The sequence below is a fragment of the Dielma fastidiosa genome, assembly GCF_000313565.1.
Taxonomy (GTDB): domain Bacteria; phylum Bacillota_I; class Bacilli_A; order Erysipelotrichales; family Erysipelotrichaceae; genus Dielma; species Dielma fastidiosa.
Genome location: NZ_HE578926.1, coordinates 173760 through 255769 on the forward strand (window position 1 = coordinate 173760; position 82010 = coordinate 255769).

Genomic DNA, 82010 nt, shown 5'->3' on the forward strand with positions numbered 1-82010 from the left:
TTGCCATAACACCGGTACCTTTAATATAATAGCGGGCGCCGTTATCCTCTACCCAAGCATCTGCCTGCATGACACCAGATTCACCCATGAAATACCAATGCTCATTGGAAGCGATCCAGCCGGTACGCATTGCTCCGTTATCATCGAAAGCATACCAGCAATCGCCATCTTTGATCCAACCCTTGGCTATACTGCCATCTTCCTTAACATAAGACCATGTGCCGTTGTTATTGACCCATTGAGCCTCAGCCGCTCTGATTGGCATTGCTGCTGAACAGAGCATTGCAGCTATGACTAAAGCAGTCATCGCTGACTTTGTTTTGTTTGATTTCACTTTAATTACCTCCCCAGGTTTTTTAATTTGTCTTATAATGTATACCTTATAAGACAGACAAGAAAAAGCAAAATCATGCTATGAAATGTCAATAAAAGGTCTAAAGATGTTTACATATATCTAAAATCATCCTATAATAAAGGTGTATTTTAGTGTATCAAAATGTATACTTTTTGACACAATATCTCATAACTGTTACAAATCTCTGTATTTCTAACACGCAAGCATCATATATAATGAAACGATTTCCAGTTGATATAAAAAATAATTATCTTTCCGGCTTGTTGCGGCGTCTCTATAAGCTGAAAAGCGCATGGTGGGTTTTTATAGAATGAATCTATCTGTAAAGTGGCAAAATGGTGACCAAACGAACAAAAAGAGTTATGGGCAGTAACATGAAGTTATGACACGAAATGAGTTGTTTGACATTTCCGCACGCAAATATTAGAATGGAAAAAGCTAAGTTATGTTTGGTCACCTTTGGCGGATAAGGTGTACTCGACAAATCGCAATTTGTGAGGATGAATGTTATGTGTGAATTGATGTTGGTTAGACCATCTAAACTATATGCAGAACAAGTTATGTCATATAAAGAAGAAATGTTGCAATGTGGAGATAGTTTTGATGGTTGTGCAGGGCTTGAAGATGTCCAATCATTTGACGAATGGATTGATTTTGAAAGAAGATTAAGAGAAAAATATAAAAGCGGATATGTTCCATCAGAAGTCTTTTTAGCAGTAAGGCGAAACGACGATTTTGTTGTTGGCATGATTGATTTTCGACACCCATTATCGGATTTTCTTAAAAATTTTGGGGGTAATATCGGATATAGTGTTCGTCCGTCAGAAAGACGAAAAGGTTATGCGTCTGAAATGTTAGGATTGATTTTACCCTTTTGTCGTGAGTTTGGAGAAAGCAGGGTTTTATTGACCTGCGATAAGGGAAATGTAGCTTCGCAAAGGACAATTATTAAAAACGGTGGAGTGATCGAAAACGAAATTGCCGATACAGTTGGATTAAGTAAGAGTGGCATTATTCTAAGATTTTGGATTTCAATATAGCGTCTTTCTCAACCATTTCCCATTTGTCGGGCTGATTTATCTGCGTCTTATTGGGTTAAACAAAGTTGTTAGTATCAGCAGTTCAATAGCGGCAAGCAGGGCAAGTGCATATGCACTTGCGGTTTTCACCGAAAATCCGCTTGTTGGGGAGGTCATGCGGATAGATAGGAGCACATTTTCAAGGATTCAGGATAGGTATGGTATACTATGCACAGCAGCAGGTTTGACAAGAACTTGCTGTTTTTGTATTTCTTGGTGCCCAAATTTACAAAACCGTGCTGTTACAAATTATGCCGCTTTATTCGTAGAATTTGAGAAAACACCTATTTCATGCGGGTTTGCGGGGCTTTCCTGTGGAATGATTTGACATATTATGGCTGCTAAAATGGATATATAGGCAATAAAAAAATGCCGGATAAGTTCAGATATCACTCTGTCATTCTCCGGCTTGTTATTTGATTATTAATTGGTTTGTTCAATAAACACCTTATCCGTTTTATGAATCTTCAAATACAAGATAAAGGCAATGAGAGCAGCTGCACATTCAGCAATCGGGAATGCAATCCATATGCCAGTTAAACCAAGCACAGGTGCCAATAAATACGCTGCCGGCAAAGTGATCACCAACTGACGGGTCATGAAGATAATAAAGCTGTACAACCCTTTGCCCATTCCCTGAAACAGCGTTGGGAAAATCATACCCAAGGCAGCTGGCAGATAAGACAGCGCGATGATTCTTAATGCCGGAATACCAATTCTCAGCATTTCATCATCCGCATTAAACATTTTCAGCAGAAGACCGGGTGCTGCTTCAAACAGCAAAGTCCCCACAGCCATAATCAATAAGGCAACCATCAGCGCGTATTTCAGCGTATCCTTTAAACGCTGATGATTTTGAGCGCCATAATTATAACCAAAGATCGGCAAAGCTCCCTGTGTCAGACCGCTGACAGGCATAAATACAAAAGTCTGCAGCTTATAATAAATACCAAATAATGATACTGCCATATTAGAGAATGTAACCAGCAGTGAATTCAATCCCATAACTAAGACTGAGCCCAATGAATTCATCAATATAGTAGGCACTCCTACCGCATAGATCTGTTTAATGCAATTAAAGTCTAAATGGAAAGATTTTAAATCAAATTTTACTTCATTCTTCTTCGCAAAAAGCATATAAATTGCAATACTCATGGATGTAAGCTGACCGATAACTGTGGCAATCGCCGCACCTCTTACCCCTAAACCAAAAGTAAAGATAAATATTGGATCGAGAATAATGTTCACAATACAGCCAACTGCCTGCATAATCATCGGCAGTGACATCTTGCCTGTTGCCTGAAAAACCTTTTCTATCGCTATATGAACCATCTGCCCAAAAGAAATCAGCATGATGATTTCAATATATTGCTTACCCATCTGAAAAATAACAGGATCATCCGTAAACAGATTAAAAAACGGTGTAATCACAAAGAAAGACGCAATTGCAAATACGATAGAGCTGATTACTGCCAGCAAAATGCCATGTGTTACCGCATTATTCGCTTCCTTGATATCCTGCATTCCCAGCTTTCGGGAAATATAAGAATTCATGCCGACACCCGTTCCCACGGCAACTGCCAGCAAAAAGTTCTGAATTGGAAAAGCAAGCGATACCGCCGTAATTGCATCCTGTGAAATCTGCGCGACATAAACGCTGTCGACAATATTGTATAATGACTGCACCAGCATTGAAAGCATCGGCGGAAAAGCCATTGACATTAAGAGTGGAAAAACCGCTTTGGTTCCCATTTTATTTTGTTCCATATATACCTCCTCAAACAAATAAAAAGGTCATGCTTTTCTTCGTTTTGGTAATGGAAAACGAAAAAAACATGGCCGTTACGACATTAAATTTACCATGGGTAATTTTAACTTATCTGGGCAAAAAAACAAGTAGTTTCTGAAAAATTAATCGTTAATCAAAAGAAGACATCTCAAGTCCATGAGATGCCTAGTTATTTTATTCGCAGATTTCTCCCTTTGATAGAATGCAGTCCCGATACCAATAAAAGCTTTTTTTACGGTACCGCTCAAGTGATCCGCTGCCATCCGGCTGCAAATCTACATAGACAAAACCATAACGTTTGCTGATTTCTGCTGATGCTGCACTGATACAATCAATTGGGCCCCATGAAGTATAACCAAATACTTCAACACCATCATCTATCGCTTGTTTCATAGCGGCAATATGCGATTGATGATATGCAATGCGATAATCATCATCAACAGTTTTGACCCCCTTTGCATTCACAATCAGCACATCCTTAGCACCAATGCCATTTTCCGCAACAAACAGCGGCTTATGAAAATGATCATAAAGATAATTCAGCACATAGCGCAGTCCCTGCGGATCAATGGGATAATCGTAATCCGTATACTCTACATATGGATTTTTTAAACCACGCATAATGTTGCCATTTGCCATTTCATATTGACTCTCATCAGCAGCGACAACCTTGCTGCTGTAATAGCTGAAAGAAATAAAATCAACAGTATTTTGAAGCACTTCCGCATCACCGTCAGCAAACTTCACTTCAACATTATTTTCCTTCCACAGCCGCTTAGCGTAATACGGATATTCACCAGTGCAATGAACGTGAATGAAGTAATCTAATTCATGCTGGGAATTCAGCATCTCCATCATGTCATCAGGCTTACATGTCATTGGATAGCGCGGTGCGGAAGCTGCCATACAGCCAATTTTTAAATCAGGATCAATCATTCTCGCAAGCTTTGTAGCCTTGGCACTCGCTACTAATTGATGATGTGCAGCTTGATATTTATCTTGTTGAGTTAATTCATTTTTAGGTGTTATTATACCGGCTCCCAGCAATGGCGATATCAGCGTTACATTAATTTCATTAAAGGTCAGCCAGTATTTTACCCGATCATGATAACGTCTGATGACTGTTTCTGCATAATGAACAAAGCAATCAATGGTTTCCCGTGAACGAAAGCCATCATACTTCTGACATAAATGCAGCGGCATCTCATAATGGGAGAGCGTAATCAATGGCTTTATACCATATTTCAAACACTCATCAATCACCGCATCATAAAAGGCTAATCCTTTTTCATTAGGAACTTCCTCATCACCCATTGGAAATATACGGCTCCAAGCAATTGAGAAGCGAAAGACATTGCATCCCATTTCTGCTAATAAAGCAATATCTTCTTGATAGCGATGATAAAAATCAGTTCCCTTTAATTTAAGATTGTCAGCCGTCGGCATTGCCGTCATTGGGGCGTGGACGCCTTTAGGCATCACATCCTGCTGAGAAAGTCCTTTGCCGTCTTCAAGATATGCGCCCTCACACTGATTAGCGGATAACGCACCGCCCCATAGAAAATTATCTGGAAAGCTCATAATTATCGAATGGCTGTAAGCAGCACTGTCTGTAAATCTGCATTATCCTGATCAGTTTCCACAACATCTAAATAATTATTTGAATTCGTAATGATGATTGGTGTAATTACATCATAACCCTTATCCTGTATTGCGTTTAAATCAGCACTGATTAACTTATCACCGCGTTTTACCTTATCGCCGGTTTTCACATGAGCAGTGAAATATTTACCATTTAATTTTACTGTATCTAAGCCAAAATGAATTAGAACCTCTGTACCATCCTCGGATGTTAAACCAACCGCGTGTTTAGTTTCAAATAACATTACTACTGTACCATCAAAAGGTGACACAATTTCCCCATCTACCGGTACAATGGCACATCCCTTACCTAATGCTTCACTGCTGAAGGCGTCATCCTTAACTTCTGACAACGGCAGTACAGCTCCCTTAAGAGGTGCATAAATTTCTGTTTTTTTATTCAAACTGCTTGGTTCAGCTTTTTTTTCTTCTTCAAATTCAATCGGTTCTTTATACAATACCCATGAGAAAATAAAACCTAATACTAAAGCAATCGCAACCGTGATACATGCATTCATAAATGAATTATCAGCACCGATATAAATTGGCAAAGCGAAAATGTTTGAAGTACCTGCTGACCAAGCTTTCACACCCGTTATACCGGCATATAAACCCGCACAGCCGCCGGCCAGCATTGTTGCATAAAGCGGCCGTTTCAATTTCATATTTACACCATACAGCGCTGGTTCAGTAATACCGCAGATCGCTGTTACAGCGCAAGATGAAGCTAATGCTTTTAAATCTTTATTTTTAGTCTTCACAGATACCGCAAAAGTAGCCGCTGCCTGAGCCATGTTGCTTGAAATCATACCCGGCGCTAAAATGGTTGCATAGCCTACGGTTGCACGCTGAACTGACTGAGCCGCTCCCAGACTATAATGCATGCCAGTCATTACCAATAACGGTGCCAAGCCGCCTACCAAGGTAGGTACGATCCAGCTTGCTTTAGTATCCAAGAAAGTAAAGAACGTACTTAAATAGCCGCCTAAGATAGCTCCTAAAGGCCCTAGCACAATTAAGCCTACCGGCGCCACAATTAATATTGTCATCATTGGCACAAAGAAAGTCTTAATCGCATTAGGAGTAAATTTCTTAACATATTTTTCAATAATTGCCTGAAAAGCAACAATCAAAATAATCGGTATAACACTGGATGTATAGGTGGCCATATTCACTGGCAGCCCTAAGAATGAAACAGCTTCTCCCGCGCTTTTCAAACCTGTGAAAGTAGGATGAACAAGCATACCGGCAAAGATTAATGATACATATGGATTAATTTTAAATTTCTTTGCGGCTGAATAAGCAAGAAAGAACGGCAGATAGTAAAACACAATATCAGAAATCATATATAAAAGTGTATAAGTCTGAGACGTCGTATCAATCCAGTTAGCTGCTACGCAAACGGATAATATTGCCTTAACCATACCAGAACCAGCCAGCGCTCCGACAATCGGCATAAAAATACCGGCTATTAAATCAAAGACCTGAGATAATTCAAATTTCTTTTTGGTTTGCGTATTACCGTTTTTAATACCAACAGTTCCACTCAATTCCTCATACACCTCGGCAACATGAGTACCGATAACAATTTGAAATTGACCGCCTTTATTAACACAGCCTACCACACCTTTAATATTTTTGACTGCTGAACTATCTGCCTTGCTGTCATCCTTTAAGACAAAACGCAGGCGAGTCATACAATGGGTCACTGATTCAATATTAGCTTCACCGCCGATATGAATAAGTATCTCTTTAATCATTTCTTGATATTTCATATTTTTTCTCCTTTTTAATAAAAATAAAAGCCTGAATTTCATTCAAAAAGCATGTGATCAGCACATTCTTTTGAAATCATCCAGGCTTTGCCCTTACGGTTACAATCCTATTTTGTTTGGTTTTTCACACGATCCGTCAATCTTCGGATATGCAGCATGAAGTATAACATTTCTTCATTTGACAAATCAATTGCCAGCTTATTATCCAAATATTTCTTGACCCTTAATACACACTCATATGTATCTGGATACTTTGTTTTTATTTGTTCATAAAGATAATCATCCTCGCTATCAGAGGGCTGATGTGCCCGCTGCAGAAAGAAACGAATATGAGTGATAAAACGACTGTAATTGATTGATTCTTCATCAAGATCAATCTTATAATGAAATTTAATAATATTCAGGATGTCTTGAATTACATTGGTTGCCGCTACTGTGCTTCTTACGCCTTCACCACTTTGCTGGCCATTTACAAAGTGCATGGCAATAAAGCTCGCTTCATCCTCACTCATCCGGATACCCTCATAATACTCAATGATATCCAGACATTTGAGAGCAGTATCAAATTCCTTTTTATAGAATTTTTTGATTTCCCACAATAACGCGTTATTTAAACTGTCATTCTCTTTAGCTCTTTTAACAGCGAAATTGATATGATCAGCCAGACCGATAAAAATCGAATAATCAAACTGGGTATTCAAATCCTGTTCCGCAAAATCAATAATCCGTCTTGTCAGTTCTAACTGATTAACCGGAATATCATCAACAAGCTTAACAAACTGATTTTGAAGACCCTTAGAATCAAGTTTAAAAATTTTATCAATCTTACTCTCATCGGGTGTATCGCCTGGCTTCATCGCAAAACCAATGCCTTTACCCATCAATACTGTTTCCAGCATTTGTTCATCTTCAGCTAGCAGAATATTGTTATTGAATACTTTCTTGACTTTCAACTTTTACACCCCCTTAAAACTATAAAAGCCTAAACTACACCCAATAGAATTTTTGGTTATAGTTTAGGCTTTGCCTTGTCTCAAGTTACAATCCTAAATACGAGTTCATTATAGCGGCTGAAAGCGCTTATGTCAAGCACCATTCCAAAATTTATCGAAAAATTGAGATAAAATAATGCTGACTATCCTATATGAAGTAAAGAAAATAACCGCAATTCATGCTTAAATTTGCTGAAACCATTATGATTTTGTCAGTGTTCATTTTGTCTGCTTATTTATAAAACTGCATCACAGCTATTTATTTCAGAAACATTTACTTTTTTTACCGTTTGACAAACCCATTATAGATGCTATAATAGCTGTGTAAACGGATTGTAACTAAAGGCAAAACCATACATGTTTTCATGCAGGTTTGCCTTTTTTTGTTATTTTGGAGGTGATCGACGATGTTGATATATAAAAAACTAAATAATAATGCCATCATCTCAAAGGATGAAAATCATAAAGAGATTGTTGTTATGGGTAAAGGGATAGCATTTAAAAAAGATATTTATGATGAAGTTGATGAAGAGCTCATTACTGGTATTTATGCCCTAAAGAGTAAGAATCAGCAAAGCAAACTGCAGCAGCTGGCTTCTGAAATACCCTATGAATTCTTTGCTATAGCCTCAGATATAACAATGAACGCCAAAAAGATTTTAGAATCTGAATTAGATGAAGGGCTGCTTCTTCATCTAGCTGATCATCTGCATTATTCATATGAAAAAGATAAGAAAGGGATCAAAACCCCCAATCTGATGCTTAATGAAATCAAACAATTTTATAAAAAAGAATTTGAAATAGGCATCGCTGCGATAGGCTTAGTAAATCGAAGACTGGGTACTCGTTTAGGTGAGGATGAAGCTGGTTTTATCGCTTTTCATATCGTCAGCTGTGAAAGTACATCCGGTACTATTGATGCCAATGATTTGCTGATTAAAATGCAGAAAATTATCAAGGCTTTTGAAAAATATCTGCATGTCACCTTAGATAAAGAAAGCTATGAATACTCACGTTTTATCATTCATTTAAAATTCTTTATGACTAAAATGATTACCAGTACATCCCGCAATGATAAAAGCTTGAGCGATGATTCATTGTATCAGATGTTAGTTGAGAAATATAAAAATATTAATGAATGCTTAGACAAAATCAGTGCTATTACACTCTTGGATTTTAATTATGAATTGACGGATACAGATCGTATGTATCTCATTATTCATCTGGCAAGATTGGTTAATAAATAGGTCATTACAGCATAAGGCGCCAACGCTGTTTGATATAAATGCAACATAAGGAGATTAACTATGGATAACAATCTACGATTAGCTAAAGAGATTATGAGCCATGTTGGCGGCAGTGATAACATTACAGCCTTAAATCACTGTTCTACACGCTTACGATTAAAAGTTAGAAATGAAGAAATTTTTGAATTTGATGAGATTAAAAAGATTGATGGTGTCTTGGATGTGGTAAAAGCTATTGGCGGATATCAGATCATCGTCGGCAATAATGTTTCTAAAGTATATAAAGCAATTACAGAGAATTACAGCATTAAAGCCAGCGGTGAAACCGGCAGAGTAGCCGCAAATCCTTTTGAATTGTTATTAAATACATTAGCGGATATTATGGGACCGGCAATTCCTGCGATTGTTGTCGCGGGATTGATTTCAGCATTGCTTACCCTCTGCACATTTGCCGGTCTATCTACGGACAGCTCGACCTATACCATTTTATATGCGGCATCGCAGGCGCCTTTTTACTTCCTGCCTGTATTAACGGCCTATACTTCCGCCAAACACTGGAAGGTCAGTCCGATTTTGGCGCTGTTCCTAGCCGGTATCATGCTTTACCCTACGCTGATTGAAGCGGGTAACGCCGGCGGTATGATCAGTTTGTTTGGTCTGCCGGTAACTGCGGTTAATTATTCTACTTCTCTGATTCCTATTATTCTGACAATTTGGATCATGCATTATGTAACGGCATTGGTTGAAAAGTATTGTCCGGATGCAATCCGTTATATTCTTGCCCCTTTAGGTGTAATGCTGATTATGATACCGATTATGCTTTGTGTCAGCGGTCCAGTTGGAGCTTGGGTTGGTGACTTGATGTCACTGCTGGTTACTTGGCTGAATAGTCATGTGCCATGGCTGACAGTCCTTGTGCTTAGCGCCATCGCGCCTTTCCTTGTCTTAACAGGAAGTCATTTGGCATTAATGCCGCTGTTAGTAGCCAATTTTACCAATTTGGGTTATGATAACAGCTTATTGATTGCTTTTATCGGCATGAACTTCTCACAATTCGCGGTATCGGCCGCCGTATTCTTCAAGTCGAAAAAACCGGCGCTGAAATCAACTGCCTTCTCTACCGGCTTGACAGCTTTTCTGACTGGCACGACAGAACCAGCATTATATGGATTATGTCTGCGTTTAAAGAAACCTTTGATTGCAACCTTTATCGGCTGTATCGCAAATGGTGTCTACTGCGCTCTCACACAAGTTAAAATCTACTCATTTGGCGCGCCTGCCTTTTTAACCTTAGCCAACTTTATTGATCCCGCGGGTTCAAATAACTTTTATTTGGCATTAGGCGCAGTAGCCCTTACCATTATCGTTACCTTCATCGCTACTTGGCTTCTGGGCTTTGATGAAAGCGGCTTTGAAGATAGTGACAGTGAGGATTTAGAACCAAAAAAAGCTTAAACGAATCAATAATCGTCAGCCCAGTTGCTGGTTCGTTAATTCCCCTAAAGGAAGTTGGAGATCCTGTTTTCTCAACAGGATTAATGGGCGAAGGAATTGCTGTATTGCCTGAAGACGGTAAAGTATACGCACCATGTGATGGTGAAATCATCGTTATTCCGCCATCACAGCATGCGATTGGCTTCAGGACGAAGAACGGCATTGAAATCTTAATTCACATCGGTACGCAGTCTGAATTGATTGAAAATGAATTCAAATGCAAGGTCAAAGAAGGTCAAAGAGTAGAAAGAGGCGATTTAATTATGACCTTTGATATTCAGAAGCTAAAAGCTAAAAACTACGATTTGACCACCCCTATTGTAATCACCAACACAAAGGATTTCACGGATATCCTCGCTGTTGATGAAAATAAAGTAAAGGCTGGCGATAAAATAATCGCAGTCATCTGATTCATGAACCACTGAAAGACAAATTGTCTTGCTTATAAGGAGGTCCGGCATGATTATTGATGCCCATACACATATCTGCACAAATAACACAAATCCCATCGCATCCGTTGATCATTTACTGGAAGAAATGCATGCAGCAAATACCGATGCGGCAATTGTATTCCCGCTTTCAGATGCATTTTCAGCAAATAAAGAATTAGTTGATGCAATTAAAGGTCATCCAAATCTTATTCCGCTTGCCTTTATCAATCCCAATGAAAAAGAGGCACTTTCTCAATTTAAACAATGCATTGAAGAATATGGCATGCGCGGTTTAAAGATACATCCAACCTTGAGTAATTTTCATATCGATGACCGCAGTAAATTGCATGAATTGTTCAGCTGCTGCGATGAACATCGGTTGAATATTGTGATACACTGCACTTCAGATGACCACCGTGTTCATCCTTACCATATAGAAACGATGGCAAAATGCTATCCGCATGCTACCTTTCAAATCGCTCACATGGGAGCTATCTGGTGCGCAGATCAGGCGATTGAAACAGCAAAGCGCAATGATAACATTTATCTGGATACCGGCATTGCTTCTTTCAATGCCCTGCGCAGAGCGATGAATGAAGTCCCTGATAAAGTATTAATGGGAGCCGACTTCCCTTTCTATCTTTATGAGATGGAACAAATAAAGGTTAAAAAAAGCAGCAGAATATTCTCAAAATGATACCGCGGAAGTCTTTCGCCTTGCTGCCGGAGAGAACTGCCGAAAGCTATACAGGATTGAGGAAAAACGATGAGCTTCCCTGAAAATTTTTTATGGGACGCATTTCCGCCTGTCAGAGTGAATGTAACTATAATGTTGACGTTGGTTATATGATGTGGGAACTCATCGATCGTATATCGTCAGACAGCTCTGAAATGTCTAAACGTTACAGCTTTATCTATGTCGATCAGAACGAAGAAGGAAATAACATAGGAAACGATACTGCAAAAATAGTTTTTATTGAGCATTGCATTTAAACCAATGGAGGTGAATTATAATGCTCGTTAATCAGGATATTGAACAATTAAATGAATATTTATACTGTATAAAAGAATGTGATTCAGTGAATCGCTATGTTGTGGTGGGCAGTGATCAAGCGATGCTGATTGATACTGGCTATGGCTTTGCGGATTTCCGTCAGCTAATTAAAAAAATCACCGATAAGCCATTAATTACCGTCTTAACGCATGGCCATCCGGATCATGGTCTGGGTGCTTATTTGTTTGATGAAGTATGGGTACATGAAAAAGATTATCTGCGTTTATTAAAAGATGACAATCAAGAAACTAAAGCATTGGCTGTGAATCATCGTTTAAAGAAGATGCCAGAATTAATCAATCAGATGAATCCTGAAGTCTATAATCAGAAATTGATTAAGCAGACCACATTCCGATATTTTAAAGAGGGTGATAGTTTTGATCTGGGCGGTATTGTGCTGAAAATCATTGAGATTCCGGGTCACTCCTATGGTTCTGTCGCCTTGTATGAAGAAACAAAGGGATGGCTGTTTACCGGCGATACATTGGCTCATTATAACATCTGGAATCAAATGGATTTTGTTGATTCACCGCGGTTAAGTGTCCTGATGGCGACTTACAAAAAATTGGCTCAGATGCGGAAGATTGAGGAAATCTACCCCGCGCATGGCGAAAAACCAATTGATCGCGGTATCATTGATGAATCAATAGATGGTTTGAAAGACTTGCTGACACATCATGATGAGGATGAGAAAATTGATACCTTCATGGGAACTGCATATAGACACGTTTATAAACATTTCATCCTGTTATATTCTAAGGCACATTTAGAAGATGCGTTAGAGAATGGTTTGGAATAATATTTTCAAGACTTTTTGCTATTGGTGTCAAATTAAAACGAAATAAACTAATTTTATGTATTTCAGATAAGGTAACAGCATTAATCTAACTCTTTTCGTTTATTAATTACACCATTACCTAAAACCGTATTAATGTAAATTTTAGGTAATTAGATGCTTCATTCCAAAAGAAGCAAACCATTCCATGATCAAAAACTGGCATTTTTACCGTTTTTTGGTCATGACAATCAAAATTTCTTATTGGTAATTTTTCAGATCTTTAATTAAAAATTCTAATGAAAGCCGAAGTAACAATGAAAACGAGGCATCAATAAGCTAAAAGAAATTTAACTGAATCGGCATAATTTCACAAATTATGATTGACAATTTCATTTAGCCATGCTAGATTAAGAATATAAATTGGTTTGTAACCGTGGAAATGGGCAACACCTTAAATATTATCGCTAACTTTTGTGTGGTATAATATTTTTAGGTGTTTTTTATTTTTACTGGAAGGGGTGAGTCAATGATTATCAAGAAAAAGTTCAATAATAATATTCTGCTGGCAGAAGATGAAAATCACAATGAAGTCGTCCTGCTTGGTAAAAGCATTGCCTTTGAAAAAAAAGTAGGCGAGCGTATCGATGAGACGCTCATTGAAAAGAAATTCGTACCAGATTATCAGGACGTTGCCAACCAGTTTATTCAGCTTCTGAACAAGGTACCGCTTCAGCAAATCGACCTTATAAACAAAATCATAACCAATGCTGAAAAAGAACTGAATGTAACGTTTAATGATTCAATCTATATTGGATTAACCGATCACTTGAATTATGCGTTAACCCGCGCCAGAGAACATATGAATCTTAAAAACGCGATGCTGTGGGAAATTAAAAAATTCTATGCGAAAGAATTTGCAGTGGCATTAAAAGCGCTTGATCTGATAGCCTATTATGAAAATGTTAAACTGAGTGAGGATGAAGCTGGTTACATCGCTTTGCATTTCGTGAATGCGCAGCAGGACAGCAATATGGAAACGACAATCTTAATGACTGATATCGTTCAGGATGTTGTACAAATTATCAAGTTTCAGTTTAATATGAATCTTGATGAGCATTCACTCAATTACAGCCGGCTGATTACCCATCTTCGCTATTTTACGTTAAGAATGCTGCATGGCGAGCTGGCAGTCAATCATGAAGATTTATTATTTAATACGTTAAAGAACAGTTATCACCGTGCTTATGAATGCGCGCTTAAAATCAAAGATTACTTTAATAAACGCTGTAACATAACCTTAACCAATGAAGAATTATCTTACTTAATCATACATATTAATCGAGTAACAACAAGAGATTTATAAATTTCGGGTTTGTAACCTAACGGGCAATTCCTGGTATTGAAAAGTCGATGACTTTTTTATATGCCAGGTTTTTTATTTGATATTATCGGTGAATACCGTTGATATATACAATGAAAGGAGGACTATATTATGAATTATAGTCAATTAGCAAAAGATATTTGTGATAAAATTGGCGGCATAGAAAATATTGCTTTTATCACTAACTGCGCCACCCGCCTGCGTTTAAATTTTAAGGATGATTCAAAAATCAACCTTGAAGAAATCAAACAAATTCCCGGTGTAATTGGTGCTGTCTACAAGGGGGGGCAATATCAGTTTATCATTGGAACCGATGTAGCTCATGTAAAAGCAGAAATTGAAAAATTAGGCCCCATTACGGATATCAAACAAGAACCTTCAGCCAACAAACGGAAGTTCGATCAGCTGCTTGATATCTTTGCGGGTATCTTTACACCCATCGTACCTGCCTTAACCGGGGCCGGTATGCTTAAAGCATTGTTAACGGTTTTAACCTTTTTCTCACTGGTTTCTAAGGAAAGCCAGACCTATTATATTTTGAATTTTATCGCAGATGCAACTTTCTATTTCCTGCCGATTTTAGTTGGTTTCTCAGCAGCAACAAAGTTAAAATGCAACCCTTATCTGGCTGCAGTGATTGGTGCTGTCTTACTGCACCCAAATCTTTCAGCCTTAAATGCAGCCGGTGATCCTGTCGCATTATTTGGTATACCAGTGACTTTAGTAAACTATGCTTCCAGTGTAATACCAATCATATTAGCGGTAGTATTAATGAAGTATGTTGAACCCTTCGCTGATCGTATTTCACCTAAACCAATCAAATTCTTATCAAAACCATTGATTACGATATTGATTGTAGCACCAGTGACCTTAATAGTTTTAGGACCGCTTGGTTATCTGGTAGGTACCGGCATCGCTTCAATCGCTAATTTCCTGAATGAATCAATTCCTTGGTTAGTACCAACCTTAATGGGTGCCTTTATGCCTTTGCTTGTGTTAACGGGTATGCATTGGTCATTTACACCAATCATCCTGCAATCCTATGCATCATTTGGTTATGAAGCAGTCATGGGACCAGGCAGCTTTGTATCTAATATCTGTCAGGGTGCGGCTTCTTTAGCTGTTGCAGTTAAGACCAAAGATAAAGAATTAAAGCAGATTGCCAGTTCAGCAGGCATCACAGCCTTGCTCGGAGTCACTGAGCCAGCACTTTTCGGGGTTACATTAAAACAAAAGAAAATCCTTTATTGCGTTATTATCGGCGGTGCTGTCGGTGGTCTGTATGCCGGTATTAATGGTGTTGTCCGTTATACATCAGGTACGCCGGGTTTACTTTCATTTGCGATTTTTATCGGTGAAAATCCAATGAATATAGTCAACGCCTTTATTTCCGCCGGTATTGGTTTCGTCATTACCTTTGCCCTAACCTTTTTTATGGGCTATAAGGAAGAATTAAAACAGCAGAGTGTTGAAGCCTTAAACAAAAAAATAGAAATCAGTTCGCCGCTAACAGGTGAAGCCGTTGCCTTATCCAATGTTAATGACGCGACCTTTGCCAATGAAATCATGGGTAAGGGAATCGCGATTATTCCAAGTGAAGGTAAAGTCACATCCCCTTTTAACGGCCGGGTGCTTACTGCCTTTATCACAGGCCATGCCATTGGGTTGATTGATGAAAATGGTGTAGAATTGCTCATTCACGTTGGTATTGATACTGTACGTCTTGACGGCAAATATTTTAATATGAAAGTTAAAGATGGCGATTTAGTCAAAAAGGGAGATGTATTGCTTGAATTTGATGCCGAGGCAATTAAAGCCGAGGGATATGATTTAATTACACCGGTGATTGTAACGAATTCAAAAGAATTTGTGAATATTAAAGGATTAGAAAAACCGAATGTCACGCAAGATGACATGATCATTGAAATTCTTTAATATGAAACTGGGACAGAATTTTTTATGGGGCGGTGCAATGGCCGCCAATCAATGTGAGGGAGCTGCTTTTGAAGATGGCAAAGGACTCTCGCTGATGGACAAGATACCTGATGCTGAGCATGGCCGCAAAGAAGTTCTCTATCAGCCTCATTTAACCCTTCAAAAAGATCACGGCAGTTATCCAAGTCATGAAGCGATTGATTTCTATCATCGTTATAAGGAAGACTTAAGCCTGCTTGGCAAGCTGGGGTTAAAAGCATTTAGAACATCAATCAGCTGGTCACGTATTTTCCCTTTAGGCGATGAAACAGAGCCTAATGAGGCAGGGCTGCAGTTTTATGACGATTTATTTGATGAATGCTTAAAACAAGGCATGGAGCCAGTTGTTACATTATGCCATTTCGATGTACCATGGCACCTTGTTGAAAAATATGGTTCATGGCGCAGCCGAAAAATGATTGATTTCTATGAACATTATTGTGAGGTTGTCTTAACTCGCTATAAAGACAAGGTAAAGTATTGGATGACCTTTAATGAAATTAACATGATGACGCATATTCCCTTTCTAGGCGGAGGTGTGATTATCGGTAAGGATGAAGATTTTAATCAGATCGTTTATCAGGCAGCGCATTACCAGCTGACAGCAAGTGCCAAAGCAACCGCCACCGCGCATCGCATTAATCCAGATTTTAAAATTGGCTGTATGATGGCCGCTGGTACGTTTTATCCTTATACATGCCATCCTGAAGATGTTATGGCAGCCTGTGATGCTAACAGCCGAAATTATATCTTCATTGATGTGCAGATGCGCGGTGAATATTCAAGCTATGCAGAATGCTTATTTAAACAAATGGAGCTAACGCTTGATATTCTTCCTGAGGATCTGGTTTTAATCAAGGCAAACACATGTGATTTTATCGGCTTCAGCTATTATTCATCACGCCTGACTTCCGCTCACCCTGTAGATGTGAAGATTGCCGACGGCAATGCGATAACAACCCTGCGCAATCCCCATCTTTCAATCACCAAATGGGGTCGGCAGATTGATCCTATCGGGTTAAGAGTTACAATGAATGACCTTTACCAAAGATATCAGAAGCCATTATTTATTGTGGAAAATGGTTTAGGCTGTGAAGATGTATTAGCGAATGATGGTGTTCATGATTCCTACCGCATTGACTATCTGAGCGCGCACATCAGCGAAATGGAAAAAGCTATTTTACTTGATGGTGTTCACTGCCTTGGCTATTTAGCTTGGGGAATTATTGATTTAGTAAGTGCCGGCAGCGGTGAAATGGATAAACGCTATGGTCTCATTTATGTTGATAAGCATAATGATGGCAGCGGCAGCTTAAAACGCATTCCCAAGGATTCCTACTATTGGTATCAGCAGCTTATTGCCAATCAAGGCGAAATAATTTATTAGAACAATAAAAAGCAGAATCACATTAACGATGATCTTAGATCAAAGTGTGGTTCTGCTTTTTTGTTATACATTCTAACACTGCCCAATGAAGTAATGTAAATCATTGATTTTTTATGCATCTTCCAACTAAGTTTTTCAAGCAATTATAGACATAAGAATTTCTTCAGCAAATCATAATGAAGCAAGGTATTCATATAAAGCATATCAAGGTATAGATTATAAGTATTAGCTATATCTCAAAACATTATTTATAATGAAATCAGGATGTACAACATGATGGCCGTCACGAATGATGAGCAGATGACAAAAACATGTATGTCCTATGTAAATAGTCAGCTCAGCTTACAAGGACGGGCTGAACAAAATTCTAATTTCTAAAATTCAAAAAGTTACAATTTAGGAGGTATTTTTATGATGAGCTTTAACTTCAGCAATCCCACAAATCTTTACTTTGGCAGCGGTTCATTAAATCGCTTAGGAAGTCTTAAACTGCCAGGAAAAAAAGCGTTGGTTTTAATTTCAAATGGAAAATCTACTAAAGCCAATGGCTATCTTGACCGAACGCTTGCCGAATTAAAAAAGGCCGGTGCTGAAACTGTTGTATTCGATAAAATCATGGAGAATCCAGTTAAAGATGTGATTATGGAAGGTGCCGCTTTCGCGCGGGAAAATGAATGTGATTTCATTGTAGCACTTGGCGGCGGTGCGGTGATTGACGCTTCTTCTGCTATTGCCGCAATGGTAACTAACCAAGGTGATTTATGGGATTATGTGTTTGGCGGCACTGGTAAGTGTCAGCCGCTTTCAAATGCAGGATTACCCATTGTTGCGATTGCGACAACCTCAGGTACAGGTTCTGAAATGAATGGGTTCGGGGTTATTTCCAATTTAGAAACAAAAGAAAAAATTGGTTTTGGCAATCCCTCACTGACACCAGTAATCGCGATTGTTGATCCTGAATTAATGCAGACAGTTCCCGCAAAATATACCGCTTATCAGGGCTTTGATGCGCTGTTCCATAATACTGAGGTCATGATGTCAAAAGGAATCAATAAATTAAGTGAAACCATAGCCCTCTGTGCGATTGAAAGCATTGCCGAATATTTACCTAGAGCTGTTAAAAATGGTAAAGATTTAGAAGCAAGAGAACAGATTGCCTATGGCAGCACGATGGCAGGTATTACCATGCAGCTAACCTCAACAACCGCTCAGCACAGCATGGAGCATTCAATGAGCGCTTACCATCATAATCTGCCGCATGGCGCAGGATTGATCATGATATCTAAAGCCTTTGCTGAATTCTTTATTGAAAAACATGCTTGTGATGAACAATTTATTAAAATGGCAAAAGCAATGGGTATACATCAAGCTGATAAACCCCAAGATTTCATTACAGCCTTACTTCAATTACAGGAAGCCTGCGGGGTTGCAGACTTAAAAATGAGTGATTATGGCATTACAATTGATGAAGCAATGACATTGGCAAAAGGCGCGCGATCTATGCAGGGCGGTTTATTTGAAGCCAATCCCTGTGAAATGACAGATGAGGATTGTGCTGGAATCTTTGAGAAATCTTATCGTTAGGCACAGGATAACACTATGAATATCGAGATGTTTTTAAACGATCTAAGACAAGGAAAACCTATTGCTAAAGATTCCAATGAACAGCAGCTCATGCATCAGCTTGCGGATGATGCTATGCGAATAAGCGCCAAACTTAATAATCACTATCATAATGCAAATGAAATTCGTTCATTGTTTGCAGAGCTGATAGGTAAACCAGTACCCGCAAGCTTTTCGTTATTTCCGCCCTTCTATTCTGAATGTGGTAAAAATATCTTTATTGCGGAACATGTTTTTATTAACTGCGGCTGTCATTTTCAAGACCATGGCGGCATCTATATCGATGAAGGAACACAAATTGGCTCATATGTTGTCATGGCAACAATCAATCACGGGCAAAAGCCATCTGAACGCGCAAATAGTTATCCAGCGCCGATACACATTGGAAAAAATGTATGGATTGGCTCTCATGCTGCGATTCTGCCCGGGGTAACGATTAATGACAATGCGATTATTGCTGCTGGTGCCGTGGTAACAAAGGATGTGCCTGCAAACACAATCGTAGGCGGCGTCCCAGCTAAGTTATTAAAGCACATAGCATCTTAGGATGAGCAGGAAAATAAGGAAATCTACACTTACAACGAAAACCGATGATTTAGAAGAGAAAATCGAAATGCTTAAAACTTTTAACGCATCCCTAATTTAAAAGGAGTGAAATACGATGAAAAGACACAATCCCTTAGCAGCAATGTTTATGATATCGCTTTTGTGTATATTAAGCGCATGCGGTAATGAGCTTAAACAAAACCATACTATTGCAGCGACAGATAATCCCACAGTTAAAGAATCAAATAATGAGGATACAGTTGAAAAAAAGACTTTAGTTGTATATTTTTCCGCTACTGGAACAACTAAAACATTATCTGAACATGCAGCCGATATTCTTAATTCTGATATTTATGAAATTGTTCCTGCCATACCTTATACCGAGGAAGATTTAGCATATTATACTGATGGCCGCGCGGATCAAGAGCAACAGGATAATGAGGCACGTCCAGCCATCAGTGAACCCATTAAAAATATCGAGCAGTATGAAACCATCGTCCTTGGTTATCCGATCTGGCATGGTCAAGCCCCAAGAATCATCAGTACCTTTTTAGAAAGCTATGATTTCTCAAATAAAACAATATTGCCATTTTGCACATCACAAAGCAGTGGTATCGGCACAAGCGATACGAATCTTCATTCACTCGCTGACAATGCGAAATGGCTTGAGGGCAGACGCTTCGCAGCTGATACGACAAGAGAAACGATTAAGGAATGGTTAGACAGCATGGCTATAAAACCAGATAAGAACGCGTTTGATTTTGATAAACATGTTGTTAAACTCAACAGCGGATATGAAATGCCGATGATGGGATTAGGGACATACAGCCTTTCTGATGATGAATGTTACAATTCAATCATTGCCTTGCTTAAAAACGGCGGACGTCTTATTGACACTGCTTATATGTATCATAATGAAGCAAGTGTCGGCAGAGCGGTGCGTGAATCAAATATAGCTCGAGAAGAAATCTTTGTAACAACCAAACTTTACCTCACTCAATATTCAGATGCCGCAAATGCCATCGATGAAGCATTGGAGCGTCTCGGTTTAGATTATATTGATTTGATGCTGCTTCATCACCCAGGTGAAGGTGACGTCGAGGCTTATAAAGCAATGGAACAGGCGGTTAAAGATGGAAAAATTCATTCCATTGGTTTATCTAATTGGTATGTGGAAGAATTAGAAGCCTTTTTACCACAGATAAGTATAACACCTGCCTTAATACAAAATGAGATTCATCCATATTATCAAGAAAATGATGTCATTCCCTATGTTCAAAATCTAGGCATAACAATGCAGGGGTGGTATCCCTTTGGCGGCAGAGGCCACACATCTGAATTACTCAGCGATAAGACAATTACAACGATAGCGGCTGCTCATAATGTAACCCCTGCGCAAGTGATCTTGCGCTGGAATTTACAGAAAGGTGTTACCGTAATTCCTGGTTCAAGCAATCCCAACCATATTCAGGAGAACCTTGACTTATTCACTTTTGAATTATCACAGGACGAAATGGCGCAAATTAACGCGCTGGACAGAAATGAAAAACATGATTGGTACTAATAGTTAGAATGAACTAAAATAATTATCTTCCCAAATAAAAACCGATATTTTAAACTGATCGTAGTATCAATTTAAACATTATCGGTTTTTTTATAAACTGCTGCTTAAGCCGTATACTTTTCGCAAAGCATTATGAATTCATCAGGATGAGCGGCTGTCCAATCAGCAAAGGTACTGCCAGCATTTTGAATCGTTGTGCCTAATTCAGTAAAGAAAGGAATCATATCTCTTTTTAAAATGGTCCCGATACTTTGTCCAAGCCGGCGTTCTTCTAAATTTTCCCTGCCGTTAACAACCATCACAAATGCCTGATGCGGCTGCTTATCGATGACCTTTACACTGCCTTGGAAACCGATGCTGCCGATTTGATGAGTTCCGCATGAGCTTGGGCAGCCGGAAATATGAATTTTAGGCAAAACATGATCCTTAAAATTCAACTCCCGCATAGCCATAATCAATTCATGCAGCATTTCCTGAGAATCACGCAGACCCACCTGACAGATTGAAGCGCCGATGCATGCAATACTTGTTTCAAACTCATTTTGCGCGCTGTCATCTGTCAGTGCCAATACTTTTTTAGCTTCATCCGCAGTCAGATTAATGATATACATTCCCTCATTAGCAGTAATTCGACATTCCACTGACGGCATATCAGCAATCAGCTGATCCAGTTTAATGAAACGATCAATATCGATATTGCCGCCGATCGGATGGTAATAGACTGCATATAAACCCGGCTGCTTCTGTTCGATGGCTCTAGGATCAGACAATACTCCGCAAGGTGACTTGTTGATTGTTGATTCCTTAACTGATAGTTTCAGTTCAGGTTTTTGACGCGCTAAATCCACATAACGGTCAAACTCACTCTGCAGCTTTTCAAGACCTAATGATTCCTGCATATAACGAGTTCTTGCCTTAGCGCGGTTTTCATAATTGCCATGTTCTTTAAACAGTTCAATCATCGCATTAATATAGATCAAAACATCCAAAGGATCAATATGCTCTGCCACTTTCACACCCAGCTTCGGATTATTGCCTAAACCGCCGCAGCAATAAACATCAAATGTATGATCCGAATTAGCCATAAAGCCTAAATCACGGAAAGAAGCATGAACGCTGTCTTTAGATGAATTGGCAAAAGCGACCTTAAGCTTGCGCGGCAGTTTAATATCGCTTACTAAAGTGATCATATATTCACCGGCAGCCATCGCATACGGCATAATATCAAAAGCCTCGCCCTTTTCAACACCGCTTAATGGTGAGGCAATTACATTTCTCGGATAATCTCCGCCGCCGCCTCGGCATACGATATCATGATCCAGTGCCTGATCCATGATAATCAAAGCTTCATCAGCGCTTAAATCATGCAGCTGAATCGTTGAACAAGTTGTGAAATGCGCTCTTTTAATACCATATTCAGCCATCCTTCTGGCAGTAAAATGCATTTTATCCTTACTGAGAACACCGGCGGTCATTCTTAACCGCAGCATCATCGCGTTCCCGCCGCGCTGAGCATAGCAGCCAAAACCGCCAGACATCCCCTTAAAATCTTTAACACTTAACTCTTTATTAAAAAATTTATTCACCGTTTCCCTAAATTCCTGTATTTCATTCTTAATTCTGTATTTTAATTCATCCTGCATAACATTTCCCTCCGGCTCATTGTTCTAATTTTACCACTCACGCACCCTCAATTCAACCCAAAAGAACACGTTCTAATAACGTGTTCTTGATTTTGTTTCTGCCTGTCTGAGAATTTGTTCCACCTTATCGCTGGCCCGCTGTTTTACACGCTTTGGTTTAGCGTTAAGCGGCTTATTGACAGCAGCCTTTGGCTTGCTGCTTTGCGGCTTAACCTTCACAGCCTTTTTAATTTCCATCTGCTGATAATGATCATCATCAACAACTTCAATTTTCTTACCGATCAGCTTTTCAATATCCTTAAGGTAAGCGCGCTCCTCTTCATCACAGAAGGAAATAGCGGTGCCGCTCATGCCTGCTCGGCCGGTACGGCCAATGCGGTGAACATATGTTTCTGATATATTCGGTAAATCATAATTAATGACATGACTTAATTCATCGATATCCAAACCGCGGGCGGCAATATCGGTAGCCACTAAAACACGAATCTCATTGCTTTTAAATTTACTGAGTGCCTCAGTTCGCTGGTTCTGTGACTTATTGCCATGTATCGCCATCGCTTTAATGCCATTGCCTTCAAGATCACGCACAACCCGGTTCGCAAGATGCTTCGTTCTTGTAAATACGAGCACCGAGCGCAGTTCTGGTTTGCGCAGCAAATAAATCAAGGCTTTTTTCTTATCATTTTTACTGACAAACATCACTGACTGCTTTACCAATTCTGTGGTAGAAGATACCGGTGCTACACTGACATATTTAGGATTTTTCAACAGCTGATCCGCCAGCTTTTTGATCGCGGGCGGCATAGTTGCTGAAAATAACATTGTCTGACGCTTGGCCGGCAATTGACGCATGATTTTTTTCACATCATGAATAAAGCCCATATCCAGCATTCGATCCGCTTCATCTAAAACAAATATTTCAATCGTATCTAAAGTGATAATTCCCTGTGATACCAGATCATTTAGACGTCCTGGTGTCGCAATTAAAACATCACAGCCCTTTTTTAATTCATTTTCCTGACCGCGCTGTTTAACGCCGCCAAAGATAACGACTGAGCGCTGCTTCGTATATTTCGCATAAGTAATACAATTATCATAAATCTGCGCCGCTAACTCCCTTGTCGGTGTCAAAATCAGCGCTTTAATTCCCTTTTTATCCGAAATCCGCTGCAGAATCGGCACCGCGAAGGCACAGGTTTTACCCGTTCCCGTCTGCGCGCAGCCAAGCAGATCCGCACCCTTAAGCAAATGTGGAATTGCCTGCTCCTGGATTGGTGTCGGTGTCTTATATCCACAATCAGTCAAAGCCTTTAAAAGCGGCTTGCTGATATTTAATTCATTAAAATTCATTGTGTTCCTCGTTTCTGTATTTGGCTATTATAGCATAGAATCCGATGAAATACACGATAAAGTGCAATGCATCCCCTATATCCAAGAACTGCTTCGTGATAAAAACATAAAATAATATGAAAAAGAGAGCTTTTAAACTCTCAATGGCTATAACACATTAAATAAGGATTCATTCCAATAGCTGATAAAGCGCCGGTAAGAACGCTTATCCAGCAGATAAGGCAAATATTGAGTAACACTTAAACGATGGATCGGCACCATTTTCACTTCTTCCTGATAAGCCCGATATAAGCGATGAAAACCATCCGCGCAGACATACTGACCAATTTTCTTCTCAATAAAGAGTAAGGGCTGATGCAGATCCGTTTCATTCATCGCATAAGCCACATCGATTTTATCTGGCTTACAGGCATGCCAGAAAACCCAGTCTGCCTGTATTTCACTGATTGGATAAGCCTTTGGATTCTTTTCAATATCCGCCATAAGCGCGGTGATATTAATATTGATATCACCCATGGAATAGACCTCTGTTTTAGAATCATGCGGTTTGATGATAAACTCATCATCATAAATCAGCAGCGGAATCATTCCATTTTTAATTCGCTCATAAGTATCAGCCGCTATTTCATAAGCTTCACGATCCATCATTTTAACTCTTTGATTATTCAATATCAGCGTCAATGCCTCCACAACAAAATCCCCTTTAAGCATTGCCTTCACTGCCGCGAACCGTTTTTCTGTCACCGTGATATTGACATCATGAATTTCATCAAACAAATTGGCAATCATTAAAATCTCTTCCGGATAAGTTTTGGCCCCCGTCATATAAAATTCCATGATGCGATTCAAATATCGCGCAGTAAAAATCAACCCCGCTTTTTTCAAAGCTGCCAGTCCCGCCTCTTTTTCTAATTTCATACTATCAGCTCCTGTTACAAGTATATCATGCTAGCTGCTTTTCAGCGTATTTAAAATAATATTCTTAATATATTGATAACGTCTTACATAATCATTATGGATTGAAATGAGCTTTAAATTACATTGCCGGCAGATTTCCTGCTTCCGCTCATCTCTTTCCCTTACCTTGAGCTCACTGAAATGCTCAAGTCCCATAACTTCAATGGCTAATAATGGTTTTTTCATCATATCATACACAACAAAATCGAAATGTGCCTGATTGCCATAGATAAATAATTTTTTAGATACACTGTCCAGATCAAGCACATCGCTGACCTTTACCTTAACCGCTACCTGAAGCTGACCGAATACTGTTTTCAGATGCATTAAAGTACCCAAAAATTCTTCTTCGCAAGCTGTATTATAATATTTGAAATTCTTAACCTTTGAATTAAAGATTTCATTTTCTTTATAGCTGACTTCTAATTTGCCATCTTTTGCTATGTAATCCGCCAACTCAATAAAATCGTTAGTCTCATGCTGACTGAGTTCATGCAGCTGACGCATGTCTGTCACCAGCACCAGGTTTTCTCTGGCCCGGGTAACCGCAACATTGATCAGTTCCTGATTATTTTTCAGCCAGTTAAAGGTGGATGGCTTGGTATTTTTTGTCACGGCACTGCTGACAATGATTTTCTGTTTTTCGTCACCTTGGAACGTATGAATCGTGCCTACCTTGACAAAATCAAGACCCGCCTCATTTAATTGCCGTTCCAGTAAATCGGCTTGTTTTCTGAAAGGTGTAATCACCGCGACATCCTGACTTTCACCCTTTCTGATTTCATTGATAATCGCCTCTGCCTCCTGAACACTCGTATTTTTCTCATTGGTCAGTGATGAATCGATATCAATCAGCTTTAATGGTTCAGGATTGCTGCGATGGGAGCATAGATGCAGCTCACTGCCGTAATATTTCTTATTAGAGAAATCAATGATTTTATCATGAGAACGGTAATGGTCACGCAGCAGGATAAAGGTAGACAGCGGATCAACCTTCAGCATCGTACTTAAGATTGAATTGCTTTTATAATCATATTGAGGCGGTATATCATAGGCATCCAGCAGCAGACTGTTTTTGACGCCATCCATGACAATGACCGGCTGCAGCTGATTCTGATCACCGACAAATAAGGCGCGCTTGCTTCTTACCATCGGCAGCAGGGCATATGGATTGCTGCACTGACTTGCTTCATCCATAATCATTAAATCAAATTGCGGTTCACAGCTGCCAAGCTTTAATGCTGACATATTCGTTGATATAATGATTGGAAAACAATCCAGCAAGCTTTTCAAGCCATCCTTGCTGCTGATATATTTTTTAAATTCAAGCATCCGCACCTCTTTCTCCTCCCTTTTCAGGATTGCGAAAAGCGCTTGATTTCCCTTCTTGTAGAGATGATTTATGCATTCAAGTGAGCGCAGATATAAATATTCATAAACAATAGCTGAATCAACCTGCAAGGGTGCTAAATGCGAGCTGACATTTGCTGCTGGTATGTTGGCCATCTGTGCCTTAATGCCGGCGCTCATCATTGCCTTGGATACTTCATCAGCCTCAGCGTTATTGTTCAGTTTGGTTAAAACCTCCTGCAGCGACTCCCGCTGTTCACGGTTTTGAATCGCTTCCTCATAAGCCCTCAGCTGATCGCGGATGACTGCGAAATGTTCAATCACAGCTTGTTCAGCCTGCGTTAGACGCTGCTTCATAGCCTTATCAAACGGTTTGTCAAAATAGCTGAATAACAGCTCATGAGCCGCCTGCAGCGCTTTTTCAATATAGGCATTGGCACCAAGCCGCAGCATCGGAATTTGAATCAATTCTCCCTGCCGCATAAAGCTGCTTAACTTACGGTAAATATTATTAATGGCTTCATTATTATTTGAAACAATCAATACCTTTTGACGATTCAATAAACTTGAAAGAACCACATTCACAATGGTTGAAGTCTTACCGGTACCCGGCGGCCCCTGCACATAGGTAATCGTCTGATTCATCGCATTGTATATTGTCCGGTACTGATCCATATTCACTTTAGAATCCACCGCCATGATTGGATTGGCACGATACCGGCGTTTATTCGCACTCATCCCAAAGAACACCCGGGCTGGTTCACTTAACCTATTATCCTGATAAGCCGCGCTGATCTTGCTGTATTCATCCTTCAGATTGATTGCAAATGTCTTTTCAAAACGAAATACATACGGCATCTCATTCAGCCTCTCACCCTTTTTAAGATTGGTCTGAAGATTTTCAATCAGCGCCTCACGATTTGTTTCATATTGAGTCATAAACTGGCGGACATCCCCATCATAATATCGGCTTAAATTAAAGCACGGATTATCCTGTTCATCATTCAGCTTCAGATTATAACTGATATAGGGAGCCGCCAGCAGCGTGCGTTTTTCCACATTAAATAACAAATCCCGATAAGCGATAGGAAAAAGTCCTCTTGAGGTTTGAATCGCCAGCAGATTTACTGCCAATTTCACCAAATGCTGATTTGTTTCATTCTTATCCTCTTTAATTTGAAGCTTTAATGACTGAATCATTTCCTTTAAATTTTTATCATTCAGACGATACTCATTCCCCTGCAGAACATCATCATCAAGTCCCTCCACAAGCTTAAACTGACGGATGCTGGCTTCCTTATCATGCTTACTGCATTCCAGATAATAAGCTAATACCCGCTCATTAACACCAAGATATTCAAGAAAGGCATAGGCCTGATAATCGGAGGTTATCTTCTTTATCAGGGTGCTTTGTATCTCGCAAGTAGTCCCCTCAATTACCCGGGCATCAAGAATCGCATCATAATAAAGCAGGACATTATCCATCACAGTCATTGATAATTCCGAATTAAACATCTGAACCTTTAAACGAACGTTCGGCTTTACAAACACATCAATGACGCGGGCCCAGAAATAAGTGATCCGCTGTTCAGATTTACTGTCATACTCAATGGACAGCCATTTACCTTCACGAATTGACCGGGATATTTCTAACGCTTTCCCCATACCCTCACTTCCTTTTTAAATATTATATCATTTTCACAGACATTACGAACAATTGATTATCTTCAAGAAAAAATCAGCCGCAGGCTGATCTTAATCATTCATACATACTTCATAGCTGGCTGCTGGTGTACACTCATGAAAAATCAGCTCGCTTTTTTTATACAGCCAAATTTCTCCCTCACACATGACCGCCTCATGTATAATCCGTTTCATACTGCCCGCGTCCGGTGCCTTCAGCGGCACGCCTTCACGGAAATGTACCTTGATGCGCAGATAATAGCTGCCCTGCTTCAGCCGCAGATGCGTCTTATCACACTGCAGAAGCTCTGCTCCCAGATAGGTTGCGAAACGATATTCCTTTACCCCATCATAAACAACCGCGAAATGTCCCCAGAATTTGAAACCGAGATAAGGAATGCGGGCCATCGCAAACAGCACACAGGCTTCTGAATTAAAAGCGTTAGACTGAAACCAGCAATACTCACTGGGAAAGGAAGTTCCCTTATCCTTTTCAATATAACCGATACCATCTACCTTAATCTCTTCATTATCCCAGCATATACGGCCATACACATTATGATAAAGACTTAAAACACCATGACTGCACTCCATTCTAGGCAGCCATACAAAAGGCCCCATAATATCATAACGCAGCGGTTTAAACTCACCATATGACAAATCTGCCAAAATCCACTCATTATCAAGATGAATTCCATAACAGGTAAATATATTTTTACCCAATTCAACACAAGTATCACTCACGGTACCGATTTCATCCTCAGTAAACTCCAAATAACGATTCTGATCCCTGAATACAAGCTGAATAAACCCGCGCCGCACACCTTCTTCATCATGAATACCGGGAATACAGATCAATGTATCATCCTTAAACTGATGCTTATAATACCAACCTTCAAAATAATTCTTTGCCATTCCATATCCTCCATACTGACAGTATATGAAACAAGACTCAATTTAATTGTCGAATCCGATGAAAGAATCAAAGTGAATCATGCACCTGTATATCAATATATTTCAATCTTAAATGACTATCATAGCCAATCATTGTGAATCACTTATCATATGTATTAGAAATCAAGCAAAACAATGATACATTTCATTAAATCACTATTAAATATCTCTTCATTTAAAAATAAATCAATACATTTCGTTGATAAACCATTGTTTTTCACTTATAATACATTTAAGAAGAAAGAGGGCAGAATGATGAGCAATTCTAAAATTCCATTATATAAAACAATTGAAAATGACTTGATTGAAAGAATCAATACCGGTTATTATAAAAAAGATGATCTGATCCCTACGGAGCTTGAATTAGCTAAAAAATATAATGTATCAAGAGTCACCGTCCGCAAGGCAATGGATAATCTGGTTGCGAAAGGCATGCTGAGCAGAACCGCGGGCTTAGGCACCTTTGTCAAACACAGCATCGCCTCACAGAAAACAACCTCACAGCGCAGTTTCACTGAGGATATGAAATCTTTAGGCATGACTTGTAAGACCATTGTAAATACCTTTTCACTGAAAGAAGCGGATGCGCAGATTGCCAGTATTTTAGGTATTGAGGAAAAGGATATGGTTTATTACATTGAACGCAGCCGTTATGGCAATGATGATATCCTCATGTTTGAAATCACCCATATGGCAATTAAAAAATTTCCGGATTTAAGCATTCAGTATCTTGAAAAGAGTAAATTTGATTATATTGAAAAAATCAAAGGGCTTAAGATAGATTTCAGCTTCCATAATACGATTCCAATGCTGCCAAATGAAAGGATTCAGGCGATGTTTAATATCGACCGTGATACACCGATCATTAAAGTCAATAATACAACCTTTCTTGAAAATGGTGATGTAATGGATTTTACGGAACAGTATATGAATTCTCCTAAATATCAGCTGAACTATATCCGCAAACGCTGAAAACTCAAATTAAAAGCTGGCTGCCAGCTTTTTTTATTTAAATTTATTGTCACATTTCATACAGCTTCATTGTTTTATTAATAGAGAGGGATGAAATTATGTTCGCAATCAGGGACAGCGGCTGGATTGAGAAAATCATCGAGGACTATGGTGATTATGTCTTCAGACTTTGCTACATGTATATGAAAAACCGCAGTGATGCGGAAGATATCTATCAGGAAACATTTTTAAAGCTATATGATTGCGGCAAGACCTTTAATGATGAGGAACACTGTAAAGCATGGCTGTTAAAGGTGGCTGCCAATAAATGCAGGAATGCCCTGCGTTTTTCGCTTTTCCACGCACATGTGGAGCTGGATGAACAGCTTTCTTCACCGCCCCAGGCAGACAGTGACCACGGTTTGATGGCTTATGTATTAAAATTACCCGCCAAGTACCGTGATGTCATTTATTTATATTATTATGAAGGATATCCAACCTTAAAAATCGCGGAATTATTAAATACCAGCGATGCTGCTGTCAGAACACGGTTAAAACGCGGAAGAGAAATGCTGAGAAATGAGGTGAGCTTTGATGAAGAATAAACAATTAAATGAATTTGATCACCTGCATGTTTCCAAACAGGCAAAAACTGAATTGCTGACGCAAATACAAAAACGGCAAGCTAAAAATTCACGCCGATTTCCGCTCTTGTCAAAGGTTCTCGTATCATTTGCGTTGATTGGCATCTTTATGATTTATACCGCCTCACAGAGTGGCAGTCAATTCCTTGATTATGAGCGTTATCTGACCATTTCAGCCAGTGAGGTAGAATACCCACTGCAAAAAAATCAGCAGGCGATGGAGGAGCTTGATGTGCAATTTGATTTGGGACTTATCTCAGAGTCTGAGTACCAGCAAAGGATGACTGCTTTAAGAAAAGATCAAGCGGAATTGTTGAAAAAACAGGTTGAATTGAAGCAGGAGTACAAGCTTGACCAGCCGCTTGATCTGAATCAAATAAAATTCAGTCAAGATACCGCAAGAGATCAGCAGCTTAAAGATTTTTATTTACAGAAAACAACCTTAGATAATAAAACCGCTGATCTGCTTAATAAAAATGATGAGTTAATGGCATTATATGAATCCGGTCAGATTGATTGGCAAACATACATTGACAGAAAACAGCCGCTAGAACAGCAGCAGCATGATTTAAGCGCTGAAAAAGATCAATGGGAAAACAGTTATGCACAGACTGACAGCAATTATCAAAAGCTTTATGAGCAGAAAAAATTATTGGAGCAGCAGGCAGAAGCGCTGGAAATTGAAGAAGACCAGCTTAAAGAACAATATAAACAAGGGTTAATCAGCAAAACCGAATACCAACAGCAAAAAGAAGCTCTTGAACAAAAAGAAGACGCTTTGGATCATCAGGAGGATCAGCTTGATGATTTAGAAGATGCCATAGAAGATCAAGAAGATGATGATGAATATGATATGGATGATGAAGAGAATGAGCTTGATGAGAAAGATGAAGAGTATGAAAATAGGGGAAATTCAGATAAAGAAAAGGAGAAAGACAATAAAGAAACTGAGACAGAAGATGATGATATAGAAGACGAAAACGATGATGATTAATCAATGCAGCACATATAAAAGAACCTTGCCAATGTAGTGTTTATTAATGTGACAAGGTTTTTTTATGCTTGATGATGAAAGTATTTCCTTAAGGTAATTATATTAAAGAATCGGCACCCAGTATTCAATATCACTTTCCCCTCTGTCATCCGATTGCTCATTGTATTTCACAAAATCATAACAACAGTTTTCATTAAAGATTAAGGTTGAATTAGGAAACCATTGCCCGTAAATATATTCAGCAACTGGCTGCATACTGTCCTCATTCCTGCCGTGAAAAGTAAATACAACATATTTGCTGGCTGGCAGAATAAGATGATTCATGCCTTTTGGCACTGCAATAAAGGATGTCGTCTCAGCAGCAGCCATTACTTTGAAAATCGGATGCTGTTCCTGTTTTTCAAATGCTGAATAATCATTAACACCTATCAGAAAGTCTGGTTCAGCGCGGTTAATAATCTTATGCTTGTACTTATGAAGTTTGTGCCAACAGCGTCCGATAGCATTGAAACCATGTTTTGTATTGCCAGTAAAACCAACCAATTTCATTTCATCATGTTCAATAATACGGATATCCATAACCCTCTCCCTCTGATTTGATAATTCATATACATTCAGTTTCAGCTGTACCGGCATAAATTCTCTTTGTTTTCTAAAAGCTGCCGGACTGTTTTTGAATACTGCCTTAAAGGCACGGGTAAACGTTCGCTGTGTATCATAACCAGCTTCCTGGCTTATTTCAATTATTGTTTTATTTGATTCGATAAGCTGTCTGCCAGCTTCATTCAGTCTGCGGCGTTGAATATATTCATGCAGCGAATAATGGGTAACAGCACTGAACATGCGATGAAGATGATATTTTGAATAACCAATACTGGCAGCTAATGATTCAAGATTCAATGATTCATCATAAAGCTGTTCTTCAATCAATGTCAGCACCGTGTCAATGATTTCATAATTATTTTTCATGCAATCCCTCCTGCCTTTATCTTAACAAATTTCACAAGCCTGCCTTTCACTTATCTTGCGCATTTGCTGACATTTATTTTAAAAATAACATATAACCATAAGAAAAGGCGCACACAGCACCTTCTTTTAATTATTCACAGCTTGTTAATCATCAAGCTCTTCCTCTTCATCGTCATCATGATCATCATCTTCAACGATATCATCATCAAAATCAAGCTTATCCTCTATTTACTGTAATCATTATCCATATCAAGTGCAATTAGATCCTCGGCGCTCATTCTAAGAACATCTGCTTTCGTTTTTCCACAAGGGGGATGCTCCAAGAATTTTATGCGCAGCACTTCCTCAGCGTGCAGGCGCTGATAATAATCATCACGAAAATTTTCTAAGTCACATATTATTTTTTCAAGGTGAGGCAGATCTTTCTGACCGTAAGCATCCACAAAAAAATGTTTTCTGATTACAGGTACCAGTGCATCAAACAAATCGTGCTGCAGAAGATATTGACTTTCAAAATCCATGTCTTCAAATTGTGAGAAGGAGATATCAAATACAGAAAGAATCTGTTCCAATAGCTTTTCTATAGACTGTTGGCTCAGATCCACTTTCCTTTTACGATAATAAGGATATCTTTCGGCTTTCAACTGAGCCAAATACATCATTCTAAGGAAATCGTCATTATACAACGCCGCTTTTCCATGAAGTTCACCTGATAGCAGACGAGAATCAACATCCAAGTGCTTAGCAATTTGATCCAAGAAACAAGGGGTCATTTTACCTTCGTTTAATGATCGACGGATGGTTCTTTCAGTACAGTCTATTTTTTCGCATTCACCCAGCTTAATAATGCTGGAGCCACACTCCTTCACAATAGACATAAATACTGTTTTATCGACCGGGATTTTATAAATTATTCCTTTTGGCATAGTTCCCTCACACGCGGACATTTTAACTAATTTATCAAGTTTTCGCGGATATTATAATCTGCTATTATAATATCACGAAAGCACCAAAAATTAAGATAGAATTTGCAAAAGGAGTCTATAACATGAAAAACGAAATCTTAAAAGCCGCATCCCATATCCCTAATGTTTCTGTCGATACACACCTTGATTTCAAATTAGAGGACTGGCCCGCTTCAGCAGCGCTCATAACACTTTGTCTATCGGGGGTAATCATATACTGGATAAAAGTATGGGGCGAAGTTAACTCAATACATACAGCCCCAGCTGCGGACTAGAAGCGAAACCGGGCTACCTTTTATGGGGAGTCCGGTTTTGGTTTAATAACAGCAAATAAAAAATGCTGAATAATCGAATTGCCTATAACAAGATGCGTTGGTCAAAACAGTTCAACACGGTCAAGCAAAAAGTCAATCAGATTGCAATGGAAAATGCCGTTGTCATCGTAGAAGTTGTGGGGAATATCCATGCGGACGATGATCTTCTTGAAAAAGTCCTTTGTCAGCAGCAGTGATGCTAATTCTGAAGACTCCTTTTTTGTTGTATCCATTTGGAATGCGGATTGGATATAGATTTTCTTATCCGCATCATTTACAACGAAGTCAATTTCCTTTTGCAGATTTGCACCGCTGGTGCGGTCGGTAACGACGCCCACATCCACGGAATATCCCCGCTGCAGGAGCTCGTTATAAATGATGTTTTCCATAATGTGACCGGGGTCGTATTGACGATAGTTGAGTCGAGCATTACGAAGCCCGATATCTGTATAGTAGTATTTGTTGGGGTACTTGAAATAGGTTTTACCCTTGACATCGTAACGCTTCGCCATTGAGATAAGGAACGAGTCTATGATATGCTGAATGTAGTTTGAAATCAACGTAGGATTGACCTTCTCGTTCTTCATGCTCGCCAGTGCGTTGGCAATATTGGTTGGATTGGTCAGAGAGCTGATCTGCGAAGCAAGAAAATCCAAAATGTCACCAAGAATATCCTCACGCTCGATGCCGTTGCGCTCCACGATGTCTTTCATATACAGTTCCTTATACAGGCCAGTTAAGTAATCCTTTTTGTCCTTTTCATCCTTTAAGGCTGTTACACGGGGCATACCGCCATAAAGCATATACGCATCCAGTGCCTTCCGCTCATCGCCGCCCACATGGGAGTAAAACTCTGCGAATGATAGAGGATACACATGGATTTGCGTTGCACGACCACGAAACTCCGTAGCAATATCCTTGGACAAGCCCTTAGAATTGCTGCCCGTTACATAGACATCCAGATTTTTGTAGGCTTTGAGTTCATTCAGCATATCGTAAATGGATACTTCAATGCCGCCGTTAGCTTCGTCTATTACCTTCATGGTAAGCTGAACCTCATCAATGAACAGATAGAATTTCTCGTCCTTTTGCTCCGCAACAAGAGACTCCGCATGTTCACAAAGCGTAATGGGGTTTCTGAATTTATAGAACCGGCGCTGATCCAACTCAATCTTAATGATGTGATCCTCCGTAACGCCCTGAGAGATGAGATATTCATAGAACAACTCAAAGAGCAGCACAGATTTCCCACACCGACGTATACCGGTAATGACTTTTACTTCGTCATTCCACATATTATGGACAATGCGATTCAGGTAAGAATCTCGTTTAATCATAGTTTTCACCTCGAACTTGCGACATTTTCGTCGTTACTTTCATGTATAGGATAGCACAGAAATCAAAAAATATCAGTATCATTCAGAAAAGTTTACAACAAAGTTTCGACATTTTCGTCGCAAGTTCGAGATGAAGCAAATTCGGTTCAGGTCAGCCAAGCAATAGATTGATATGTAAAACCTCATTGCACTAAGACACAGAGCATTGAAGCAGATGGGATGGTGCTCTTTGAGATAGTCTCTGTATAACCGACCCCAACAACCAATAGGTTTGTTTTCCTCCGGTAAGTGAATATTGTAAATATCGTAATTACCACGACGAGTTTAGTTCAGTTCTTGCATCGTATGTACCTCCAGTAATAGTTCCAATAATTCAGATAGAGATAGAAAAAGGCAATCCCTGGTTGTGAAAACCAAGTATCGCCAATTTTTCTTGTTTGGAAGCTATCCCAAAACACCTTCTTTTAATTATTCACAGCTTGTTAATCATCAAGCTCTTCCTCTTCATCGTCGTCATCATCGTCTTCGTCATCATGATCATCATCTTCATCAATATCATCCTCAAATTCAAGCTTATCCTCTAACTCATCAAAATTACTGGTTGTTTTCTCAAATTCTTCTTTTTCCCTATCTAATTGATCATCTGCTTTATCTAGTGCCTGCTTTGCCTTTCGATATTCCTCATAGGTTAATTTACCGCTTTGATAATCAGCCTTTAAGCTATGCTCTGCCTGTTCCAGCTCTAATTCTCTTTTCTTTAATTCAAGAAGCTTATGCATCACTTTCTGTTCTTCCCCGCTATAATTTTTCAATTGAGCTTCCATTAATTTCAGCTTGTATACTTCAAGTTCCAATTTATCGGCTTCTGCCTGCTTCTTGACAGCAAGCCATTCAGCCCGGGTAATCTTACCATGCTTATAGTCGGCTTCTGCTTTTTCTTGACGCTGCTCTGCCGCATCCTCTTTTTTATCAATTTCATGGGCCAGCTTTTTTAATTCCTCTGCAGAAATCTCATAATTGTTCAGATTATCAAAAAGCTTAGCCTGCGCCTTAACTATTTCTGCCATAGCTTTTTCTAATTCAATTACCTTTTTTTCTGCCTGCTGCTTTGTAAGTTTCCCCTGTCTCAGCTGCTTTTCAACCTTGGCTATCTCATTATTCACCTCAGCTTTGGCTTTTTCTAATTCTTTTAATTCATCAATTCCTTTATCTTTCTTTTCCTCATGATAACTGAATGATTTAGCTTTTAATGCTTCTGTAAATACCGAAGCTGAACCTAGTGATAATGCGGCTGCTAATGCACATTTTAAAATTATATTTTTCATATTTCCCTCCGCGCGTTTAAGCGATTGACTAAGGCTTTGCTTAAGCCTTTTCACCTATATCACACATGAGAATATAAAAATGTGACAAAAGTTTTTACCTTTTATCACATTGAATTGCTTCTGACAAATAGCTTTCAATTTCTTCATCAATCATATCCGGATAGGTCTGTCTTAACCCATGCCGTATCACTTCTAAGTAAGAACTATGCGGCTGATGGTTTGGCATGCGCTGTGTATCAGTAAAGGTAATGATTGGCAGACCCTGATAGGTACCGAGATCCAGTGACTGCTGATACCACAAGCCTTCCTGCGCTTGAATATCCATAAACTGTTCTCTTGTCACAAGATACATCCTGCCTAATGTCATGCCCGGCTGACAGACATCTAAAAACGCCACGCCACCATTTCCCCATTTGGCAGCTAAACGAGAAAAATACAATTGATAAGGTATCGTTGTCGGACATGATGTCAGATAACGGCTTTGATCTTTACATCCCTTGTATTCAGTATGGTCAAAGACTGAACGGCCGCCCGCTAAATAATACATAAACCGTTCTTCAAGCAGATTTGAGCCATAACAAGCATACCATACATAATCCGCAAACCATGGCTGCTTATCATAAGCAATCCTTCTTGATTCGTCCACCGTCAGCAGATAAACATAGGCTGACGCTTCCACCATTTCATTTCCAAGCTGAATCTTAACCAATGTACGCTGATATTCAGATCCTTCATCCTCTAAGTCATCAAGGGCGGGCAGCATTGCTTCATCGACCTCATACAACTCCCCTTTAACCTTGGCACCCGCTTCCGGTTTAATTGCCGGATAGGTAATCAAATGATAAAGCGCATAATCATGCAAAACCGCTTCACCTATAAATTCTGCATTCTCCATAAATCCATGATTCCATCGATTTTTCATTAATGAGCCATATACAAATAGTTTCATAATCATCCTCATTTCTAAGCATTAGTTTAACGTAAACGCTGTCATTTGTATAGTATGTTCTTTTTTCGTTAAATTATCATTCACAGCCTTTTACTTCCCTGTTATCTATTGTATAATGAATTGTATTTTATGGAGGTTTTTATGACAAAAGATATGACAAGCGGCAATCCAACACAGCTTATCCTTGGCTTTGCTGTTCCTTTATTGCTGGGTAATATATTTCAGCAGTTATATAATATGGTTGACAGTATTATTGTCGGCCGCGGTATCGGTGTTGACGCATTAGCCGCTGTCGGTGCTACCGGTTCAATAAATTTTTTAGTATTGGGATTTGTAATTGGTCTGACAACTGGTTTTTCAATTCTCATCTCTCAATATTACGGTGCCAATGATCTTGATGAAATGAAACGCAGTGTTACCATGTCTGTTTATCTTTCAATCGGTGCAACAATCTTGATAACAACCATTTCGGTACTTGGCGCACGACCGCTTCTGGAAGTGATGAATACCCCTGCCAACATCCTTGAAGATGCCTTAACCTACATCATTATTATATTCTGGGGCATTGGCGCAACAATTGCCTTTAATTTATTTTCCGCGATGCTCAGAGCGTTGGGTGACAGCCGTACACCCCTGTATGCGATGATTGTTTCTTCATTAGTCAATATCGGTCTTGATCTCTACTTTGTCATCAGTTTGGGTATGGGAGTTGCCGGTGCAGCCTATGCGACAGTAATTGCTCAAATTCTGTCATGTTTTTTCTGCTTTTTCAGAATCCTCGGCATCAAAGATCTGCATCTGAAAAAACAGCATTGGAGCTTTCATCCGGAATTGCTGCTCCGCCTGTTTAAATTGGGTGTACCTGTAGCCTTTATGAATTCCGTAACGGCTATCGGCGTCATGGTTCTGCAGTTTGTTGTCAATGGTTTTGGCTCCATCTATGTAGCTGCTTATTCCACTGCCAATAAAATCATGAACCTTGTCGAACAGCCCGGTGTTACCTTTGGCTTAGCTATGGCAACTTACGCGGGACAAAATCTCGGTGCCGGTCAATATGAGCGGATTAAACTGGGACTGAATAAAACAATTCAGATATCTACCGGTGTCAATATCGTATTAGCCTTAATCATGCTGCTTTTCGGCAAACAAATCTTAGCGCTGATGGTTTCCGGCAGTGAGGTTGAAGTGATACAAATCGCTTATCAATATATCGTTATCTGTGTGCTGGCTTTATGGGTATTAGGACTGCTGTTCATCTATCGTTCATCGCTTCAGGGAATGGGTGATACCGTCATTCCGATGGTATCCGGCGCTGTAGAATTTATCACCCGTATCGTTATTGCTGTCACACTGCCCGGCATTATTGCTTTCCACAGCATCGGTGTTGCGGAAATATCCGCATGGATCACTGCCACAGCCTTATTGATGGCTACCTTCTACAAGCGGATCAATGTATATTTAAAAATAAAGAATAATTAAAAAGGAACGCGCGTTCCTTTTTTCATATTTCAATATGATCAGCAATTGTTTGATAAAGCTGATCCGGATCAATTGGTTTAGAGAGATGTCCATTCATGCCTGCTTCACTTGCTTTTACCACATCTTCATGGAAAGCATCAGCGGTCATTGCGATAATTGGGATGGTACATGCTCTTGGATGCGATGATTTTCTGATTCTCTCGGCGGCTGAATAGCCATCCATAACCGGCATCTGGATATCCATCAAAATCAAATCATAAAGATGCCCTTTAGCCATAAATTTATCTAGTGCCTGCTGACCATCGGCCACCCAGTCCACACTGATGCCTACCATTTTTAATAACTCCACAGCGATTTCACGGTTCAGTTCATTATCTTCCGCAAGTAGGATATGACGGCCGCGCAAGGATGGATATTGCACCCTTTCCATTGGCGGGCGCACTGCTTTTTCAATGCCGGTAATCGATAAGAGTGTATTGTATAAGGAAGAGGCAAACACCGGTTTAGATAAAAATGAATTAGCTCCCGCCGCTCTGGCACTTTCTTCAATAGCGCTCCAATCGTATGCTGTGACAATAATGATTACCGTGTTCGCATCCGCAAACTGACGGATACGGCGCGTTACCTCAACGCCGTCAATATCCGAAAGCTTCCAGTCAATCAGACACACATCATAGCCTTCGCCGCTTTGATACGCCTCATATACCTTATCGACACATGCTTTGCCTGTCAGTACCCAATCAGCACAGATACCCAGATTTTTAAGCAGCAATGAAGTATGAATACAGCCATCTTTATCATCATCGGCAATCAGCACCTTTAATGATTCGATGACATTTGGTTTAATAACTGTCAATGGTTTATCAGGCAAATCAAAATCAAGCTCAACCGCAAATGTTGATCCGCTGTTTTCTTTGCTGCTGACGGTGATTGTACCGCCCATTAAGGTAACCAGATTTTTGGCTATTGACATGCCTAAGCCAGTACCGCCGTATTTTTGACCGGTGGCGGCACTTGCCTGTTCAAAAGGTTTAAATAAGCGATCCATGAATTCCTCATTCATGCCGATTCCCGTATCACTGACCGTAAAACGCAGGCGCAGACGCTGATCGTGGCGCTGCAGCTGACGTATTTCCAAACGGATCGTACCGCCTTCAGGCGTGAACTTCAGCGCATTCGATAATAAATTCAGCAAGATCTGATTCAAACGCAGGGCGTCACCCAAAAGCTCGGTCTGCACAAGATCAATCACCGGTACTGAAAATGTCAGTCCCTTAGCCTCTGCCTGTGGATAAATAATGGAAAAAATTGAATCCACCACAGTTTCCAGATTAAATGGCTCATGCGCGATCAGCATCTTACCTTCATTAATCTTAGACATATCTAAAATATCATTAATTAAAGTCATTAAATGCTTAGAAGCATAACCAATCTTTTCAAGACAGTCACTGACACGCCGCTGATCATCAATATAAGCTGCCGCAATCGTCGTCATACCAATAATCGCGTTCATCGGTGTGCGGATTTCATGACTCATGCGTGACAAGAAATCAGTTTTAGCTTGATTGGCCTGTTCAGCGGCATTCAGTGCGTCCTGAAGAGCAGCCGCCTGACGGGTTAATTTTCTTTGAATCTCCCTTAATTCAGTCACATCAGTAATATCAATAAAGATACATAAATAAATCGGACAGCCATTCTGCCAGTCAATACATGAAGCATTCACCTGAAGCCATAGCGTATCCCCCTGCTGGCTCTTAACATGCATCACAAAACGAACCGGCTTGCCAGCCAGTAATTCATCTTTATGTTCGCTGATAACCTCTAAATTATTTTCAATATTATTCCGATGCAGTTCATTGCCATTATTTAAAGCATCACCGCCGAAATAATTCATAAACCGCTCATTACCATCTAACGCTGTTAAACGCAGATCTTTTTCAATTCGATATTTGGCCACAAAACCTGGCAGATTTTCATAAGTTACAGACTGCTCCTTCTGGGTACGTACCAAATCATCAATATTGGTTAGCACTGAATAAGCGACCTGATAACCATTAATGTATTCATCAGCAAACTGGGCTGAAAACTGCACCCAGACATCCTCACCGCCCTTACGGCGCAGACGGGATACCATTTTATAACCGCTTTGATGCTCCTCAAGCGCCTTCATCACGGTTTTGCCAAGCTTCTGCCATTCTTCCTGACAGTCCATATATTCATAGTATAAATCAGGACGGTTATGAAAAATCGCCTCATATTCATCCTTCGGCCAATCAATGAGCTGATAATAAAAATCATTGGCCCAAATGAGTGTAAAATGATCATCTAAAAGATGCTTACTGACACTGACGCCCAATAATTGCATTAATGTACTATATTCATAATCCGAAGCTGTCTGCATCATATCGGATATTTCTTTTTCTGTCATCGCAAGACCTCCCGCACCTTCATCTTAATTATTATTTAAAATTTGTCTCATTCTGCTGCGCAAACAGAAGTATGTGATCATCCAAACAGAAGAATGCACGATCTTATATAACCTTGTTCATAAGCATTTCTTTAATTATAACGCAATTTCTAAAAAACTCAACTATCCTATGGAGTCAAATCATGGTAAATGTTAAAATAATAAGTAAACAATCACTAGGAGGTATCATCCTTGAGAAATGAACAGCAATTTTCAAATCTGATCTATGAATATCTACTTCAAAAATTCCATTTTCAGCACTATCAGCTAAATGATACGCTGCCAACTATTGATAGTTTCTGCCGCGAATTCAGCGTTTCTGCGCAAACTGTACAGACCGCGCTTAAACGGCTGCGTGATGAGGGTTATATAACGATGCGCAATGGTCAATATACGAAAGTGATTTTCAGCCAGAGTGAAGCGGAAGCACAGGCATTTAATCTGCGCTTTTTTGCCGAGCGCAGCGCTGCTTTTGCGGATTTAAGTGAGGCTGGGCGATTAATCTGGATTCCCCTGCTGATTGAGGGAATGAAACAGCTGAATGCGGATGAAATTCATTATCTTTCTTCACTGGCGGAATGTACCCATGTGGAAGATCCGGTTTATTTCTATTGTTTTATTCTGCAGAAGCTGGAAAATCCATTAGCTATGAATCTCTTTTGGGAATTTACACTCTATCAGGGATTCCCTATCACTCATCGCAACAATACCGATAATTTCTATAATCTTGATTTGATTCGTCAGGGATTAAAAGGCGCTGTGCATCACCTCAAAATAAAAGCATGGCCTAACCTCTTAGATCAGCTGCTCTTGCTTCAGGATAATATTTATGCCCGCTCTGCCGATTATATACAAAAAGCCCAAGAGGCAAACAGCAGCGCTCCCCAGCTGCCTTTTAGATGGCGGATTTATCGTGAACGTCCGCAGCATTGTTACAGCTTGGCGGTGCGTTTGATGCATGACATATATCTAGGCGAATACCGAGCTTCACACTATCTGCCCTCTTATGAAAAAATGGCAGAAAAATATGGATATTCCATCAGTACGATCCGCCGAACAATTAAATTGCTGAATCAGCTTGGCACATGCCGCAGTGAAAATGGCAAAGGTACCCGTATCTTCACGATTGGCGAAAAGGGTGATTCACCGGATTTCAGCTGCAAGGCGATCCGCCGCAATCTCGCCTACTTTTTTCAGGCCTTTGAGTTAATCATCTATTCATGTGAAAATGTCTTTATGATGACTCTGCCGACGCTGACTGCTCAGCAGTACAATGATTTAATCAATCAGCTGAAAATCTATGCAGACACTGACCAATGTGAATTATCGCTCTGGTGTCTGCTGATCACGATTGCTGAGGCGTGTCCGCTGCACAGCATCCGTGAAATATACGGCAAATTATATGGTTTATTTCTATGGGGACACCCATTAAAAGCTAATCATGAAAGAGGCGAGCATAATATCAGCGATCAAGATTTTACTCTGGCACTGATACATACTCTTGAAAATAAAAATATTAATGAAACCGCGCTGCTGATTAAAGATTTTGTAAGCCGTCAGTTTATCCGTGCAGAAAACTATCTGCTGAAACAGGGAATGCAGCCTGAAGAACTGCGGCTGCCAATCTCCTTCCGTCTGCTTGTTCCCGCTGAATGATATCGTTTCCTTGCATTTTTTGGTAAATAAAGATAAGATAAAATATATAGAAGGACAATAAGGGGTGATTCTGTGAAACTTGATAACTTTTATGTTGATGACAAAATGGTCAGTAAGGCTTTGATGAGCAGTATCGATGATTATATCTATTTGGGAGATCTGACAACTAATGTGTTTTTTGTTTCACAGAATATGTATGATGATTTTGATTTACCCGGCCGTTTAGTAGAGGATCTGGTTAATGTCTGGGGAAGATTGATTCATGAAAAGGATAAAGAACGCTACTTTAAATCCATTGATGATATGCTGGCTGGCAAAGCGGATTCACATAACGAGGAATATCAGATCCGCAACCGCAAGGGTCAGTATGTTTGGGTACATTGCAAGGGATGTCTGTATCGTGATCCGCAAACACAGGCGCCGCTTTCATTCATCGGTATTGTAAAGAAACCATCATCACTTGGCAAGGTTGATTCTATTACCGGACTGCTTGCCCATGAAACGTTTCAGGAAACGCTGCAGAATCTCTCGGCGGACGGCATGCTCGATAACGCCGGTTTTATGATTCTCGGCATAGATAATTTCACCAAAATCAATACGCTGAAAACACACCATTTTGGTGATATCGTACTGCGCAATACGGCTCAGGATCTGACAGGTTTATTGCCTGAAAGCGTTCAGCTCTATCGTTTTGACGGCGATCAATTTGCCATTTTTACACCCGACGGCACCCGCTGCTCATTACGGGCAATCTATGAAACCATTCAGGCTTATACATCGCACAGTCACAGTGCGGAGGGCCAGACCTATGATTTCACTATGTCAGCTGGGGCGGTACGTTTTGCCGATATCAGCGACATCGATGAAAAAGCTGAAAAATGCGCGGCTATCGCTTTAAAAGAAGCAAAAGCGAACGGTAAAAATCAGTGTGTCTTCTTTGAGGAAAGCATGCTGGATTATAAAGTTAGAGAACAGGCGATCCTTCAGGATCTTCAGGAAAGTATTGCCGATAACTATGCAGGCTATCATCTTGTCTATCAGCCAATAGCCGACGCGGCAACGCTGCGTATCATCGGCGCTGAGGCACTGCTTCGCTATCAAAGTAAAACCTATGGCGCCTTATATCCCGATGAATTTATCCATCTGCTTGAAAATTCCGGCTTGATTCTGCCAGTCGGACGCTGGGTACTCAGCGAAGCAATCAAAATGTGCGCGAAATGGCGTCAGCGGATTCCGGAATTCGTCATGAGTGTAAATGTTTCCTGTCTGCAGCTTAAAGATGATGATTTTCCTCATATCGTAGAAACGGAGCTTGAGAAAGCCCATCTGCCGGCCGACAGCCTGATCTTAGAAATGACTGAATCTTATTTCGTGAGTGATAGTGATATCATCGCAGACGCGTTATCAAAACTGCGGAAACTGGGCTGCAACATTGCTATGGATGATTTTGGCACCGGATATTCCTCATTGGGAAGACTGACAAACTTTAATATTGATATTGTGAAAATTGACCGTTTGTTTGTGCAGCAGCTCTATGCCAACCATTTTAATCACAGCTTTATTGAAGCGGTCATCCGGCTTTGCCACAGTGCCGGTATGAAGGTATGTGTGGAAGGTGTGGAAACCTGTGAGGAACAGCAAAGCATCAGTTCACTTTATTCAGATACTTTACAAGGCTATTTCTTCTCAAAACCAATACCGCCGCAAAGCTTTGAAGAGAATTTCATCGCACAGCCAGACTGTATGGGTAAATATGCGATTAAAGAGGAATTGCCGCCATACTGCATTAAAATGTCCAGCAATAAGGATTTGTTGTTAATGATGATGGATGCGGTACCTCTAGGCTTTAACTTATGGAATCACAATTATCAGAATGTAGAATGCAATCATGCCGCTGTTAAGATGTTTGACTTATTAAGCGAAGAGGAATATCTCGATCATTTCTATGATTTATCCCCAGAATATCAGCCTGACGGTACACCCTCCATGCAGAAAGCAAAAGAATATATCAGTAAAGCCTTTGAAAAAGGCAGCTGTGTATTCTATTGGCAGCATCAAAAACTGAATGGTGAGCCAATGCCTTGTGAGGTTACTTTAGTTCGCATCCGATATAAAAATGAATATCTGGTTGCCGGTTATACGCGTGATTTAAGAAGACAGTTACGAATTGAAGCACTATGTGAAAGCAAGTGTCATGTCTATGATCCGCTGCCTGAGGCAGTGATGATTTTTGACATTGCAAAGCATGCTTGTGTCTATGCAAATCCATTCATGCTTGAATTTGTCAATGCGAAAGCTTATCCGCTGCAGCTGGATCAATTTCTGATGCCGCCGCTGAGTATGAAGGAGCTCATTGATCTTTCATGTCATCAGCTGAATATCGGCAAACGTATCTTTACCTTTGAATTCAACCTGCTGATTAAAGGCAAGCCAACGCCTGTTTTAGCAAGCAGCACATATCTCAGTGATCATCATGACTATTTGATGATAACCTTAAATCGCACTGAATTAAAACCAGAAGTCAGTTTATAAGGAAATATCAAAAAAGCAGGCTATAATTCAATCACTAGAACCTGCTTCATTTTCTTTTAATACTATTGCCCATTACCCATAAAATCGTCACCCGCAAAAAGTGACGATTTTTATTATTTAATTTTAATGAATGAGCCAGCCATAATCCTGCCGACAATCCACTACATAATCTGCATATACAATATCATCAATGATTTGAGAGATTATCATATAGTGTTTCTCAAAAACAATAAAACGAACGTCAATGTACACATCCCTAATAGTTCTGTTTTTAATTAATCCCTCAATAATTTTTAACTATAAAAATTCATAATTGCATGGCTGATTGCCAATGCGCTTCCTTTTCCATAACGCTGATCTAATACAGAGAGCATTTCTTTATCCTTAACAAACAGTTCTGCTTGTTTGCACAACAGCGCTTTGACATCAACAGCCTGATAAAGCTGCCGGCAGACAAACTCATATTCACCAATCATTCGCTTAGCTGATAACTCATCGCCGCCCAATCGTTCATGCTCTGCGATACGCTTAAACAGCTCATCTATACGTCGCTGATATGAATTAAGAAGCTGATTATTTTCACTCGGTTTTCCATACCATTCAATCATTTTCTTAAAATTCTGCTGTGCCTTAGACTCTCCTGCATGATTCATATATACTTGCCGATATGCTTCTATACCGCCAAATTGATCAGTAAGTGCCTGTAGCTGTTCTTCTCGCATATCTGTAATTAATTCCTGAAACAATTGTTCAATTTCAAGCTGACTGAATTCCTTAAAACTCATTGTATTTTCTCCTTTCATTACATCATCAATTAAACGAATCAGATTACCAAGCCGATGTTTTTTCATTTGTAATAATCGTTTCTGTTTAATCAATGCTGCTTCTTTATCAAAGGATGGATTTTCTATGATTATCTTAATTTTCTTCAGCGGCAAATCAAATTCTTTAAAAAATAAAATCTGTTGGAGTTTTGCCAGTGCTTCTTCATCATAATAACGATATCCTGATACACTATAAGCTGTCGGCTTCAGCAAATTAATTTTGTCATAATAATGCAGTGTGCGCACACTGATACCGCTGATTTCAGATACTTCTTTTACTGTTTTCATATTATCCCTCCCTTGATATTAACAATTTACACTATGACGCTGTGTCAGTGTCAACAAGAAAATAATATCTTCATACTATAAATCAAAAAGCAGTAAATCTCTAGATATAGAATCTAAGCCTTTACTGCCTCATTTATTTTTCTGTGAGCTTCTATTTCCTGCCTTTTTGTTTTGCCTGCTTCTGTTCTTTTCGCTCTGCTTTGCGCGCATTCAGCAATTCCTGCTGTCTGAGCTTTAACGCCTGCTGTGCTTTCGTGCTGTGTGATGCGTTTTGTAACTCACGGCGGCTTTCTTTTAAACGGCGTTTATAATTCTTTGACCGCTCTTTAACCTTGATACTGACCGCCGGACTGAATGGCAGTTCTCTTAAGCGCGGCAGCAAGGCTAACAGCTCTGTTTCTTTTGGTTCACTACCAAAAGTAATCTTACAAGCTTCAAGCTTATGATCCGCCTGCCGCTCAATAACGCCAACCCAAAAAGGGTCTTCAAAGTAAACCTTAAGACACTGTGATCCTTTGTTCATGATAAATCCTCCTTTAACTATACATGAACAAAGAATGGACGACCTAAGGAGGAAGGTTACTGACAGTTTCCTGCAACTGGACTACCGGCCAGTTCGTGTTTTTATCTTTGTATGATAAGTTTATCGTGTTTCATGATAAACGTCAAGCTCACAGGCTTTACACAAAAAAAGGACCATTGATATGATCCTTTAGTCTCTAAGTATATGATTGATGCAAAGTATCTGACGGCGGGCTTCTTCGACGATTTCATCGATTCGCTGATCATTTAATGCCTCACCGGCAAAAATACATTCCATGACTAAGCCCAGATTAATGCCTGTGATACAAACGATATTATACTCACCGATCAGTCTTGATACGACTTGTGTGACACTGCCGCCGATCACATCAGTAAAAATCAGAACCTTTTCCCCTGCTTCAAACGCATCCAGCAGTGATTTCAAAGCAGCGGTTACATCAAACTGTCCATCTACATAGGCATTAAGCGTATAAATATCCTGATTGCCGCTGAGTACCTTGATTGCGCTGGCATATCCGTCAGCCAAATGTCCATGTGTCGCGATTATATATTTCATTCATTTACCTCTCTAATTCACATGTGTTTCCAGCTGACTGCTGGCGCCATCATTGCGGGCATGAATCGTGCTCAGACCCATATCCATTGCCATCAGATGCGCAATCATCTGAAATGGAATCAGATATTCAAGTACATAAATATACTCTTTATCAAGAAAATCCGCATGCAGTGAGACAGCGTCCAGATCGGGATGATCGTTATGCGCAATCAGCACGCAATTGTTTGAATACTGTCTGCACCATTTCAAAAGCTGACTCAACCGCTGTGATTCTTTTGCTTTAGGCGCGATCAGGAAAATGAGCGAATCCGTCTCGATCTGCGTCGTTCCCTGATGCATAAATTCTTCCATTTCATAAACGACAGGTGCTAACGCCGTGGCTTCCGCAATCTTTAAACTGCCTTCAAGCGCTAAAGCATAGCCTGATCCAAAGCCGATATAACGGGCCACTTTAGAATGAATCAGCATATGTTTATTAGCTTCATACCATTTTTTAGTTTGTATGATGCAGTCCTCACAAGCCGCCGGCAGCTTTTCAAAATCACTGATCCATTGTTCATATTCGCCTTGACTCAGCTTACCATACGCATAAGCGGTTTCTAAGATACAGAGAAAGAAAATGGTCAGCGAAGCGATATGTCCCTTCGTTTCAATATAAGATGCTTCCTCATAGGACATTTTGTCAATTACCACTGTGCTGCGTTTCGCTAATTCAGAATGAATATCATAGGTGGTACAAATGACAGGAATCCCTAATTGCAAAGCAATCTCAGCCATTTTCACTGGTCCCTTTGTAGATCCTGAATGCGCCGGACATAGCATGGCTATTTCATCAGGACGATAAACCCCATTCACATTAAACTGCTCATGTTCTAAAAAGGCAGCTGGATTTGTAACGGTAACTTCGATTGCCAGCAACTCCTCAATCATCGGTTTCAGCATCATGCCGATATAAGTGCCTGAAGCCTGACCGCTGAAGTAAATCTTCTTAATCGGATGCTTCAAAAACAATGCCACAAATTCCCTGCTTAATTGCTTGCGATGCGCAATCAGGGTACGGATCAATTCAGGCTCAGCCATGATGCATTCCATCATCGCGTGTTTATTCTCTTCTTCCATACCTTACAAATCCTTTCCGACTTTAAATAATACCAAAAGCGCCAAGAATAACGCCCACCACAATAACCGTAACCATCAGCATCGGTGCCTTCACATTCTTTTTGCGCATCAGCCACGCGCAGAACAAGGTGAGTGAAAGCGGCAAAAGATTCGGACAGATGCCGTCAAGAATTGCCTGCAGAGAAACCTCCGCCTGATCATAAGTAATAGACAGATTCGTTGACAGGAAGACATACGATGAGGTCAGCGCGCCTAACACCGTCAAACCAACGGTCAAGGCGATATCCGTCACCTTCTGCAGCAAGCCGGACGCCACTACTTTATCAATGAAACTGCTGCCCAGCTTGAAGCCATAATGAATGCCGTACCAGTGACAGACATAATTAGGCACGTTGAAGATTAAGAAATACACAAGGATACCAAATGGATTGCCGGCGATACACATCGCAGCACCGACACTGGCCGCAATTACACGGAAACCGCTCGTAAAGAATAAAGTATCGCCGATTACCGATATCGGGCCCATTAAGCCTGTTTTGATGGCCGTAACCGTATCACCCATCTGATTGCCCGATTCCGCGTTCTGTACCTCCAAGGCAGCGGTAATGCCAACTACCCATGGTTCAATCTGCGGTGTTGTGTTATAAAATTCCACATGGCGCAGCAATGCCTGCTTCATGCCTTCCGGATCATCTTTATAGATCTTCTTAAAAATCGGTGTTAGGGAATAAATATAAAACAAATTATGCATTCGTTCACTGTTGTATGAAAGCTCTACCGGCATACTGCGCCAGAATACTTTATTCAGATCTGATTTGGTTATCTCAAACTTTTTCTCACTCATAGTCGGCTTCTCCTTCCTTCATAAACATACGGTATAAGGCCAGACATAATGTAATGATCGTAATTGCCATCACATCTAAGCCCAGATAGGCAGCCGCCGCAAAACCGACAAAGTATAATGGAATAAAGCGTTTATCCCACATGATATTGATCAGCATCGCAAAGCCGACAGCCGGCAATAAATCAGAGGCCTTGCTTAAACCATTCATGATACCCTCTGGAATCATGTTGATCAGATTAGTAATAGCATCTGTACCCAGCCATACCGCAAGTACCACCAATGAAGTCATAAATAATAATTTAATCAACCCATAACAGATATGAAAGCGATTGATTTTCTCAAACTCACCCTCTGCGGCCCAGCCATCACATTTATGCATGACATAAGAACCAATCGTATTAAAGGTGGTGGAAATGTTGGCGCCCAGAATCGCTACCGGCAGCGCGATCGAAATAGCAACTTCAAATGAATTTCCTGTCGATATCGCAAAGTATGTTCCCAAAATGGCGCCAATTCGTGTTTCACCGGTAATCATACCGGCATAAGGCAGAAAGCCCATCCAGGCAAGTTCCATTGTTCCGCCAATGATTAAGCCCTCAGTGAATCTTCCCATAACTAAACCTGTCAGCGCGCCGACAACGATTGGACGATCCATATAGGAACTGCCCGCAAAGTTATCAGAACACCAGGCTAACGCATAAACTAACCCTAATAATAGTGCTGTTGTCATAAATCCTCCTCATTTTTATTTATAAATATTTTTCAATCGGTACCGGCCGATCATCCGGAGCCACATAAGATTCTACCCGTATCCCTTTGGCTAAAATTTTTCTGAAATTCTCAAAATCCTCCGGTGCAAAGGCTAATGACGGACTAACCATCTTTTTGCCTTCACCGCCCTTCATCAGCGCCGCATTTAAAGCTGTGATGCCTTCTACCGCCTCCGCAATCCGCAGTGCGTCATGAGTAGTTTCCACAAGCAATTCAATCTTGCGCTCCTTGCTTGCCTCACTGTTCAGATATGTGATTGCCTCCGCAACCGGTATGATTTTCAATTTACAGCCATGCGGAGCTGACATTTTCATCAAACTGATTCTCAGTGCATCCTTGGCAACACTGTCATTGGCGACAACGATCTCATTGGCGCCGGTTTTCTGCGGCCAAACCTGTGCGGTCTGAAAGTGCAGCAATCTAAAATCAATGCGAAATAATGTAATCATAAGTTCCTCCCTTTCCGGCAGTCTCTGAAGCTGTGAGCTCAAACAGCCGCATAAGATCTGCCTAAATTCCTAAATCCTTAAAAATATATTCATAAAGATAGAGTATTTCATTTAACGGGATCACCACCCGGTAATGATTTAATAAATCCGTGAAGCTTTCATTAAACATCTTCACAAAACGCTTTTCATCCTTATTCAACAAACCCGCTTCCGCCAGCTTCTTGCCGCTGTCATCCTTCGTAATCAGCCGTTCCACCAGACAGCTGATATGAATATACATACCAACCATCGTTTTATTCGGCAGCATGATCCCCATCAAATTCTGCAGCTGTGACAAAGCCGCTTCAATATAAGTAATCAGCTTATCGGGATTGAGGATTGTCAAATAATTCATCACATTCTCAAGTGTAAAATTCTTCACTAAATTCTTATTGAATTGTTCCGCCTCCGCTTCACTGAAATAACGAGTCAGCATTAAGGAGATACGGTCAATATCCTTAAAAGCAATCACATCCTCCAGCGATACATAAGCAACCTTAGTCAAAGGCAGCTGAATCGTACCGGCAACGAAGATCACATCAAACTGAACAAAAACCTCATCATCATCTAAATTTTTTGACAGGCGGTAGTAATCATAAGTAAAGATACTGATATCCACCGGTCTTGGCAGGCTGTTTTTAAATAGCTGCACAACTCTCTCAGCCGCTGTTTCACCCGTTTCAGAAGTAAAGATTATCGCTTTTTTCCGTTTCACATTACTGATAATCTTGGTATCTAAATAGGTTTCCTTGGTAATGCTTGAAAAAATCTCATTCATTTCAAGTCCCTGCTTTACCTTATAAGCGATATTGACGGCAATTTTAGTAGAAACATTGTTGATGACGCCGATCCGCATATTCGCGATATCACTGATCTGATTGCCGATATCTTCTAAAGACCCCATATCCACCATTAATATCAAATCTTTATTCTGATTGCGGCGGCGGATATATTTTCTTAAGGTGCAGATTAATTCATCCACCGATGTATTCAGCGGCATATCAATCGCGTCCATCACATGTGAGCCAACCAGCTTATTTGCTGCATCAGCAATCGAGGAAGCAGTGGAATATCCATGCGCGAGAACCATACAGTTATATAGATAACGATTCATTTCACGGTTATAAAACTGAATATTCAAGATCAGAAAAGCGAGATTCATCATATTTAATTCAATATCGAGCGTTTGCCTGATTTTAAGCTGCACATCAACAGCCACACTTGCCTCCGCGGCATAATTTTGCTTCAGACAATTTAAGAGATGCTGAATGCTTTCCTTATTTTTTAGTTCCCATGCCTTAATGCTTGATACCATCTGCATCATATTGTAAATGATTCTGGCAATGACAAAGGCACAGTTGGCGGGAATATAAATATCATATTGATCCAGCATATTCTCAAAGATATTCACAATTAATTTTTCATAAGCGGAAACTCTGGGATTGGTATATTTTCTTTCAAATACAATGTAGTCATAATACTGATTCATGCCTTCAAAGCATTTCTCACTGAATTGCTTATCACTCAGATTCCCCTTTTCATACTCATGAAATAATTCAAGCATATAATCAAAGTAACTCAGCAGCTTCCCGCTGATGCTGTGATTGATCGTCTGATCGACGCAGATCAGATTTTCTTCCTCACTCACTGGCAGAACGGTACTGATAGCTGATACCGGTAAATGATACAAATAAATTTCCAGTTTCTTCATAGCTTGATCACTGGCTAGATAGGCATTCGCACAGCTGGTCTTAATGCAGCCGATCAATTCCTCAATGTTATTCTTATAATGTCCCTCAATTAAAGCCGCAAATGCTTTGCTTGAGATATAAATCTGCTTGCGGAGATTCTCCTCCTCTTCTTTTAGAAAGTGAATCACAAACGCTTCCTTATCCTCAAGCGGCCGTTCTTCCAATGACGGTATCTGACATAAAATTGGTACGTTATGAAGAAACAGACTGTCAATATTTTCTTTTGGATCGACACAGCTTGTCATGACTAAGCGTGTCGCCGAATGAAAGGTGCCATAGTTTTCAACCGTATAGTCTCCGCTTTTCATATAACTCATCAGCTGCCGGTAACATTTATCCGACAATGTTTCCGCATGATCAATCACCAAAATACCATTCTTCGCTTTAGCCAGCAGTCCTTCCTGAAGCAGTTTCTTATCGCCCTGAATACGAATCGAGCCAAAGATTTTTTTATAATCATCAAGATTGCTGTCAGCTTCATGAAGAAACATCAGCTTCGCGTCATCCGGAATGATTCTTTCTTCTAAGGCATACTGATAAATCAAATGACTCAGATAAGTCTTGCCGACACCATGCTCACCGTAAAGGAGAATCGGCAGTCCATTCGGCGGATATTTGATGGCAGACTGACACTGCATGATGCAGTAAGCCAGTGATGTATCATGGCCAATCGCCTGCAGGAAGCTTTTCTGCGCAAGCAGTCCCTTTTCAACAAGCTGAATCAATTCATTCACATCATAGAATTCATTGCTTTTTAAATCGATGCGAAAACTTTTCTCGACGGTTTTCTTATCCAGAAAATAAACCGGCCGTGTTGATATCTTAATGAATGTGCCGTCTTTAAAATATTCATTGAGATATTGTGAAGCTAAAGATCTTGATATATTCAGACGTTCCCCCAGTGTTGCTGAATCACTGTTCAGCTTTTGTGAACTGCAGAATTCTAAGGTACATTGAAGTATCAAATCATAAATTTCACTCTTTGTTGCTTTATCCATCATAGATCCTTTCTTAAAGACAGCCCTTCATCTGCCTTTATCATAAACAAATGACTTCCCCTGTGTGGCATGTGTTGACGGTTTCAGCACAGTGCCGCTTAATTTCATCATAGACTGAGGTTTAATTTAATTTTACTTTAAATAGATGTGCTGTTGTCGACACTAATCTGCAGTTAGCTTGGAAGATTTTGGCAGCATCACAGAAAAAAAAAGCATTTATGACAAAAATTTCAGGTTGTGTTGAGAAATAATACAATCTGAAGAATTAGGTTTAGTCTTTAAATAATAGTGATGATTTTACCAATGATTGTGTTTAACTTGCTGACAGTGACGCTAAATAAAGTATGGATGCGTTAGAGTGAAGTTATTAATAAAGGGAGGTTCATTATGCGTTTTATAGTTACCAAAGATTATCAGGAATTGAGTCAGGTGATGGCTCAGCTGATGCTGAAGCACATGCACAGCACAAAAAAAAGGGTGAACATTGCGATCACCACTGGCGAAACACCGGTTGAGGGTTATAAGCTGCTTGCCGCGCAGACAAGAGATAAGGCTTATTTTAATCATGTGCATTATTATATTTTTGATGAATTCTGGTATAAGAATGATCCGGTGGGAATCTGCCGTGCCAGTCTGGACCGCAAATATTTCAATCTGGCAAATGTTGCGGATGACCATATTCACAATCTGACTGAAGTGAACAAAGATCGGGTTGACGATGAAATCAAACAGGACGGCGGACTTGATTTGGTGCTGATGGGAATTGGCACAAATGGTCATTTCTGCGGCAATCAGCCGGAGACATTTAAAAGCTGGGATGAGGGTGTACATACGATTGATGCCCATGCGACCAAGGTGATTGAGGATCTGATGGTTCAGCTGCTTCATGAGGACCTGAATTCTGATGATGAGACAAGAATTCCCGAGCATTATATTACAATGGGGCCAAAAACGATCATGGCCGCAAACAGCATCGTCTTCATCCTGTCTGGCAAAGCAAAGGCAGAGACAGCGCGAAAGGCATTCTTTGAACCGATCACTCAAGATTTTCCGGTTTCAATTTTTCAGCTGCATCAGGATGTAACCGTGATTCTTGATCAAGAAGCGGCCAGTGAGATCATCGACAAAATCAAATAAGCATACAAAAAGGCATACACCCGTATACCTTTTTTTCTTATTCATTTTGAAAACTATCTGATGAAGTGAGTATGCACAGCCGCTTCCTTAACCGGCAGGCCATAAGCCGCTTTACCCAACTCAATGCTCTTCATTAAAAACGCCATATTTCTTGCTAACGTGCGCATTGTCTGAAGACCCTCGCCATCCTGCAGCGCTTCATTGGCACTTCTGCCATGAACACTGTTCCAATATTGACTGGAAGCAACCGGCATGCCGGAAATAGTAAAATACTTATTCAATTCATCAAAGGTTGAGGATAAACCGCCCCGTCTCGCCACAACGACACTGGCGCCTGTCTTCATCGTTTTATCAAAGCTCGTACTGTAAAATAAACGATCCAAAAAGGCAATCAGCGTCGCGTTTGCTGATGCATAATAGACCGGGCTGCCGATCACCAGGCCATCGCATTCCGCAAATTTTAAAGCTGCTTCATTGACGCTATCATCAAATACACATCTTCCTAATTCATGACACCGTCCGCAGGCGATGCAGCCGCGGATTGCCTGGCTGCCAATCTGCAGGATTTCTGTCTCAATTGATTCATCACTGAAAATCTTTGCCATTTCATTCAGCGCGATTGAAGTATTTCCTGCCGGATGCGGACTGCCGTTAATCATTAATACCTTCATAGTGATCCTCCTTTTTTCTTAATCTTAAACCTTTTCACAAAACGGTACAATAGTTCAACCATTAATGATGCTCATCAGCTTTTTATATTTTATTCTTACGATCCTGAATCATTTTCACAAACATATCAACTGTTTCTGGTGTTTGATGGTCAAAAAACAAACTGGTACCTGTATCTAATTGCGCAATTTTACACATTTCCTCTTCTGAAAGCTGAAAATCAAAAATATCTATATTTTCTTTCATTCGCTCAATATGTATCGATTTAGCTAATGCTACCACATTTCGCTGCATAAGCCATCTTAAAATAACCTGTGCTACTGACTTACCATGGGTATCTGCGATTGCTTTTAATACCGGATTCGCAAACATATTGCTTTTACCTTCCCCAAACGGAGCCCATGCTTCGATCTGCACATCTCTTTTCACCATATTCATCTGTGCTTTGATCTGTTGATTAAGCGGATTTGTTTCTACTTGATTCACATGTGGCTGGATACGGTTAAACGCAGCAATATCCGCTAAGCGATCAGGCGGGAAATTGCTGACACCAATAGCTCTGATTCTACCTGCCTCATATAATTCCTCTAATGCACGATAGGAACCATAAGTATCATTAAAAGGCTGATGCAATAAGACTAAATCAATCACGTCCGTCTTAAGCTTTTCCATCGACAAATAAATTGAATGTTTTGTCTTATCGTAGCCATAGTTATCGATCCACACCTTCGTTGTGATAAAAAATTCATTTCTTGGTATTCCACACTTACTAATGGCATTCCCAACCTCTTCCTCATTAAAATAAGATTGTGCAGTATCAAAATGGCGATAACCTGCTTGTATTGCATCTAATACACATTGTTCACAATCCTCTTTTGCTATTTGAAAAACACCAAAACCCAACTTGGGCATTTTAACACCGTTACTTAAGTATACATATTCCATAAATATTTCCTCCTTGACAGTTGCTTTATTTCAGCTACAATTGGATTATACATGTCGGTAGTAACTACCGGTCAATACTTATTTAAAAAAAGGAGAAACAAAATGTTCAACATGAAAGAAGCTTGTCTAAAAACAGGCCTTACTTATGAAACGCTGAAATTTTACTGTAATGAAGGCCTTGTTCCCAATGTGAAAAGAGATAATCATAATTATAGAGTATTTGATGAAAGAGATATTGAGTGGATAAGAAGCCTATCATGCTTAAAAAACTGTGGAATGGGAATTAAAGAAATGCAGCATTATGTCACTCTTTGCTTAATGGGAAGCTCATCAATTCCAACCCGTAAAATGATTTTAGCCGATAAAAAACAGGCATTGCTTGCACAGTTAAATCAAATCAATGAAAGTATTGCCTATATAGATGCTAAACAGCAATATTATGATGATGTTTTGAGTAATAAAATTGAATATACCAGTAATCTGATTAATCAGTAAACTGCAGGTAAACCAAAAAATCTGAAAGGTAAACTGATGGTCGGTTGAGCCGCTGAGCGCATCTGTTACAATGAGCTTATGTTAAAGGAGAAAACAAAATGAAAAAACAAACACTAGGTGAAATGATCGCATCACTGCGTAAGGAACAGGGAATGACGCAGGCAGTGCTCGCAGATAAAATGAATGTGACTGATAAGGCAGTATCAAAATGGGAACGCGATCTGTCATGTCCGGATATTAATTCAATGCCTAAATTAGCAGAAATTTTAAATGTCACTGTTGATGAGTTAATGCAGGGAAAAGCATGTCCTAAAAACGAATCCATCATGAATCGTATCAATGAAGTGATACAGACAGTTCTCAAAGCAATCGTCGTGGCTATGGGTACAGCAGTCTTAGTTTTATCGATTCTTGACAAGCTTGATTTGCACACCGGCTTCACATTACTGGGCATCGGTATGCTTTGTATTGGCATTGTCCTGCTTCAGGATCGTCAGCATCTTTCATGAAATCGCAGCTGTATGAAGAACACACTGTTATCCAGCCAGCGTAAATTATTCACCAAGCATAAATAATTAATCGTAAAACAGATATTATTTAATGTTTATCATTAAATTTTATTTGACTATCGTAACTATGAGTGATATACTTCAAGTATCAACAGGAGGTATTCTTCATGCAGACTTTAGAGGATAAGTTAAAAAAGAGAAGTGGTATCATCGCAGCTGTGTCATTAGTTATCGGTGCGTTTTTACTTTTGGATTTTATTGTTTCATTGATTGCCCTCTTATGGCTATTAATCAGTTCGCCTGAAAGCAGTCAGTTCTATCAGTTTTTATTGATTGCACTTCATGCGAATTCAAAAGGTGTTTTATGTGCTGAAATTGGCATCGACATGGTATCAGCCTTGATGCTGATGCTGATCATACGCCATGCTTATTTATTTTTCAAATCAACTAAAAACGATGCCCGTCCCTTTAAGGCTGACAATATTATTAAGTTAAAGAAAGCAGGTATCGGAATGATCGTCTATGCCTTTGTAGAGGTTATCGCACGTAAAGGCTTCTATGCTTCCTTTGCAGACTCTGCCCCTGCTTCACAAGTCCCTGACCCGGCTTTTATTATCGCTGCCCTGCTGCTTTTTGCAATCGCTTTAATATTTGAATACGGTGCTTTGCTTCAGCAGTTATCTGATGAGACATTGTAAGTGATATTATGGCTATCATATTAAGATTGGACAGGGTTATGGCAGATCGCAAAATTTCATTAAATGAATTATCGGAAAAAGTCGGGGTAACCAATGTCAATTTATCCAAGATCAAAACCGGTAAGATCAGCGCGATCCGCTTTTCTACATTAGAAGCTATCTGTGAGGTGCTGGATTGTCAGCCGGGCGATCTGCTTGAATATAAGAAAGATGAGTGAATTATGTCAGCGGCAGTGATGCTGCTGATATTTTTATCTTATTTTCTACATTTGTCTTAAATATGCTTGACACTTATATAAGACAGTTGTAGAATATGGTTAAAGGAGCTGATAGCATGACAATGATGAAGAAATTACCGGATGCGGAGTTTGAAGTTATGAAGGTTGTATGGGCCAATGAACCGCCGATTACCACAAATATAATTATGGAACAGATCGGATATGAGAAGGGGTGGAAGGCACAGACAGTAAATTCATTGATGCTTCGTTTAGTTGAACGCGACTTCTTAAGTACCGATAAGAAAGGTAAAGAACGTATCTATTATCCTTTGATTAATAAAGAAGACTATCTTAAATTTGAAACCAGTAATTTCATGAGACAATTTCATGATAATTCACTTCTCGATCTTGTGAATACGCTGTATGCGGACCAAGCTCTGACTGATAATGATATCAATGAATTATTAGAATGGGCGAAACAGAGAAAGGACTAATATGCAAAACTTTATATCGCACCTGCTGATGTGTTCATACCTTATGTCAGTGCTGGCGCTTATCTATATTGCCCTCACACCGCTTTTATCAAAACGCTATTCGATTAAGAGCCGCTATTATGCATGGCTGATTATTATCCTCGGGTTTATCATTCCCTTTCGTCCCCGTTTCCGCAATGCCCTGGTAAAGATTGATTTACCAAAGAACATTGCGCTCATACCAAGCGCTGACCAGCTGCCTGCCGCCGCACCGACGCTCATCAGCAACGCTCAGTCACCCTCGGTAAGTATACCATGGAATACGCTTATTACAGCTGGCTGGCTGTTGGGAATGCTTTTATTTCTGATTTATCATATAATCAAGCATTATCGTTTTTTAAAGCTGGCATCACGCTGGAGTGAACCGACATCTGATGAAAATATGCTAACAATCATGCAGATACTTAAAACACAGATGGGAATTAATAAAGATATCAGCCTGCAAACCTGTGAATGTATCGGTTCGCCGATGCTGATCGGCATCATTCATCCCAAAATCTTAATGCCGGCGGTGCAGTTCACACAAGATGAATACTTCTTAATTCTAAAGCATGAATTAATTCATTATCGTCAGAAAGACCTTTGGTACAAATATCTGGTACTGCTCGCTGCCGCCATCCATTGGTTCAATCCGATCATGATTATCATAACAAGAGTTATCGACATTCAGTGTGAATTAGCTTGTGATGAACAAGTCGTTTTGCATACTGATTCTGAAACGCGACAATCTTATAGTAAAACGATTCTTGGTGTTGTCAGATTTAATTCAAAATTAAAAACAGCTTTATCAACTAATTTTTATGGAGGTAAAAAAGACATGAAAAAAAGAATCAAAGCAATTATGGATACAAAACAGAAAAAAACGGGAATTGCCGTTCTCAGTGCTGTCATGGCATTTACTTTAGGCAGCGGCATCATCATAGCAGCAAATGAAAAGAATACTTCACCGGAAATCATTCGAGAGCACATTGTTCCTTCATCTAATATCAACGTGGCCTTCATGCCTGATCCTGAACTCTATGCCGCTTACTCAGCCTTTGGTATCACGATTTCTGAAGATGGCACTAAGCTGCTTTATAACGGTGAACCAATCCGTTCATTTATCGATCAGCAGGCGGTATCCGATGCCTTCTATTGGGATGAAAACGGTCATGAGAATTTATCGGCAGTCAGAAACAGCGGCGGTGAGATTATCGGCATTGAAACCATCACCGCTCAGGATGCCAAGGCATACTATGATGCCTTTTTCAAAGAGGAGCTAAACAGTACGCATTTTAATGAAAATTATACGGCTGACACTAAGTTTGATCAATACAAGACTCTAGGGATTGAATACTCAGATGGAGTATTATATTATCAGGGTACAAGGGTTAAAACCTTTATTGATGAACTTGGCGATAACCTATATGAGAGTTTTTGGAATGATCCTGCTGGAACGATCAATCTCAGCGTAATTCGTAATGAGCTGAATCAAATAACTGACATTAAAAAAATAAGTGATGATGCAGCTAATGAGTATCAGCTGAAATTCGATGCGTATGAGCAGCAGCTGATTGAAAGAATCGAAAATAAATATTAAAACAACATCGGGCCCAAGACCCGATGTTTTACTTATAATAATTCCCCATATCGGCGGATATAGAAAACCTTCACAACTGTAGTAATAACCAGATAACCAGCTACGATCAGCAGCAGCCAGCCATAATACATCAAAGGCATGCTGACTAAACCCAAGGCCTTGCCGATTTGGGTGGATGGCAGCAGCGTCAGCAGGAAGATGCCTGCTAATGACAGCAAAGTAACCGGCTTAGAAGCTCTTGTCTGTATAAAAGGCAGCTTGGCTGAGCGCAGTGTATGCAGTACAAGCGTCTGTGTCCACATGGATTCAATAAACCAACCGGTTTGAAAAACAGAAATAAACAAGGTGATGCTGCTTTGATCAGTAAGCGTATGATAGCCGCCTTTCACTGCCATTGGGGCAATTACAAAATAAAGCAGAAGATAGGTGCAGATATCAAATACTGAACTGATAGGGCCCATCCAAAGCATAAATTTGCTGATGCTCTCAGCAGCCCATGGTCTTGGCTGACGCAGAAATTCTGAATCAACATTATCAGATGGAATTGCCGCGCAGGAGAGATCATATACAAGTGAAAGCAGGATCAGCTGTATCGAGGTCATCGGTAAGAAAGGCAGAAATGCACTGGCGCAGAGCACTGAAAACATATTGCCAAAGCTTGAGCTGGCCGTCATCTTAATGTATTTAATTGTATTCGCATAGGTGCGGCGTCCCTCAAGAATACCTTCCTTCAAAACCATTAAATCCTTTTCAAGCAAAATGACATCAGCCGTTTCCTTCGCGATATCCACTGCTGTATCTACTGAAATGCCGACATCTGCTTGACGCATTGCCATGGCGTCATTAATGCCGTCACCCATATACCCCACGGTATGGCCATTCGCCTTTAGCTGTGCGACAATCCGCGCTTTTTGATCCGGTGACAGCTTTGCGAAAACCCTGCATTCCTCAACTAGCACTTTCAATTCATCATCACTCATCGCTTCAATTTCAAAACCCAATACAATATGCCCGGTATCGATTCCCACCTGTTCACAGACACTGCAGGTAACTCGATCACTGTCACCGGTTAGAACCTTTACCTCAGTACCATATTCGTGCAGACTGGCTATCGCGCTCTTTGCACTGCCTTTTGGCGGATCAAGAAAAGCGAGATAACCGATCAAGATCATATCCTTTTCATCTTCTACGCCAAACATACCAGCCTCCCGCGGATTGGTTTTCTGCGCGACAGCCAGTACCCGCAGTCCCTGATCATTAAAATCAGCAACGGTTTTTAAAATCTGAACACGCAGCTCTTCACTCATCATAACCGATTGATGATTAATTTCCACATGGGTACAGATTTTTAAGATTTCCTCTACAGCACCCTTAGTAATCAGCTGTGTCTTGCCATTCCCATCCTTAACAACCACACTCATACGGCGGCGGTTAAAATCATAGGGAATTTCGTCTACCTTTTCATACAGATTGCTTAAAGCCGCAAAAGCTTCATCATGCTCTGCCTCCGCAAAGGTTCTTTCAATGATTGCCACATCAAGCAGATTTTTCAATCCTGTCTGAAAATAGCTGTTTAAAAAGGCATGACGCAGCACTCTTGAATCTTCATTGCCTAAAACATCAAGGTGATATTCAAGGGCAACCTTATCTAACGTCAGGGTACCGGTTTTATCAGTACACAGAATATCCATCGCGCCAAAATTCTGAATAGCGTTTAAATCTTTAATAATCGTCTTTTGCTTCGACATCACTAACGCGCCCTTGGCCAGACATGTTGTTACAATCATCGGCAGCATTTCCGGCGTCATGCCGACAGCAATCGATACCGCAAACATGAAGGCACTCAGCCAATCATGCTTAGTAAAACCATTGATTACAAATACAACAGGTACCATAACCAGCATGAAACGCATCAATATTTTAGTAACCGCATTCATACCCTTTTCAAAGCTGGTGGCATCCTGCGGTTCACTGAAGCTTTCTGCCATACTGCCAAAGAAAGTATCAGAGCCTACAGCGATAACCATACCTAACGCTGAGCCGCTGATTACATTGCTGCCCATAAAAGCAAGGTTCTCACTGTCAGTTACCGATGCCGCCGGCTCACTCAAAGCAATCCCCTGCTTCTCAAGCGGATCACTCTCGCCGCTTAATGAAGCCTGTGAGATAAACAGATCCTTAGCCTGCAGAATTCTTACATCAGCAACGACTAAATCACCAGCCGCCAGCCGCACCAAATCACCGGCAACTACTTCATCCGCGGGAATTTCCTTCGCACTCTGATTTCGATAAACCAAGGTTGTTGTTTCTACCATTTCATTCAGCTTCTCAGCTTCCCGGCTGGATTTAGTCTCCTGAACAAAACGTATTACAGTGCTTAGGGTAATCATCACAAAAATGATAATGATCTTAGAAAAGTCTTGATCCTTAGCACTTACCATCACAACATCAGTAATAGCGGAAATCCCCATCAATGCGATCAGGATTAAGGTAAAAGGTGTAAATAAGCAGCGCAAAAGACGCAGTCCAGCCCAATCAGCCTTCTGCTTCGGCAGCGTATTCGTCCCATATTTTTCACGCATGAGTTCAGCTTGTACCTCATTAAAACCATTCATGCTTTGATTAAATTCCTGCAGCAGCGCTTCTTCACTCAGTAAAGATAACGCTGATAAACGCTGTTTTAATTGAAGTCTTTTTTTATCTGCTTCATTTTTTCTATACTTAATTAAATTATTTTGTGTTAATAACTTCTTGAATGTCATTTTCTTATCCTCCTTTGTTTTAGAAAACGACATAAGCCAAGAAGGTGAACCTGCCCGCGATTAAAGGTCAGAAAGGATCAAGATGCAGGTTTGATCACTTTCTGTCAATAGGATACTCACTCGGGCATGTCCATCATCATGTCCTATGCCACTGCAGCCTGATTCCATTTCTGTCACCCCTTTCCAGACAAATAAAAAAACTCTCTGTGCGATGACAAAGAGTCTTTATGCGAACATAAAAAAGATTGTCTGTCATCCAAGCTTTAGCTTTACAGGGCGTGGTTTGTTGACCATGAAATTGCATTAGACTACGCCTTGAACCGACGCAGTCTGCTAACCAACGCATAGTGTCTCCACTATTTTGCGGCAGCAACCCATATCCCTGTAGTAGCCTCACCTACCACATATTTATTTGTTTTACTAATTCCATTATATGCGCAAAGCACAGAAAGTCAACTCATTCAATTTAAGAATTATATCTCTTTCAAGCTTCATGCAATTAATCATTAACCCCTTTTCCAAAGTGCTGACAATAATCGACGCTGTTTGACCAAGATGTCTGCCGCAATGCGGACACTTAAAGAAAAGTAAATTACACACAACCGCCAAACCTTCCACTAGGATGCCAAGCGGCAGCAAGAAGATATTGACATAATTTAACAAAATCAGAATAAAACCGGTGATACACAAACTATAAATCAAATTTACAGCATCTTTTGGTTCAGCTTATGTACTCCATGATTCGCGGTTCGCTGTACTGCTTATTCATGCTTTTCTAAATTCATTCCTCTTAAATGTGAATACTGAAATGTTCAAAGTCAAACTGTCCGCTTCCCTGCTTCAGCAAGCCCTTTGCTTCAATCATCATAAAGCCCTCATCAATTTCATCGATTAACGATACTGGTATATTCAAAGCATAATGAGCTGGCAATAACCGTTTGACATGTAAAGTTTTCACATGTTGTATTGAAGCCCGGAAAGCGATTGGATCGGTCGTTGGATAAAAAGCATAAAGACAGCCGGCATAGATAAGATCACCGGAAAATAATTGTCCTCTTGCCTCATCAAAATAACAGACATGACCTGGTGAATGGCCGGGAGAGGCCACTACCCGCAAAGTTCTGCCGCCCAGTTTTATTTCATCATCGTCATGCAGAATACGGGTTGGCTCACCTTGAAAAACCGTATAAGCTGATGGATCAAAGGATTTTGGAAAGTCACAGGGATCGCGCAGTAAATTAGCCTTTACCACTGGCAATGGAATCGGAAAATGCCGCAGCCAATCAGCTTCTTTTTCATGAACCGCAATCTGATCAAAAGCGTGATGTGAACCGATATGATCCCAATGCACATGGGTGGTCGCTGTCATTATCGGCAGGGATGTCAGCTGTTTACAAGCTTCGTGAATATTCTCCACACCCAAACCACTGTCAATCAGACAGGCCGATTCATCACCTATTACCAAATAAGAATGCACCTGTTCCCAATGCTTATATTCACTGATGGCATATGTCTGATCATCAATTTTTTCAATAGTAAACCACTCACTCATACTGATTTCCTCCTGCAAACACACGTTCGCACACACGATTACATCACACCTTCATGCAGCTATATATAAAAGTTCATCATTTACCTCATAAATCTCTTACCCTATCCAACTATCTTAGGCCAAAATCATCGCCGTGAGTTGCATACCGCCTCATTCTCCTCAATATAATCCAACAGGACAAACAGTCATCCTTTAGAGCTAAGAAAAATCATTCTGTTTAAATAACCAAACGCCCCGCGCACTCATATTATGAGAAGGATAATCAAAGCAATCTTATCAAATGGCGGCTGTTTCAGCTTTTTTCAAGGCAGCAGGTTATGTATTATTTTATAGGTACCTTTTATTATTTCATAGCTTCCTCATGAAAAGTATATCACTTGCATAGCTGTTATACAAATGCTTCATTTTGTCTAAATTCAGACAAATCAAGAAAGTTGTCGATTTTCTTCATGCCATGACAGTGCTAGTATACATTCATAAAAGCATACCTATCGGCAATTACGTTAATTGCTTGATCATACAGATAACGATAATGAAAAATCGTATCTTTCATCAAGGGAGGAATGGGTTTGAAAAAGGAAACAGAAGAAGCAAAGCCAGGTTTTGTAGACACTGCCGCGGCTTTTATTGTTGATAAACGGAATGGTTTCTTTTTGGCATTCATCGGGTTTGCCATTTTTTGTGTTTTTTCCACAGGCTGGGTTCAGGTCAATGATGATCTGACATCTTATTTACCGGCAGAAACTGAGACACGGCAGGGCTTGACAATCATGGATGAGGAGTTTGTGACATTTGGCAGCGCCGAGGTCATGGTTGATAATCTCACCATCCAGCAGGCAGAGAAAATAAGTGATGAATTAACTAAAATTCAAGGTGTTAAGAGTGTGGAGTTTGATGACAGTAAGGATCATTTTAATAATGCGTCAGCTTTATTTTCTGTCACCTTTGATGGTGAGAGCGATGATGAAATCAGTATTCAGGCGATGAATGAAATAAAAGCGATGCTAGTTGATGAAGATGTGTATATCGTCAGTGAGGTAGGCAGCTCACAGTCTGATGAAATTGCTTCTGAAATGAATGTGGTAATGATTATAGCCGTTGTGATTATAATTGCCGTCTTACTGTTTACTTCGCATACTTATATGGAGATTCCGGTGCTGCTGATTACTTTTGCTGCCGCCGCGATTTTAAACATGGGTACTAATTTCATTTTTGGTGAAATTTCCTTCGTATCCAATTCGATCGCGGTTGTGCTGCAGCTGGCACTGGCCTTAGATTACGCAATTATTCTTTGTCATCGATATACCGAAGAAAGAACAACTAAACCAGCCAGAGAGGCAGTGATTATCGCATTAAGCAAGGCGATACCAGAAATATCCGGAAGCTGTCTGACTACGATTTCCGGTTTGATTGCCATGATGTTTATGCAGTTTAAAATCGGTTATGATATGGGATTAGTTTTGATTAAAGCGATACTGTTCAGTATTCTTTGTGTCTTTACGCTGATGCCGGGACTGCTGATGCTGTTTAGTCCATGGATTGATAAAACCCACCACCGCAGCTTTGTGCCTAAGATCAGCGCTTGGGGGAAGCTGACGGTAAAGACAAGGAAAATCGTGCCGCCGATCTTTGTACTCTTGCTGGTTTGGGCGTTTATCTTTTCTAACCGCTGTCCTTATGTGTATGGATACAGCACACTGACAACTGTCAAACAGAATGAAAGTCAAATTGCCGCGGATAAGATTGAAGCTAATTTTGGCAGCACCAACATGATGGCGCTGCTAGTGCCAAGCGGCGATTATAAAACGGAAGCTAAATTGCTTGCCAAACTGGAAGCAAAGGAACATGTCCAATCAGTGATGGGTCTTGCTAATATTGAGGCAATGGATGGTTATGTATTGACGGATACATTATCACCGCGCCAGTTTGCGGAACTGACGGATTTAGATATTGAAATTGCCCGCCTGCTTTATGGCGCTTATGCTGCGGATCAGAAAACATATGGTCAGATTGTCAGCGGCATTGATAATTACAGCGTTCCTTTAATCGATATGTTTATGTTCCTCTACGATCAAAAGGAAGCTGGCTATGTGAGTCTGGCCGCCGATTTAGATGAAGAGCTGGAGGATATTCATAATCAGCTGACTGATGCTCAGGTACAGCTTTTGGGTGAACATTACAGCCGTATTCTGATTTATCTTGATCTGCCTGAAGAAAGCCCTGAAACATTTGCTTTTCTGCAGGAAATCCATCAGTGCGCAAGAGAGTTTTATGATTCTGAGGATCTCTATCTGGTCGGCAATTCAACCAATGATTATGATCTTTTCGCTTCCTTCAGCAATGATAATATTCTGATCAGTATCCTATCAGCAGTTTTTGTCATTATCGTATTGCTGTTTACCTTTAAATCAGCGGGTCTGCCAATCTTATTGATTCTGGTAATTCAAGGCAGTATCTGGATGAATTTCTCCTTTCCATATCTCAGTAAAACCAATCTCTTCTTTATGAGCTATCTTGTTGTCAGTTCAATCCAGATGGGCGCCAATATTGATTATGCCATTGTTATAACTAATCGCTACACCTCTTTGAAAAAGGAAATGCCGATTGCGGATGCGATGGTTGAGGCACTGAATCAGGCGTTCCCAACGATTGTAACCTCCGGCATGATGCTGGCATCTGCGGGTACGCTGATCGGTCAGCTGTCCAGTGATCCGGCGATTTCTTCCATCGGTACATGTCTGGGCCGCGGCACGATTCTTTCCATTCTCTTAGTGATGGGTGTTCTGCCGCAGATTCTGATGCTTGGCGATATGATTATTGAAAAAACAGCGTTTACATTGAAAAAGCCATCCCGCCTGCAGACACAGACTGGATCAATTAAAATGAACGGTCATGTGCGCGGTTATGTTTCGGGTATGATTGACGCAGATTTCAAAGGCACGTTACAGGGTACGATCAGCGCTGCCATTGAAGCCGGCAAAATTGAGACAGCAAGTGAGGTGATTGATGATGAGAAGGCTTAAAAAATGCATCTGCATAATCATTACATTCATGATGATCTTTACTTTATTCCCACAGAAACTGCAGGCGGAAACGGAAATGATACACATCAAATCCATCGAAGATTTTAATGAATTTGTGCAATTAAGCAGGCTTGATACATGGTCGCGCAATAAAAGCGTCTATCTGGACTGCGATCTCGATTTCACGGAACAGGAATTTACATCGGTTCCTATTTTCAGCGGTATGTTTGATGGGCAGGGACATACAATTACCGGCATTCAAATTGACGCTAACGAACCCATTAAGGGCTTATTCCGCATCATAGAGGCTGAGGGTATTGTTCAAAATCTCAATGTTTCATCAGCGATTGCCGCTGATGAAGGACGGCAGATTTTCGGGGGTATCGCTGGCGAAAATTATGGACGGATTATTAATTGCAAGTTTTACGGCAAGATCTATGGCGACGCGATCATCGGCGGTATTGCCGGTATTAATCAGGACAGCGGCAGAATCGCCAACTGTGAGGTATCCGGCACGCTGGGCGGTGAAAAGTATACCGGCGGCATCAGCGGCGAGAATTTCGGCAGTATTATCAAATGTGTAAATCGCTGCCGAATCAACACATCCGCAAAAGAAAATACGCTGGATCTGGAAAACCTCGATTTGAATCAATTGGAATCCTTTAATAACGTGAAGCCGATCAATACTCATACAGATACCGGCGGCATCAGCGGTTATTCCTCCGGCATCATTCAAAGCTGTATCAATTACGCGATGATCGGTTATCCGCATATGGGCTATAATATCGGCGGCATCGTTGGGCGGCAGTCCGGTTATTTATCCGGCTGCAGCAATTACGGTCACATTTTCGGCCGTAAGGATGTCGGCGGTATTGTCGGACAGATGGAACCGGCTTTTATCCAGCAGATTTCCCGAAACCAGCTGCAAAGTCTTGGCGATGAGCTGGATCAGCTGCAGCGGATGATTGATAATGCCATGAATCATGCAAATGCGTCATCCTCCGCGATCAGCATTGAAATTAACACTCTGGCAAATTACGCAGACGCTGCGGCCGACAGTTCAAAACGGGTTTTGGATCAAAGTGCTGATTATATCGACTCCACGATTGAAACAATCAATGATACAAGCACTTTAATGGTCGAAGCACTTGATCGTCTTGATCCAATCATCAAAAAGTTAAAAATTACTTCTGATTCATTCACTCAGACTTGTTCACAATTGGAAAAGGCCATCAAAGAGCTGCAAATCATCTCTGATGACAGCGGTGCTGTCATTCATCAAGTCAATCTGGCTCTTGATGATTTAAAAAAGGCTAATCAAGCCTTAGCCAGCGCTGCCGATAAGCTTGATAAGGCTCTGCAGCTATTGAGTGACGCGGCGGCCAGCGGTGATCAGGAAAAAATAAATGAAGCGCTGAACCAGCTGAATGAGGGCATGCGGGAATTAAGCGATGCCGCTCATCAAGGCAGTGAGGCGATGAAGCGGTTTGCGGATGCGATGAAGGGCAGAGACAATGCATCTGATGCCCTTGAAGAGCTTTCACTTTCCTTATCGGCAATGAGCGATGCGATCACTAAAACCAATGACGCACTAAAGACGCTGATTGATGAAATTGACTGGACAAAGGTATCAGAAGCGTTAAAAGAAGCATCAGATGCGCTGGCTGATGTTCAAAAGGCAAGCGCTGATTTTAATGAAGGTCTAAAGAAATTGGGATCGGCGCTGGATGAATTAGAAGCACTCAATGATGATTTAGCGCCATTATATACTCAGCTGCGGAAAACTACACGCGCACTCGCATCAACAAGTGATGATTTTTCGAATATGGTTCGTGAGATACGCAAGCAAGTTAAAGCGCTGGCCGATAAGGAGCCCATTCAGTTTACACGGCTGCCATCGGGATATCAGCAGGACAGCAATCAGCTTCATGCTTCGATCAGCGGCATATCCGCTTCCCTGAAATCATTGAATCAGGAGGTTGAACGTTCATCGAAAACCCTGACTGCCGATATCCGCGCGATTAGTGATCAGTTTAATGTCATTATGCATCTGATGATTGAAGCCCTTTCTCAGCCGGATACAGTGAGTGATGTCTTTGAGGATACCTCCGATCAGGATATTGATGCCACAACCAACGGTAAGGTTGCTGATTCAGTCAATTACGATATTGTGGAGGGTGATGTGAATATTGGCGGCATTGCCGGTTCAATGGCCATCGAGTTTGATCTTGATCCTGAAGATGATTTATCATCGGCTGCCGACAAGCTGAATTACCGCTATGAAACCAAGGCTGTCATGAGCGGCTGTATCAATAAGGGTTCAGTCATTGCGAAAAAGAATAATGTGGGCGGTTTAGTCGGACGCCTTGATTTAGGGACAGTCAGCCAATGTGAAGGCTATGGCACGGTAGAAAGTACAAGCGGTGACTACGTCGGCGGCATTGCCGGATATGCCGATGCCAAGATTCAGCAATGTATCGCCAAAGCTGAGTTAAAAGGAAATAATTATATTGGCGGCATCGCTGGCATGGCCTCAACGCTCATTGATTCCTATGCCTTAATCAAAGTCAGTGAAGGTATTGGCCGCATCGGTGCGATCGCCGGTGCTTCAAACAAGCACAGCCAAATCAGCGGGAATTATTTTGTCGATACTGGATTCGCCGGAATTGATGGCATCAGCTATGCGGATATCGCTCAGCCAATCGACTATCAAGCCCTAAAAGAGCTGAATACACTTCCCAGCGCCTTCTTTGAATTCACTTTAACCTTTAAGGCAGACAATCAGACAATCAAAACAATTCCGTTTGATTTTAATGAGGATTTAAGCTCGCTGACACTGCCGGCAATTCCGGAAAAGGCCGGCTATTATGCCAGCTGGCCTGCATTTGATTATCATCGCATGCAATTTTCAGAAGTTCTGACAGCACAGTATCAGCCAATGATCAGCGTCCTCGCCAGTGATGTCTGCATCGATGAAAAACCGCTGGTTTTAGCACAGGGGGCATTTACCGATCAGGATTTATTGACGGTAAGTCAGTTTAAGGATGATAATTGCTGGCAAGTACAATTAACAGCCAAACAAAGTGAAAACATCACACTGAGACTTTTAAAACCCATTGACGGCAAGGTTAGCTTATGGGTCTTAAACGATGCGGGAGCATGGGTTTCTAAGCCGTTTACCGACTGCGGCAGTTATCTTCAAATCGATATGGAAGAGAGTGAATTGATATTCTGCATCACACCCAAGAAAAGCTATACACTCCTATTGGCCGGCGGCCTGACGCTGATACTGATAATTTTATTTATCATCAAAAAGCGCTATTCGCATAGCCAATAATCCCTCTGCCTTGATTAGACATTTAATTTTAAGTATGGTAAAATTTTAGTAAAATCAAGGAGACACAGCCATGCCGATCAATATGAAAGCCGTGATTGCCGATGCCTTTGTTTCACTGGCACAGCGTAAAAATGTCGATAAAATAACTGTTAAAGATCTGGTGGAAGCATGCGGAATTTCACGTCAGACATTTTATTATCATTTTCAGGATATTTTGGAAGTAATCGAATGGTCGATGCAGCAGGCAATGCAGGAAATGCTCGCGCAAAGTCTAGCGGTCGATGATCCTGAAAAAGCACTGCGGATTTTCATTACCGCCGCCGCTGAAAACCAAGAGATCATTAAAAAGCTGATGCATTCACAGCGCCGCGAACAGGTTGAACGTATGATGTTTCATGCGATTCAAGACGGCATGATGCAGCTGGCCCGCGACAAAGCACCTCACGATCTGAGTTACAGCGATTTAGAGATGGCTGTGCATTTCTATACCTACGGCATTGTCGGTCTGCTGCTTGAATACAGTTCGATGAAACAGCTGGATATTAATCGCTTTGCCCATCAGCTGAATCTGCTTTTATCCGGCAGGCTAATCAATTTTAATTAATCTAAACAGAATCCCCAAAGTGTAACAAATCCTTACATTTTGGGGATTTTGTTAATACAGATTGCTGAATCTGCGAATGGCGGCAGCCCTAGCTTTCCTTTATAGTATTTTTGAAAGGTGTGATAGAATGCGTCAGACCCTGCTGAATATTAAATTGATGGAATTACAGCAGCAATTCTGCCAGCTGACAAATCAGTTGGCACTTGATCAACAAACAGATAAGCATGAGCAGCTTTGCCATGACTTCAGGCTGCTTGCGGATGAATATCTGAGAAAGGAAAAAAGTCTTAATGAAAAAGCTCAGACTAGTCATTCAGCTGCCGCCTGCGCGTTGTCAGCGATTCAGGAAAGCTACTGTCAGCAGTGCGATAAGCTGCTTAAGCAGGCCGCAAGCGCTTGTTTAAGCGATGAAAAGAATGCGGAAATGATGGCTTTATATGCTGAATTTGCCCTTGATTATGCCGCCCTTGCCATGGATCACGCAAGACTGGCAGCATTAAAGGCAATCGATATGCAGATGACAATTGAAGAAAAAGAGGAGGTCATAAAATGAATGAAATCAAACCGCCGAAAAAGCCGCTGATTTATTATTACGGCATTGTGATGCTGGTTCTGATGCTGTTTAATCTATTTGCGATGCCTTATCTGATGCAGCGTCAGATAAAGGAAGTTGATTACGGCACCTTTATCAGTATGAGTGAAAACGGTGAAATCGGTAAAGTTGAAATTCAGGAAAGTGAGAACCAGATTTTATTTACCGATCCTGAAAATAAGGTTGTTTATAAGACTGGCATGGTCAATGATCCAGAGCTATCACAGCGTTTATATGATGCTGAGATTCCTTTCTATGGTGAAATCATCGAACAGACTTCTCCGATTCTTAATTTTATCTTATCATGGGTACTGCCGATTCTGCTCTTTGTCGGTATCGGGCAATACATGTCTAAAAAGCTGATGAATCGGGCCGGCGGCGCCAACGCCTTAACCTTTGGCAAAAGCAATGCGAAAATCTATGTCAAATCATCCGAAGGCATTAAGTTTGCCGATGTAGCCGGAGAAGATGAGGCAAAAGAAAATCTTGCCGAGATTGTCGATTATCTGCATAACCCCGATAAATATCAGCAGATTGGTGCTTCAATGCCAAAAGGAATCCTTTTGGTCGGGCCGCCGGGTACTGGTAAAACCATGCTTGCGAAAGCAGTTGCCGGGGAAGCCAATGTACCTTTCTTCTCAATTTCCGGTTCAGAATTTGTGGAAATGTTTGTCGGCATGGGTGCTTCTAAGGTGCGCGATCTGTTTAAACAGGCAAAAGAAAAAGCCCCTTGTATTGTATTCATCGATGAAATTGATGCCATCGGTCAAAAGCGTGACAACAAGATGGGCGGCAACGATGAACGTGAACAGACGCTGAATCAGCTGCTGACTGAAATGGATGGCTTTGAGGGCAACAACGGTGTCATGATTCTGGCTGCTACCAACCGTCCTGAATCATTAGACCCGGCATTAACCCGCCCCGGCCGTTTTGACCGCCGTGTACCGGTTGAATTACCGGACTTAAAGGGACGAGAAGAAATCCTGATCGTGCATGCGAAAAAAATCAAAATTGCTGAGAATGTTGATTTTGGCAAGATTGCCCGTATGGCTTCCGGAGCTTCCGGCGCCGAGCTTGCTAATATCATTAATGAAGCTGCCCTACGAGCTGTCCGTGACGGCCGCAGCTGTGCCTCACAGGCAGATCTTGAGGAAAGCATTGAAACCGTTATTGCCGGCTATCAAAAGAAAAACGCGATTCTTACCGATCATGAAAAGCTGATTGTTTCCTATCATGAAATCGGCCACGCGCTGGTTGCCGCCTTACAAACCCAATCAGCACCGGTTACCAAAATCACGATTGTACCGCGCACTTCCGGAGCTTTAGGCTATACGATGCAGGTTGATGAGGGCAATCATTATCTGATGAATAAAACTGAAATAGAAAATAAGATTGCGACCTTAACCGGCGGCCGGGCCGCCGAGGAAATCGCCTTTGGCTCTATTACCACCGGTGCTTCAAACGATATTGAACAAGCCACCAAGCTGGCACGCGCCATGATTACCCGTTATGGCATGAGCGAGGATTTCGGCATGGTAGCTATGGAAACCGTCACAAATCAATATTTGGGCGGTGATACCTCACTTGCTTGTTCTGCGGATACACAAGCTAAGATCGATGAGAAGGTTATGGAATTAGTGAAACAGCAGCATGACAAGGCGCTTGAATTACTGCGCGCTAACCGTCAAAAGCTCGATAAGCTTGCCCAATATCTCTATGAGAAAGAAACCATTACCGGTGAGGAATTTATGCGTATTTTAAATAGCTGAGTATAAAACAGCCCTTCCACATGGAGGGCTTTATTTTATCTTCAGTGCCTGCTTCAGCCGCAGCTTCATTAAAAAAGCTGACAGCACATCGGCTGTTAATTTAAACGCGGCAATCTGTTTAGATTCCCAAACGCGATGCTCCCGGCATTCATCAAAACCGACATAGCCCGCAAACTCCCCCTCATCCAATATCGCGCATTGAAGCAGGGAGCAGCAATCCTGGCCGGCCAAGTAACTGTGGTAATGTTTAGACATCGGTTTTACTTCAGCGCAATAAAATAAGCCTTGTTCATCAAAACGCTGAGCTGTTTCAGCCAGTGAAACGGAAATTGAGGAATTCATCGGCTTGATTCCCTTCGCACACCATTCAAAGGTATTAAAACATGAGTGTCCGTCATTGCTTTCAAAGATATAGACACGGCTTACATCATAGGCATGACCGATGATTCCCAATAAACGCTCAATAGTTAAATGAATATCCTTTGCCGCATATAATTTACGGAACGCATATTGGGCGAGCTGTTCCTCCATGATTTCTACCTGGTCAATATTGCTTTCCTCATTCACCGCGCTCATCAAATGATCGGATGAACATTCCTTAACGGCTTGGTAAAAGGTAACTCCCTTGCGGCCGCTTTTCTTACGGATATATAAAGCCTGATCGGCACATTGAAAGAACGTATGATAATCACCCTCGCCATACGAAAATACCGCCGCACCAATACTGCATGTGATCGGTAAAGCATTCGGCAATGGGGTTAATTCTTCCAGCGCTGACAACAGCTTTTCAGCTTTACGAAGTACATTTTCTTCATCATTGATTGATGCCATATAAATCAAAAACTCATCGCCGCCGATTCTGCCCGCCAGATCTGAGCTGCGGATCTGTGACTTTATGACTGCCGCCACACTGGCCAGCAAGCTGTCACCCGCCAAATGACCATAAGTATCATTGACTGATTTAAAATGATCGACATCTAAAATCAAAAGCGCCTGCTTTCCAGAAGCTTCACAATTCTGCATCCGGGCGGCTACTAATGAATCGATTGCGGCTTTATTATAGAGACCGGTCAAGGCATCCTTCTGAGCCATATCCAGCAGCACTAAATGCTGCCTTTTTTCATCATCAATATCGAGGATGACGCCAACCGCTTTAATTGCCTTGCCATCAGCATCAAACTGCGCGGTAGCCCTGATCCGGCACCAATGATACTTACCTTGCCGATCACGGATACGAAATTCAGTTTCAGAATATGGAACTCCCGCTGCCGTATCCTTCATGATTCTCATAAACGCGTGCATGTCATCAGGATGGATATTTTCAGAAACGGGAATCCGCTGGCTGATCTGTTTACTGATGGCCGCGTAGCCGAATTTTTTATACCAATTGGGGGAGAAAAACAACGTATCCCTGGCGATATCCCACTCAAAAATAATATCTGTCGCCTGATCCATAATTACCTGATAACGCTCTAAGGACAGCCTTAACGCTTCCTGTGCCTGTTTGCGCTGCGTGATTTCGATAAGCAAGCTGAAAAAGTTTTCACTGCCGTCACGCTCGGTTAATAATCTGCCCTTATCCAGTACCCATATGGGTTTGCCGCTCTTACATAAAACCCGATATTCAAGCTCAATATCACTGCCCTTTTTCAGCTGTTTATGAATCATTGACAGCATCATTGAACGATCATTAGGATAAACCATCTCAATAAAATGATTATGGAAGCGATTTGCGATTTCCTCCCGTGTATAACCAAACATTGATAAAAAGCTGTCAGACATGGTAATCAATGTAAAATGAGCGTCTTTCCTGCATTGATGAGCACTGCCGGGGAGACTGTTGTTTAACAGTTCAAGCTGGCGGCTGCGTAATGCCAGTGTTTGTTTCAGATCCTGTAAATTCGATCTGTCACGGCTTTCAACATAATAATGGGCAGCCTTTTGATCCATATCCGGATAAGAGAAATGAAGATGCAGAAGCTTCAGCTCCTTGTCAAGAACGATTGAAAAACGCAGCTTCTCAATCGCAAACATCTTATCCTCTGGCTCCGCCTCAAGCATCCCATAAACAATGCAGGCATCATCAAACGGCACAGCATATACTTGCCGCTGGCGGATGATAAACGAACCGCTGTATTCCTTGAATTCGGCTTTTAAGGCTTGCTTGGCTTCCATCAGATTCTGACAAAGCTCATTTTCACCAGTACCGATCCATGATATCTTTTCATTCATATAAGCCGGCAATCGATCAAGCCTGCGGTCGATAAAATAAAGCTCGATCAGTTTATCGGCAAAAGCAAGCGCCGCCTGCTTCAGATTAAATTGTTCCCGCTTCAAGATAACCCTCCTATCTGCCGCCATGCCCTTGACAACTTAAATTAGTAATAGTTATGTTCAGTTTATCAAACAATTTTAATAGAAAAAAGAAGCTATTCCTGAATGGTCAGAAATAGCCCCTAACTGGTACATCTATTTTTCTTTTTTCAGCTGAGCGACTTCTTTCTGCAAGGCGATAATTTCAAGCAGATATTCCCTTGAAATCTCGGCATTCATCAATTGATCCTCAGCATGGATCAGCAGCAGTGTCGGTGTCACAGCTTCATTATTCGCTTCTTTTTGAATCAGCTGGGTATGCACCTTATGAGCCTCAATAAACAGCTCCTGCCCTTCTTTTAATAATAATTCCGCTTTCTCAAAATCACCGGCTTTTACCGCCTGCAGTGCCTCATAGCATTTTGCCTTCGCGCTGCCCGCATAGCTGATAATCTGAAAGCTTACATTTTCTAATGCTTCCACTATTCATCCCCCATTAGTTTTAATGCCTGAAGCAATACTTTTTTGCCGTCCATCAAACCGTATGCCATCATATCAATCGCGTCAATCGGACAGCTGACATACTGTGCTACATCACTTTTACGATAAGAAACCTGCGGTCCTAACAGCACACAGTCAGCATCCTTTGCCACATTGGCTGCTGAGTCGATTGAGAATGCGTCAATATCAAATTCTTTGCCGATGGAAGCCGCGTGAGCTTTCATTTTATTAACTAAGATACTCGTAGACATGCCGCCGGCACATAACAATACAATTTTTTTCATACTTATGCCTCCTGTTCATTTAAAGCTTCTTCAGCACATGCGAATTTGTCTTCTCTGCGCATGAATGGAATATAGATAATATAACATAAAACCAGCTGTACTAATTGCGCGATGATACCCTGCCAGCCATTAGTGAAGAAACCGCTGATAATTACCGGGAAACCTGTTGGCAGTGTTACACCATTAGTATAAGGGAGAAAACCAATAATTGTAAGTAAATAAGCAGATAATACGGAAACCGCCGGTGTCAGCATTAATGGCAGCAGCATACGAATATTCATAACCTGAGGAATACCAAATTTAATCGGCTCAGAAATACCGAATAAGGCAGGCACTAAACCAAGCTTACCAGTTGCCTTAAGTCTTTCTGATTTACAGTTAAACATACAATGAAGTGATACTGCCAATGATCTTGCGCCGCGGTTGCCAAGTACAAAACCATAAGTGAATAAATAAGGCAGTGTTTCACCAGCCGCGTAGGCGGATAAGTTAGCCATCTGCGGTTCCATCCACAGCATCATGATGATTGGCATCATCGTAACTACACCATGCATACCAAAGAACCATAAGAGTTCAATGAATGCCACAATAATCATTGCTGAGAAAATATTGTTGCCTAAATGCATGAACGGTGTTTGAATGAACTTCATCAGCATTGCGGTTACTGTACCATATGGTGTTAAGGTCATTACATAAGCAATGATTGCGAAGAGAACAGCAACAAAGATACCCGGAATAATTGCCGCAAATGAATTCGCAACAAACGGCGGTACTGAATCCGGCATCTTAATCGTTAATTTATGATCAACTGCCCAGATATATAAGCGAGCTGCTAACAGTGAACCAAACAGCGCTGTAAATACACCCTGACTGCCGAAATTGCTGACAGCGAAGGCTTGACTTTCCGATACGGTCAAGGTTAACGGACACAGGATAAAGAATGCCAGCAGACCCATAATACCGCAGTTCAGCGCGTCTTTCTTCATAATATCACCTAATTTATAGGCAACTAAGAAAGCGATATATACTGAAATGATATCAATCGTCATCGTAGAAATTAATTTACAGATTTGCAGAATACCGGTACTGGCCATAAATGCCTGTGTCGGCCCGATATCAATTGCACCAATCAAGGTAAAGACAGAACTGATCATCATTAATGACATCGTACCCATCATACCCTGAGACAATGCTTTCATATATACATTATTCGAGAAGGCTATTGAAAATTTATTTAAGCCATCCTTTAAATTGTCAAATTTCATATTTTTTCCTCCAAATAAATTTGTTTTAATGTTTGAATATTTTCCCTGCTGAAATTTAATTCATTAATTGCGTACTGCTCGATACCGCCATAGGAATTATTAATAATATCTAATGCCCCTAACAGGAATTCCTCTCTGGCTTCTTTCAGATAACGCAATGCTAATACAAAATCTTCATTGTGTGTTTGCTCATAGGCCTCTGCCAAGCTGCGTGTATTCTTCTCATGCTTGCATACATTGGTAAGCATGTAATCTTCCACAACGGTTTTCTGATCCACACCCAGCAGCAGCAAGATTAAGGCAATCCCATAACCAGTGCGGTCTTTACCACCGCGGCAATGTTGGACAATCCCGCAGTTTGCTGGATCTAAAACCAGCTGCAGCATCTGCGCGTAGCTTGCTTTGGCACTCGGTGCTAAAACAAATTCACGATTCTGTGAAGACATCATGTCATAGGCTTGTTTTGCTGTAATCTTGTCGGTACGCTGTTCAAGCAGATGCTTGTTATCCGAACTTGCCAGCGCCGCGACATCCGCCTTAGGATCAAGATAGATCACTTTAGCACCCGGAATGGGCTTATCCTCATTATTGACTCTTTCCCGCTCAGAGCGATAATCAATAATCGTTTTAATATTCAGCTTGCGGATTGTTTCAATATCTGCCTCACTCAGCTTGCTTAATTCATCTGAACGAAACAGTAAACCTTTCTTCACCACAAGTCCCTCATTCGTTTCATAACCGCCTATATCTCTGAAATTATAGGCTTTCTCTAATCGTATTTGATTCACAATCTTCCTCCTTTAATTCAACCGCATCAATTCCTCAACAAACGTTTCATAATTAGCGTTATCAATCAGCCGCTGAACCGTGTTGTTTTTTGACAGCAGCTTTATAATCCATTCATACAAGAACTTATATTTTTCACTGGATGTTTTACTCATCGAAATCAGAAAGATGATCCAGACCTTCTGCTTATTCCATTCGATTGGCTTTTTCAGCATCGTTACAGAAATGAAGGTTGACTCTGTACATGTTTTGTTGGGGTGCGGCAGCGCGACATGCGGCAGCAAATCCGTGGATGAAAATTTCTCTCTTTCCAATACCAGCTCCTCAAACTCATCCGGCAGCTCGATATTTTCACGCACACGCTTAAAGATAGCAGCCAGCGCTTCATCCTTATTCGCTGCTTCCACATTCGTAAAGAATAATTCCGGTTTAAAGAACTGTACGATATCCTTGATTTGAATTTCATTGGTCAGCACCGACTTGATTTTCTGAATGCTGTCCTCATTCAAGAAGAATGAAAATTCAAAGATTGGAACGGATGTTTTTATTTTCAATGGCACAGTTGTAAAAATATAATCAATCGGGTGACTTTCAAGCATTGCCTCTACCCGATTCACATCACATATATCAATGGTTTCAATGAATTGGGAGAAGTATTGCTGGAAATTATAATAAATCAGCTGTGAGCTGGCGCGGCCGCTTCCGCAGACTACCAGTACCTTCTTTTTGGATATCAGCTGTTTTTCCTTCTTTAAAGCTACGTCAAAATGCAATGCGAAATAACTGATCTCTGATTCAGAGATTGAATAACCCCATGCTTCTTCAATCATATGTGTCGCGACAATCGCCAGGTCATAGCCGCTGATGCATTGCAGCCGAACCTCCTCAATAATCGGATTTTTCAACACGATGCCATGCTCAAGCCGGAATTTTAAAGGGACTAGATGCAGGCCGAGCATGATTCTGAGATTGAAGTCATTCAGAAAGTTAAAATTCATGGTATCGCGCAAATAGATCAGAATCTTTTCAACAAGTTCGTTGATTTCTTCAGGTACCTGCGAGCTGTCTTTTTGATCTATTTCCTGCTTAGAAAGCAGCTGCAGCAGCACATATTCCTGTTCTGAATCATTAAATTGAATGGAGAATTCCGCTTCCAGCTGCTGAATAATCAGGTCCATCAGCTTATCTTCATTCTGTGAACAATGCGCGCTTTCTAAACTGAAATCAATCGTATTCCCTTTCATAATTCTTTTGATTGAGATGTATAGATGGCGGATCAAGCCGTCGGTTAAATACTCCGGCAAGCTGTAGTTACAGGTTATAAAAGCATTGTTCACGATATTTCTTATTTTTTCATAAACATCGTTATCTTCATCAATGGATTTAAACATTGATTCTTTTACTAAACATTTCTGTACATAATTACTGGAAATAAAACGGCGGTAATCAAATTCATTGCCATGGATTCTAAGTCCATAATGAGGCTTTACCTCAATTTCAAGGTTATAGTTTGCTAAGATGCCCCGAAGCTGATTAAGTGCTTTGGTTAAGGTTGATTTAGAAATATACAGACTTGCAACTAAATCATCAGCCTTGATATAGCCATCCGTTTTAATCAATTCCTGAATGAGCTTATCAATGACATCATCCTCAGAGGCTTCTTCATGCTGCCATATCATATTAAATAGGTCTTCGTCATCAATTTTTAATTCATAACCGATACCCTTTTTGACGAGAATTGTGGCGCCATAAGATTTCAATTCATCGTTTAACAGCGGGATGCGGTTTTGAATGGTTTTAGAGCTTTTAGATAATGAAAAGGATATGCTCTTGCTGGACATGCCTTCTTTATTTTTAGCTAATAGTTCCAAAATTTGATAGTCGATTTTATTTAACATGTTATCACCTTGATACCATTATGCCACTTTTTACTATTTCCTTCCAATGCTTTATATTCCGCATAGAAGGAGAAAAAATCAATTGGAAATTAATCTAAATCCTTACCATTGCTGGCGATAACCTTTTTATACCAATAGAAGCTGTCTTTTTTGCTGCGCTCAAAGCTTCCCTTGCCTTCATCATCTTTATCTACATATATGAATCCATATCGCTTCCGCATCTCGCCGGTTCCTGCGGATACCAGATCGATACAGCCCCATGTCGTATACCCAATCAGGTTGACTCCCGCTTCGATTGCCTTATCCATGTCGAGGATATGTTCCCGGATATAGTCGATGCGGTATGGATCATGAATCGCTCCGTCACTTTCCACTTCATCGTAAGCTCCCAAACCATTCTCTACCACCATTAACGGCAGCTCATAGCGGTCATAGATCATTTCCAGATAATAGCGCAGTCCCTTTGGATCTAAGGCCCAGCCCCAGTCCGAATACGTCAGATATGGATTCTTTGCTCCGGCTGAGAAATTGCCGCTTACCGTTTCCTTTACTTCATGGCTCGTTACCACGGTTGACATGTAATAAGAGAACGTATACAGATCTACCTTACCTTCTTGCAAATCGATCAAGTCCTGATCCGTGATATCTAAATGAACGTTGTGTTCATCCCACAAACGTTTCGCAAAGGTTGGATATTTTCCCTTGCACTGCACATCACCGCAATAGAAGA

65 protein-coding genes, 2 pseudogenes and 1 riboswitch are annotated in these 82010 nt (G+C 40.7%); of the genes and pseudogenes, 30 read left to right on the forward strand and 37 right to left on the reverse strand.

The features are described from left to right. Nucleotides 1-334 (reverse strand): annotated as a pseudogene (locus DAHG_RS19205) (hypothetical protein); the annotation flags it as partial. A gap of 530 nt (nt 335-864) precedes the next feature. Between DAHG_RS19205 and DAHG_RS08740 the strand changes: the two are divergent. After that, nucleotides 865-1395 carry a GNAT family N-acetyltransferase gene (locus tag DAHG_RS08740; RefSeq protein WP_022937965.1) on the forward strand — a complete coding sequence of 177 codons (531 nt, stop codon included), beginning with the start codon at nt 865-867 and terminating at the stop codon, nt 1393-1395. Nucleotides 1396-1857: 462 nt separating this feature from the next. Here DAHG_RS08740 and DAHG_RS08745 read toward each other — a convergent pair whose 3' ends face one another. From DAHG_RS08745 to licT (DAHG_RS08760), 4 genes are all read right to left on the reverse strand, one after another. Next, on the reverse strand, nt 1858-3201 hold the full coding sequence (locus DAHG_RS08745) for an MATE family efflux transporter (protein ID WP_022937966.1): 1344 nt from the start codon (nt 3199-3201) through the stop codon (nt 1858-1860). Between the two features lie 196 nt (nt 3202-3397). Next, nucleotides 3398-4804, reverse strand: coding sequence for a glycoside hydrolase family 1 protein (locus tag DAHG_RS08750; protein WP_022937967.1), 1407 nt, complete (start codon nt 4802-4804; stop codon nt 3398-3400). A 2-nt stretch (nt 4805-4806) separates the two neighbouring features. Further along, complete coding sequence (locus DAHG_RS08755) at nt 4807-6639, reverse strand: beta-glucoside-specific PTS transporter subunit IIABC (protein ID WP_022937968.1); 1833 nt, start codon at nt 6637-6639, stop codon at nt 4807-4809. Nucleotides 6640-6746: 107 nt separating this feature from the next. After that, nucleotides 6747-7592: a BglG family transcription antiterminator LicT gene (gene licT, locus DAHG_RS08760; protein WP_022937969.1), complete on the reverse strand. Its 846-nt coding sequence runs from the start codon at nt 7590-7592 to the stop codon at nt 6747-6749. A gap of 446 nt (nt 7593-8038) precedes the next feature. Here licT (DAHG_RS08760) and DAHG_RS08765 point away from each other — a divergent pair, with 446 nt between their 5' ends. The 11 genes from DAHG_RS08765 to DAHG_RS08820 all read left to right on the forward strand — a co-directional run bounded on the left by DAHG_RS08765 (nt 8039) and on the right by DAHG_RS08820 (nt 21110). Next, nucleotides 8039-8878, forward strand: coding sequence for a PRD domain-containing protein (locus DAHG_RS08765; RefSeq protein ID WP_022937970.1), 840 nt, complete (start codon nt 8039-8041; stop codon nt 8876-8878). 60 nt (nt 8879-8938) lie between these two features. Next, entirely contained in the window at nt 8939-10333 is a 1395-nt protein-coding gene (locus DAHG_RS08770) for a PTS transporter subunit EIIC (RefSeq protein WP_022937971.1), read from the forward strand. 11 nt (nt 10334-10344) lie between these two features. Further along, nucleotides 10345-10782, forward strand: a complete 438-nt coding sequence (locus DAHG_RS19210) for a PTS sugar transporter subunit IIA (protein WP_261797466.1) — start codon at nt 10345-10347, stop codon at nt 10780-10782. A gap of 49 nt (nt 10783-10831) precedes the next feature. Next, the gene (locus DAHG_RS08780) at nt 10832-11500 is read left to right on the forward strand and encodes an amidohydrolase family protein (RefSeq protein ID WP_022937973.1); all 669 of its coding nucleotides are present in this window, start codon (nt 10832-10834) and stop codon (nt 11498-11500) included. A 316-nt stretch (nt 11501-11816) separates the two neighbouring features. Then, the gene (locus DAHG_RS08785) at nt 11817-12656 is read left to right on the forward strand and encodes an MBL fold metallo-hydrolase (RefSeq protein ID WP_022937974.1); all 840 of its coding nucleotides are present in this window, start codon (nt 11817-11819) and stop codon (nt 12654-12656) included. Between the two features lie 505 nt (nt 12657-13161). Continuing rightward, the gene (gene licT / locus DAHG_RS08790; RefSeq protein ID WP_022937975.1) at nt 13162-13998 is read left to right on the forward strand and encodes a BglG family transcription antiterminator LicT; all 837 of its coding nucleotides are present in this window, start codon (nt 13162-13164) and stop codon (nt 13996-13998) included. 129 nt (nt 13999-14127) lie between these two features. Beyond that, entirely contained in the window at nt 14128-15951 is a 1824-nt protein-coding gene (locus tag DAHG_RS08795; RefSeq protein ID WP_022937976.1) for a beta-glucoside-specific PTS transporter subunit IIABC, read from the forward strand. Nucleotide 15952: 1 nt separating this feature from the next. Continuing rightward, nucleotides 15953-17377: a 6-phospho-beta-glucosidase gene (locus DAHG_RS08800; RefSeq protein ID WP_026880909.1), complete on the forward strand. Its 1425-nt coding sequence runs from the start codon at nt 15953-15955 to the stop codon at nt 17375-17377. Between the two features lie 411 nt (nt 17378-17788). Beyond that, nucleotides 17789-18961: an iron-containing alcohol dehydrogenase gene (locus tag DAHG_RS08810; RefSeq protein ID WP_022937979.1), complete on the forward strand. Its 1173-nt coding sequence runs from the start codon at nt 17789-17791 to the stop codon at nt 18959-18961. 15 nt (nt 18962-18976) lie between these two features. After that, nucleotides 18977-19546 carry a DapH/DapD/GlmU-related protein gene (locus DAHG_RS22045; RefSeq protein WP_022937980.1) on the forward strand — a complete coding sequence of 190 codons (570 nt, stop codon included), beginning with the start codon at nt 18977-18979 and terminating at the stop codon, nt 19544-19546. A gap of 115 nt (nt 19547-19661) precedes the next feature. Further along, the gene (locus tag DAHG_RS08820; protein WP_022937981.1) at nt 19662-21110 is read left to right on the forward strand and encodes an aldo/keto reductase; all 1449 of its coding nucleotides are present in this window, start codon (nt 19662-19664) and stop codon (nt 21108-21110) included. A 104-nt stretch (nt 21111-21214) separates the two neighbouring features. On the opposite strand, the gene DAHG_RS08825 is transcribed toward DAHG_RS08820, so the two are convergent. The 5 genes from DAHG_RS08825 to DAHG_RS08845 all read right to left on the reverse strand — a co-directional run bounded on the left by DAHG_RS08825 (nt 21215) and on the right by DAHG_RS08845 (nt 29008). Next, entirely contained in the window at nt 21215-22753 is a 1539-nt protein-coding gene (locus DAHG_RS08825) for a nitrite/sulfite reductase (protein WP_022937982.1), read from the reverse strand. Nucleotides 22754-22825: 72 nt separating this feature from the next. Beyond that, complete coding sequence (locus tag DAHG_RS19215) at nt 22826-24103, reverse strand: DEAD/DEAH box helicase (RefSeq protein WP_022937983.1); 1278 nt, start codon at nt 24101-24103, stop codon at nt 22826-22828. A 147-nt stretch (nt 24104-24250) separates the two neighbouring features. Beyond that, nucleotides 24251-25021: a hypothetical protein gene (locus DAHG_RS08835; RefSeq protein WP_022937984.1), complete on the reverse strand. Its 771-nt coding sequence runs from the start codon at nt 25019-25021 to the stop codon at nt 24251-24253. A gap of 30 nt (nt 25022-25051) precedes the next feature. Further along, nucleotides 25052-28075 (reverse strand): AAA domain-containing protein, encoded by a 3024-nt coding sequence (locus tag DAHG_RS08840; protein WP_022937985.1) that lies wholly within the window; start codon nt 28073-28075, stop codon nt 25052-25054. 90 nt (nt 28076-28165) lie between these two features. Next, nucleotides 28166-29008 carry a hypothetical protein gene (locus DAHG_RS08845; protein WP_022937986.1) on the reverse strand — a complete coding sequence of 281 codons (843 nt, stop codon included), beginning with the start codon at nt 29006-29008 and terminating at the stop codon, nt 28166-28168. 291 nt (nt 29009-29299) lie between these two features. On the opposite strand from DAHG_RS08845, the gene DAHG_RS08850 reads away from it, so the two are divergent. From DAHG_RS08850 to DAHG_RS08860, 3 genes are all read left to right on the forward strand, one after another. Then, nucleotides 29300-30019 carry a GntR family transcriptional regulator gene (locus tag DAHG_RS08850; protein ID WP_162151488.1) on the forward strand — a complete coding sequence of 240 codons (720 nt, stop codon included), beginning with the start codon at nt 29300-29302 and terminating at the stop codon, nt 30017-30019. Between the two features lie 98 nt (nt 30020-30117). Beyond that, nucleotides 30118-30603 (forward strand): RNA polymerase sigma factor, encoded by a 486-nt coding sequence (locus DAHG_RS08855; protein WP_022937988.1) that lies wholly within the window; start codon nt 30118-30120, stop codon nt 30601-30603. After that, complete coding sequence (locus DAHG_RS08860) at nt 30593-31636, forward strand: SHOCT domain-containing protein (protein ID WP_022937989.1); 1044 nt, start codon at nt 30593-30595, stop codon at nt 31634-31636. The genes DAHG_RS08855 and DAHG_RS08860 overlap by 11 nt, the downstream gene beginning before the upstream one ends. 102 nt (nt 31637-31738) lie before the next feature. On the opposite strand, the gene DAHG_RS08865 is transcribed toward DAHG_RS08860, so the two are convergent. The 6 genes and pseudogenes from DAHG_RS08865 to DAHG_RS20560 all read right to left on the reverse strand — a co-directional run bounded on the left by DAHG_RS08865 (nt 31739) and on the right by DAHG_RS20560 (nt 37495). Then, nucleotides 31739-32605 (reverse strand): AraC family transcriptional regulator, encoded by an 867-nt coding sequence (locus DAHG_RS08865; RefSeq protein WP_022937990.1) that lies wholly within the window; start codon nt 32603-32605, stop codon nt 31739-31741. A gap of 224 nt (nt 32606-32829) precedes the next feature. Beyond that, the gene (locus DAHG_RS08870) at nt 32830-33531 is read right to left on the reverse strand and encodes a hypothetical protein (protein WP_022937991.1); all 702 of its coding nucleotides are present in this window, start codon (nt 33529-33531) and stop codon (nt 32830-32832) included. 415 nt (nt 33532-33946) lie between these two features. Next, a complete protein-coding gene (locus DAHG_RS08880; protein ID WP_022937993.1) occupies nt 33947-35221 on the reverse strand; it encodes an ATP-binding protein in 1275 nt (424 codons plus the stop codon). 78 nt (nt 35222-35299) lie between these two features. Beyond that, a pseudogene (locus tag DAHG_RS22135) lies at nt 35300-35530 on the reverse strand (TnpV protein); the annotation flags it as partial. Between the two features lie 173 nt (nt 35531-35703). After that, a complete protein-coding gene (locus DAHG_RS08885) occupies nt 35704-36546 on the reverse strand; it encodes a coiled-coil domain-containing protein (RefSeq protein ID WP_022937994.1) in 843 nt (280 codons plus the stop codon). 94 nt (nt 36547-36640) lie between these two features. Continuing rightward, nucleotides 36641-37495 carry a gamma-glutamylcyclotransferase family protein gene (locus DAHG_RS20560; RefSeq protein WP_022937995.1) on the reverse strand — a complete coding sequence of 285 codons (855 nt, stop codon included), beginning with the start codon at nt 37493-37495 and terminating at the stop codon, nt 36641-36643. 141 nt (nt 37496-37636) lie between these two features. On the opposite strand from DAHG_RS20560, the gene DAHG_RS08900 reads away from it, so the two are divergent. Beyond that, nucleotides 37637-38974, forward strand: a complete 1338-nt coding sequence (locus DAHG_RS08900) for an MATE family efflux transporter (RefSeq protein ID WP_022937996.1) — start codon at nt 37637-37639, stop codon at nt 38972-38974. A 22-nt stretch (nt 38975-38996) separates the two neighbouring features. Here the strand turns inward: DAHG_RS08900 and DAHG_RS08905 are convergent, their stop codons facing one another. Next, nucleotides 38997-41402 carry a hybrid sensor histidine kinase/response regulator gene (locus DAHG_RS08905; RefSeq protein ID WP_022937997.1) on the reverse strand — a complete coding sequence of 802 codons (2406 nt, stop codon included), beginning with the start codon at nt 41400-41402 and terminating at the stop codon, nt 38997-38999. A gap of 231 nt (nt 41403-41633) precedes the next feature. Here DAHG_RS08905 and DAHG_RS08910 point away from each other — a divergent pair, with 231 nt between their 5' ends. Then, nucleotides 41634-43097 (forward strand): GntR family transcriptional regulator, encoded by a 1464-nt coding sequence (locus DAHG_RS08910; RefSeq protein ID WP_022937998.1) that lies wholly within the window; start codon nt 41634-41636, stop codon nt 43095-43097. 72 nt (nt 43098-43169) lie between these two features. Beyond that, complete coding sequence (locus DAHG_RS19230; protein ID WP_022937999.1) at nt 43170-45629, forward strand: EAL domain-containing protein; 2460 nt, start codon at nt 43170-43172, stop codon at nt 45627-45629. 293 nt (nt 45630-45922) lie between these two features. Here the strand turns inward: DAHG_RS19230 and DAHG_RS08925 are convergent, their stop codons facing one another. The 8 genes from DAHG_RS08925 to DAHG_RS08960 form a co-directional block, all read right to left on the reverse strand. After that, nucleotides 45923-46741 carry a MerR family transcriptional regulator gene (locus DAHG_RS08925; RefSeq protein WP_022938000.1) on the reverse strand — a complete coding sequence of 273 codons (819 nt, stop codon included), beginning with the start codon at nt 46739-46741 and terminating at the stop codon, nt 45923-45925. A 151-nt stretch (nt 46742-46892) separates the two neighbouring features. Further along, nucleotides 46893-47264 (reverse strand): YjdF family protein, encoded by a 372-nt coding sequence (locus tag DAHG_RS19235; protein WP_022938001.1) that lies wholly within the window; start codon nt 47262-47264, stop codon nt 46893-46895. A gap of 189 nt (nt 47265-47453) precedes the next feature. Then, complete coding sequence (locus DAHG_RS08935; RefSeq protein WP_022938002.1) at nt 47454-47840, reverse strand: PTS sugar transporter subunit IIA; 387 nt, start codon at nt 47838-47840, stop codon at nt 47454-47456. A gap of 12 nt (nt 47841-47852) precedes the next feature. Next, nucleotides 47853-48959 carry an SIS domain-containing protein gene (locus DAHG_RS08940; protein ID WP_022938003.1) on the reverse strand — a complete coding sequence of 369 codons (1107 nt, stop codon included), beginning with the start codon at nt 48957-48959 and terminating at the stop codon, nt 47853-47855. Nucleotides 48960-48981: 22 nt separating this feature from the next. After that, on the reverse strand, nt 48982-49803 hold the full coding sequence (locus DAHG_RS08945) for a PTS system mannose/fructose/sorbose family transporter subunit IID (RefSeq protein ID WP_022938004.1): 822 nt from the start codon (nt 49801-49803) through the stop codon (nt 48982-48984). Continuing rightward, complete coding sequence (locus tag DAHG_RS08950) at nt 49796-50533, reverse strand: PTS mannose/fructose/sorbose/N-acetylgalactosamine transporter subunit IIC (RefSeq protein WP_022938005.1); 738 nt, start codon at nt 50531-50533, stop codon at nt 49796-49798. Before DAHG_RS08950 ends, DAHG_RS08945 begins: the two co-directional genes overlap by 8 nt. A gap of 19 nt (nt 50534-50552) precedes the next feature. Continuing rightward, nucleotides 50553-51023: a PTS system mannose/fructose/N-acetylgalactosamine-transporter subunit IIB gene (locus tag DAHG_RS08955; protein WP_022938006.1), complete on the reverse strand. Its 471-nt coding sequence runs from the start codon at nt 51021-51023 to the stop codon at nt 50553-50555. Nucleotides 51024-51084: 61 nt separating this feature from the next. Then, nucleotides 51085-53814: a sigma 54-interacting transcriptional regulator gene (locus DAHG_RS08960; protein ID WP_235696037.1), complete on the reverse strand. Its 2730-nt coding sequence runs from the start codon at nt 53812-53814 to the stop codon at nt 51085-51087. A gap of 384 nt (nt 53815-54198) precedes the next feature. On the opposite strand from DAHG_RS08960, the gene DAHG_RS08965 reads away from it, so the two are divergent. Continuing rightward, nucleotides 54199-54948 carry a 6-phosphogluconolactonase gene (locus DAHG_RS08965; RefSeq protein WP_022938008.1) on the forward strand — a complete coding sequence of 250 codons (750 nt, stop codon included), beginning with the start codon at nt 54199-54201 and terminating at the stop codon, nt 54946-54948. A gap of 53 nt (nt 54949-55001) precedes the next feature. On the opposite strand, the gene DAHG_RS08970 is transcribed toward DAHG_RS08965, so the two are convergent. Both DAHG_RS08970 and DAHG_RS08975 read right to left on the reverse strand, forming a co-directional pair. After that, entirely contained in the window at nt 55002-55619 is a 618-nt protein-coding gene (locus DAHG_RS08970) for a flavodoxin family protein (RefSeq protein WP_022938009.1), read from the reverse strand. An 82-nt stretch (nt 55620-55701) separates the two neighbouring features. Continuing rightward, nucleotides 55702-56562, reverse strand: a complete 861-nt coding sequence (locus DAHG_RS08975; RefSeq protein ID WP_022938010.1) for an aldo/keto reductase — start codon at nt 56560-56562, stop codon at nt 55702-55704. 111 nt (nt 56563-56673) lie between these two features. Between DAHG_RS08975 and DAHG_RS08980 the strand changes: the two genes are divergently transcribed. From DAHG_RS08980 to DAHG_RS19240, 6 genes are all read left to right on the forward strand, one after another. Then, nucleotides 56674-57057: a MerR family transcriptional regulator gene (locus DAHG_RS08980; protein WP_235696038.1), complete on the forward strand. Its 384-nt coding sequence runs from the start codon at nt 56674-56676 to the stop codon at nt 57055-57057. Between the two features lie 98 nt (nt 57058-57155). Further along, a complete protein-coding gene (locus tag DAHG_RS08985) occupies nt 57156-57566 on the forward strand; it encodes a helix-turn-helix domain-containing protein (RefSeq protein WP_022938012.1) in 411 nt (136 codons plus the stop codon). 167 nt (nt 57567-57733) lie between these two features. Continuing rightward, complete coding sequence (locus DAHG_RS08990; protein WP_022938013.1) at nt 57734-58264, forward strand: hypothetical protein; 531 nt, start codon at nt 57734-57736, stop codon at nt 58262-58264. An 8-nt stretch (nt 58265-58272) separates the two neighbouring features. After that, complete coding sequence (locus DAHG_RS08995; protein ID WP_022938014.1) at nt 58273-58482, forward strand: helix-turn-helix domain-containing protein; 210 nt, start codon at nt 58273-58275, stop codon at nt 58480-58482. Between the two features lie 122 nt (nt 58483-58604). Further along, the gene (locus DAHG_RS09005; RefSeq protein ID WP_205408113.1) at nt 58605-58976 is read left to right on the forward strand and encodes a BlaI/MecI/CopY family transcriptional regulator; all 372 of its coding nucleotides are present in this window, start codon (nt 58605-58607) and stop codon (nt 58974-58976) included. Between the two features lies 1 nt (nt 58977). Next, nucleotides 58978-60594 carry a M56 family metallopeptidase gene (locus DAHG_RS19240; protein ID WP_034456895.1) on the forward strand — a complete coding sequence of 539 codons (1617 nt, stop codon included), beginning with the start codon at nt 58978-58980 and terminating at the stop codon, nt 60592-60594. A 32-nt stretch (nt 60595-60626) separates the two neighbouring features. Here the strand turns inward: DAHG_RS19240 and mgtA are convergent, their stop codons facing one another. The 3 genes from mgtA to DAHG_RS09025 form a co-directional block, all read right to left on the reverse strand. Continuing rightward, nucleotides 60627-63356, reverse strand: a complete 2730-nt coding sequence (gene mgtA, locus DAHG_RS09015) for a magnesium-translocating P-type ATPase (protein WP_022938018.1) — start codon at nt 63354-63356, stop codon at nt 60627-60629. A 240-nt stretch (nt 63357-63596) separates the two neighbouring features. Next, nucleotides 63597-63768: riboswitch (M-box (ykoK) riboswitch) on the reverse strand. A gap of 17 nt (nt 63769-63785) precedes the next feature. Then, a complete protein-coding gene (locus DAHG_RS19245; RefSeq protein WP_022938019.1) occupies nt 63786-64058 on the reverse strand; it encodes a hypothetical protein in 273 nt (90 codons plus the stop codon). An 88-nt stretch (nt 64059-64146) separates the two neighbouring features. Continuing rightward, nucleotides 64147-64908, reverse strand: a complete 762-nt coding sequence (locus tag DAHG_RS09025; protein WP_022938020.1) for an MBL fold metallo-hydrolase — start codon at nt 64906-64908, stop codon at nt 64147-64149. 569 nt (nt 64909-65477) lie between these two features. On the opposite strand from DAHG_RS09025, the gene DAHG_RS09030 reads away from it, so the two are divergent. The 5 genes from DAHG_RS09030 to ftsH all read left to right on the forward strand — a co-directional run bounded on the left by DAHG_RS09030 (nt 65478) and on the right by ftsH (nt 74233). Continuing rightward, nucleotides 65478-67931 (forward strand): efflux RND transporter permease subunit, encoded by a 2454-nt coding sequence (locus tag DAHG_RS09030; protein ID WP_026880913.1) that lies wholly within the window; start codon nt 65478-65480, stop codon nt 67929-67931. Continuing rightward, nucleotides 67915-71268 carry a hypothetical protein gene (locus tag DAHG_RS09035; protein WP_022938022.1) on the forward strand — a complete coding sequence of 1118 codons (3354 nt, stop codon included), beginning with the start codon at nt 67915-67917 and terminating at the stop codon, nt 71266-71268. The genes DAHG_RS09030 and DAHG_RS09035 overlap by 17 nt, the downstream gene beginning before the upstream one ends. 70 nt (nt 71269-71338) lie before the next feature. Further along, nucleotides 71339-71872: a TetR/AcrR family transcriptional regulator C-terminal domain-containing protein gene (locus tag DAHG_RS09040; protein WP_022938023.1), complete on the forward strand. Its 534-nt coding sequence runs from the start codon at nt 71339-71341 to the stop codon at nt 71870-71872. Between the two features lie 127 nt (nt 71873-71999). Next, entirely contained in the window at nt 72000-72425 is a 426-nt protein-coding gene (locus DAHG_RS09045) for a hypothetical protein (protein ID WP_022938024.1), read from the forward strand. Further along, nucleotides 72422-74233 carry an ATP-dependent zinc metalloprotease FtsH gene (gene ftsH, locus DAHG_RS09050; RefSeq protein ID WP_022938025.1) on the forward strand — a complete coding sequence of 604 codons (1812 nt, stop codon included), beginning with the start codon at nt 72422-72424 and terminating at the stop codon, nt 74231-74233. The genes DAHG_RS09045 and ftsH overlap by 4 nt, the downstream gene beginning before the upstream one ends. 30 nt (nt 74234-74263) lie before the next feature. On the opposite strand, the gene DAHG_RS09055 is transcribed toward ftsH, so the two are convergent. The 7 genes from DAHG_RS09055 to DAHG_RS19250 all read right to left on the reverse strand — a co-directional run. Then, nucleotides 74264-76570, reverse strand: a complete 2307-nt coding sequence (locus DAHG_RS09055; protein WP_022938026.1) for a diguanylate cyclase — start codon at nt 76568-76570, stop codon at nt 74264-74266. 132 nt (nt 76571-76702) lie between these two features. Continuing rightward, nucleotides 76703-77029, reverse strand: coding sequence for a PTS lactose/cellobiose transporter subunit IIA (locus DAHG_RS09060; RefSeq protein ID WP_022938027.1), 327 nt, complete (start codon nt 77027-77029; stop codon nt 76703-76705). Further along, a complete protein-coding gene (locus tag DAHG_RS09065; protein ID WP_022938028.1) occupies nt 77029-77331 on the reverse strand; it encodes a PTS sugar transporter subunit IIB in 303 nt (100 codons plus the stop codon). Before DAHG_RS09065 ends, DAHG_RS09060 begins: the two co-directional genes overlap by 1 nt. A 2-nt stretch (nt 77332-77333) precedes the next feature. Next, nucleotides 77334-78596, reverse strand: a complete 1263-nt coding sequence (locus DAHG_RS09070) for a PTS sugar transporter subunit IIC (protein ID WP_022938029.1) — start codon at nt 78594-78596, stop codon at nt 77334-77336. Continuing rightward, on the reverse strand, nt 78593-79384 hold the full coding sequence (locus DAHG_RS09075; protein WP_022938030.1) for a tyrosine-protein phosphatase: 792 nt from the start codon (nt 79382-79384) through the stop codon (nt 78593-78595). The genes DAHG_RS09070 and DAHG_RS09075 overlap by 4 nt, the downstream gene beginning before the upstream one ends. Before the next feature lie 12 nt (nt 79385-79396). Then, a complete protein-coding gene (locus DAHG_RS09080) occupies nt 79397-81280 on the reverse strand; it encodes a BglG family transcription antiterminator (RefSeq protein ID WP_022938031.1) in 1884 nt (627 codons plus the stop codon). A gap of 89 nt (nt 81281-81369) precedes the next feature. Then, nucleotides 81370-82010 (reverse strand): family 1 glycosylhydrolase (locus tag DAHG_RS19250; RefSeq protein ID WP_022938032.1); only part of this gene is annotated, 641 nt, incomplete at its 5' end.

Coding starts and splice junctions, on each gene's coding strand:
- DAHG_RS09045 (WP_022938024.1), top strand. CDS start 72,000: ATGCGTCAGACCCTGCTGAATATTAAATTGATGGAATTACAGCAGCAA.
- DAHG_RS20560 (WP_022937995.1), bottom strand. CDS start 37,495: ATGAAACTATTTGTATATGGCTCATTAATGAAAAATCGATGGAATCAT.
- DAHG_RS08850 (WP_162151488.1), top strand. CDS start 29,300: ATGATGAGCAATTCTAAAATTCCATTATATAAAACAATTGAAAATGAC.
- DAHG_RS09035 (WP_022938022.1), top strand. CDS start 67,915: ATGATGAGAAGGCTTAAAAAATGCATCTGCATAATCATTACATTCATG.
- DAHG_RS09065 (WP_022938028.1), bottom strand. CDS start 77,331: ATGAAAAAAATTGTATTGTTATGTGCCGGCGGCATGTCTACGAGTATC.
- DAHG_RS08740 (WP_022937965.1), top strand. CDS start 865: ATGTGTGAATTGATGTTGGTTAGACCATCTAAACTATATGCAGAACAA.
- DAHG_RS09080 (WP_022938031.1), bottom strand. CDS start 81,280: ATGTTAAATAAAATCGACTATCAAATTTTGGAACTATTAGCTAAAAAT.
- DAHG_RS08860 (WP_022937989.1), top strand. CDS start 30,593: ATGAAGAATAAACAATTAAATGAATTTGATCACCTGCATGTTTCCAAA.
- DAHG_RS08980 (WP_235696038.1), top strand. CDS start 56,674: ATGAAAGAAGCTTGTCTAAAAACAGGCCTTACTTATGAAACGCTGAAA.
- DAHG_RS08765 (WP_022937970.1), top strand. CDS start 8,039: ATGTTGATATATAAAAAACTAAATAATAATGCCATCATCTCAAAGGAT.
- DAHG_RS08975 (WP_022938010.1), bottom strand. CDS start 56,562: ATGGAATATGTATACTTAAGTAACGGTGTTAAAATGCCCAAGTTGGGT.
- DAHG_RS08870 (WP_022937991.1), bottom strand. CDS start 33,531: ATGCCAAAAGGAATAATTTATAAAATCCCGGTCGATAAAACAGTATTT.
- DAHG_RS08835 (WP_022937984.1), bottom strand. CDS start 25,021: ATGAAATTAGAAAAAGAGGCGGGACTGGCAGCTTTGAAAAAAGCGGGG.
- DAHG_RS08800 (WP_026880909.1), top strand. CDS start 15,953: ATGAAACTGGGACAGAATTTTTTATGGGGCGGTGCAATGGCCGCCAAT.
- DAHG_RS08950 (WP_022938005.1), bottom strand. CDS start 50,533: ATGACAACAGCACTATTATTAGGGTTAGTTTATGCGTTAGCCTGGTGT.
- DAHG_RS08780 (WP_022937973.1), top strand. CDS start 10,832: ATGATTATTGATGCCCATACACATATCTGCACAAATAACACAAATCCC.
- DAHG_RS09070 (WP_022938029.1), bottom strand. CDS start 78,596: ATGAAATTTGACAATTTAAAGGATGGCTTAAATAAATTTTCAATAGCC.
- DAHG_RS08990 (WP_022938013.1), top strand. CDS start 57,734: ATGCAGACTTTAGAGGATAAGTTAAAAAAGAGAAGTGGTATCATCGCA.
- DAHG_RS08750 (WP_022937967.1), bottom strand. CDS start 4,804: ATGAGCTTTCCAGATAATTTTCTATGGGGCGGTGCGTTATCCGCTAAT.
- DAHG_RS08880 (WP_022937993.1), bottom strand. CDS start 35,221: ATGATTAAACGAGATTCTTACCTGAATCGCATTGTCCATAATATGTGG.
- DAHG_RS08820 (WP_022937981.1), top strand. CDS start 19,662: ATGAAAAGACACAATCCCTTAGCAGCAATGTTTATGATATCGCTTTTG.
- DAHG_RS09040 (WP_022938023.1), top strand. CDS start 71,339: ATGCCGATCAATATGAAAGCCGTGATTGCCGATGCCTTTGTTTCACTG.
- DAHG_RS08970 (WP_022938009.1), bottom strand. CDS start 55,619: ATGAAGGTATTAATGATTAACGGCAGTCCGCATCCGGCAGGAAATACT.
- DAHG_RS08865 (WP_022937990.1), bottom strand. CDS start 32,605: ATGAAAAATAATTATGAAATCATTGACACGGTGCTGACATTGATTGAA.
- DAHG_RS19240 (WP_034456895.1), top strand. CDS start 58,978: ATGCAAAACTTTATATCGCACCTGCTGATGTGTTCATACCTTATGTCA.
- DAHG_RS08940 (WP_022938003.1), bottom strand. CDS start 48,959: ATGGAAGAAGAGAATAAACACGCGATGATGGAATGCATCATGGCTGAG.
- DAHG_RS08960 (WP_235696037.1), bottom strand. CDS start 53,814: ATGATGGATAAAGCAACAAAGAGTGAAATTTATGATTTGATACTTCAA.
- DAHG_RS08925 (WP_022938000.1), bottom strand. CDS start 46,741: ATGAAAACAGTAAAAGAAGTATCTGAAATCAGCGGTATCAGTGTGCGC.
- DAHG_RS08785 (WP_022937974.1), top strand. CDS start 11,817: ATGCTCGTTAATCAGGATATTGAACAATTAAATGAATATTTATACTGT.
- DAHG_RS08905 (WP_022937997.1), bottom strand. CDS start 41,402: ATGACAGAAAAAGAAATATCCGATATGATGCAGACAGCTTCGGATTAT.
- DAHG_RS08745 (WP_022937966.1), bottom strand. CDS start 3,201: ATGGAACAAAATAAAATGGGAACCAAAGCGGTTTTTCCACTCTTAATG.
- DAHG_RS08755 (WP_022937968.1), bottom strand. CDS start 6,639: ATGAAATATCAAGAAATGATTAAAGAGATACTTATTCATATCGGCGGT.
- DAHG_RS08840 (WP_022937985.1), bottom strand. CDS start 28,075: ATGGGGAAAGCGTTAGAAATATCCCGGTCAATTCGTGAAGGTAAATGG.
- DAHG_RS08935 (WP_022938002.1), bottom strand. CDS start 47,840: ATGAAATATATAATCGCGACACATGGACATTTGGCTGACGGATATGCC.
- DAHG_RS08900 (WP_022937996.1), top strand. CDS start 37,637: ATGACAAAAGATATGACAAGCGGCAATCCAACACAGCTTATCCTTGGC.
- mgtA (WP_022938018.1), bottom strand. CDS start 63,356: ATGACATTCAAGAAGTTATTAACACAAAATAATTTAATTAAGTATAGA.
- DAHG_RS08795 (WP_022937976.1), top strand. CDS start 14,128: ATGAATTATAGTCAATTAGCAAAAGATATTTGTGATAAAATTGGCGGC.
- DAHG_RS08945 (WP_022938004.1), bottom strand. CDS start 49,803: ATGAGTGAGAAAAAGTTTGAGATAACCAAATCAGATCTGAATAAAGTA.
- licT (WP_022937975.1), top strand. CDS start 13,162: ATGATTATCAAGAAAAAGTTCAATAATAATATTCTGCTGGCAGAAGAT.
- DAHG_RS08965 (WP_022938008.1), top strand. CDS start 54,199: ATGCGTTTTATAGTTACCAAAGATTATCAGGAATTGAGTCAGGTGATG.
- DAHG_RS08985 (WP_022938012.1), top strand. CDS start 57,156: ATGAAAAAACAAACACTAGGTGAAATGATCGCATCACTGCGTAAGGAA.
- DAHG_RS22045 (WP_022937980.1), top strand. CDS start 18,977: ATGAATATCGAGATGTTTTTAAACGATCTAAGACAAGGAAAACCTATT.
- DAHG_RS08855 (WP_022937988.1), top strand. CDS start 30,118: ATGTTCGCAATCAGGGACAGCGGCTGGATTGAGAAAATCATCGAGGAC.
- DAHG_RS08825 (WP_022937982.1), bottom strand. CDS start 22,753: ATGCAGGATGAATTAAAATACAGAATTAAGAATGAAATACAGGAATTT.
- DAHG_RS08845 (WP_022937986.1), bottom strand. CDS start 29,008: ATGGCAAAGAATTATTTTGAAGGTTGGTATTATAAGCATCAGTTTAAG.
- DAHG_RS19235 (WP_022938001.1), bottom strand. CDS start 47,264: ATGAACAAAGGATCACAGTGTCTTAAGGTTTACTTTGAAGACCCTTTT.
- DAHG_RS08885 (WP_022937994.1), bottom strand. CDS start 36,546: ATGAAAAATATAATTTTAAAATGTGCATTAGCAGCCGCATTATCACTA.
- DAHG_RS19215 (WP_022937983.1), bottom strand. CDS start 24,103: ATGAATTTTAATGAATTAAATATCAGCAAGCCGCTTTTAAAGGCTTTG.
- DAHG_RS08995 (WP_022938014.1), top strand. CDS start 58,273: ATGGCTATCATATTAAGATTGGACAGGGTTATGGCAGATCGCAAAATT.
- ftsH (WP_022938025.1), top strand. CDS start 72,422: ATGAATGAAATCAAACCGCCGAAAAAGCCGCTGATTTATTATTACGGC.
- DAHG_RS08810 (WP_022937979.1), top strand. CDS start 17,789: ATGATGAGCTTTAACTTCAGCAATCCCACAAATCTTTACTTTGGCAGC.
- DAHG_RS09005 (WP_205408113.1), top strand. CDS start 58,605: ATGATGAAGAAATTACCGGATGCGGAGTTTGAAGTTATGAAGGTTGTA.
- DAHG_RS08770 (WP_022937971.1), top strand. CDS start 8,939: ATGGATAACAATCTACGATTAGCTAAAGAGATTATGAGCCATGTTGGC.
- DAHG_RS08955 (WP_022938006.1), bottom strand. CDS start 51,023: ATGATTACATTATTTCGCATTGATTTTAGATTGCTGCACTTTCAGACC.
- DAHG_RS09025 (WP_022938020.1), bottom strand. CDS start 64,908: ATGAGTGAGTGGTTTACTATTGAAAAAATTGATGATCAGACATATGCC.